At 35.7% G+C, this 115,343-nt stretch carries 113 protein-coding genes, 1 tRNA gene and 2 pseudogenes (1 of these 116 only partly in view); 41 read left to right on the top strand and 75 right to left on the bottom strand.

The window, feature by feature from the left end; all coding sequences use genetic code 11:
- Positions 1 to 156 precede the first annotated feature (156 nt).
- The 15 genes from V3I05_RS06945 to V3I05_RS06875 all read right to left on the bottom strand — a co-directional run bounded on the left by V3I05_RS06945 (position 157) and on the right by V3I05_RS06875 (position 15,913).
- Positions 157 to 528 (bottom strand): YopX family protein, encoded by a 372-nt coding sequence (locus V3I05_RS06945; protein ID WP_300448645.1) that lies wholly within the window; start codon positions 526 to 528, stop codon positions 157 to 159.
- Positions 529 to 1,444: 916 nt separating this feature from the next.
- Complete coding sequence (gene cas2, locus V3I05_RS06940) at positions 1,445 to 1,768, bottom strand: CRISPR-associated endonuclease Cas2 (protein ID WP_295699563.1); 324 nt, start codon at positions 1,766 to 1,768, stop codon at positions 1,445 to 1,447.
- Positions 1,731 to 2,525, bottom strand: coding sequence for a type II CRISPR-associated endonuclease Cas1 (gene cas1, locus V3I05_RS06935; RefSeq protein ID WP_343353093.1), 795 nt, complete (start codon positions 2,523 to 2,525; stop codon positions 1,731 to 1,733). Before cas1 ends, cas2 begins: the two co-directional genes overlap by 38 nt.
- Positions 2,482 to 2,697: a hypothetical protein gene (locus tag V3I05_RS06930; protein ID WP_343353092.1), complete on the bottom strand. Its 216-nt coding sequence runs from the start codon at positions 2,695 to 2,697 to the stop codon at positions 2,482 to 2,484. The genes cas1 and V3I05_RS06930 overlap by 44 nt, the downstream gene beginning before the upstream one ends.
- Position 2,698: 1 nt before the next feature.
- A complete protein-coding gene (cas9, locus tag V3I05_RS06925; RefSeq protein ID WP_343353091.1) occupies positions 2,699 to 5,776 on the bottom strand; it encodes a type II CRISPR RNA-guided endonuclease Cas9 in 3,078 nt (1,025 codons plus the stop codon).
- Between the two features lie 82 nt (positions 5,777 to 5,858).
- Positions 5,859 to 6,320 (bottom strand): DMT family transporter, encoded by a 462-nt coding sequence (locus V3I05_RS06920; protein ID WP_295699568.1) that lies wholly within the window; start codon positions 6,318 to 6,320, stop codon positions 5,859 to 5,861.
- A gap of 507 nt (positions 6,321 to 6,827) precedes the next feature.
- Positions 6,828 to 7,544 (bottom strand): 1-(5-phosphoribosyl)-5-[(5-phosphoribosylamino)methylideneamino]imidazole-4-carboxamide isomerase, encoded by a 717-nt coding sequence (gene hisA / locus V3I05_RS06915; RefSeq protein WP_295699570.1) that lies wholly within the window; start codon positions 7,542 to 7,544, stop codon positions 6,828 to 6,830.
- 3 nt (positions 7,545 to 7,547) lie between these two features.
- Complete coding sequence (locus tag V3I05_RS06910) at positions 7,548 to 8,405, bottom strand: hypothetical protein (protein WP_300451581.1); 858 nt, start codon at positions 8,403 to 8,405, stop codon at positions 7,548 to 7,550.
- 17 nt (positions 8,406 to 8,422) lie between these two features.
- Complete coding sequence (locus tag V3I05_RS06905; protein WP_343353090.1) at positions 8,423 to 9,637, bottom strand: N-acetylmuramoyl-L-alanine amidase; 1,215 nt, start codon at positions 9,635 to 9,637, stop codon at positions 8,423 to 8,425.
- An 8-nt stretch (positions 9,638 to 9,645) separates the two neighbouring features.
- Positions 9,646 to 10,731, bottom strand: coding sequence for a nitronate monooxygenase (locus tag V3I05_RS06900; RefSeq protein ID WP_300448624.1), 1,086 nt, complete (start codon positions 10,729 to 10,731; stop codon positions 9,646 to 9,648).
- Positions 10,731 to 11,948, bottom strand: coding sequence for a tyrosine--tRNA ligase (tyrS, locus tag V3I05_RS06895; RefSeq protein ID WP_300451575.1), 1,218 nt, complete (start codon positions 11,946 to 11,948; stop codon positions 10,731 to 10,733). The genes V3I05_RS06900 and tyrS overlap by 1 nt, the downstream gene beginning before the upstream one ends.
- An 11-nt stretch (positions 11,949 to 11,959) precedes the next feature.
- Positions 11,960 to 14,110 carry a RelA/SpoT family protein gene (locus V3I05_RS06890; protein WP_300448618.1) on the bottom strand — a complete coding sequence of 717 codons (2,151 nt, stop codon included), beginning with the start codon at positions 14,108 to 14,110 and terminating at the stop codon, positions 11,960 to 11,962.
- Between the two features lie 9 nt (positions 14,111 to 14,119).
- Positions 14,120 to 14,344, bottom strand: coding sequence for a DNA-directed RNA polymerase subunit omega (locus tag V3I05_RS06885; protein WP_295699581.1), 225 nt, complete (start codon positions 14,342 to 14,344; stop codon positions 14,120 to 14,122).
- Positions 14,345 to 14,421: 77 nt separating this feature from the next.
- Positions 14,422 to 15,132 (bottom strand): UMP kinase, encoded by a 711-nt coding sequence (gene pyrH / locus V3I05_RS06880; RefSeq protein WP_295699583.1) that lies wholly within the window; start codon positions 15,130 to 15,132, stop codon positions 14,422 to 14,424.
- Positions 15,133 to 15,292: 160 nt separating this feature from the next.
- Positions 15,293 to 15,913 (bottom strand): LysE family translocator, encoded by a 621-nt coding sequence (locus V3I05_RS06875; RefSeq protein ID WP_300448613.1) that lies wholly within the window; start codon positions 15,911 to 15,913, stop codon positions 15,293 to 15,295.
- A gap of 112 nt (positions 15,914 to 16,025) precedes the next feature.
- Between V3I05_RS06875 and gyrA the strand changes: the two genes are divergently transcribed.
- From gyrA to V3I05_RS06850, 5 genes are all read left to right on the top strand, one after another.
- Positions 16,026 to 18,503 (top strand): DNA topoisomerase (ATP-hydrolyzing) subunit A, encoded by a 2,478-nt coding sequence (gene gyrA / locus V3I05_RS06870; RefSeq protein WP_343353087.1) that lies wholly within the window; start codon positions 16,026 to 16,028, stop codon positions 18,501 to 18,503.
- Positions 18,466 to 18,981 carry a hypothetical protein gene (locus V3I05_RS06865; RefSeq protein ID WP_343353085.1) on the top strand — a complete coding sequence of 172 codons (516 nt, stop codon included), beginning with the start codon at positions 18,466 to 18,468 and terminating at the stop codon, positions 18,979 to 18,981. The genes gyrA and V3I05_RS06865 overlap by 38 nt, the downstream gene beginning before the upstream one ends.
- Positions 18,978 to 20,300 (top strand): sigma-54 dependent transcriptional regulator, encoded by a 1,323-nt coding sequence (locus V3I05_RS06860; protein WP_343353083.1) that lies wholly within the window; start codon positions 18,978 to 18,980, stop codon positions 20,298 to 20,300. Before V3I05_RS06865 ends, V3I05_RS06860 begins: the two co-directional genes overlap by 4 nt.
- Positions 20,301 to 20,567: 267 nt before the next feature.
- Positions 20,568 to 21,119, top strand: a complete 552-nt coding sequence (locus tag V3I05_RS06855) for a hypothetical protein (RefSeq protein WP_343353081.1) — start codon at positions 20,568 to 20,570, stop codon at positions 21,117 to 21,119.
- A gap of 9 nt (positions 21,120 to 21,128) precedes the next feature.
- Complete coding sequence (locus tag V3I05_RS06850) at positions 21,129 to 22,502, top strand: UDP-glucose/GDP-mannose dehydrogenase family protein (protein ID WP_343353079.1); 1,374 nt, start codon at positions 21,129 to 21,131, stop codon at positions 22,500 to 22,502.
- A gap of 13 nt (positions 22,503 to 22,515) precedes the next feature.
- Here V3I05_RS06850 and V3I05_RS06845 read toward each other — a convergent pair whose 3' ends face one another.
- The 3 genes from V3I05_RS06845 to V3I05_RS06835 form a co-directional block, all read right to left on the bottom strand.
- On the bottom strand, positions 22,516 to 23,151 hold the full coding sequence (locus V3I05_RS06845; protein WP_295699598.1) for an HAD family hydrolase: 636 nt from the start codon (positions 23,149 to 23,151) through the stop codon (positions 22,516 to 22,518).
- Positions 23,152 to 23,222: 71 nt separating this feature from the next.
- Entirely contained in the window at positions 23,223 to 24,284 is a 1,062-nt protein-coding gene (locus tag V3I05_RS06840; protein WP_295699600.1) for an AI-2E family transporter, read from the bottom strand.
- Between the two features lie 282 nt (positions 24,285 to 24,566).
- Positions 24,567 to 24,845 carry a DUF362 domain-containing protein gene (locus V3I05_RS06835; protein WP_300448590.1) on the bottom strand — a complete coding sequence of 93 codons (279 nt, stop codon included), beginning with the start codon at positions 24,843 to 24,845 and terminating at the stop codon, positions 24,567 to 24,569.
- Positions 24,846 to 25,165: 320 nt separating this feature from the next.
- Here V3I05_RS06835 and V3I05_RS06830 point away from each other — a divergent pair, with 320 nt between their 5' ends.
- From V3I05_RS06830 to V3I05_RS06785, 10 genes are all read left to right on the top strand, one after another.
- The gene (locus V3I05_RS06830; RefSeq protein ID WP_343353076.1) at positions 25,166 to 25,558 is read left to right on the top strand and encodes a DoxX family protein; all 393 of its coding nucleotides are present in this window, start codon (positions 25,166 to 25,168) and stop codon (positions 25,556 to 25,558) included.
- A 94-nt stretch (positions 25,559 to 25,652) separates the two neighbouring features.
- Complete coding sequence (locus tag V3I05_RS06825; RefSeq protein WP_343353074.1) at positions 25,653 to 26,753, top strand: P-loop NTPase; 1,101 nt, start codon at positions 25,653 to 25,655, stop codon at positions 26,751 to 26,753.
- Between the two features lie 1,091 nt (positions 26,754 to 27,844).
- Positions 27,845 to 28,093, top strand: coding sequence for a hypothetical protein (locus tag V3I05_RS06820; RefSeq protein WP_343353073.1), 249 nt, complete (start codon positions 27,845 to 27,847; stop codon positions 28,091 to 28,093).
- A 158-nt stretch (positions 28,094 to 28,251) separates the two neighbouring features.
- On the top strand, positions 28,252 to 28,509 hold the full coding sequence (locus tag V3I05_RS06815; protein ID WP_343353071.1) for a hypothetical protein: 258 nt from the start codon (positions 28,252 to 28,254) through the stop codon (positions 28,507 to 28,509).
- Between the two features lie 223 nt (positions 28,510 to 28,732).
- On the top strand, positions 28,733 to 29,398 hold the full coding sequence (locus V3I05_RS06810; RefSeq protein ID WP_343353069.1) for a recombinase family protein: 666 nt from the start codon (positions 28,733 to 28,735) through the stop codon (positions 29,396 to 29,398).
- Between the two features lie 846 nt (positions 29,399 to 30,244).
- Positions 30,245 to 30,700 (top strand): hypothetical protein, encoded by a 456-nt coding sequence (locus V3I05_RS06805; RefSeq protein WP_343353067.1) that lies wholly within the window; start codon positions 30,245 to 30,247, stop codon positions 30,698 to 30,700.
- A gap of 10 nt (positions 30,701 to 30,710) precedes the next feature.
- A complete protein-coding gene (locus V3I05_RS06800; RefSeq protein WP_343353066.1) occupies positions 30,711 to 31,271 on the top strand; it encodes a hypothetical protein in 561 nt (186 codons plus the stop codon).
- Positions 31,272 to 31,401: 130 nt separating this feature from the next.
- Positions 31,402 to 39,528 carry a hypothetical protein gene (locus V3I05_RS06795; protein ID WP_343353065.1) on the top strand — a complete coding sequence of 2,709 codons (8,127 nt, stop codon included), beginning with the start codon at positions 31,402 to 31,404 and terminating at the stop codon, positions 39,526 to 39,528.
- A complete protein-coding gene (locus V3I05_RS06790; RefSeq protein WP_343353064.1) occupies positions 39,519 to 39,779 on the top strand; it encodes a hypothetical protein in 261 nt (86 codons plus the stop codon). The genes V3I05_RS06795 and V3I05_RS06790 overlap by 10 nt, the downstream gene beginning before the upstream one ends.
- A gap of 1,329 nt (positions 39,780 to 41,108) precedes the next feature.
- Positions 41,109 to 41,184: transfer RNA gene (locus tag V3I05_RS06785), tRNA-Lys, on the top strand.
- A gap of 430 nt (positions 41,185 to 41,614) precedes the next feature.
- Here the strand turns inward: V3I05_RS06785 and V3I05_RS06780 are convergent.
- The 23 genes from V3I05_RS06780 to tssB all read right to left on the bottom strand — a co-directional run bounded on the left by V3I05_RS06780 (position 41,615) and on the right by tssB (position 62,906).
- The gene (locus V3I05_RS06780) at positions 41,615 to 41,782 is read right to left on the bottom strand and encodes a hypothetical protein (RefSeq protein WP_300742989.1); all 168 of its coding nucleotides are present in this window, start codon (positions 41,780 to 41,782) and stop codon (positions 41,615 to 41,617) included.
- 54 nt (positions 41,783 to 41,836) lie between these two features.
- Positions 41,837 to 42,013 (bottom strand): hypothetical protein, encoded by a 177-nt coding sequence (locus tag V3I05_RS06775; protein WP_300900570.1) that lies wholly within the window; start codon positions 42,011 to 42,013, stop codon positions 41,837 to 41,839.
- 452 nt (positions 42,014 to 42,465) lie between these two features.
- Entirely contained in the window at positions 42,466 to 43,017 is a 552-nt protein-coding gene (locus V3I05_RS06770) for a hypothetical protein (protein ID WP_343353063.1), read from the bottom strand.
- A complete protein-coding gene (locus V3I05_RS06765) occupies positions 42,959 to 43,279 on the bottom strand; it encodes a hypothetical protein (protein WP_343353062.1) in 321 nt (106 codons plus the stop codon). Before V3I05_RS06765 ends, V3I05_RS06770 begins: the two co-directional genes overlap by 59 nt.
- 86 nt (positions 43,280 to 43,365) lie before the next feature.
- Positions 43,366 to 46,161, bottom strand: coding sequence for a type VI secretion system Vgr family protein (locus V3I05_RS06760; RefSeq protein ID WP_343353061.1), 2,796 nt, complete (start codon positions 46,159 to 46,161; stop codon positions 43,366 to 43,368).
- A gap of 126 nt (positions 46,162 to 46,287) precedes the next feature.
- Entirely contained in the window at positions 46,288 to 46,797 is a 510-nt protein-coding gene (locus V3I05_RS06755; protein WP_011115087.1) for an Hcp family type VI secretion system effector, read from the bottom strand.
- 97 nt (positions 46,798 to 46,894) lie between these two features.
- Complete coding sequence (locus tag V3I05_RS06750; RefSeq protein ID WP_343353060.1) at positions 46,895 to 47,167, bottom strand: hypothetical protein; 273 nt, start codon at positions 47,165 to 47,167, stop codon at positions 46,895 to 46,897.
- 151 nt (positions 47,168 to 47,318) lie between these two features.
- Positions 47,319 to 47,795, bottom strand: coding sequence for a hypothetical protein (locus V3I05_RS06745; RefSeq protein WP_343353059.1), 477 nt, complete (start codon positions 47,793 to 47,795; stop codon positions 47,319 to 47,321).
- Between the two features lie 10 nt (positions 47,796 to 47,805).
- Positions 47,806 to 49,329: a ribonuclease domain-containing protein gene (locus V3I05_RS06740; RefSeq protein WP_343353058.1), complete on the bottom strand. Its 1,524-nt coding sequence runs from the start codon at positions 49,327 to 49,329 to the stop codon at positions 47,806 to 47,808.
- A gap of 34 nt (positions 49,330 to 49,363) precedes the next feature.
- Positions 49,364 to 50,089 (bottom strand): VgrG protein, encoded by a 726-nt coding sequence (locus tag V3I05_RS06735; RefSeq protein ID WP_343353056.1) that lies wholly within the window; start codon positions 50,087 to 50,089, stop codon positions 49,364 to 49,366.
- Positions 50,031 to 50,459, bottom strand: coding sequence for a hypothetical protein (locus V3I05_RS06730; protein WP_334089266.1), 429 nt, complete (start codon positions 50,457 to 50,459; stop codon positions 50,031 to 50,033). The genes V3I05_RS06735 and V3I05_RS06730 overlap by 59 nt, the downstream gene beginning before the upstream one ends.
- A gap of 10 nt (positions 50,460 to 50,469) precedes the next feature.
- Positions 50,470 to 50,973, bottom strand: coding sequence for a hypothetical protein (locus tag V3I05_RS06725; protein WP_343353053.1), 504 nt, complete (start codon positions 50,971 to 50,973; stop codon positions 50,470 to 50,472).
- A 42-nt stretch (positions 50,974 to 51,015) separates the two neighbouring features.
- Positions 51,016 to 51,369: a hypothetical protein gene (locus V3I05_RS06720; RefSeq protein WP_343353051.1), complete on the bottom strand. Its 354-nt coding sequence runs from the start codon at positions 51,367 to 51,369 to the stop codon at positions 51,016 to 51,018.
- Positions 51,362 to 52,282 (bottom strand): hypothetical protein, encoded by a 921-nt coding sequence (locus tag V3I05_RS06715; RefSeq protein WP_343353049.1) that lies wholly within the window; start codon positions 52,280 to 52,282, stop codon positions 51,362 to 51,364. The genes V3I05_RS06720 and V3I05_RS06715 overlap by 8 nt, the downstream gene beginning before the upstream one ends.
- Positions 52,283 to 52,297: 15 nt before the next feature.
- Complete coding sequence (locus V3I05_RS06710) at positions 52,298 to 54,118, bottom strand: hypothetical protein (RefSeq protein ID WP_343353047.1); 1,821 nt, start codon at positions 54,116 to 54,118, stop codon at positions 52,298 to 52,300.
- A 74-nt stretch (positions 54,119 to 54,192) separates the two neighbouring features.
- Positions 54,193 to 54,522, bottom strand: coding sequence for a hypothetical protein (locus V3I05_RS06705; protein WP_343353045.1), 330 nt, complete (start codon positions 54,520 to 54,522; stop codon positions 54,193 to 54,195).
- A gap of 34 nt (positions 54,523 to 54,556) precedes the next feature.
- Positions 54,557 to 56,986 carry a type VI secretion system Vgr family protein gene (locus V3I05_RS06700; protein ID WP_343353044.1) on the bottom strand — a complete coding sequence of 810 codons (2,430 nt, stop codon included), beginning with the start codon at positions 56,984 to 56,986 and terminating at the stop codon, positions 54,557 to 54,559.
- A 125-nt stretch (positions 56,987 to 57,111) separates the two neighbouring features.
- The gene (locus V3I05_RS06695) at positions 57,112 to 57,621 is read right to left on the bottom strand and encodes an Hcp family type VI secretion system effector (protein ID WP_011115087.1); all 510 of its coding nucleotides are present in this window, start codon (positions 57,619 to 57,621) and stop codon (positions 57,112 to 57,114) included.
- A 98-nt stretch (positions 57,622 to 57,719) separates the two neighbouring features.
- Positions 57,720 to 58,715 (bottom strand): type VI secretion system baseplate subunit TssG, encoded by a 996-nt coding sequence (gene tssG / locus V3I05_RS06690; RefSeq protein WP_300451691.1) that lies wholly within the window; start codon positions 58,713 to 58,715, stop codon positions 57,720 to 57,722.
- On the bottom strand, positions 58,712 to 60,427 hold the full coding sequence (gene tssF, locus V3I05_RS06685) for a type VI secretion system baseplate subunit TssF (RefSeq protein ID WP_034367919.1): 1,716 nt from the start codon (positions 60,425 to 60,427) through the stop codon (positions 58,712 to 58,714). The genes tssG and tssF overlap by 4 nt, the downstream gene beginning before the upstream one ends.
- A 69-nt stretch (positions 60,428 to 60,496) precedes the next feature.
- The gene (locus V3I05_RS06680) at positions 60,497 to 60,886 is read right to left on the bottom strand and encodes a hypothetical protein (RefSeq protein ID WP_300451696.1); all 390 of its coding nucleotides are present in this window, start codon (positions 60,884 to 60,886) and stop codon (positions 60,497 to 60,499) included.
- Between the two features lie 3 nt (positions 60,887 to 60,889).
- Positions 60,890 to 62,362 carry a type VI secretion system contractile sheath large subunit gene (gene tssC, locus V3I05_RS06675; protein ID WP_300451697.1) on the bottom strand — a complete coding sequence of 491 codons (1,473 nt, stop codon included), beginning with the start codon at positions 62,360 to 62,362 and terminating at the stop codon, positions 60,890 to 60,892.
- A 46-nt stretch (positions 62,363 to 62,408) separates the two neighbouring features.
- The gene (gene tssB / locus V3I05_RS06670) at positions 62,409 to 62,906 is read right to left on the bottom strand and encodes a type VI secretion system contractile sheath small subunit (protein ID WP_011115092.1); all 498 of its coding nucleotides are present in this window, start codon (positions 62,904 to 62,906) and stop codon (positions 62,409 to 62,411) included.
- A 188-nt stretch (positions 62,907 to 63,094) separates the two neighbouring features.
- On the opposite strand from tssB, the gene tssJ reads away from it, so the two are divergent.
- Genes tssJ through V3I05_RS06645 form a run of 5 tightly spaced genes read left to right on the top strand, consistent with a single transcriptional unit; the run spans position 63,095 to position 70,361 of the window.
- Positions 63,095 to 63,634: a type VI secretion system lipoprotein TssJ gene (gene tssJ / locus V3I05_RS06665; protein WP_300451700.1), complete on the top strand. Its 540-nt coding sequence runs from the start codon at positions 63,095 to 63,097 to the stop codon at positions 63,632 to 63,634.
- Positions 63,624 to 65,003: a type VI secretion system baseplate subunit TssK gene (tssK, locus tag V3I05_RS06660; protein WP_300742600.1), complete on the top strand. Its 1,380-nt coding sequence runs from the start codon at positions 63,624 to 63,626 to the stop codon at positions 65,001 to 65,003. Before tssJ ends, tssK begins: the two co-directional genes overlap by 11 nt.
- Positions 65,004 to 65,014: 11 nt before the next feature.
- Entirely contained in the window at positions 65,015 to 65,803 is a 789-nt protein-coding gene (gene icmH, locus V3I05_RS06655; protein ID WP_300742601.1) for a type IVB secretion system protein IcmH/DotU, read from the top strand.
- Positions 65,804 to 65,807: 4 nt separating this feature from the next.
- A complete protein-coding gene (gene tssM, locus V3I05_RS06650) occupies positions 65,808 to 69,362 on the top strand; it encodes a type VI secretion system membrane subunit TssM (RefSeq protein ID WP_343353042.1) in 3,555 nt (1,184 codons plus the stop codon).
- A 9-nt stretch (positions 69,363 to 69,371) separates the two neighbouring features.
- The gene (locus V3I05_RS06645; RefSeq protein WP_343353040.1) at positions 69,372 to 70,361 is read left to right on the top strand and encodes an FHA domain-containing protein; all 990 of its coding nucleotides are present in this window, start codon (positions 69,372 to 69,374) and stop codon (positions 70,359 to 70,361) included.
- Positions 70,362 to 70,446: 85 nt separating this feature from the next.
- Here V3I05_RS06645 and V3I05_RS06640 read toward each other — a convergent pair whose 3' ends face one another.
- From V3I05_RS06640 to V3I05_RS06540, 21 genes are all read right to left on the bottom strand, one after another.
- A complete protein-coding gene (locus V3I05_RS06640) occupies positions 70,447 to 71,814 on the bottom strand; it encodes a hypothetical protein (protein WP_343353038.1) in 1,368 nt (455 codons plus the stop codon).
- Between the two features lie 24 nt (positions 71,815 to 71,838).
- Positions 71,839 to 72,834: a hypothetical protein gene (locus V3I05_RS06635; protein WP_343353036.1), complete on the bottom strand. Its 996-nt coding sequence runs from the start codon at positions 72,832 to 72,834 to the stop codon at positions 71,839 to 71,841.
- Positions 72,835 to 73,010: 176 nt separating this feature from the next.
- Entirely contained in the window at positions 73,011 to 74,270 is a 1,260-nt protein-coding gene (locus V3I05_RS06630) for a hypothetical protein (RefSeq protein WP_343353034.1), read from the bottom strand.
- 27 nt (positions 74,271 to 74,297) lie between these two features.
- The gene (locus V3I05_RS06625; RefSeq protein ID WP_343353032.1) at positions 74,298 to 78,185 is read right to left on the bottom strand and encodes a hypothetical protein; all 3,888 of its coding nucleotides are present in this window, start codon (positions 78,183 to 78,185) and stop codon (positions 74,298 to 74,300) included.
- 98 nt (positions 78,186 to 78,283) lie between these two features.
- On the bottom strand, positions 78,284 to 78,697 hold the full coding sequence (locus V3I05_RS06620; protein ID WP_343353031.1) for a hypothetical protein: 414 nt from the start codon (positions 78,695 to 78,697) through the stop codon (positions 78,284 to 78,286).
- Positions 78,698 to 78,711: 14 nt separating this feature from the next.
- On the bottom strand, positions 78,712 to 78,876 hold the full coding sequence (locus tag V3I05_RS06615; RefSeq protein WP_300451733.1) for a hypothetical protein: 165 nt from the start codon (positions 78,874 to 78,876) through the stop codon (positions 78,712 to 78,714).
- On the bottom strand, positions 78,877 to 79,389 hold the full coding sequence (locus V3I05_RS06610) for a hypothetical protein (protein ID WP_343353029.1): 513 nt from the start codon (positions 79,387 to 79,389) through the stop codon (positions 78,877 to 78,879). It lies immediately after the preceding gene.
- A 12-nt stretch (positions 79,390 to 79,401) separates the two neighbouring features.
- Positions 79,402 to 80,181 (bottom strand): T6SS effector amidase Tae4 family protein, encoded by a 780-nt coding sequence (locus tag V3I05_RS06605; RefSeq protein WP_343353027.1) that lies wholly within the window; start codon positions 80,179 to 80,181, stop codon positions 79,402 to 79,404.
- An 11-nt stretch (positions 80,182 to 80,192) separates the two neighbouring features.
- Complete coding sequence (locus V3I05_RS06600; protein WP_343353025.1) at positions 80,193 to 82,199, bottom strand: hypothetical protein; 2,007 nt, start codon at positions 82,197 to 82,199, stop codon at positions 80,193 to 80,195.
- A 13-nt stretch (positions 82,200 to 82,212) separates the two neighbouring features.
- Positions 82,213 to 84,300 (bottom strand): lipase family protein, encoded by a 2,088-nt coding sequence (locus V3I05_RS06595; RefSeq protein WP_343353023.1) that lies wholly within the window; start codon positions 84,298 to 84,300, stop codon positions 82,213 to 82,215.
- Positions 84,297 to 84,827 (bottom strand): hypothetical protein, encoded by a 531-nt coding sequence (locus tag V3I05_RS06590; RefSeq protein WP_343353022.1) that lies wholly within the window; start codon positions 84,825 to 84,827, stop codon positions 84,297 to 84,299. Before V3I05_RS06590 ends, V3I05_RS06595 begins: the two co-directional genes overlap by 4 nt.
- On the bottom strand, positions 84,828 to 85,415 hold the full coding sequence (locus V3I05_RS06585; protein ID WP_343353020.1) for a hypothetical protein: 588 nt from the start codon (positions 85,413 to 85,415) through the stop codon (positions 84,828 to 84,830).
- A complete protein-coding gene (locus V3I05_RS06580) occupies positions 85,405 to 85,950 on the bottom strand; it encodes a hypothetical protein (RefSeq protein ID WP_343353019.1) in 546 nt (181 codons plus the stop codon). Before V3I05_RS06580 ends, V3I05_RS06585 begins: the two co-directional genes overlap by 11 nt.
- Positions 85,950 to 86,339, bottom strand: a complete 390-nt coding sequence (locus tag V3I05_RS06575) for a hypothetical protein (protein ID WP_343353018.1) — start codon at positions 86,337 to 86,339, stop codon at positions 85,950 to 85,952. The genes V3I05_RS06580 and V3I05_RS06575 overlap by 1 nt, the downstream gene beginning before the upstream one ends.
- A 2-nt stretch (positions 86,340 to 86,341) precedes the next feature.
- Entirely contained in the window at positions 86,342 to 86,812 is a 471-nt protein-coding gene (locus V3I05_RS06570) for a hypothetical protein (protein ID WP_343353016.1), read from the bottom strand.
- A complete protein-coding gene (locus V3I05_RS06565) occupies positions 86,812 to 87,159 on the bottom strand; it encodes a hypothetical protein (protein ID WP_343353015.1) in 348 nt (115 codons plus the stop codon). Before V3I05_RS06565 ends, V3I05_RS06570 begins: the two co-directional genes overlap by 1 nt.
- On the bottom strand, positions 87,152 to 87,538 hold the full coding sequence (locus V3I05_RS06560; RefSeq protein WP_343353014.1) for a hypothetical protein: 387 nt from the start codon (positions 87,536 to 87,538) through the stop codon (positions 87,152 to 87,154). The genes V3I05_RS06565 and V3I05_RS06560 overlap by 8 nt, the downstream gene beginning before the upstream one ends.
- A 63-nt stretch (positions 87,539 to 87,601) precedes the next feature.
- Positions 87,602 to 88,030 carry a hypothetical protein gene (locus V3I05_RS06555; protein ID WP_425531750.1) on the bottom strand — a complete coding sequence of 143 codons (429 nt, stop codon included), beginning with the start codon at positions 88,028 to 88,030 and terminating at the stop codon, positions 87,602 to 87,604.
- A 5-nt stretch (positions 88,031 to 88,035) separates the two neighbouring features.
- Entirely contained in the window at positions 88,036 to 88,545 is a 510-nt protein-coding gene (locus tag V3I05_RS06550; protein ID WP_343353011.1) for a hypothetical protein, read from the bottom strand.
- On the bottom strand, positions 88,545 to 89,429 hold the full coding sequence (locus V3I05_RS06545; RefSeq protein WP_343353009.1) for a hypothetical protein: 885 nt from the start codon (positions 89,427 to 89,429) through the stop codon (positions 88,545 to 88,547). The genes V3I05_RS06550 and V3I05_RS06545 overlap by 1 nt, the downstream gene beginning before the upstream one ends.
- A 66-nt stretch (positions 89,430 to 89,495) precedes the next feature.
- A complete protein-coding gene (locus V3I05_RS06540; RefSeq protein WP_343353008.1) occupies positions 89,496 to 89,699 on the bottom strand; it encodes a hypothetical protein in 204 nt (67 codons plus the stop codon).
- Between the two features lie 156 nt (positions 89,700 to 89,855).
- Here V3I05_RS06540 and V3I05_RS06535 point away from each other — a divergent pair, with 156 nt between their 5' ends.
- The 5 genes and pseudogenes from V3I05_RS06535 (at position 89,856) to V3I05_RS06515 (ending at position 91,407) form a co-directional block, all read left to right on the top strand.
- Positions 89,856 to 90,074 carry a type II toxin-antitoxin system HicB family antitoxin gene (locus V3I05_RS06535; protein ID WP_300447645.1) on the top strand — a complete coding sequence of 73 codons (219 nt, stop codon included), beginning with the start codon at positions 89,856 to 89,858 and terminating at the stop codon, positions 90,072 to 90,074.
- Positions 90,067 to 90,270, top strand: coding sequence for a type II toxin-antitoxin system HicA family toxin (locus V3I05_RS06530; protein WP_081947976.1), 204 nt, complete (start codon positions 90,067 to 90,069; stop codon positions 90,268 to 90,270). Before V3I05_RS06535 ends, V3I05_RS06530 begins: the two co-directional genes overlap by 8 nt.
- Positions 90,271 to 90,569: 299 nt before the next feature.
- Positions 90,570 to 90,844: pseudogene (locus V3I05_RS06525) on the top strand (type II toxin-antitoxin system YafQ family toxin).
- Positions 90,845 to 90,989: 145 nt separating this feature from the next.
- Positions 90,990 to 91,229, top strand: coding sequence for a hypothetical protein (locus V3I05_RS06520; protein ID WP_289688034.1), 240 nt, complete (start codon positions 90,990 to 90,992; stop codon positions 91,227 to 91,229).
- Positions 91,201 to 91,407: a type II toxin-antitoxin system RelE family toxin gene (locus V3I05_RS06515; protein WP_300447647.1), complete on the top strand. Its 207-nt coding sequence runs from the start codon at positions 91,201 to 91,203 to the stop codon at positions 91,405 to 91,407. Before V3I05_RS06520 ends, V3I05_RS06515 begins: the two co-directional genes overlap by 29 nt.
- A 134-nt stretch (positions 91,408 to 91,541) precedes the next feature.
- Here V3I05_RS06515 and V3I05_RS06510 read toward each other — a convergent pair whose 3' ends face one another.
- The 5 genes from V3I05_RS06510 to V3I05_RS06490 form a co-directional block, all read right to left on the bottom strand.
- Complete coding sequence (locus V3I05_RS06510) at positions 91,542 to 91,673, bottom strand: hypothetical protein (RefSeq protein ID WP_289688032.1); 132 nt, start codon at positions 91,671 to 91,673, stop codon at positions 91,542 to 91,544.
- A 53-nt stretch (positions 91,674 to 91,726) separates the two neighbouring features.
- A complete protein-coding gene (locus V3I05_RS06505) occupies positions 91,727 to 92,563 on the bottom strand; it encodes a hypothetical protein (protein ID WP_300447649.1) in 837 nt (278 codons plus the stop codon).
- Positions 92,560 to 92,889: an STAS-like domain-containing protein gene (locus V3I05_RS06500; RefSeq protein WP_300447651.1), complete on the bottom strand. Its 330-nt coding sequence runs from the start codon at positions 92,887 to 92,889 to the stop codon at positions 92,560 to 92,562. The genes V3I05_RS06505 and V3I05_RS06500 overlap by 4 nt, the downstream gene beginning before the upstream one ends.
- 136 nt (positions 92,890 to 93,025) lie before the next feature.
- Positions 93,026 to 93,601, bottom strand: coding sequence for a hypothetical protein (locus V3I05_RS06495; RefSeq protein ID WP_343353006.1), 576 nt, complete (start codon positions 93,599 to 93,601; stop codon positions 93,026 to 93,028).
- Positions 93,574 to 93,762, bottom strand: a complete 189-nt coding sequence (locus tag V3I05_RS06490) for a hypothetical protein (protein ID WP_295698639.1) — start codon at positions 93,760 to 93,762, stop codon at positions 93,574 to 93,576. Before V3I05_RS06490 ends, V3I05_RS06495 begins: the two co-directional genes overlap by 28 nt.
- A gap of 114 nt (positions 93,763 to 93,876) precedes the next feature.
- Between V3I05_RS06490 and V3I05_RS06485 the strand changes: the two genes are divergently transcribed.
- From V3I05_RS06485 to V3I05_RS10665, 12 genes and pseudogenes are all read left to right on the top strand, one after another.
- Positions 93,877 to 94,710, top strand: coding sequence for a hypothetical protein (locus tag V3I05_RS06485; RefSeq protein WP_300449730.1), 834 nt, complete (start codon positions 93,877 to 93,879; stop codon positions 94,708 to 94,710).
- A gap of 93 nt (positions 94,711 to 94,803) precedes the next feature.
- Positions 94,804 to 95,382, top strand: a complete 579-nt coding sequence (locus V3I05_RS06480) for a hypothetical protein (RefSeq protein WP_300447657.1) — start codon at positions 94,804 to 94,806, stop codon at positions 95,380 to 95,382.
- Entirely contained in the window at positions 95,382 to 95,681 is a 300-nt protein-coding gene (locus tag V3I05_RS06475; RefSeq protein ID WP_300447659.1) for a DUF6094 domain-containing protein, read from the top strand. Before V3I05_RS06480 ends, V3I05_RS06475 begins: the two co-directional genes overlap by 1 nt.
- 100 nt (positions 95,682 to 95,781) lie before the next feature.
- On the top strand, positions 95,782 to 96,396 hold the full coding sequence (locus tag V3I05_RS06470) for a hypothetical protein (RefSeq protein WP_300447661.1): 615 nt from the start codon (positions 95,782 to 95,784) through the stop codon (positions 96,394 to 96,396).
- Between the two features lie 8 nt (positions 96,397 to 96,404).
- Positions 96,405 to 96,770: a hypothetical protein gene (locus V3I05_RS06465; protein WP_295698653.1), complete on the top strand. Its 366-nt coding sequence runs from the start codon at positions 96,405 to 96,407 to the stop codon at positions 96,768 to 96,770.
- Between the two features lie 102 nt (positions 96,771 to 96,872).
- Positions 96,873 to 97,136 (top strand): hypothetical protein, encoded by a 264-nt coding sequence (locus tag V3I05_RS06460; protein ID WP_300447663.1) that lies wholly within the window; start codon positions 96,873 to 96,875, stop codon positions 97,134 to 97,136.
- Between the two features lie 27 nt (positions 97,137 to 97,163).
- Complete coding sequence (locus tag V3I05_RS06455) at positions 97,164 to 97,388, top strand: hypothetical protein (protein WP_300447665.1); 225 nt, start codon at positions 97,164 to 97,166, stop codon at positions 97,386 to 97,388.
- Between the two features lie 110 nt (positions 97,389 to 97,498).
- Positions 97,499 to 97,984, top strand: coding sequence for a hypothetical protein (locus V3I05_RS06450; RefSeq protein ID WP_343353003.1), 486 nt, complete (start codon positions 97,499 to 97,501; stop codon positions 97,982 to 97,984).
- A 141-nt stretch (positions 97,985 to 98,125) separates the two neighbouring features.
- The gene (locus V3I05_RS06445; RefSeq protein WP_300447669.1) at positions 98,126 to 98,437 is read left to right on the top strand and encodes a hypothetical protein; all 312 of its coding nucleotides are present in this window, start codon (positions 98,126 to 98,128) and stop codon (positions 98,435 to 98,437) included.
- Positions 98,438 to 98,537: 100 nt separating this feature from the next.
- On the top strand, positions 98,538 to 98,711 hold the full coding sequence (locus V3I05_RS06440) for a hypothetical protein (protein ID WP_300447671.1): 174 nt from the start codon (positions 98,538 to 98,540) through the stop codon (positions 98,709 to 98,711).
- Position 98,712: 1 nt separating this feature from the next.
- Positions 98,713 to 99,021, top strand: coding sequence for a hypothetical protein (locus V3I05_RS06435; RefSeq protein WP_300447673.1), 309 nt, complete (start codon positions 98,713 to 98,715; stop codon positions 99,019 to 99,021).
- A 1,114-nt stretch (positions 99,022 to 100,135) separates the two neighbouring features.
- Positions 100,136 to 100,804 (top strand): annotated as a pseudogene (locus V3I05_RS10665) (methyl-accepting chemotaxis protein); the annotation flags it as partial.
- Here V3I05_RS10665 and V3I05_RS06425 read toward each other — a convergent pair.
- From V3I05_RS06425 to V3I05_RS06405, 5 genes are all read right to left on the bottom strand, one after another.
- The gene (locus V3I05_RS06425; RefSeq protein WP_300449722.1) at positions 100,788 to 101,471 is read right to left on the bottom strand and encodes a hypothetical protein; all 684 of its coding nucleotides are present in this window, start codon (positions 101,469 to 101,471) and stop codon (positions 100,788 to 100,790) included. The pseudogene V3I05_RS10665 and the gene V3I05_RS06425 sit on opposite strands and share 17 nt — an antisense overlap.
- A gap of 12 nt (positions 101,472 to 101,483) precedes the next feature.
- Positions 101,484 to 102,812 (bottom strand): glycosyltransferase family 39 protein, encoded by a 1,329-nt coding sequence (locus tag V3I05_RS06420; protein ID WP_300447679.1) that lies wholly within the window; start codon positions 102,810 to 102,812, stop codon positions 101,484 to 101,486.
- Positions 102,813 to 102,820: 8 nt separating this feature from the next.
- Positions 102,821 to 104,041 carry a threonine ammonia-lyase gene (gene ilvA, locus V3I05_RS06415; RefSeq protein WP_300447681.1) on the bottom strand — a complete coding sequence of 407 codons (1,221 nt, stop codon included), beginning with the start codon at positions 104,039 to 104,041 and terminating at the stop codon, positions 102,821 to 102,823.
- Positions 104,025 to 105,005 (bottom strand): DMT family transporter, encoded by a 981-nt coding sequence (locus V3I05_RS06410; protein ID WP_295698676.1) that lies wholly within the window; start codon positions 105,003 to 105,005, stop codon positions 104,025 to 104,027. The genes ilvA and V3I05_RS06410 overlap by 17 nt, the downstream gene beginning before the upstream one ends.
- Positions 105,006 to 105,452: 447 nt before the next feature.
- A complete protein-coding gene (locus V3I05_RS06405) occupies positions 105,453 to 105,908 on the bottom strand; it encodes a transcriptional repressor (protein WP_300447685.1) in 456 nt (151 codons plus the stop codon).
- Positions 105,909 to 106,202: 294 nt separating this feature from the next.
- On the opposite strand from V3I05_RS06405, the gene V3I05_RS06400 reads away from it, so the two are divergent.
- The 4 genes from V3I05_RS06400 to carA are packed head-to-tail and all read left to right on the top strand — an operon-like array spanning position 106,203 to position 111,337.
- Complete coding sequence (locus V3I05_RS06400) at positions 106,203 to 107,570, top strand: methyl-accepting chemotaxis protein (protein WP_295698679.1); 1,368 nt, start codon at positions 106,203 to 106,205, stop codon at positions 107,568 to 107,570.
- A gap of 15 nt (positions 107,571 to 107,585) precedes the next feature.
- Positions 107,586 to 109,592 (top strand): transglycosylase domain-containing protein, encoded by a 2,007-nt coding sequence (locus tag V3I05_RS06395; RefSeq protein ID WP_295698681.1) that lies wholly within the window; start codon positions 107,586 to 107,588, stop codon positions 109,590 to 109,592.
- Between the two features lie 60 nt (positions 109,593 to 109,652).
- Positions 109,653 to 110,198 carry a DUF507 family protein gene (locus V3I05_RS06390; RefSeq protein ID WP_300447691.1) on the top strand — a complete coding sequence of 182 codons (546 nt, stop codon included), beginning with the start codon at positions 109,653 to 109,655 and terminating at the stop codon, positions 110,196 to 110,198.
- Positions 110,195 to 111,337, top strand: coding sequence for a glutamine-hydrolyzing carbamoyl-phosphate synthase small subunit (gene carA, locus V3I05_RS06385; protein ID WP_300449713.1), 1,143 nt, complete (start codon positions 110,195 to 110,197; stop codon positions 111,335 to 111,337). Before V3I05_RS06390 ends, carA begins: the two co-directional genes overlap by 4 nt.
- Positions 111,338 to 111,454: 117 nt before the next feature.
- Here the strand turns inward: carA and alaS are convergent, their stop codons facing one another.
- The 3 genes from alaS to V3I05_RS06370 all read right to left on the bottom strand — a co-directional run.
- Positions 111,455 to 114,100: an alanine--tRNA ligase gene (alaS, locus tag V3I05_RS06380; protein WP_343353001.1), complete on the bottom strand. Its 2,646-nt coding sequence runs from the start codon at positions 114,098 to 114,100 to the stop codon at positions 111,455 to 111,457.
- A gap of 13 nt (positions 114,101 to 114,113) precedes the next feature.
- Positions 114,114 to 114,707, bottom strand: a complete 594-nt coding sequence (locus V3I05_RS06375) for a phosphatase PAP2 family protein (protein ID WP_343353000.1) — start codon at positions 114,705 to 114,707, stop codon at positions 114,114 to 114,116.
- Between the two features lie 396 nt (positions 114,708 to 115,103).
- On the bottom strand, positions 115,104 to 115,343 hold the 3' end of the coding sequence (locus tag V3I05_RS06370; protein ID WP_295698692.1) for a rhodanese-like domain-containing protein. Its footprint extends 429 nt past the window's final position; only the last 240 of its 669 coding nucleotides appear in the window; its start codon lies beyond the right edge, outside the window; its stop codon occupies positions 115,104 to 115,106.

The raw sequence follows: 115,343 nt of genomic DNA, 5'->3' as shown, positions 1-115,343 counted from the left end.
CTTTTGCATAAAATTTCTTATGCTTATCTTGATTTCTATATTGAGATACTGTTGCTTGATATATTTAATAAAGGCAAACTTAACATTTGCCACTAGCTCTCTTTTTGGGGTTATTTGATTGTCTTTTATCATTGCCACGCTTTAAATCCATCGGTTTCATTTATCTTCTTGAGGTAGATGGATATTGCTTACAATTCTAGCATATATCAAGTTATCCCCTTTAAAAGATAGCTCAAAATGCTTCACTGGAATATTGGCAATCATTCTGTTTGTGTCTTTGCTTATGGCGACTTGCCATTTGATAGGCTCGGGTTTCACTGATACATCTTCTATGATATCGCCTTCATATATTTTGCGCCCCTCTTTATCTTTATAACCTGTCCATAGTTCAATTTCAAGAGTGCGCTCCGCCTTAGGTCGGTTTTTGGCGATATATTCGCCAAGCACTGAAAAGATATTGAAGTTATCTTTGATGTGTTTTTTTTCTTTAGTATCCCAGATTCTAAAGTCTAAGTTGCTTACTCTCATACTACTTCCTTTGTGTTGTCTGTGCTAACTTCTAAGGGCTTTTTGTAATTTTCAAGTGTCTTCACATATTATGATATTATTTATAATAAGTATCGGCTTGTTTAACGTAGATATTAATTTTATATTATATAGATTATTATTAAGGAAATACTAGCTTTAGATATATTTTTAAGATATTGTAGGATTTCAACTTGAAACAATAGAGAGGCTATTACAACATAACTTTGTTTGCAAATCTATTCTAACCAGCCATACTCATAGAGTAAGGCAAGAACTACCCTCCTCCTCCAACGAATCAAACATAATAGCACCGAGTTAATGTATTTTAATTTGCCTATTCTTGCGTTTGTTACCCTTTAGATTCTTTTATGCTAAAATATAGAATTGTTTTTTCATTTGTTCCAGAGGGTTTTAGCCGCTTCTTAAATTCTTTTATGCTAAAATTGAAACAACTACTCAAATTATGTCGAAGTTGTTTTAGCCGCTTCTTAAATTCTTTTATGCTAAAATGATGCTTTTGTTAGAGCTGCTCCGATGGTTGTTTTAGCCGCTTCTTAAATTCTTTTATGCTAAAATACACTTCGCTAAAACAACGTATGGTGCGGTGATTTAGCAATATAGTAAGCTTAAAATATCTCGATATAAAGATTTTAAGCAAATTAAGAGTATAATCTGCTCTAAAGAATTTAAGAAGCGGCTGGCTAGAATAAGGGGTTTAGGGTCCCCGCAGGTTTTCAATACCTAAAAACCCTTATTTTTACATAAAAATACCCACAAATTTTTCTCAATTTCATTATATTTTCTGCAAAATCTAAGATTTTAGAGCAAACAATATCTCCATCTTAACTTTATGCCAAAATGCTCAAAAATCCTTCATAAGCTAAGATTCCAAAAATACAAACTCTACAAAGACATATCAAAAAAGCGTGAGCTGTTTAGGTTCATTGGCTTTTTGGTTATCATTTGGTTTGCCAAGTAAAAGCCGCATATTATCAAATTGCTTTTCTGTGAGGATTAAACCCCGAATGTGCCCCTTGGGAGGTACGATAAGACTTATCTTATCTAAATGATGATTAGCGCTTATAACACCTTTACAGATTCTCATATATACGCTGTATTGAAGCATTATAAAACCATCTTGTATAAGATATTTGCGAAACTTAGCATAAAGCTTCCTCTCTTTCTTGGTGTATGTTGGCATATCAAACATCACTAGCACTCTCATAAATATATCTTCCATTGGATTTGTCCTTGCAAAATATTGGTAGCCTTAAGGTAAATGTGCTTTTTTGAATAGCAGATGCAAGGCTCTGCACACTCATCACACTCCCACGATTAAGCGGATAGCACTTGCCTTCTACCATCACTGCTGCACTTAAGACCCCTGCTAACCTTACACGATTTTCAAGACTCAAGGTTGTGTCAAGCTCCCCACCTTGATACATCTCTACTACAAGTGAATCTACAAAAACACGATAAGGCTCTATCAGATCATCAGCAAGATTAAATGCGTTAAATTGATTTTTATGATTAATCCCTAATGCAGGATTTAGCCCGCTCGCACAAAGACTTCGCACAATCATACCCCTCACAATCGCATAGCCATAATTAAGCGCAGCATTTATAAGCCCTATCTGCGTATCCTCAAAGATTTGCACCTTGCGGCTAAAGTCTTTCCCAAAAAGTGCCTTAAAGTATAGAGAGGCTGCTTTTGCTTCGTTATGAGTGCTATCTGCGAGTTTCACTCCCTTGGCTAGAGATTCTAATGCTTTAAACTCTTCTCTTTGTTGCATTTGTAGGAGCAAGGCTTGATTATGAATCTTTGATTTGATGATGTGCTGCCAAAGTATTGCCTTAGCTTGTTTGCTAAGCTGAATTTGGTGCTGTAAGATAGTGAGGCTTTTAAAATGCCCCAAAAATGGCATAAAGATACCGCTAGGCAAGTGAGAGCTATCAACAAGTGTAGCAAATGATTTTTGCCTGTGCAAGAGCGTCAAGGAGCGCATTTGTCAAGGTAATTTGATGAGATTCTAAAATAAGGCACAAAATATCATTAAGAGGGATTTTGACCTCATCTTTACCCTCCTGTGCGATACAAAGGTGTTTTTGATAGAGGCTAAGCCTTGCAGGAGTGCTTAAGAAAAGTGTCCTAAAGGCAGAATCAAACATTCTAGCCCCTTTTCTTATATTTTGGACTTAATTTAAGCGCGATATTTTGGCGCGGAGTAAAATCTGCCTTTTGCACTTCACCCAAAGAGGATACTTGATATTTTTCAAAAATTTTAAGGTTTTGAATCCCTATGCTTTTTCCCACGACTTTTTCCTTTGTCGCATTGGTATAAAGCAACTTTTCATTGTCGCTTAAGCCCTCAAGTTTATTATTATGCTTTTCAACTTGAATCTGTGCTAAAGCAGAATCAAAGCTTATAAAGTAGCATAATTCTGCCTTTTCCATATCCTTTTTCTGCACTAAGATTAAATCATCTTTAAAGAGGCTAAAGCAAAATTCGTAGGAATTATCCATCTCTAGCCAATCTTTAATGACTTCCTCCTTGTCTTTCCCGCTTACTACCGCTTTATTAGGCAAGATTCCTAATGCAAAGTCCATTGTATAGATAGGCACACCATAGAATTTGCCATTTTGCTTATGTTTGAAAATATCTACACGCACCATATTGCCATTTTTAACGATTTTTGTGCCAATGCGGCGGATTTTGCCCAGTGCTATTGCCTTTTCTATACCCTTTTGTCCGCCATATTGTTTCATTAAAGCCTTATCACCAAAAGAATAAAATTTCTCCTCGTGCAATGCCCCTCTAGCACGTTTTCGCGGAGGCTTAGAAACAAAGATAGGATCCACCTTTGCCAATACCCTTTCCCTAAAATACGCCATAGGCTCAAAAAATACTTTTTGCTTTTTGTAGTCAGCCTCTGCCATTTCTTTGGCGTAGAATCTCGCTCTATTCAGCTCTCGCTGCTTTTTAAAATCGCTAAAAGCTTTCATCATTTTTGCATTACTAAAGGCAATAATAATCGCATCAAATGCGTGGTGGAGGTGATTATCCCTATCTTTTTCCCCCAATCCCCAATAATGCCTTAGCATCGCCGTGAGATTCCCACTTACTACCTCTATATGCACTTTGCTGCCCTTTTCTCCGGAGATGGTTACTTCACTTTCACTTAAAGGCAAAAATTCTAAGCAATCCTTCGTCCAATTCGCACAAAGCCTTGCAATATAGCTTGTGTCATTGAGATTCCTAGGGATAAAGCCACTCTCTTTTTCTACAAAATGTTCATTGCAGATTCTGCGCTGCTTTGGCTTGGGGAGCTTCAGCGAGTAGCTTTTGATTTGCTCCCATTTCTTTGTATCTCCCCCAAAGGCTTCAAAAGGCGTCTTGTTGTGCTTATTTTGATTTTCCTTCGTAAAGCAAAGCACCTTATTCAAATAGCTATCATCAAAACTACGCGAATAAGGGTAAATATGGTCAATTTGCAGTATTTGAGAGTTAAGTAAATGCGCTCTAGTAATTTTCTCCCCACTATACACGCAAAACTCCCCCTGCTCTAGCCATAGCTTCACTTTAAGAATATTTATCGCACTAAGGGGCAGCCCTAGAATCTCACATTGCTTTTTTGCCTTCTCATTTTTAGCAAATTGTTCCCTTTGCTCCTTTATAATATTGTTTCGCTCTTTAAAACTCCTGCCTACCTCGCGTGTAAATTCAATATGAATCTTATGCATCTGCCCATATTTCTTAAGTAAGCTATTTAGCACCTTGCGATACTCACTCATCGCCCTTGCCACAACGGGATTTGCCAAATAAGGTTCATATTCATTGAGCGGTGATAATAGATTATCTTTTTGCGCCCTCTTTCTCCATTCTTTTAGTCCCGCTTGTCGCACAGCCTCATCGTATTTTAACCCCTCCCGCATAAAAGGCAGAATCTGCTCTAATGCCTTGAGGCTAAGGTTAATATGCCCTGCAAAGCTTAGTGTGCTTAAAGATTCTTTTTGTGTATCAGCGAGAGCATATCGCTCTAGGGCGCTTTTTAGCTTGATCTTATCCTTAATGAGCGTGATATATGTAGCTATCTCATCTAAATCCATACGTAAAAGCCCATCAAAGCTCCCACTCAAAGCCTTTTTGAATGCTTTAAAATTCTTAAACTCAATAAATGCCGCCTTTTCTGCCACGCTTAACTCTTTAGTATAATCAAGTTTAGAATCTTTAGGAAATCGCATAGATTCAGGCAATTGCAATATCTCACGCAATGCCTTATAGCTTATCTCTCCTTTTTCAAGCACGATGTGTAAAATTTGTGTAATCATATCTTTACCATAGACTTCACCACTTTGCTTACTGATAGATTGCAAGGTGTTAATAATGCGTGTAAGGGCGATAAACTCCATCGCACTTAGAGTATTTTTAGCTGCACGATTTTCCTCCTCATAAAACACACATTTACCTACCTTATCGCTAAAATCCTTTAACTCACGCTGATAAAAGGCAATATCTATAATTTTTTGGCAAAAATCCTCAGCTAGTCTCACACCCAATGTATTTTGTGTATGCAAAATCAGTTCTAGTTCTGCTTTGAGCTCACTTTGTGCTACACAACGTTGATAATAACCTTCGCCTCTATTACGCACATTTTGAAATTCTTTACTATTTGTGCTACCTTTTTTCTCACTATCACTTCGTTCTTGCTGATAAAATGTTTTATAGAGATATTCACCCACACTTTTGTAGCCTTTTTCGTCCAAAATACGTTTGTTTGCTTCAATGGCAGCCTTAATCTTGCCATTTTCACTTTGCTTAGCATTATCCATTTCCCTTGCGTGTTTGTTCCCATAGCCGCGGTGTTTAGCGATATGCAATATCACTCTAGCCAAATCTTTGTGTTCTAGTCTTTGTGTGAGGGCTAAAGTGCGCAATTCATAGGGGCTTTTGGTGTCTTTGGTATTGACATAAGCCTTTGGTAAATCTCCATCATCGCTTAAATAATCATCCACATTCAAGCCAAATTCCTTGCATATCAGCTGTTTTAAGGCATAAAGTCTGCCTTTTCTACGTGCTAATCTCCGTCTTGTGCTTCGTGCCTCCCGTCTTGGCAATGCTAAAGGTGCTCCTGTTTTTGGATTTTCTGCTTGGGTGAAGATTCTCACTCCGCAATCTTGCAACTCATTACCCTCTACATACGCCCAACCAATGCTTGTAATCCCTATATCAAATCCTAAGACCTTCATTAATGTTCCTTTTAGCCAAGATTCTAATATACAATCTCATTATTGTATATTATTTTATGAGATTATGAAACAGAAAAACAAGTTATGTATGAATTTTGAATATATCCTTGTAAAAAAATACAAAAAGTCCTGCGACGATGATAAGCAAGCCTATAATCTTATGCAATGAAAGGCTTTTGATAGGCAAGCCAAACGCACCTAAATGATCAAGCACCGAGCTTGTGAGAATCTGTCCCAAGATGATGAGTAAAAACATATTAGCAAGTCCAATTTTCGGGGATAAAAGTATTGTGCCAAATACAGCAAACGCCCCTAAAAATCCACCTAAATATTTCCACCATTCTTGATGTAAAGTTGCCTTTAGCGTATGGGTATTGAGCATACCATAAGCGTATGCTAAAAGACATAAACACAATGTCCCTATGCTAAAAGAAATAAGAGCAGCAACTAAAGAAGCATTTGAAAGTGATTTGCTCAAAGCCGCATTAATCGGTGCCTGTATTGCTAGGGCTACTCCTATGCAAAATGCAATAATATAAAACATTATTATGTCCTTGTATGATTTTCTTTGATTATAACATAAGAGTTGTTTTGCGGATTTTCTAGTCTCTCCTATGCCCTTGCTGTTGCGATGTAATCGCCACATTCGCACGAAGTGCTAATCCACACTTGCAAAGGGTCTTGCTTTGCAAATATAAAATCTGCTTCGCACCATTCAATCCCGAAGGAATTTAATCTCGCAAAGGGCGATAGCCCTTGAGGACAAAAGGATACACTTGATGACTAAGACGTTGTCTTATTCATCAAGTTAGTTTTTAAGGTAGAGAATCTCTAGTCTCCCCACAAGTGAGGTAATTCTCACTTGCATAAAAAATAAATCGCACAATAATAAAGGAATGGGTAGAGTTTATCTATTTTTATAAGGAACAAATTGATGCGATGAGTCTAAGTATAGACTAGCGCTAAGGCATAAGTGGGTATCTTGGCTTAAGTACTTACGCCCTACCCTACTTTTAGAGGCTGTGGGTATATAAAGGCATTTAGTGCTTTTCTATTTAGCATAGATACTTAAGGCTCTTTTAAGGTCAATTTTTCCCTCATAAAATGCTTTTCCTATGATAACACCGCTGATATGTGGATTCTTATTAAGAATCTCTAGTTCATCAACATTTGCAAATCCTCCACTTGCAATAGTATAAATGCCACTATGACAGGCAACGTCTTGGGTAAAAGATATATTAATCCCGCTTAATGCCCCATCGCGATTAATATCCGTGCAGATAATAGCCTGCACCGGACTACCTGCGAATTGTTGTGCTAAATCCTTTGAATCCATAGCACTCTCTTCTGCCCAGCCCTGTGCTGCTACTTTGCCATTACGTGCGTCAATACCCACAGCTATGGGATAACCCTGTGCCATTTCTTTGACAAATTCCCAATGTGTTAGTGCTATGGAGCCAAGTATGAGCCTTGACACCCCCATTTGTGTGTAAAGCCTAATCGTTTCCTCATTGCGAATCCCCCCTCCAAGCTGCACCTTAAGTGCTGTGTTTTGCACGATATTCTCTATCACTCTTAGATTTTGTGGCTTACCTGCAAATGCCCCATCTAAATCCACGATATGCAAATATTTCGCACCCATATCAGCAAACTTTTTAGCAAAATCCAATGCTTCACCATAAATCGTAGCACTCTGCATATTGCCCTTAAAAAGCCTCACTGCTTTTCCATCTTTTAAATCAATCGCAGGATAAATATCAAGTGCCATAACCTACTCCTTTATGGGCTTAACAATATCATTATACATCCATTCAGCGCACCACCCTACAAATGCTAAGACCAAAAATGTATAACGTGCATTAAAATAATTATCCGACATAGATAGCACAGAGGTGCAAATGAAGCAAATGAGTATGCCGAGAATAAGCAGGGCAGAATTCATATATTCATAGAATCCAAAGAGTTCTTTATGTTTTAGCATTACCCATATAAGTAGTCCTACACCTCCTAAAAAAGCGACAATATCGCAATACACATAAATATTATCTCTAAAATAATAGGGCTGCAGCGATAAGCCAAAAAGCATTACAATGATAACATTAATCGATGGGCGCATACCATAAAGTATTTTACCAAGCTGGCTATTGTGACTAGGGCGCATAGTGAAAATTTCAAACAATAACGGGATATATACAAAAAATATATATACACAAGCAATAAGCAAAATACGTGGCAAATAATCGCTCACAAGCTCAAAAAAATTACGATGATAGATGCTTCTCTCAATCGCAAACATATCCATAATATCTTCCGTTTTAGGCACATATACGCTTTGCAAAATGAAAAGATACATAAACACAACACTTAAAATCAGTATAAATATATGCTGCAAGATATTGCTTGTATGATACCAACTACTTAGAATCACAAATGCCCCACTTAGCACAAATCCACATAAAAATAAAAAGATACTCAAATGGTCATAAAGCTGATTATCGCGGATAAAGATTAAAAATAAATGCGAAAAAGAATGTGAAAATTGTGAAATAAATAATGTAAGATTGGTAAAAACAAAAAGCGAGAAAAAAGCAAGCGAGAAGATTACGCTAATACGTGTGGGTTGATTCATTCTTTATCCTTAAAGTATTAATGATTCCTTAAAAAATATCCATCTATACCATCAGCCATACCTATGGCGACAAGCTTTTGATATTCCTTTTTGGCAATCAGTTTTCCCTCAAGCTTATGTGATGCATAGCCAATTTCGATTAAAACAGAAGGCATAAGCGCACCAGCTAATACCCAAAATGGTCCCTCTCTCACGGCTCCATCGTGCGTATTATGCTGTCTCCTTACCTCATTAAGAATGCCAGATTGAATCTCAATAGCAAGTTTATGTGAAGCGACAATATGATAAGCACTAATGGTATTCAAAAATGATCGCGTTGCAAAGTGGCTCATCGTCTCTATATCACCTTGGTTTTCTGCTTTGGCTACTTGTTCAGCTCGCTCACTTCGCGCAGGAGAAAGGAAGTATGTTTCCACTCCGCTTGGTGTTTTAGCTGAATCTTTGGGGATAGAATTTGCGTGTATGGATATAAACAAGTCTGCATTTTTGGCATTGGCAAACTCTGTGCGCTTACGTAGGTCAATATAGACATCACTATCGCGTGTCATATATACTGTATAGCCACGATTTTTTAGCTCATCTTTGAGAATCTTTGCCACACTTAGCACGATAATTTTCTCGCACACATTTTCTACGCTTTTTGTGCCACAATCCTTACCACCATGCCCTGCATCAACAACTATCTTTTTACCATTGCCAACCTTTGATGGGGCAGGGGTATTCTGCTTGGATTGTGCAGTATCTTGAGCTATTTGCTCTTTTTTGGGCTTTTGAGGAGTTGGTTTTATGGATGAGTTCTTTTCATTGGGCTTTGCTATTGGCTGCTTTTGCGGAGTGTCTTTGGGCTGTTTTAGATTAGTTTGTTGTGCTTCTTTAGTGTCTGTTTTTGGTTTAATAAACACATAGAGATTCTCTTTTTCCTTTACAATCTCATAAGTTAATTTTGGTTGTGTAGTAATCACTATACGCACGATTTGTGGGGTATTTTGAGCTACTTGCAAAGTGGAATTATCTTTGAAAATAAAATTACGGCGCGGGATAGTGAGATTGGCTTCAAAGTCTATAAAACTCTTATTATCTTGTAGTTTTTTAACTTGCCAAGTTAAATCGCTAATGTCTTGAGTAAAAACAATCTTAAGACTCCCATCACCAAAGGGAACCATTCTCACAATGCGATGCTCACCCCATAAACATATCATTATAAGGCATAAACTTACCGCAATCCTCCACATACACGCCTCTAATCTTGGACCAATTCAGCAATAATTTCCCTCACAGGCTGAATCTTTTGGATTCTATATCCATTTGCCCCTGTAAAATACAAGCCATAATTTCTATCTCCCATATATCCACGCCCTAAGGAATCCGCTATACAATAACCCACTTTCTTTGCCTCTACACCCCGATGACAAGGCGACACGCAGTTGCTAATGCAGCGAATCTTTGGTGCATCACCCTGTGCCATTGCTTCAAAAATCCCTGTTTTCACAGCGCGAGCAGGATAGCCCACAGGTGATTTTACAAGCTCAATATCTTCTTTTTTGACAGAAGGCATTAAATCTCTATACGCTATGGCATCGCATTCTTGGGAACCAAGCCAACGAGTCCCCATCTGTACTCCGCTTGCACCCAAAGCCATCATTCTATTAATATCGTTTCTATCCCAAATACCTCCAGCGGCTATAACAGGGATACTTCCCCATTTTTGCGCTTCATCAACCACTTGCGGTAGGACATTTTCAAGCTGATATTCTTCTTTAAAGCAATCCTCATAGCTAAAGCCTTGATGTCCGCCACTCAAAGGTCCTTCTACTACTACCGCATCGGGGATTCTTGCATATCTATCCATCCAACGTTTACAAATAATCCTTAATGCCTTTGCTGAAGAGACGATAGGCACAAGGGCTACATCGGGGAAGTTTTTGGTAAATTCAGGCATATTGGTGGGCAATCCCGCACCTGTTACAATGATATTCGCCCCCGCTTCACACGCATCTCGCACAACTCGCCCATATTCATTAATCGCATAGAGTATATTTGCTCCTAAGGGCTTATCACCACAGATTTTACGTGCATTTTTAAAAATCTCATTTAAAGCTTGTTTTGAATAAAAATTAATCGCCTCAAAAGGCTTAGAATTGGTAATTTTTTCGACAAATTGCATTTTTTGATAATATCCTGTGCCAACTGCACTGATAATGCCTAATGCACCCTCTTTGGAGACATTTCCAGCAAGTCTATCCCAGCTGATACCTACACCCATACCCCCTTGAAAAATCGGGTATTTAATCGTGTGTTTTCCTATTTTGAGCGGTTTTAATCCCATTATATCCCCTTATGAATAATCACTTTTGCAAAACGTCTTTTGCCAATTTGGATAATGTATTCCCCCGCTAATAAAGTAAGATTCTCATCATTTACCTTTTGCTGATTGATTTTCAATGCTCCTGCACGTATATCTCTACGAGCTTGCGAGGTAGATTCACAAAGTTTAGCCATCACAAGCACTTTGGCTATCCACTCACCACTATTACATTTAAATGTCGCTATATCAGCGGGAATTTCATTTTTACTAAAGACATTGTCAAATTCTATTTTAGCTTGTTTTGCTAAATCAATGTTATGATAACGTGTAGTTATCTCTAAAGCGAGCTGTTCTTTTACTGCTTTAGGATGTGCTTCTCCTGCACTTACTCGCTCTTTAATCTCTGCAATTTGGGGCAGTGAGAGTGAGGAGAGGAGTTCATAATATCGCCACATCATCTCATCACTTATGCTTAGAATCTTCGCATACATTGTATTTGCAGATTCAGTAACGCCAATATAATTATTCAGTGATTTACTCATTTTCTGCACGCCATCAAGTCCCTCTAATAATGGCATAGTCATTACAGATTGCTCTTTGTCTAAACCATATGCCCTTTGCAAATGCCGCCCTACCAAGAGATTAAACTTTTGGTCATTGCCTCCTAGCTCAATATCACAATTTAACGCCACAGAATCATAGCCTTGTAAAAGCGGATACATAAATTCCACCATAGAAATGGGTTGTTGATTGTTGTAGCGCTTGGTAAAATCATCTCGCTCAAGCATACGTGCAACGGAAAATTTTGAAGTAAGGGTAATCATTCCTGCTGCACCTAGCTCATTAAGCCATTGAGAGTTAAAACAAATCTCTGTATGCGTAGGATTAAGCACCTTAAAAACCTGCTCCTTATATGTGAGGGCATTTGCTGCTACTTGCTCCTTGCTAAGAGGCTTTCTTGTCTCGCTCTTTCCAGTAGGATCGCCAATAGTCGCGGTAAAATCCCCGATAAGAAACTTCACATCGCCTCCATAACGTTGAAATATCGCAAGTTTTTGCAAAAGCACAGTGTGTCCTAAATGCAAATCCGGCGCAGTAGGGTCAAATCCAGCTTTGACACAAAAGCGCTGCCCTGTGGTATAGAATCGCTCCACCAAACTAGCGATATACTCCTCCCCTATAAATTCCACACAACCTCGTGAAATCTCTTGCAGAGCTTCTTGTATTTGTGTTTTCATTGCTTTCCTTTCTAGCTTGAATACGCGTCTTTGAGATTACTCAATGCGATAATCTTGTATCTTTTGTAAAGTAAATCTTTTAATTCCTTTACATCATTTGTCTTGCTCTCAAAACAGATCTCACAATAGGTAGAAAATTGACGATTAAGCACATCATAATCCACGCTTACGATATTGCAATCATATTTAGCCAAGATACCACATAGTTGAGCCAAAACACCTCGTTGATTTTCTAGTGCAACAATTACTTTATACGTTGTTTTTTGCTCATTTGCCCATTGCACAAAGAGCATTTCGCTTCCTTGTTCTATCTCATTTAATGCCCTTTCGCACATTTTATGATGGATATATGCTTTTTGGGCTGTTTTAATCGCTAAAATATTATCGCCATATTTGGGGTGGCAGCAGTAGTCAAAAATCACTTCATTGATATTGCGATTAGTCTGCACAATGATATTATCAAATACAAGAGGCTTTAGCTTTAGCATATTGATTTTAATTTTTCCTAAAAAATTTGCCTCACGTGCGAAGTTTTCCCTAATGCTATTTTTTACTTCTTTTAGAAATACCAAATCCGAGGCGGCTCTATGGATATGAGAATCTAATTTATTCTCTTTAAGATAGGTTTTGATAGTCTGCAATGAACTATCAAAAATGGTTTGTAAGATATGAAGTGCTACTTTTTTATCAATTTCTTTAAGCTTTGTCTGGCATTGAATCCGTATATGGTTTTTTGCTTTAGAAGTCTTCACCGCATCAATCCACGTGCAGCGTGGGCTAAGCTTTTCTCCATCTTGAGATACCACAATACGCACAATATCACCATTTTTAAGGGGCTGGAGTAAGGAGGCTTTTTGATGATTGATAAAGGCTTCTTTGGCATTATCGCCTATATCACTATGCACCGCATAAGCAAAATCAAGTGCCACTGCACGCACGGGGAGATTATAAATATCTCCCGCAGGAGAAAATACCACCATATCTTCTTTATATAAATCATTCTTTGCGAGTTCATAAAACTCCTCAATGGTGTCATTTTGGTATTGCAAATTATTGAGCCATTCTAAATTTGGCTCAATACCTCCGCTTTTGTATTTCCAATGCGCTGCTACACCATATTGTGCAGATTTATGCATATCAAAAGTGCGAATCTGCACTTCATAGATACTTGCTCCCTCAAAAATCGTCGTATGGATTGTTTGATAGCCATTTTCTTTAGGAATAGCGATATAATCCTTAAGACGTGAGATCACAGGCTTTAGCTGCAAATGTAAAAGCCCTAATACTTTATAACATTCTAAGTTTGTAGGCACGATGATTCTAACAGCGAGCAAATCAAGAATCTCATCGATACTCACACCCTTACGCTGCATTTTAAGAAAAATAGAGTAATAACGTTTCACGCGACTTTCAATGCTAAAATCCTTTTGTGTAAAGCCATTTTGCAATAAAATTGTTGTAATTTTTTGAGTAAATTCATTGAGTTTTAGCGTAATAGATTGATTATTTTCTCTAATATATGAATCGATTTTTTGGTAATCTTTAGGGAAGATATAAAAAAAACTTCTATCTTCTAGCTCATTTTTAAGCGAAGAGATTCCTAATCTATGAGCGATTGGGGCATATACCATAAGTGTTTCTTCTGCGATACGTTTTTGCTTATGTGGAGGGAGGGCATCAAGGGTGAGCATATTATGCATTCTATCGCTAATCTTAATCACAAGAGCGCGAATATCTTTTATGGAGGCAAGCAGCATTTTGCGGAAGCTTAGGGCAGAGGCAGTAAGCTTATCATTAGGATTATGGCTTAGCTCCTCATTGCGAATCTCTACGATTTTGGTTAGTGCATCGACCAAATGTCCCACGTCCCAATCAAATTCTGCCCTTATGTCTTCAAGCGAGCATAATGTATCCTCTACTACATCGTGTAATAATGCTGCACAAAGCATTGTTTCATCACCACCATAGAATGCCACAATACACGCCACGCACAATGGGTGTATCACATAGGGTATTCCACTTATACGAAGCTGTCCTTGATGTGCTTGTATTGCCATATCAATGGCTTTTTGCACTTTAGGCGTAATATTTGTAAGTGATTGAAGTCTAGCGATAGCAGATTCTATATCGTTAATTTGAGCTATTTGGGCAAAAAAATCCAAAAGTTCTCCCTAGTTTCTATCCTCAATAGAACTAAGCTCTATCTTGCCTTCAGCAATTTCGCGCATAGCAATATCAGGTAATTTATGGAGTTTAATATCCATATCTACCAAAGGTTTTGCACCATTTCCTAGTTCTTTCACACGCTCAAAAATAAGGCTTGCAAGTATGTATCTATCATCTTGCACCCTTTTAAGAGCTTTTGCAGCAATTTCTTCTGTCCGTAATGTATCCATAGCTATCCTTTACTTTTTTGAGAAATATATTAAATATTGTAGATTCTATCGTGTTTTTTATTTGATTTTGCTTTAGACTATTTGACAACGGAGCAAATGCCTTTATCAAACTTCACTAAATCAAGCAAATTACCTTTTTTAAACATATTGCATACCAAAATCGGCAATTTATTATCCTTAGCCAATGCAATAGCAGTATCGTCCATCACCTTAATATGATCGCGCAATGCCTCATCATAGCTAATACTTTCAAGCATTTTTGCATCGCTAAATTTATGTGGATCTTTATCATAAACACCATCAACCTTTGTCGCCTTGATAATCACATCTGCCCCGATTTCCACCGCACGTAAAGTCGCTGCACTATCGGTAGTAAAGAATGGATTCCCCGTGCCAGAGCCAAACACCACTACACGTCCCTTCTCTAAATGTCTTATAGCACGGCGATAAATATAGCTTTCACACACTTCTTTGATTTCTATGGCACTTTGCACCCGCACATCTACGCCTAAATATTCTAAAGCCTCCTGCATAGCCACTGCATTAATCACCGTGGCAAGCATACCCATATAATCTCCGCTTGTGCGGCGGATAATGCCTCCTTGTGCGGCGGATACACCACGTATGATATTACCTCCGCCGATGACAATACCTACTTCCACGCCATTATCTACAAGCGTTTTAATCTCACCTGCGATATATTCTAATATTTTCACATCAATGCCAAACCCGCTATTACCCGATAATGCCTCGCCTGAAAACTTTACTAACACGCGTTTATAGCCCATATCCTATCCTTTTATTTTAAGTTTGCTATCTTAACGCAAAAGCTTAAACTATGGATTTTATTTAGTTAGCAAACACAATTCTGTATTGAAATGCTTTCACAAAAGTAAATAGCAAATTGAGCTAAGTGATTTGCATTGCTTTTGTAGGAGTTAATAGTGATTAATGGACAAAAAGCCTCACACCCAGCTCCCCACATTCAAAGAATAAAAGCCACGCAAAGCATACAAAGCAAATCCCACAGATTCTATCTATTATCATAAACATACGTGCATTGATATATGCTCGAGCCACACTCCCGCAGATGATAACGCACACAAAAGCACTAAAAAGCGAGCACCATAGAGCGATTAAACCTATTTTTATGTCTTCATTGATAAATGGCGTAACTAAAAATATGAAAAATAAAATCGCCTTTGGGTTGGAGAGATTAAGGATTAAGCCCTGCCAAAAGCCATCTTTGCGGATAGAATCTGCAGATTCTAAAGCATAAGTTTGAGGGGTGGAGCTAAGTATTATAAAGCCTAGATAGAGCAAATAGCTTCCACCAATAAAGCTTAGGCAAAACTGCATTATGGAGGTATTGAGCCAATGGACTAATCCTAGGTAAATAATGCCTAGATACACAATCCAGCCACTTGCGATACCCAATAACACTTTGAATCCTTGCAAGATACCAAAACGAAGCGTTACTTTCAAAGTAAGCAAAATATCAGGACCGGGCGTAATAGCAGCAAAAAATCCCATCAAGCAAAGGAGAATGACTTTTTCTATATATTCCATAAAACAAATCCATTTCTTAAGGTCTGTGATTATACAATTCTTGCTTTAAAATAAGTCTTTTTTCAAACAATATAGGCTAAAATAAAGCCTTTAGAAAACTATGGGAGCGACGATGGAAAGCCTACTAGAAGATAAAAGTATAGACATAAAAATTGATGATTCTATTAAAGAGAGTTATCTTGATTATTCAATGAGTGTGATTGTAGGGAGGGCGTTACCTGATGCAAAAGATGGCTTAAAGCCTGTGCATAGGAGGATTCTGTATGCGATGAATGAGCTTAGTCTCTCGCCTCGCCGCCCTTATAAAAAAAGTGCAAGAATTGTGGGTGATGTAATTGGTAAATACCACCCGCACGGCGATACAGCAGTATATGACGCGCTTGTGCGTATGGCGCAAGATTTCTCTATGCGGCTTGAGCTTGTCGATGGACAGGGGAACTTTGGCTCTATTGATGGCGATAGTGCAGCGGCTATGCGTTATACAGAGGCTCGAATGACAGCTGCAAGCGAGGAAATGCTCCGTGATATTGATAAGGACACGGTGGAGTTTGTGCCAAATTATGATAATACGCTCAATGAACCCGATGTGCTGCCTACAAGATTCCCAAATCTGCTTGTAAATGGCTCAAGTGGTATTGCAGTGGGTATGGCGACCTCTATCCCACCACATCGCATTGATGAAATAATCGATGCACTTATTTTTGTGATTGATAATAATACGCAAGATGTCGAAGATGTGCTTGATATAGTGCAGGGACCAGATTTCCCAACAGGTGGCATTATATATGGCAAATCCGGTATCTTAGAGGCGTATCGTACGGGCAGGGGGCGCATACGAGTGCGGGCAAAAGTGCATATTGAAAAAACAAAGACAAAAGATGTGATTGTGATTGATGAAGTGCCCTATCAAGTGAATAAAGCAAAGCTTGTAGAGCAAATTTCTGAATTAGCAAAAGAAAAGGTCATTGATGGCATTGCAGAAGTGCGCGATGAGAGTGATAGAGAAGGCATTAGGGTAGTTATTGAACTCAAACGCGATGCGATGAGTGAGATTGTGCTCAATAATCTTTTTAAATCCACAACGATGGAAAGCACCTTTGGCATTATCCTCCTTGCGATCAATAATAAAGAGCCAAAGATTTTTAATCTCCTTGAGCTTTTGCAGATTTTTATTGCCCATCGCAAGACGATTATTATCCGCCGCAGCATCTTTGAGCTAGAAAAGGCAAAAGCAAGGGCGCATATTTTGGAGGGGCTTATCATCGCCCTTGATAATATCGATGAAGTGATTAAGACTATTCGCTCTTCAAAAGATACTGAAGATGCTAAAGTGGCGCTAGTGAGTAAATTTAATTTAAGTGAATTGCAGGCAAAAGCCATACTTGAAATGCGTCTTCAACGCCTTACAGGCTTAGAGCGAGATAAGATTAATGAGGAATACGCACAGCTCCAAGCACAAATTGCCTATTTAGAATCTATCCTCAAAAGTGAAGAAAAGTTAAAGAGTATCATTAAAGAGGAGCTTTTAGAAGTAAAGGAAAAATTTAGCTCCAAAAGACGTACACAAATTGAGGAAGATTATGATGCGATTGAAATAGAGGATTTAATCCCTAATGAAAAGGTTGTGGTTACAATGAGCCATCGCGGCTATGTCAAACGTGTGCTACTTAAAACCTACGAGAAGCAAAATCGCGGAGGTAAAGGCAAAATCAGTGGTAATACACACGATGATGATTTTATAGAATCTTTCTTTGTGGCAAATACGCACGATACGATTATGTTTGTTACCAACAAAGGACAGCTCTATTGGCTTAAAGTTTATAAGATTCCCGAAGCTGGGCGCACAGCCATCGGCAAGGCGGTGGTAAATCTTATCAATCTTCAAGCCGATGAGAAAATTATGGCAACTATCACTACTACGGACTTTAACGCCGATAAATCGCTTGTATTTTTTACCAAAAATGGGATTGTCAAACGCACAAACCTTAAGGAATATGGCAATATCCGCAGTGTAGGTGTGAGGGCGATTAATCTTGATGAGAATGATGAGCTAGTAACCGCACATATTATAGATTCAAATGTCAAAGAGCTATTTATTGCCACATATAAAGGTATGTGTATCCGCTTTAGTGTCAATGAGCTGCGTGAGATAGGACGTGTAAGCCGTGGGGTGAGCGGTATTAAATTTAAAGCAAGCGAGGATTATGTCATCGCGGCTACGACTATTACAAGCGATACAGATAAATTGCTTACCGTGAGTGAGCGAGGTATCGGTAAGCAGACACTTGCAGGGGAATATCGCTTACAATCTCGTGCAGGTAAGGGTGTCATCGTCCAAAAACTCACGCCAAAGACAGGGAATCTCGTGAGTGTCGTAAATATCAATGACGAAAATGCAGATTTGATGGTGCTTACAAGCTCGGGTAAGATGATACGTGTAGATACCGAAGCCATTAGAGAAGCCGGACGCAATACAAGTGGCGTGAAAATTGTCAATGTGGGCAATGATAAAGTAGCTTATGCAAATGTTTGCCCCAAGGAGCAGCAAGAAGATGAAGCAAATAATGAAGAGGGGCAAATCCTTTCATAAATGGGGTATGCGTAATTGGCTCATAACTATATTTCTCTGTGTAGGCTTATATGGAGCAAATATACTTGATGAAATACCCCATAATGAGAGCTTTGAAGATGTGGAGGTGGAGATTCTTATTAGCTACAAAATGACAAGTAGGAATAATCTAGCAGAACGTGAGAGCTACTCTGTATCGCACGTGATGAATTATCAAGGGGATAAAAATCATAAAGTAGCGGGGGAATGCGAGATTGACGCGAGTAAATATCCTATAATGGACGATATGCCCTATTTTATCACCACCATTCTTAAGCGAGAAAAAGAACAAATGCTAGAGTGCTTATTTGCACACGAGGTATATGTGCGTGAATCTACTGCGGGGAGAAATAATAGTCTAAATTCACGAGTGCGGCTAGAGATAGCCCCTACACGGGTGCGTGCAAAACTTGTGGATAAGAGCATTATTGTCTATATCCTCTCAAAGGAGAATGTATGAAAATAGCCATTGTTGAAGATGATATTAACTACCGAAAGTCCTTAGAAACAGCGTTTGAGGACTATAAAGAATATGAGGTTGTAAGCTTTAAGAATCCAAAAGAAGCGCTCAAAAAGCTTGATGATAGCTTTGAACTTGTTATTACCGACATTAATATGCCTCAAATGGACGGCTTGAGCTTTTTGCAGGAGCTTGATGGGCGATATGAGGCAATAGTCATTACCGGTAATGCGTCTGTGCAAAATGCGATTAAATCCATTCGTTTGGGCGTAAAAGACTTTTTGATTAAAGGTTTTGAAATAGAAACGCTCATTGAAGCCTTGCAAAGAAGCTCAAAAATCCGCCAAATCGCACATAAAACAAATAAGCCTAGTGCTTCTAAAACCAATCACAAAGATTTTATCGCCTCTTCTCCAAAGCTTGAAGAAGTCAAATCTCTTGCGCTAAAGGTAGCCACAACTGATGCAAGTGTGCTGCTTTTAGGGCAAAGTGGAGTAGGCAAAGATGTATTTGCAAACTTTATCCATCGGCATTCTCATCGCGCACAAGCCCCATTTATCGCTATCAATATGGCAGCAATCCCTGAACACCTCTTAGAATCTGAGCTTTTTGGCTACGAAAAGGGGGCTTTCACAGACGCTACAAGTGCTAAACCGGGGATTTTAGAGGACGCTAATGGAGGGAGTGTATTTTTAGATGAGATTGGTGAAATGCCCTTAACCCTTCAGGCAAAGCTTTTACGTGTCCTGCAAGAGAAAAGCCTTACACGGCTTGGTAGCTCAAAGCCTATCAAAATTGACGTGCGCTTTATCTCCGCTACGAATGCCGATATACACGCAAAAATCGCTAAAAATGAGTTTAGGGAGGATTTATTCTTTCGATTGCAAACCATACCTTTATCTATCCCTCCACTCAAAGAGCGCAAGGAAGAGATTTTGCCTATTAGCGAGTGGAAGCTAGAATCTGTATGCGAGCAATACAATCTCCCCAAAAAGCGGTTTTCCAGTGAGGCTAAAGAGGCGCTTTTAGCCTATGAATGGTATGGTAATGTGCGTGAGTTGCTTTCTGTTGTGGAGAGGGCGGGGATTTTAAGCGATGGGGAGGAGATAACTCCAAAAGATTTATTTTTAGAAAGTCGCGCAAAGGCACTTGGTGGCGTGAGTAACACAGCGGAAAAAAGCAGTATCGCTGAGCTTGAAAAGAAGCTCATTAAACAAACACTTTTAGAATCTCAAAATGACTTGCAAAGGACGAGTGATATATTGGGTATGAATCTAGAGCTTTTAAAGCATAAAATCGCCCGATATGGAATCTCATAGGGACTCTTTCCTAGCTATTTGCGCTTCAATCTACTTTTGCACTTAACAAAATATAAACAGCCAAAATAATAAAGTGATATTGAGCCCATCTTCTTTATAGCAAGGAGAGCGCTTTGCTTTTTATTAATATGAATGAAAAGCAAAGTAAAAACCTATGTTTTCAAATGCCAAGAGTTGCATTTCACAAAGTGTAATAGAATTCTGTGTCATCTTTATTTTTTATTTTGTTATACAATCACTCAAACATATTTATTTTTAGGAGTTGAAATGAAAACATCATATCTTGTTCTACCATATCTTACTCTGCTTGGAGCTGCGGTTATAATGAGTGGCTGCTTCTCAAGTTCGCCCAATATGGCTGAATCTAACATTCAAATCGCTCAAGTGTGTAATACACCTCAATATGATATCATCTTAGGTAAAATAGAATCAAGCAAAGGCAATGTATTGCCCGCAGAGGAATTTAAAAGCATTTTGGAAAAATCTCTAATCGATAACGGTTGTTTTAACATACAATCAAAATCAAGCGATACGACATATAGGCTTGATGTCAAATATAACCTAGGTATAGAACAGACAAAGGAAGATACAAGCATTGTAAGCTCTAAAGACAATGTAACGCTTAAAAGCGATGTGCAGTTTAATCTCTATAAAAAGACAAATACCATTCAGCAAAAGGCAACAAGCACATTAAAACTAAGTGAGAAAAAATATCTTGGCTTGGGCGAAGATGTGCAAATCACACAAGAACAAAAGGAAGATGTCCTCAAACGTTCCTTTAGGACGATTTTTGCTAATCTCTCAAATATGCCAAACTAAGGAGTAAGAGTGCTAGTTGCTATCGTTGGTAGCGGATATGTGGGGCTTGTGGCAGGGACGTGCTTTGCGCAAATGGGAAATAAGGTCATTTGCTTAGATGTAGATTCTCAAAAGATTGAGCGCTTACTTAGAGGGGAGATTCCCATCTATGAGCCGGGCTTAGAATCAATGATAAAAGAAAATGTCGCACTAGAGACATTGCATTTTACCACGGATAAAAAGTTTGCCCTGCAAAATGCGGAGGTGATTTTCATTGCGGTAGGCACACCTATGGGCGAAGATGGCAGCGCGGATTTATCCTATGTGGAGAGCGTGGCTGCAGATATAGGCACATATATAGAATCTAGCTATGTCGTAGTCGTAGATAAAAGCACCGTGCCTGTGGGCAGTGCGAGGAAAGTCCGCAAGATTATAGAATCTGCCCTACAAAATCGTGGCATTACGCCTATTAATGGAGATTCTCAAAGCTCAAGTGCCACATCTACACAAGCTTTTGATGTGGTAAGCAATCCTGAATTTTTAAAAGAGGGTGTAGCGATTAAAGATTTTATGAGTCCCGATAGAGTGGTGATAGGAACAGATTCTAATCGTGCGCTAGAAGTGATGAAAACCCTGTATGCGCCATTTTTGCTCAAAAGCGATAGATTAATCGCGATGGGAATAGAATCCGCAGAGATGACAAAATACGCCGCAAACGCGATGCTTGCGACAAAGATTAGCTTCATCAATGAAATGAGTCAAATCTGTGAGCGTGTGGGGGCAAATATCAATGATGTGCGCTTGGGGATTGGCTCGGATTCTCGCATTGGATATAGCTTTATTTATCCGGGCTGCGGCTATGGCGGGAGCTGCTTCCCCAAAGATGTAAGAGCATTAGAGAAAAGTGCAGCAAATTATGGCTATGAAGCGCAGATTCTAAAAGCAGTGCAAAATGTCAATGAATCCCAAAAAATGCTTTTGGTAGAAAAGATTATGCGGCATTTTGGGGAAAAGCTAGAGGGCAAAAGCTTTGCTGTATGGGGGCTTAGCTTTAAGCCTGAAACTGATGATATGCGCGAGGCAAGCTCTCTTGTCCTAGTGCGTGAGCTGCTAAAGAGAGGGGCAAAAGTCAAAGCATATGACCCAAAGGCACAAGCTCAAGCTCAATTTTATTTTAAAGATAAGCTTAATTCTATCACTTTAGAATCAAGCAAATATGACGCCTTGAAGGGCTGCGAGGCATTAGTGCTTTTGACAGAATGGAGGGAGTTTAGAAGTCCAGACTTTGAGGAGATAAAAAAGCTTTTAAACAATCCTATCATTTTTGATGGGCGCAATATCTATCAGCATTGCCAACTTGCAAATAAGGGCTTTAGCTATTATCAAATAGGAGTAAGCAATTAGCTTAAACCTCTGCTCAAATAGCCTCTGCCACTTTTTCAAGCATTGCTAAAAGCTTTTGTGCGCTGTCAAACTCGTCCTTTTGCAATGTGCTAGGGTTAGCCCCCCATTTTGCGTGTAGGTATGGAATCCCCGCATTCTTAGCCGCGCCTCTATCTTTCGCACCATTACCCACAAATGCACTTTTTTCAAATGGCGCATTTTGCAGAATCTTATGTATCATCATTGGGCTTGGCTTCGATTCTATACCTATTTGTGCACCTAAGATACTATCAAAAAATGCAAAAATCTTATGCTGCTCTAAAATCCCTCCCAATGTATGCTGCGGCGCATTTGAAGCAATGGCTAAAGAATAGCCCCTTTTCTTGCATTCTCTTAAAAGCCACTCCACACCCTCAAAAAGCCTTGCTCCATCATTATAGGCTTTATCAAAATATGATTCAAAGCCTACCTTATAGCTAGGGAAAGCAAAATCATCTATCTCATAAAATACTTTCGCACACGACACATTGGGCGTATGTGCAGTTTGTTTGATAAACTCATATTCTAAAGGTGCTAGATTCCTATCCTTTCTAATAGCATTTACCGCTGCACATATACAATCCTCGCTATCAATGAGTGTGCCGTCCATATCAAAAATCACATTGAGCATATTATTCCTTTTTGCAAAACTTTAAAGATTGTAGCAAAAGAAAGCTTATTGTCATACTCTCTTCTTCAATCTCAAAGCTTATGATTGCTTTCAATAGGCTCTTTGGAAGTTTGCTTGCGATAGATTCTTAAAAGTGAGATAAAAAACGCAGTGATGGCAGGACCGATGATAATCCCCCAGAATCCTAAGCTTGTAAGCCCTGCTAAAATAGCAAAGAATATAAGCAATTCATTGATTTTGACTGAGGTTTTGAGAATCTTTTTATTAATGATACCAATCAAAATAGGCTTAATCACATTATCAATCACCACCGCACACACGATAAGGGCATATAGGGCGATGATAATAGCATTTTGCGTATGTCCTAAATAAAATTCATATCCTGCAAGCGGTAGCCACACCAAAGCCCCGCCCACAATAGGCACAATCGAGGCAAGTCCATAGAGCATACCGCAAAACACGCCATCATAGCCAAAAAATACAATCATCGCGCCAAAGGCAAAGCCCTGCAAAACGATATTAAGAATAGAAGTATAGAACACAACCTTAATGGTATTTGTTACCTCACTTAGCACTGATGCAATTTGCGTATTTTCAAAAGGTATAAGCTCGATAATATAAGCATAGGCTTCCTTGCCATAAAGAAAATAAAAAAATAAAAATACGATAATAAATCCCGTATCTATCATAAATCCCAAGCTTGATTTGCCAAGGGCAGAGCTAAAATTCAGCACATAGCTTAGAATCGATGAGGCAGAAATGCTGCTTAGGACATCGCTTAACTTTGCTTTCACATCAGGGAAAGAATCAAAAAGTGCAAGAATCTGCGCCTTGCTCCCATCGATGAAGGCACTAAAAGCGGCGGGATTAAGCGCGAGTTCAGTAGCGGAGGCAATGAGACTTTTAAGCAAGAAAAACAAAGGCACTACAAGAAAGAGCACCAATATACACACACTAATAAAGGAGCAAATCACAGGATATTTGATAAATCTTGCAAGATAATTATATAAGCCAAATGTGGCGATAGAGATTAAAAGCGCAATGAGAATATCCATTAGATACGCTTCATATATGTAATACATAGCATACGCGCTTACGCCAAACACAAGCCAAAAAAATGTAATCGCCTTCACTTAAAGCCCTTTGTGGTGTAAATTCAAAAATGATTCTACTTAGAGAATCTTAATAGGTATCTCTTATGCGCATAAAACCAATAGACTTTATGGCTATTATGGGGAGAAGCAAGTTAATTTTTATCTTTATGAGATGTTGTAGCTATGGAGTGAGAGGGAATTCAACAGAAACTATGGAGGCGGGGGGGGGTATGCCTTTTTTATAAAAGGCTACATAGTGCAAGTGTAAGCCTTACCCTTCACTTGCAAGATCAAGATTATGTAGCACTTTAGTTAATGAGACTAGGCTACAACAGGGTGTGAGCCATCTCTCATATCTGCACCGATATTTGAGCGATTTTGATTGCCTAAATCACTCCACACGATACAACCATCAGTAGGACAAGCATTAGCACAAGCAGGTGCTTCATTATGTCCTACACACTCCACACACTTGTCTGCATACACATAATAAATGCTTTCACCTGTGGGATTATCATCATCATCGACAATCGCACTTACAGGGCATTCATCAATGCACGAACCACAAGCAATGCAAATATCTGTAATCTTTACAGCCATAATTTCTCCCTTATTTGTTGTTTTAATATGGGTAAAACCCAGCACGAAGTATAATGATTTTAATCTTAAAAAATACATAAAAATAAGAATCTATATTTTGCCTAAGCCTTAATGCCCCCATATTAAAGCTATATAGGGAGAAGGGCATTGTAGGGTTTATTTATTTTTTATTGACAGCTATCAAAAAGGTAAAGAAAACTACAAACAATACAATATAGATTTAAGATTATTATCAAATAAAAACTATTATTTTGGTTAATCAAAAATCGCCTAAAGTTTTATATACTTGCGCGGTTTAACATCAAACAAAAAGGACAGATATGCCTTATAATCAAGATTTAGGAAAGTTCATATTACGTTTATGCGTAGGTGGGCTTATGCTCTTTCACGGGATTCACAAGATTCTTAATGGTGTAGGAGGGGTAGAAAGCTTGATAGCAGATCAAGGATTACCCGGATTCCTTGCCTATGGTGTGTATATCACTGAAGTGCTTGCGCCTATTATGATACTCATAGGCTATCAAGTGCGTATAGCGGCTATCGTAGAGGCTTTGGGTATGGTTGTGGCGATTTATTCAGTGCAGGGATTTGATATTTTCGCACTTAATAATCAAGGGGCGTGGGTGATAGAATCTCAACTGCTCTTTATGCTCCCCTGCATTGCCCTTGCGCTCATTGGTGGGGGCAAATATGGCGTGAGCTTTAGAAGTTAAGCTTTACTTATCATAATCCCCACTTTATTGATAAGGTGGGACTAAACACTCACTTACACAATGTTTTCAAACATCTTAATAAAAGGATAAAAGTATGCCGACACAAGAAGAGATTAGCAAGGTTTTAAGCAAGGTCATTTACCCAAATTTTTCAAAGGATATTGTGAGCTTTGGCTTTGTCAAAGACATTAAAATTGAAGCAGATTCAATCTTTATCCGTGTGGATATACCCTCAAGTGTGCCTGAAGTCAAGGAAAAATTAAAGCAAGACATAAGCGAGAATCTTAAGGGTATCGCGGAAAATAAAACCCTAGAAATAGAGATTAATCCCCCTAAAGCCCCACCGACTAAAGAACCGCAAGCAAAAAATATCGCCCCTCATATCAAGCATTTTGTGATGGTAAGCTCGGGTAAGGGTGGCGTGGGGAAATCCACTACTTCTGTGAATCTTGCCATTGCTCTAGCACAGCAGGGCAAAAGGGTAGGACTGCTTGATGCAGATATTTATGGTCCTAATATCCCTAGAATGCTTGGACTAAATGCAAATAAAGCCCAAGTCGATGAAGCACAAAAAAAGCTTATCCCGCTCAAAGCCTTTGGTGTAGAGATGATGAGTATGGGTGTGCTATATGATGAGGGGCAGAGCCTTATATGGCGTGGTCCTATGATTATGCGAGCGATTGAACAAATGCTCACAGATGTGCTATGGAGCAATCTTGATATGCTTGTGATTGATATGCCTCCGGGCACGGGAGACGCGCAGCTTACCTTAGCGCAAAGTGTGCCCGTGAGTGCGGGGGTTATCGTTACCACACCACAAAAGGTAAGCCTTGATGATAGTGCGCGAAGTTTAGATATGTTTGATAAGCTTAAAATCCCAATCGCAGGGATTATCGAAAATATGAGTGGGTTTATTTGCCCAAATTGCGGCGAGGAATATGATATTTTTGGCAAAGGCACGAGTGAAGCACTCGCTCAAAACTATGGGACAATAATGTTAGCCCAAGTGCCGCTTGAGCCAAAAGTGCGTGAGGGTGGCGATAATGGAAAACCTATAACATTTTTTGAGCCAGATTCTAAAGGAGCGCAAAGCTATATGCAAGCTGCTGCACGATTAGCGACATTTTTAGACAAGGTGCAAAATCAAAATCTTGCCGATAATAAGGACATTCAGCCTACACAAATGAAACATTAGTCTATAGGGCTTCAAGAGGTAAAGCCACCAAAACCCGTATAAAACTTGCTTGATAAATTCTATTCTTATTTGTAGGAGATGGGCTTAAATGTCGAGTGAGAAGGTAATCCAGCGAACACTTTGTGCGTATGATAAACGCGATAGCGGTTACAACTCTACCCTTTAGGGCGTAAGTGTGCATTTTATATCGCGTGAAGCAAGACTATGTATATGTAGCAGCTTTAGCTACTACAACGTAGCTAAAATAGGCTAGAAAATCTCTACCTTAAAAACTAACTTGCAAGTGTGGATCAGCACAAGTGCGTATGATGAAAAGAGAACGTCTTAGTCATAAGTTAATAACTTTAGGCGCGAAGCAGATTTTATATCTGCAAAGCAAGACCCTTGCGGCAGCTTTAGCTGCAATAGCAAAGGCATAATAGACTAGAGATTCTAACCTTAGAATCTCACTTGATAACCAAATGAAATGCGGTTATAAGTGTATCCTTTTGTCCTCAAGGGCTATCGCCCTTTGCGAGATTAAATCCCTTCGGGATTGAATGGTGAAGTGGAGATTTGACTGCACACAAAACAAGACTATGTAGTAGCCAGAATAGGCTAGAGAATCTCTAGTCTATTTTCTTTGTTTCTATAAGGGGTGGGCAGTATGTCCATAAATAGCTTAAAGAATTAGTTTGCGGTGTAGTAATACAAGAGCTTGATAAGAGGTAGGATAAGATACGCTCACCCTCAAGCTAAAAGTGAGCGTTTGGACTATCTTAGTAACACTTGACTATTAATAAACTTAACAGTAAGATTATTACTAAGATTCTTTGAACAATCTTATCCATAGTAACCTCCTTTTTTGAAGGAGGTTACTATAAGCTACGCTTAAGAGGTGTTCGCAGATATACTGCTCACCCTCTTAGGGCAACCTCTACTCCAATTATATCACATTATAAAATCTACATTTTCCTTAAACAACCTTCACAAACGCTGGAACACTCACATCGACCAACGTTGGGCAAGCTGTTAATGTAAGGGGGAATACTTTATCTTCGATAACAAACTTTACCAATAATGGAACGATTACTGGCTCGAGTGGTGTATGGATGCAGAATGCTACTATTACTACTCTTACGAATAATGCTAATGCCACCATTAATTCAAATGCTACAAGTGGGAGATTTGGAGCTATTGATCTTAATAGTAATGCAAGGATTGATAATCTTATTAATAGTGGCAGGATAGATAATACTACCCATAACGTCAAAAATCTCAAAAATAGCATTTTGGCACTTCTTTTTACACTTTGTGAAAAATGCAAAACAAGCTTAAGAATCTCACACATACAAGACTAATGGAGCTAAGGTTACCCATCTTTCCTTATCCTTTCAGGCTTGCCCTACCACACCCATTTAAGAAAAGTGCAAAACCATAATTACGAGTATTAGCGTATTCACAGCTTATTGGAGCCACTCTCAATGGGAATACCTATACCAATATTGCCAGAGCCCGAGTGTATGTTACAGGCAATGAGTCTAATCGTGATATTAATGTAGTTAATCCTCTAGGAGGCACTCTTGTTCACGCCGTTACAGGAGCGAGTATAGGGCTTAATTGGGCACAGCTAGGAGGTTTAAATATTAGCAATGCTATTAATAAAACTAATAGAAATGTCGTATGGCTTGATAACTCTACCTTAACAACCTTCACAAACGCTGGCACACTCACTTCCACTACTCTAGGGCAAGCTGTTAATGTTCGAGGGGCTTGAATGGCTTAATCATTCAATCTCTTTTCTAAAGAAACTTCATTTTACAGGAAACTTCTATATTTAAAAGAAATCTTTAGATTAATAAGATATATCGATTTTTAGATAAACTAAAATATTTTATTTGAATCTATTCTGTATAAAAAGTTCATTAATTATATTTAAACATTATTTAATAAAAAAAATATAAAATTACATTTTTATATTGAGTATGGATAAAAGAATAATGATAATTGCATATCTTAGAGTGGGTGTTGAAAAGCAAGAGAATGATAAACAAAAACAGCTTATCTTAGAATACGCTCAAACCCATCAGCTTATTATTGATGAGCTTCTTGAAGCCACCCTTTCAAGTAAAAAAAGCCAAGAACAACGTAAAATCGCAGCCCTCAAATCAAGATTAAATAAAGGTGATGTGCTCATTACCACTGACCTTAGTAAGCTAGGGAGAGGTATGCTAGAGGTGATGAATCTCCTCTTAGAGCTATCACAAATAGGGATTAAATTTATCTTTGTTAAACAAAGAGAGTTAAGCACATTTCAAAGCAATGCAGAACAGCTTATACTCACAATATACGCCCACATTGCAGAAACTGAAAAAGAATTTTTATCTATGCGCACCAAGGAGGGTTTAGCCGCAGCAAAAGCTCAAGGTAAAATCTTAGGGCGACCCAAAGGGAGAACAAGCATAAGTAAATGGGATAAATATGAGCAAGAAGTTATCGAGTATATTCAAAAAGATTTAGATTTAGGAAGCATTTGGAAGCTCATAGGTAAGGAGGGAACTTACCACGGATTTTATATGTATTGCCGTAGGAATAAAAAAATTGTAGAAGCCTTGCGTATAGAGAAAGATAAAAGCACCTCACTTATTGCGAGAATGAAAAAGTAAGTATATGACAAATGCCACCAATACTACATCAACAATAAATCAACAATCAACCTAACTAACCAAAGCACGATAGATACACTTACAAATAACTTAAATATTAGCACCATTAATCATTAATCATTAATCATTAATCATTAATCATTAATCAATAAATATATTTTATCTTTAAATGATTTTTCATACTCCTAACATTTAATAATAAAGGACAAGCTATTAATATAAATCAAAGAGAAAGAGAGAAATACTGAAAAAGTAAGGAGTGGAGAGCAATAGAGAAGAAGTAAGGAGTGGAAAGGGAAATGGAGCAGTAGAGAAATAATGTCAAATAGAGTAAGGAGCAGAAAGAAATATATCAAAGCAAAGAGGGATTCATAAATAAGAGAAATCACGCTTGTGATTTCATTACTGCGCTGTGTGAGAGAATTTACTAAATCAGAGGCAACCTAAAGCACTTCTATTTCTTCTAAGGCTTTTGCACTCATACCTCTTTTCATAATCTATCAATATAAATGCAGCCTATCGTTTAATATTTCTTATGTTATGGTAAATATTCATAAATTATCTCTATCTCTATTAAATTATCTATTTACATTAATAGCTTGTCCTTGAGTAGTGGAAGTTAATGTTCCAGCGTTTGTGAGGGTTGTTAGGGTAGATGTCCCCAAAATAGCAGCATATAGCTTAAACAATTAAACAATATGTAAGCTCTTATTGTGTATTCTACTCTATTTATTTTCTTTGATTCTCTTAAGAAAAATTTTCTTAAGAGAAAGTGCATTAATTTTTCATATCTTTAGTCTTTAGCTGCAAATAATACAGCTCATATTTCATATACAAGGGGTTGAAATGAATAGAGGACGCTCTCTAAACCTACAATCACAAAATGCTTTCTCCTATCATCGCTTACACAAGCGAGGTAAGCATATTTGCAATACTCATAATGCTTTAGTGAGTAACTTTAAACATATCTCTCTCGCCGCGTTCAATACTTACAATAAGCTTAAAGCAAGGGTGAGAAGGGCTAAAGAAGTGAGTAATTATCTCTTATTTACTCTATTACCCCCCCCCCCCCGAATCTCAAAGCTATGCTCCCTAATTTGGAGTATCACAAGTCTTATCAATGCCCAAGGTGGAACAATGAGGATAATTGCTAATAATACGAATGATAGAAGTCTGCAGCACATTGGCAAAGCCTATAGAATAACAGCATATTGCCACAATAGCAGTATTACCCACCTGCCCTATATTTGGAATAATATTTGCATTTCTCTCTATGCACACCAAGAGGTTAGCAAAAGCTGAAAGGTTATACGTGAATACTATTTTTAGGAATCTTTGCTTCTTATATCAAAGTGCTATCTGGCAATGCCACTTTATGACTACTACCCTTACCAATACCAATAATGGAACGATTACTGGCTCGAGTGGTGTATGGATGCAGAATGCTACTATTACTACTCTTACGAATAATGCTAATGCCACCATTAATTCAAATGCTACAAGTGGGAGATTTGGAGCTATTGATCTTAATAGTAATGCAAGGATTGATAATCTTATTAATAGTGGTAATATTATTAATACGGCTAATGCAAATACTGCGGCTATACTCCTTGAAGCACGTAGCACAAATGCACAAATAGGAACTTTGACTAATAATACTGGAGGGACTATTCAGGGTATTAATGTGAATGCTGGTAATGGTAATAGGATAGATACGATTAATAATAGTGGCACAATAAGTCGAGGTATTACTAATGCTGCAAATATAGGCACTCTTACAAATCAAAATGGCGGCAACATAGATCGCATCACACAAGCTAATGCTAATGCTCGTATAGACACGATTAATAATAGGTGCAAAGGAAAGAGGTGATGGAAAGGGGGAATAAGCTCGCTCTTGTATCCTTAGCCCTAGCTCCCTTACTTCTTAGTGTAGAAGCACAGGAGCAATTAATGGGGCAAATTGTAATGGGAATATCTGCACAAACATCACTAATCGACAAGTGCAGGTTACTGGTAATGAAGCTGCTAAAACCATCAATATCACTAATCCTCCGGGTGGACTTGACATTCATTCGGTGTTAGGAGCAAGTATAGGGTTAAATGGGGCGAGTCTAGGCACAATTAATGTCAATAGAAATATTAATAAAACCAATAGAAATATATTGTGGCTACAATCCTCTACCTTAACAACCTTTACTAATGCTGGAACACTCACATCGACCAACGTTGGGCAAGCTGTTAATGTAAGGGGGAATACTTTATCTTCGATAACAAACTTTACCAATAATGGAACGATTACTGGCTCGAGTGGTGTATGGATGCAGAATGCTACTATTACTACCCTTACGAATAATGCTAATGCCACCATTAATTCAAATGCTACAAGTGGGACATTTGGAGCTATTGATCTTAATAGTAATGCAAGGATTGATAATCTTATTAATAGTGGTAATATTATTAATACGGCTAATGCAAATACTGCGGCTATACTCCTTGAAGCACGTAGCACAAATGCACAAATAGGAACTTTGACTAATAATACTGGAGGGACTATTCAGGGTATTAATGTGAATGCTGGTAATGGTAATAGGATAGATACGATTAATAATAGTGGCACAATAAATGGAAATATTTTTAATGGGGGGAGTATAAATAATCTTAATAATAATGCAGGGAGTATCACAAGTATTATCAATGCCCAAGGTGGAACGATGGGGAGTATTGCTAATAATGCTAATGGGAGTATTGATAGCTTGAATAATCAAGCAGGTGGGACAATCACTCAACTTAATAATAATGTCAATGGCACACTCACTACGTTTACTAATGCCGGGGCTATTACAAATGGCACAAATGCAGGAACCATTACAACTTTTACCAATAATAGGGGAGGGAATGTTAATAACTTTACCAATAATGCTGGTGGGAATATAGCCACCCTTAATAATACCGGTGGGACATTTACTGCCCTTACAAATAATGCCACTATACAAACTGCCACAAATACCGGCGTAATGCAGACGATTACAAATAATGCTCAAATCAATAGCTTTAATAATCAAACCGGAGGTAGAGTAACTACATTGCAAAATACCAACACAGGGACAATGACTAATGTAAGTAACACAGGGACGATCACCACCCTTACGAATGAAAATACCATCACTACATTAAGTAATAATGCAAATGGCACAATCACAACTTTAAATAATAACAGCACCATAAGCACTCTTACTAATGCCAATAATGCTACAATCAATACGTTTAATAATAGTGGAGCAGTCTCAAATAATACTTTCACTAATCAAGGCACCATCACAACGTTAAATAATCAAGCAAATGGAAGCTTTACAAACTTTACAAATGCGGGGAATATAACTTCTATAAACAATGAAGGCACTCTCACAGGTGGGATTACCAATCAAAATAATGGGACAATAGGCACTATTACAAACAGAACAGCTCTCACAGGTGGGATTACCAATCGAGGCAATATCACCACAGGTATCATTAATGAAAATAATGGAACCATAGATTTTATTACTAATAATAATATGATGGGGAATATTACTAATCGTAATGGCAGCACCATCACTACGATTCATAATAATGGTAGTGCTGGCAATGTGCAGGATATGGGCACACTTACCAATGAAAGTGGTGGCAGGATAGACTCGCTTGATAATGTTGGTAATATGGCAGGAGTGGCAAACTTTGGCACATTCGATAATGCTACCAATAATGGCACGATAACTGACTTTAGTAATAATGCCGGTGGGAGTGTAACTACATTACAAAATAATCAAGGGGGGACAATAAATACGCTCACCAATCAAAGCACATTATCCACCATAGAGAATGCAGGGACTATTGTTAATGGCACAAATAATGGCACAATCACTACTTTTAATAATAATCAAAACACAGGGATAGTAGAAAACTTTACCAATAGTAATCAAATCAATAGCTTTACTAATAATGGTGGAGAAGTGCAGAATCTTACCAATGCTCAAGGGGGAACGATAGCTGATTTTACCAATGCCACACAAGGGAGGGTAGATACGCTTACTAATGCTGGCACTCTAAGCAATCTCAATAATCAAACCAATGGCACGATGAATACGCTTACTAATACAGGAAGCATTACTGATGGGCAAAATAGCGGAACAATCACTACTTTTAATAATAATGCTACTGGGAATGTGCAAAGCTTTACTAATAGCACGGGTGGGAGTATAACAACCCTTACAAATGACACAGGGGCAACTATAAATGATTTTACCAATGAAAGCGCTATTACTACCTTTACCAATAGTGGCACAACGACAACTCTCACCAATAATAACAATGCGAGAATCGATACCCTTGAAAATAATCAAGGGGCTATGATAGAAAATCTTAATAATGATGGAACAGTTACCAATGCCTTTACCAATAATGGAGAGATAACTGCTTTTGCTAATATGAGCAATGGAGTGATGAATGGCTTTACCAACTCTAATACCGGGCAAATAGACACACTCACAAATGAGGGAAATTTCAATAATGGTATTACCAATGATGGGAATATAGATACCATTAGCAATAGCGCACAACTTCCTTCTCTTACAAACTCGAGCACGATAGGCGATATTACAAATGACACCAATGGAAGCATAACTACCCTTACTAATCAAGCTAATGCACAAATTACTAGCATTTCTAATGAAAATACCATCACCACAATAAGCAATTCAGGGAGTATTGATAGCATTTCTAATGAAAATACCGGCACGCTAACAACTCTTACCAATGAAATGAGTGGGTCTATTGCTACCATAGAGAATAGAGGGAATATCACTCAACCTCTTACCAATAATGGGACAATCACTACTATTACTAATGAAAATACCGGCACGCTAACAACTCTTACCAATTCCTCCACAGGCACTATAACAACCATTCAAAACGATGGCACAATGACAACTATCACAAATGAGGCAAATAATAATGGTAGAGGGAATATAGATACTATCACTACAACCACCAATTTAAATTCTATATCCAATACAGGAGATATAGGCACAATCAATAATCAAAACAACTCTACGCTTACCACTTTAACTAATCAAAGTGATGGAATTATTTCTACGATAAATAACACAGCAGGAAGCACAATTACTACCCTTGATAATAATGCTAATGCTACGATAGAAAGGCTAGACAATAATGGCACGATTACCCAACCTCTTACAAATAATGGAACAATCACTACTTTGAATAATCAAACCACAGGAACTCTAAGTGATCTCACAAACTCTAGCACGGGAAATATAGACACACTCACAAATGAGGGAAATCTCACAGGCACACTCACAAACCAACAAAATGGCACAATTACAACTGTTTTTAACAGAAGAGATGTATCTAGGGTAGAAAATAGCGGAACAATCACTACTTTTAATAATGAATCTGGGGCTACTATTACAGAGCTTGCTAATAATGCTAATGGGCAAATTGCCCAGCTTACCAATACCCAAAATAGCACGATAACCACCCTTACCAATCAAGCCAATGCTACCATAGGGCAATTTGATAATGCAGGGAGTGTAACTAATGCCTTTACGAATAATGGGACAATCACTACCCTTAATAACAATAACACGGGCGCATTTACACAAGGGATTACCAATGCTGGCACAGGGACTATTACAACACTTACGAATAATGGGACAATTAATGTAGGTATCACAAATCAAGCCCAAGGGAATATAGGGACATTAACAAATACTTCTCAACTTGATAAAGTAGATAATACGGGCACAATCACTACTTTAAATAATGAAAATGGCGCTACATTAGATGAGATTCATAACCAACAAGGCGGAGAGATAACTAATCTTAACAATGCTGTTCAATCTACTATTACAACTCTTACAAACGAAGGTAAAATCGATGATGGCAGTAACGCTGGCACGATAACAACTTTTACTAATAGCAATGTTAATCCAAATAACCCTGATAGTGGCCATCTTCTCAATTTCACCAACCAAAATGGTGGGACTATCACTACCTTTACTAACCAAGCCGGACAAGTAGATGCTTTTACAAATGCCCAAGGGGGGACAATTAATAGCTTCACTAATCAAGCCCAAGGCAATGTAGGCAATCTCACTAATGCTGGGAGTCTTACCAATCTTAATAATAATGTGAATGGCACGATGAATGCTATTACTAATACGGGCACCATACAAACGGGCACAAATACAGGAAGTATTACTACCCTCACCAACAATGCAAATGGAAGAATAAATTCTTTTACCAATGATCAGCAAGGCTCTATACAAAACCTTAATAACACAGGTGGGCACTTTGAATCTCTCACCAATAATAACACTATTACTGCTATCACAAACACAAGCACATTCAAAGATGTAATCAATAATGACACAATCACTACCTTTACTAATCAAGCCAATGGAAGTGTGGAAAATCTTAGTAATACTAATACAGCCACTCTTACTACTTTAAGCAATGAGGCGAATGCTACTATCACTACGCTTACTAACCAAGGTAATATTACTAATGCCTTTAGCAATGCAGGTAGGGTAACAACACTTCAAAATGATAATGGGACATTTAATGCTGGTATTACTAACACCAACACAGGGAGCATTACTACCCTTACCAATAATGGGACAATTACCAATGGTATCACCAATGAAGCCCAAGGGAATAATAGAGGGAATATAGGCACAATCAATAATCAACAAAACTTAAGCTCTATAACCAATGCCGGAGACATCAATACAATCAATAATCAAAGTAATGCTACGCTCACTACTCTTACTAACCAAACAGGCGGAAGTATTCAAACACTTACCAATACCCAAAATAGCACGATAACCACCCTTACCAATCAAGCCAATGCTACCATAGGGCAATTTGATAATGCAGGGAGTGTAACTAATGCCTTTACGAATAATGGGACAATCACTACCCTTAATAACAATAACACGGGCGCATTTACACAAGGGATTACCAATGCTGGCACAGGGACTATTACAACACTTACGAATAATGGGACAATTAATGTAGGTATCACAAATCAAGCCCAAGGGAATATAGGGACATTAACAAATACTTCTCAACTTGATAAAGTAGATAATAGCGGGAGTATAACTCAATTAGATAATCAAGCAAATGGCACAATCACTGAGCTTGAGAATAAAAACACAGGGACTATTACTACGCTCAATAATGCTGGAACTATTACCAATGCCTTTAGTAATGAAGGCAATGTAACGACCCTTAGCAATACGGGCACATTTACAAATGGAATCACCAATAAAAGCAATGCTACCATTGATACGCTTACCAATGAAGGCAGTATTAATGTAGGTATCACCAATGAACAAAATGCCACCATTACCACAATCAATAATCGCAGAACTCTCACCAAAGTAGAGAATACGGGCGCAATCACTACTTTAAATAATGAAAATGGCGCTACATTAGAGACTATTACAAATAATAACAACGGAACCATAGGAAGCCTTACTAACCAAAGCACCATCACCACTCTAGAAAACAAAGAAAGTGGCACCATTACTACCCTCACCAATACTAACACTCTACAAACTCTAACCAATGAGGGTAAAATAGATAATGGGAGCAACTCTGGCACTATTACTACCTTCACTAATCAAAACACGAATGCGGCTAACCCTGATAGTGGACATATCCTCAACTTCACAAATGCCCAAGGGGGCACAATCACTACCTTTGATAATCAAGCCGGACAAGTAGATGCTTTTACTAATCAAAATGGCGGGACAATCACGACTTGGACGAATAATACTAATGGTAATGTAACTGCGCTTACTAATGCTGGAAATATCACTACCTTGAGTAATGCTAATAACGCACAGCTAGCTACCCTTGCTAACCAAGGCACTATCAACGCAGGGAACAATGAAGGCACAATTACTACCTTTACAAACACTGGCACATTTACTACGCTTACTAATAATACCAATGCGACAATCACTACGCTTACTAATGATGGCACATTTACTACTCTTACTAATGAGGGCACCCTCACTACTTTAACTCATAATGCCAATGCTACATTAAATACTTTGAGTAACCAAGGCACACTCTCTACACTCAATCTTGCCTCATCTATCACAAACTATACCAATAATGCCGCTAACACTACCACTACGCTCAATACCAATGCTGCCAAAGATGTATCTTTCTTTGTGAATTTCACTAATACTGCAGGGACTATTAATACAAATAACACAGATTTATTTATCCACGGCTTAGGCGATGCGAATGGAGCATTTAATAATGCTGGGACTATTGAAGCTAACGGAAAGACTATTGATATATGGGGAACTTTTAGCAACACAGGCACAATTACTGCAGATACGATAATACTTGGACGTAATCTTGCTAATCCTACAGCGTTGATAGCAAATACAAATGGTGTGCATATAGGTGGGACTATCAATGCCGGTAATAATAATGCCACACAGCTTGAATTAAAAAACTGGGTATTAGAGCTTACGCAAAAGGGTGGAGGCACACAAAGAGGAGGAGATTATAATACCAATTTAAATAATGCTACAAATGATAATACCAAAGGGCATATCTTAGTAAATGAGAATGTCAATTTGAGTGAGATTAGGATTGATGCGCATTTTAATGATGATGGCAGCATAAGAGATCAAAACGCAGGCATATTAATACTCGCCACTCAGGATAAATGGGGAGAGAAATATAACTATCAGGCTCTCTTCCTCCAAAGAAATGCTCAAGGACAAAATTCTACTATCATTAGTGCAGTGCAAGATGAAAATGGCAATACAGTAGGTAAAACTGATGATTATGGGCAGCCAGCAGTAGGTCAAGCCACAGGCTATGGGGGCAATACTACGGTTAAAATAGAAGCCTTAAAGCATCTCTATACCCCACAATCTACTACAAGGATTATAGATTTGCTTGATGGATTTGCATTGGGGATTGAGCCTCAAGGCTCTCCTGTAGAATCGCTTTCTGCTGCACTCTTAAATGGAACAATCTCTAAGAATATCCTTATAGGTAATCTTATAGATGCTATGAGCAGAAGAATGTTTCATGATTCACTCTCCCATAGACAAGGTAAAACCTATGTGGTTACTTCTAGAAGTGTAGATGAAGAGGGCAAAAGAATAAAAGATGATGAGAATGTAGAAGTGCCTTTAGTTTATAGTAATATAGACTTACTCCACGAAACAGATCTCATTTATGCCCCTCACGCTAAAGATTCAAATCATCAAAGCTTTATCATTCCTTTTAGTCGCTATACACGCACAGATTTAGGACAAGGATATATAGGGAGTGAATTCTCTGGTGGAGCATTGCTAGGCACATTTAAGAATCTAGATACTTGGGGGAATGCTGGAATCTATCTAGGCTATGAGCAAGGTAAGGCTACTCTCCCTCGCTCTACTGGAGAAGCAAGAGTGAATAATAGCAGTATTCTTGTGGGTGGGACATACTATAAGACATTTTACACAAGTGGTATGAGGGAATACTATATGAAACTCTCTTTACACGCCCAAATACAAAGCCCTGAGTTTGAGCTTTATCTCAATGCCCTTGATATATCAGCTATTAATAAGCTAAGTGCGTATGGGGCAGAAGGAGAGTTTAAAATAGGAGCAAACTTCTTTCGGCTTTTTAATAATAGCTATATCTCACCAGAGATAGGTATAGGCTATGGTATATTTGCACTTAATGCCTTTACTTTAAACTATCCTAGTGAATTTGCATTAGATGAATCTTATCCTGCACATTTATTTCATTTGCCTTATGTATCTCTCCAAGTAAGATATACAAAGGCTTTTACACATAATGCAAGATATAGTTTTTCCCTAGGGGGGAGATATACTCTTAAAGATACGCATACAACTACCCTACAAATAGGACCTCATAATGCCTCTTCATTGCTACATTTACCTCCTGTAATGGGCACAGGAAGCGCAGGGCTATACTACTCCTTAGGTAAAAGGAGTGAATTAAGCCTACAAGTAGATGGCACATTCGCACAAGAGCGACTAAGTGCTGGTGGGTCATTACGATATGCGATATGGTTTTAGAAGATAACATCAACAAAACAAAGAAAACAAATAAAGAAATAAAGAATAATAAAAGGAGTTTTAAAGTAGAGAAAAATAAGGGGCAAGAACAAGAGAGAAAAGAGAAACAAGAGAATAAAAATAGAAGGGAAAAGAGCAATAAGGGAGAAAGAGTAGAAAAAGTAGAAAATAAAAGAAGAAGAGAGGGTGCTATAAATGAGATAGAGATGAGAATATCTCTAGTTTATTATGGCTTTTACTATCAGGGCTAAAGCCCCGGTATTTATACGAAGTGCCAATTTATATTTACAAAGTAGCGATTCTTTAAAAAGTCTTGTGAGCAGAGACATACGCACAATGCTTTCACATTTGTAAAAGTCTGGCTTGTGTGAAACGAATCCGCGCTTACACCTAAAGGTTATAACTACTATCGCATTTATCATTAAGAGGTATTTACACACAATGCTTATCCACACTTACAAAGCAAAGATTCTAAGGTAAATTCTTTAGTCTATATTTTCTCTAAAGAGAATTGAATCTCCTGTATTCTTCATTTAAAATATTTAATTCTTATGCCCCACCCCCTAACCCCCTCCGCTTTGGGAGGGGGAATAAAGAGAGGAATTCTGCGAGGGAGGATAAAACAAAATTCCTTCTTTGGGCTAGGGGAAGTTAGAGTGAGGATAGAAAAGCCTTTACCAAAAAAAAGGGGGGGGGGATAAATCCCTTTTGCCTTTGCAGGATTACATCTTTTTGCGATAAATAAAGAATCTAAAAATATTTAAGATAAAAATATTTTTTTGAAATACTCAATATCAAGCAAAACTCATTGTTTTTTATAAAACAAAAACAAGACTCTTAAGTTTGTCTCCCCACAAGTGAGATATGTCTTCGCTGACATAAAAATTAAATCGCATAAAGTGCCAACCTCTTAAAGCGTCGTAAGGGGGTGAGCGGATAATCTAGCGAATAACAATAAAAAAGTGGGGGAAAGCGAGGCATATATTGCCGAGCTGACTTTGCGCTTATGCTTTAGCACTAGCCTACACTTGCATATTTAAGTCCCTCCTCCTTATAGAAAAATAAAAAAGATATTAGACTAGAGATTCTAACCTTAGAATCTCACTTGATAACCAAACGAAGTGCGGTTATCAAGTGTATCCTTTTGTCCTCAAGGGCTATTGCCCTTTGCGAGATTAAATCCCTTCGGGATTGAATGGTGCAAAGCAGATTTTATATCTGCAAAGCAAGACCCTTTGCAAGTGTGGATTAGCACTTCGTGCGATTTTATTTTATGCAAGTGAGGATATACCTCACTTGCAGATAAACTAGAAAATCGTTAGTCTAATAGTGCAACCTTATTCTCGCCCGCTTCGTGGCGCGAAGCGTCGGGAAAAAGGTTTAGACTCGCTAGTCTCATATACCTTTACTATTGATTCGCACTTATGCCTATCTACACTTGCAAAGTTGGCTTTATGGGTTTAGATTCTCTCATACGCATTGCAAAATTAAAGCTTTAGCCTCTGTGCTAAAGCAAAAACTAAAATTCCATAAAGTATAATACCGCTTCTTTTTGAGCAAAGCTTAAAGAGAATGCAAAAGGACGTGTAGCTCAGCTGGTAGAGCAACTGACTCTTAATCAGTGGGTCCAGAGTTCGATCCTCTGCGCGTCCACCACTATTGAAAGTTCTTAAGGGGAATTAAGAGGAATTAGAAGGAATTAGAAGGCATTAGAAACCCTTGGTATGCGCACTTTCAAAATATTTTTCCACATATTTTTTACATAGCATTTTTATAGAGCAGCAAAGAAAAAATGGTTACAAAATCGGTAACAAGCAAGGAGGTTTTACAAAATAAGCCAAATTTGTTACCACTTTTTTGATGTAAGTGCCCGTATTGTGTTGATAGAGAGAGCTGGTTAAAAATCTACACAGGGGAAATTATAGAAAGTAAATCGTATTGGTTAGAATCTACACTATCCCTCTTTACTTCTCCCCATTGTAATATCATTAATTCTTTACCATTAAATTGAAGTGATAAAGGAGGTTTATAATCTAGTTTGATATGGGTGATTAATGCTTTGCTTTATTATTAAACAAGGCTATATTCACTCTTCTATTTCTATTTGAGATTTACACAATGTGTATTGTTTAGTGTCATTCGTATAAAACCTTATTCCAAATTCATCTTTAACAGAGATCGTATTGTCATTAAGTATTTCAATATCAAACACACTAGATTCTTGTGAGTAAAAAGCAGCGTTATATAGGCTCATTTAAACATTTACTAACACCTATATCATTACAATTATGTAGCACAGAAACAGCTTTTATATATGATTATTTTTTGTTTGTATATCTATAATTTTCAAGGTTTCAGCCTCCATAGCAAAATTACGAATCATTTTTTGCAATTTTTTATTTAATCTCAAGCTAAATCCACTTATATCAGCTACTAAGCAATCTTTATCATTCTTTTTATTTATTTCATAAAATTTGTGTCCCATAAGTCTAATGCTTGCGCATTGAGAAAGATTGTTAGGGATACATACACAATTAGTTTTTCATTTCCTATTCCTTAAGTTAGATTACATTAACTCGCACTTGAGTTACAATGTAGTTTTTCTTATTTCCCATTCGTGTTTGTCCGCTTAATATAAAATTAGATTGTATGTACAACAGCTTGTTATTGTCGCTTGTTCCCCATTGTTATCTTCTTTCGTTAACACTATGTGTGTCAACCTCATAAAATAAATAATATAACTTTCCTTTTTCATCATATTTCCTACCAACGATCACTTAAAACGATCAGTTGTTTCATCGGTATTAGGTATTATATGTATTGCCATAAGTATGATCTACCCTGTTGCTCATCTATATACTTTATAGCTTGTTTTGCCTTCAAAACATCAATAGACAGATAATCATTCTGGGTGCTTGCTTTTTTTAATTTCTTTTGCTATCTGCAATGTTTTTCCTTTGGACCACTAATATCTTTTATACCTGCTTGTTGGACAGTGTATCTTGATGCTCTAAAACAAGCTTTATGCCCATAATTTGAAACAGGGATTCTTATAGTATTAGAACATTCTTTATTGGTATAGATAGGGATATTATATTTACCCCATTGACTTTGCCTCTCTTTATCTTTAAACTTTGAAATAATGTTTTGATGAAGTGTTTTTATACTACTACTCTTATCATTTTTACTTTTATTGATGTCTATATAGTATATTCCCTCTGGAATTGCTCCTTTATCTTTTTGTTTTTGCCACTCTTTATCTAAACAAAAATAAGAAATCTTATTTTGCTTGTCTTTATAACTCACAAAGTTTTCATACTTGTATTGTTCTTTTAATTCTTCTTTTTCCTCTATACTTAAAGCATTTCCACTATAAGCATTAAAATAATCTATTGCCTTATTGCCATTGGTTATATAGATCTCTTTTCCATTAGAAATATAATCTAAGTTTAGATAAAAGATTAAGAGAGATTGTATTATTTGCATCATTGTAATTGTTTGTAGCTCTAACTACATTATTTTTCGCTTTTTTATAAAATCTTTCGTCAGAAACTTCAAATTCAAATTGATTGGTATTATTAGGAAAAGTAAAGATTATTTCTCCATTTTTAGAAATTTGTTCTTGCAGTTCATCTTTAGGTGTTGTGGAATCTTTAATATCAAGCGGAATAAGTTTTATCTTTGCGTCATTTACAGGAGTGAAAGCATCTTCAAGATATACTTTGACTTTTAGTTGTTGTGTTTTAGGCATCTATTACCTTAGTTTCATTTTCTTGTTTTTCATCCATATAAAGAGTAAGCCAGAAGAGGTTTTATTTATTCCTTTTTCTTTACTTCTCACTCCGCCTTTACCTCCCCACCTTTAACGACTAATCCTTTAGAATCTATGACTACTTCTACTCCACCAGCTTTAATAATAACACTATCTCCCTTAGCAGTAATAGAAGTATCGCCTACTTGGTGAAGGATTTGGTTACCAGCTTGTATAGCACAATCACTTTGGGCATCTATACCCACAGAATCTGATTCCATATTGGTAACATCTTTTGCTTGAAAAGATAAAGTTTGAGATTCTACATATAAACCTTTTTGGGTATAAATATTACCTTGAGATTGTGAAGTTATATTAAGATTGCCTTCTATATGTTCCTGTTTATCTCCCTCCACCACCTCACTCTTATTCCCCCCTACATTCCTACTCTCATCTTGTTTGATACTTGTATTGAGATTCCCCCCTATCTCCACCTCCTTATCCTCTCCTACATACTCACTACTATCCTTTGCTACTCTAAGCTTATTATCTACTCCTACATTTAAAGTATGGCTTAATCCTACAATAGTATCTTTAGATAAAGCTACATTGGTATTATATTCTCCTCCAATACTTACAATCTTTGCTAAGTCTATGGTTTGAGTATGAATCTTTTTAATCCTTTCATTATAAGTTCCCTCTACTTGAGATTCTTTATTGTTATGTATGGTTTGAGTGAAGTTATGCTTAATGAGTTCTTCATAATCTCTTTGTGCTTGAAGATAGATGTGTTCTTGTTCTTTAAGATTTGAAAGCGTGATTTCATTGAATCCAGATTCTATGAGATTGTGATGAGAGTTTGTATTCTCTGCTTGCAATGCACTGCTATTATTAAGAGTTCTTGCACTTAAACTTGTTTGATGAGAGGCTAAGGGTAAAGAGGGTAAGGCAGGATTACTTGGATTGTAGAGACTGCCTATAATGATGGGCATATCTATATCATTATTTAAGTAACTTATTAATACTTCATCTCCAACTCTTGGAGTATGATAGAATCCAGAATGATTACTTGCAATAGGGGAGGCTACTCTAAGAAAAGCTGTGTGTGTATTAAGAGTATATAAATCATCTTCTAAATGAGTATTGTTTGAATGTTTGGTATTGTTTGTATTGGGTGTTGTGTGTATATCATTATCCGTGAGTAAAGCTTGTGCCATAAAGGCATGTAGCCTTACTTTCACCCTGCCAAAGTTATCTGTATAAAGCGTGTTGCTCTGTTTGATGATACTTGCATTAGCCTCTTTAATATTCTTGGCTTTTATATACTCTTCTCCTACAACTATACCTTGCATAAGAGATGGAGGGTTTGGTTTGGGCTTGGGTGTAGGCATATAAGATAGGTTTGAAGGCAAGAGAGTAATGAGATTACTATAAGCATCTTTGAACCGAGAGATGTTGCTATCATTGGCTTGTTGATGAGAGGGTAAAGTATCTGCAAGAATAGATTCGTTTATAAGGGTTTGTTCTAATGCTATGATAGTATATTCATTTATAGACTCTTGTGTTTTATTATCTTGAATATTATTTCCTAAAAGAGATTTATTTTTAGATTCTATATATAATCTTTGAGCTAAACAGAGTGTATAGATATTGCTTTGAGCGTTCATAAGAGCTTGAGTATTGGCAGTATGTTGGGCTTGATTAGAGCAAAGAGACTTTATATTCGCTTGATAGGTAAAACTCACATTGGGTATAAATACACTTTGCATAGAGGCAGTATAGTTATAAGGATTATTCATATCTTCTTGTGCTAGAGAAGTATCATTTGATGCAGAATGAGTGGCAATGTCTGGGGATTGTTTGTCAATATATTTTGAATACATATAAGTATTTATTTGAGGATTGTTTGCATCATTGCTGAAGAAGTTAAATTGTTTTGTGTGTATATGATGAGAATGTGTGAGAGCAAAAATACAGGGTTCATTAAGATTATTATGTGTTTTTACATTAGGATTAAAAGGGACTTTAGTGAGAGGAATAGGAGTATAGGGTGTGTGATGACATACATATAAAGTATCATTGTCTTCATAAAAGTATATACCATTATTATGAGCTAATCGTGTGATAAAATCTAAATCAGATTCTTCATATTGGGTGATAATCTCTAAAGGATTATCAATTTGGCTAAGAGAAGAAAAATCTATTTGTTTGCATAATTGTGGAGTATAAGCAGTGAGTATATCTTTGAGTATGTCTAAAGGTGTTTTATCTGTATAAATTCTATTTGCTTTATTGAGTGAAAGTCTTATGAGAGGAGAAGTGAGTGTAAAGGTAAAGAAATGTCTATGGTTTATAGATTTAGGTGTAGGTATATCTAAGGAAGAGAGTGTCTTTTGTTGAGAAGTATTTGTTATGTCAGCAATAGTGTTGATTGTGTTATTTGTATCTAAGGAAACATTAGATTTAGAACCTAAATACTCTATATGTGTAATGATACCCTTATATGATTTAATAGGGGTAGAAGTATTACCTAAAGAGATAGAAAGAGCACTATGATAGTTTGTGTTGCCATAGGGATTAGAAATATATAATAGAGCAAAATTATCTTGCAATAGCTGGAGATTGAAAGGTTGGTCTAATGCAAAAGAATAAGGGGGAGCAGATGATGCAAAATCGGTATCTTGGGTATGAGATTGGATTGTGTGTGAGGGAGAGTTTGTTTTACCCAAAGAAGCAAAAGTAGCAGAAAATATATCTGCATAAAAGGATTCTATAAAACCATTACAAGTAATATGAAAAGGAGACTGCAAACTTTCTCTAATATGGGCTTTGGTGATGGTAAAGGTGATAGAGTTAATATCCAAAGAAAGAAAAGCACTCATAAAACTATCCTTTAGGGGTATTTTTGTGAAAAAAGAGGCTCATCTCACTATCTCACAAAACATCCCGTTTTTCTACTACAACTTTAAGGGTGTGTAAAAAGTTTTTTTAAGGCAGATATGAAGAAATTAAGCATTTCTCCAGTCATCACTTCCGCTCGTTCCTGCAACAACATGTTCCCAAATAATTTTTCGATAATTAAGAGAAACCCTAAAGAGCTCAGTTTTGTTATTATTGCTTGTATCTTGTGCATTTGGCATAATAAGGTCTATGTCTGTAATAATAGCATCTTCTAATTTTGTAGTGAAGTAATGTTCTGCTCCACCACCTATTGATGTCCTAAACCAATGCACTTCTACATTGTTTAATCTTTCACCCTTTGTGAGGGCATTGTAAAGTAAAGGAACAGCTTTATTGAGAGAACAGGTAAAAATAAAGGGTCTATGCACCCTTTGACCTGATGGTTGTCCGCTTTGTGTATCTGTGGGAACAGTTACAATATGAGAAATCTCTTGAGCCATAATTTCATCTTCGTGTCCTGCTTGGTAACGATTACCTATGCTCTCTTGCGTAGAAGCCCCACTAGAAATAAGTCCTTGTGTAACACCTTCAATTTTAATATATGCTGGCTGCGCCATAGTATGCTCCTTAATAATTTATTCTTTAATTCTCCAAATTAAAGGAAATTTTAGCATAATTTTAAAAATATCGCTAAAATTAAAAATATTTATAAAATTAAATAGATGTTGAAAATATCAAGTCCATAATTTTCAACTCGTAAAAAGCCATAGGATTACCCACACAATCTTTTGTGTGAAATAAAAAAGCATTTTGCATAATATCCATATAATCAATATAATAATCTTTTATATCTTTACCATTTATTTTGACATAAAAAGTATATTTATCTTCTTTTAGATTCTGTGGTATCTCACTTTCATTTTGTATAGTGTAGATTCTGTATTGCATATTGTATTTAAAATTTTTTGATTCTTTATCTAAATACATTGTCTCCTCCTTTATCTTGGTATCAAATGTATGAAATCATTAATGATTGGGTGTATAGTAGATATAGTCATACAACACATTACCATCTTTATTGTGTCCTGTTACAATCCTCTCTGTACCTCTTGTGCCTCCGAGTTTGCAATAGGCTTTATTATGGTATGAGATAGATGTTAAAAACTTTAAGGTTATCACTATCTTCTAAATATTCTTTTGTACGTTCATAATGTGATTCTAAAATCCCTTCATCTTCTATAAAATCCTCCAATATCTTTTCTCTTACCTTTTTTCCACTACTTAAGAAACTCTTACCTACATCATTCCAATGCTCAAAGACTAGGATAATATTTTTGTAGGCTATGCCATTCCCATCATCATAAGTAAGCCAACCTAAATCTTGCATCCAATCTCTAAAAGCATCGGGATTACCCACACAATCTTTTGTGTGAAATAAAAAAGCATTTTGCATAATATCCATATAATCAATATAATAATCTTTTATATCTTTACCATTTATTTTGACATAAAAAGTATATTTATCTTCTTTTAGATTCTGTGGTATCTCACTTTCATTTTGTATGGTGTAGATTCCGTACTCCATAACCTCATCTTTAATATTTTGTTTTAACACTTTTTGTCCTTTATTTTGGTATCAAATGTATGAAATCATAATAATGATTGGGTGTATAGTAGATATAGTCATACAACACATTACCATCTTTATTGTGTCCTGTTACAATCCTCTCTGTACCTCTACCATTTTTACTGCTTGCTATACTTATATCGTGTTCCCTATAAAAGATAGGATTACCTTTAGAATCTTTGGTAGGGAGTTGTGCTATTTCATTTTTCCACTTACCACCCGCTTCAAGCTTTTTACCTGTTTTACCTTTGCTACGTTTCCAATTGTTCCTTACTCTCTCCTCATATCTAACCCTTACATTATGCGACATTGCACCAATGCTTTGTTTTGGATATTTAGGTTTAGCTACTCTATTAATAGAGCGAGCAATATATCGAATGATTTTATGCTCATACTGTTGAATAGTTGTTTTGTTTTGTATGCTTCTCATTCTTAGGGCTCTTTTTGTGATAAAACCACTTATGTTATATATAATCCTTGCACCTTTTACTGCAGGAATTAATGCAATAATGCCAATAACCACATCTTGCCAAGTAAATGATGAGGAATCTGAAGTATTTATTGTAGAAGCATCGCTTTCACTTTTAATAATGTGGGTTATTATAGCATAACGATATACTTTTTTCTCCACATCCACACTAACATCACTTTTGGCACCCTCTATATAAGCAAAAAATCTTATCTGCTTATCTTGCCACTCTTCTTTGAAGGCTATTTGTATTTCTTCTCCTAAGAGATAATCTTGTGATTGTGCATTATTAATATTAGAATCTTGATTTGCATTGTTTAGTATTTGTGTAATTTTTGTATCTATTTTATTAATATTTTCAGATTTTGTTATAGAATCTTCTTTATAAACTCTTTTAAATTCTTTAAGGTGTGTTATAGGTATAGTAGAGTTTTGAGTAAGTTCTGTAAGCTTAAAATCAATATCTTCATCTTTATCAAATACTATATATCCCCACCTCGTCTCTTTCTTTTGCTCTTGATAAATGCGTTTTTGTTCATTGCTTTGTTTTTCTTTGTTTGGAATAGTATCTTGGTTATAGTAAGCTTTGAGGTGGATTTGTAGATTATTCATTGCCTGTAATGCTTCTTGTTCTATCAATGTATGATTGTCTATATCATAGATTCTCTTTGGCAGACATATTGTATTTGCATTATTATCCTCACAAGTATTTTGTATTTGTTCTCTTATTTCTGCATATACATTGCTCACTAAAAGTTTATCTTGATAATGATATTCTAGGGTATGATATTTTCCTCTGTGTGCTTCTCTAACGCAAGAGGAATTAGTTTTAGGAGCAGGTTTATAATGAGGATGTTGTATCTCCACTCTAAAAGCGTGGCAACTTTTAAGATTTTCTATGTCATCTAGGATAACTTCTCCATTGAGGCTTTCTTCATTGTAGAGAATTTTGTTGGTTTTTCTTTCAATAACTTTTATCGTAGCATTCTGAATAGGATTATAATTAACATCTCTTACTTGTATTTTAATAGGTTCAGAATTTAGCTTTGACATTACAATATCCTATCTATTCCTTTTTCTTTACCCCTCATTCCGCCTTTACCTCCCCACCTTTAACGACTAATCCTTTAGAATCTATGACTACTTCTACTCCACCAGCTTTAATAATAACACTATCTCCCTTAGCAGTAATAGAAGTGTCTCCTACTTGGTGAATTATAGTGTTACCAGCATTAACGCTATAATTAGATTCTATGTTAGCATAACTAGAATCTGCTACTTGTGTGAGCTGTTTTTTTGTTTGTAGGCTAAAATCTTCAGTGCTTGATAAATCAATGTAATTTTTAGCACTAAGATTAAATTGTTGTTCTGCATTAAGACTAATACCATTTGCAGCATAAAGCTCATAACCTTTATTGATTTGATTTTTGCTATCTCCCCCTACATTCCTACTCTCATCTTGTTCTATACTTATATTGAGTTTCCCCCCTATCTCCACCTCCTTATCCTCTCCTACATATTCGCTACTCTTCTTTGCAATCCTTACTTTGTTATCTACTCCTACATTTAAAGTATGGCTTAATCCTACAATGGTATCTTTAGATAAAGCTACATTGGTATTATATTCTCCTCCAATACTTACAATCTTTGCTAAATCTATGGTTTGAGTATGAATCTTTTTAATCCTTTCATTATAAGTTCCTTCTACTTGAGATTCTTTATTGTTATGTATGGTTTGAGTGAAGTTATGCTTTTTACTCCTCTTGCTTTGGATACTTTGGATTCTTGATGTTAAAATAAGTGTTGATTTCATTTTCAGATATATCTGGAAAATATTTTGCAATTTTTCCTTTTTTATAAATCCAATATCCAAAATAAGATTCTATATATATTTTTTGATTTCCAAATATGAGAGTGTCAAAAATATCAGAATCTTTAATATAAATAAATTCAATATTGTTTGCTTCGACATAATTTGAAACGCTATACCTATCATGGTTTATATCATCTGCCATTATATAGAAATCTTCTTTTCCCATTTCTCGCTTGAGTTTTTCAATCGTCTTATCTCCTAGAGAAAATACTATAATGCAACTCTCACAATTTACTCTAAAGTCTTTTGCTTGTGCAAAACTACAAAGAAACAATACAAGGACAAATAGGGTTGTTATAAAATTATGCAAAATTTCTCCTTTAAGGTTGAGTGATTTCAATGTGATAACATTGTCTTTTAGTTTCGTCTATAAATTTGAGCTTTTTTAGTGTCTCAAACTTTCGTATCTCTCTTTTAAAATCTTGCGGATTTTTAAGTCTCCACACAGAAATATCAATGGTATTAGTTTTTGATACATCTTCTATGCAATGATGAGAGACATTATATGCCCCTAATGCCACAATCTTTTCATACATTGCTTGGATTACTTCTTGTTTAGTTTTAGTTTTATGCAAATCTTCATAAACTTTTATCACTTTATCTCCTGCTGCTGCATAAAGTTTATATTGCTCCTGAATTCCTTCCGATACGCACCCCTTATACATTTCCTCTGCTTGTTCCATAGGTGTTCTTGTCGTGCTTGTGATAGTAACGATTAGATTGTTAGAGTGCTTAGCCATTTTTTTAATGATATTTAGTGAATAGTTTGAAATTCTATACATTTTTACATCATTATTTTTTCCTACAACTTGAATCTCACTCAATTCCTCCACCTCTACCCACACTTGCATACTTTGATAATTTTGTTATCTTCCAAGTTCAAGTAGAGTTTGTAGTTCTTCAAAGTCTTTATTCTCTTTAAGATAGAGAGAATCTGTATTAGTTTGTTGTTGTGTATTAGATGTTTGAGTATTGTTTGGATTTTGATTATTTTGTGTTGGATTACTTTCTTGTGTATTTCCTAGTGAGCTTTGTGCTATATTGTTTGAAGTATCTTTATAAATTTTATAAAGCTTATTATTTGATTTGAGGACTAGATAATCATTGGTTTTATTCAAACCTAGTTCATATTCTTTATCCTCTGTAAAATCTTCTCTAAGATGAGACATTATGGTATTGTCTATTTGAAAAGATTGCTGTCTATAAGTAATTCTACTCACCAAAAGCCTCCTTATAATTTTGCCATTCCCTTTGTAAAAGTTTTGATATAGTTATCTCATCTTTATATTTTTTCTGTAAATTTGAACGCATTTTAGGAATATCATTGCACCCTTGTGCCATTTCCCTAAGTTCATTTGCACGCTGCTCATCATAAGGTTCTTCTCCTCCTATATGGATACATTCACAGCTTTTATTGATAAAATCATCAACTTCCTTTATTTGTGTATAGGGAATTAGTTTGTTGCCATAACTTGCTTTTACTCCATCTTTTTCTTGCTTAAATCTTGTAAAATCTGCAGTGTGAGAGCATATATTTTGATTAAAATATTTATCATAAAGAATAAAATCAATATGTGTTTTATCTTCATTCCAAACAATATCTATTTTTTCATAATTTGCATAATTAGCACTCGGTGATAAATCTAGGCTAAAATTTTCTTTTTTTGTTAAAATATTTGGATAAGCTTTAAGAATCTCCTTGAAAAAAGGATAACTTGTAAAAGTGTTACGATCCATAAGTGAATTATTGATAGCTTCAGTAATATCTACACCTTTATAAAATACAAAACCATTACCTTCGCTTGTAGCACTGCAATCATTTAGCAAACAACCGAATCGCGATAAAACATCTAAAATCAAATCATTTCCTTCATATTTCTTGCGCAAAGCAACAAATTCTTTATCAATTTCTTTTCGTTTTAAGTTTTTCATTTGACTATATTTTATTCTTTCTTGCTCATTCATTGTCTGTATAGAATCCACATTTTCAGATTCTATAAATTTTTCCCTAGATTCTATAAAATTTTTTATATCATTTGGTAGGTTAGCATTTTTATCATCTTGCATATTTTCGCTACTATAGGCCATAAGAAACAAAGCTAAAAACAAATACACTACTTTTTTACAAATCATAAACTTCTCCTTAATTTAGTTTCCTTCTAAAGACCAATGTGGAGGGTCTTTTTCTAAAGTTCTTTTAACTCCATAAGTTTTACCCACTTTCCTTAATTCTGGATTTGTTGCCCCATTTCTAGGAATATCAATGATGTATTCTTTTCCTGTTTTATCTTTAATTGTAAAAGATGATTGCCAAGTAATTGTAATATCAATAGCATTTCCCCTGACGTGATGAGAAGTCAAAGAAGCTGGATATGCTATACCATAAGCCTTAACCATCTCCAATGCTTTTTCTCTTGAAATTTTCTCCGAATAATTGCCAGTAGAGTCTGTATGTATCCAATTAATTGGGATATTTTCTTTTTGTGTTGCTTGTTGGGCTTGTTGAGGAGTAATATTATTGTATGCAACTTTATGGCAATAATGCATCAAGACAGCTCTTTCATACGGTCTACGTGTTGAGCTAATATAATATGTTATTTTTGCTTGAGGAGTTTTCTTTTTTGCTTCATCAAGAGCTTTTAGAAAATCTTTAACATTTTCTTTAAATGGAGAAGATAAATCTTCTATGGAAGCCCTATCTTTATACTCTTTTACCCATTCTTTACCGCTTAAACGAAGATCCTCCACCTCCACCCACACCTTTACACCTTGATATTCCTCTTTCTCTGTAAGTTCAAGTATTGTTTTTATCTCATCAAAGTCTTTATTCTCTTTAAGATAGAGAGAATCTGTATTAGTTTGTTGTTGTGTATTAGATGTTTGAGTATTGTTTGGATTTTGATTATTTTGTGTTGGATTACTTTCTTGTGTATTTCCTAGTGAGCTTTGTGCTATATTGTTTGAAGTATCTTTATAAATTTTATAAAGCTTATTATTTGATTTGAGGACTAGATAATCATTGGTTTTATTCAAACCTAGTTCATATTCTTTATCCTCTGTAAAATCTTCTCTAAGATGAGACATTATGGTATTGTCTATTTGAAAAGATTTTTGAGTATTTTTATACAAAAGAGTAAGAGTATTATAGCTTATCTCCACTATTGGTAATGTGCTAATATTAAGTATCGTATGTGTTTGTCCATTGCTTGTTTGATAAGCTGGATTATTCTTATAAGCAAAAATGATTAGCTGTTGTTTTTCTTTAAGATAATCTTCTACTTCCTTTTGTATCTCATCTTCTTTTATAGTGTATTTAAACTTTGCATTTATATCAAAGCTTACTTGTGTATTATGTTTAGCTTTTTGTGTGAAAGTAAGAGATTCTAGATTTTCTTTCTTTATTTTGCTTTTTTCCCATAGAGCTTCATTTCTGTATTTAACATAATAAGCCCAATGAATATCTTTTTTTAACGCTTTCCCGCTTGTGAGATAAGCTTCTAAGTGAATAAGGTTTTGATTTTCTTGTAATGGAGTTTGGGAAGTATGTATATCATCTGTGCTAGTTTGTTGTGTAGCTGTATCCTCTCTTTTTTCTACTTGTGCGGTGTAGATGTCTATTTGTTCTTGCTTCTCTGAATCTACTTTATCTTGTTCTTTGTAGATTCTAATATCTCTAATATTTGCCTCATCATCTTTATTGAGTGCAAGGCAAAAGGGATTAGTGCTCTTTTGATGAGCTATGGCATTACATTGTCCTGTTCCTACAATAATATATTCTTCATCTTCAATAGTGATAGGAAAAGATTTGTGTTTATCTCTCTCTTGTAATTCACAATCAAAGATAACTTCTCCATTTGCATCTATGGTTTTAGAATTTCCCATAAAGGAAAGCGTTTTACCTGCTACTTCATCCAATAATTTCTCATTAGATATTTGTATATGGCATTGAAATTTGATTGTATTGCTCATTACTTATTCTTTATATATTAAATCATTAAAGAGTAAGCCAGAAGAGGTTTTATTTATTCCTTTTTCTTTACTTCTCACTCCGCCTTTACCTCCCCACCTTTAACGACTAATCCTTTAGAATCTATGACTACTTCTACTCCACCAGCTTTAATAATAACACTATCTCCCTTAGCAGTAATAGAAGTATCGCCTACTTGGTGAAGGATTTGGTTACCAGCTTGTATAGCACAATCACTTTGGGCATCTATACCCACAGAATCTGATTCCATATTGGTAACATCTTTTGCTTGAAAAGATAAAGTTTGAGATTCTACATATAAACCTTTTTGGGTATAAATATTACCTTGAGATTGTGAAGTTATATTAAGATTGCCTTCTATATGTTCCTGTTTATCTCCCTCCACCACCTCACTCTTATTCCCCCCTACATTCCTACTCTCATCTTGTTTGATACTTGTATTGAGATTCCCCTATCTCCACCTCCTTATCCTCTCCTACATACTCACTACTATCCTTTGCTACTCTAAGCTTATTATCTACTCCTACATTTAAAGTATGGCTTAATCCTACAATAGTATCTTTAGATAAAGCTACATTGGTATTATATTCTCCTCCAATACTTACAATCTTTGCTAAGTCTATGGTTTGAGTATGAATCTTTTTAATCCTTTCATTATAAGTTCCCTCTACTTGAGATTCTTTATTGTTATGTATGGTTTGAGTGAAGTTATGCTTAATGAGTTCTTCATAATCTCTTTGTGCTTGAAGATAGATGTGTTCTTGTTCTTTAAGATTTGAAAGCGTGATTTCATTGAATCCAGATTCTATGAGATTGTGATGAGAGTTTGTATTCTCTGCTTGCAATGCACTGCTATTATTAAGAGTTCTTGCACTTAAACTTGTTTGATGAGAGGCTAAGGGTAAAGAGGGTAAGGCAGGATTACTTGGATTGTAGAGACTGCCTATAATGATGGGCATATCTATATCATTATTTAAGTAACTTATTAATACTTCATCTCCAACTCTTGGAGTATGATAGAATCCAGAATGATTACTTGCAATAGGGGAGGCTACTCTAAGAAAAGCTGTGTGTGTATTAAGAGTATATAAATCATCTTCTAAATGAGTATTGTTTGAATGTTTGGTATTGTTTGTATTGGGTGTTGTGTGTATATCATTATCCGTGAGTAAAGCTTGTGCCATAAAGGCATGTAGCCTTACTTTCACCCTGCCAAAGTTATCTGTATAAAGCGTGTTGCTCTGTTTGATGATACTTGCATTAGCCTCTTTAATATTCTTGGCTTTTATATACTCTTCTCCTACAACTATACCTTGCATAAGAGATGGAGGGTTTGGTTTGGGCTTGGGTGTAGGCATATAAGATAGGTTTGAAGGCAAGAGAGTAATGAGATTACTATAAGCATCTTTGAACCGAGAGATGTTGCTATCATTGGCTTGTTGATGAGAGGGTAAAGTATCTGCAAGAATAGATTCGTTTATAAGGGTTTGTTCTAATGCTATGATAGTATATTCATTTATAGACTCTTGTGTTTTATTATCTTGAATATTATTTCCTAAAAGAGATTTATTTTTAGATTCTATATATAATCTTTGAGCTAAACAGAGTGTATAGATATTGCTTTGAGCGTTCATAAGAGCTTGAGTATTGGCAGTATGTTGGGCTTGATTAGAGCAAAGAGACTTTATATTCGCTTGATAGGTAAAACTCACATTGGGTATAAATACACTTTGCATAGAGGCAGTATAGTTATAAGGATTATTCATATCTTCTTGTGCTAGAGAAGTATCATTTGATGCAGAATGAGTGGCAATGTCTGGGGATTGTTTGTCAATATATTTTGAATACATATAAGTATTTATTTGAGGATTGTTTGCATCATTGCTGAAGAAGTTAAATTGTTTTGTGTGTATATGATGAGAATGTGTGAGAGCAAAAATACAGGGTTCATTAAGATTATTATGTGTTTTTACATTAGGATTAAAAGGGACTTTAGTGAGAGGAATAGGAGTATAGGGTGTGTGATGACATACATATAAAGTATCATTGTCTTCATAAAAGTATATACCATTATTATGAGCTAATCGTGTGATAAAATCTAAATCAGATTCTTCATATTGGGTGATAATCTCTAAAGGATTATCAATTTGGCTAAGAGAAGAAAAATCTATTTGTTTGCATAATTGTGGAGTATAAGCAGTGAGTATATCTTTGAGTATGTCTAAAGGTGTTTTATCTGTATAAATTCTATTTGCTTTATTGAGTGAAAGTCTTATGAGAGGAGAAGTGAGTGTAAAGGTAAAGAAATGTCTATGGTTTATAGATTTAGGTGTAGGTATATCTAAGGAAGAGAGTGTCTTTTGTTGAGAAGTATTTGTTATGTCAGCAATAGTGTTGATTGTGTTATTTGTATCTAAGGAAACATTAGATTTAGAACCTAAATACTCTATATGTGTAATGATACCCTTATATGATTTAATAGGGGTAGAAGTATTACCTAAAGAGATAGAAAGAGCACTATGATAGTTTGTGTTGCCATAGGGATTAGAAATATATAATAGAGCAAAATTATCTTGCAATAGCTGGAGATTGAAAGGTTGGTCTAATGCAAAAGAATAAGGGGGAGCAGATGATGCAAAATCGGTATCTTGGGTATGAGATTGGATTGTGTGTGAGGGAGAGTTTGTTTTACCCAAAGAAGCAAAAGTAGCAGAAAATATATCTGCATAAAAGGATTCTATAAAACCATTACAAGTAATATGAAAAGGAGACTGCAAACTTTCTCTAATATGGGCTTTGGTGATGGTAAAGGTGATAGAGTTAATATCCAAAGAAAGAAAAGCACTCATAAAACTATCCTTTAGGGGTATTTTTGTGAAAAAGAGGCTCATCTCACTATCTCACAAAACATCCCGTTTTTCTACTACAACTTTAAGGGTGTGTAAAAAGTTTTTTTAAGGCAGATATGAAGAAATTAAGCATTTCTCCAGTCATCACTTCCGCTCGTTCCTGCAACAACATGTTCCCAAATAATTTTTCGATAATTAAGAGAAACCCTAAAGAGCTCAGTTTTGTTATTATTGCTTGTATCTTGTGCATTTGGCATAATAAGGTCTATGTCTGTAATAATAGCATCTTCTAATTTTGTAGTGAAGTAATGTTCTGCTCCACCACCTATTGATGTCCTAAACCAATGCACTTCTACATTGTTTAATCTTTCACCCTTTGTGAGGGCATTGTAAAGTAAAGGAACAGCTTTATTGAGAGAACAGGTAAAAATAAAGGGTCTATGCACCCTTTGACCTGATGGTTGTCCGCTTTGTGTATCTGTGGGAACAGTTACAATATGAGAAATCTCTTGAGCCATAATTTCATCTTCGTGTCCTGCTTGGTAACGATTACCTATGCTCTCTTGCGTAGAAGCCCCACTAGAAATAAGTCCTTGTGTAACACCTTCAATTTTAATATATGCTGGCTGCGCCATAGTATGCTCCTTTCTGTTAGTTTTATCCATATAAAAGCGAAGTATTCTACACAAAAAAATAAAATCAATAATTAAGTTTTATAAAAATATAAATATTTTTACTCACATAGTGTCATTAACATACTACATTGTGCAAAATTCGCCTTTTTTTTATTTAATAATAACCCAAAACCAAGAGTAGCCCTCGCAATATCGCCGAGCCTAAAATCCATTTTGGGGTTATATTGCATATCTAAACGAACATCAATGGCAAATTCATTGTTGGTGAGAAAAATTACACTCTCTCTAAGTTTATTGTGTTGCTTATGATGTGGAAAATAATCTAGGGCTTCCTGATAATGCAAATCCTTGATGCGGAGTAATATTTTATTTTGATAGGAATATATTGTGCTACCTAGTAGAAAACTTTTACCAAGAGTAACATTTTTAAATCCTAAACTATTCTGTTGATTCTTATTGATACGAATGGCTTGTGGAATATTCTCGACAATAGAAATTCTATCGTGCAAATGAAAATTATGTGCCAAAATTTTCTCAATATAAGCTTTTGGTCTCCTTAAGCTTAAAATAAGAGGTGCAAATGGAAGATATGCCTTTGCACTTGTTGTATCACTAAAACCTAAAAGTTTCAACAATACAAAAGAAATTCTATCGCTAAAATCTGTCTCAAAAGAGTGGTGATAATTCTTAAGACACACACTATCATAAAACAACCATAAAAGATAATTGTTAAAAAAATCAAAAAAAAGGCTGAAACCATTGCCATCATCTTCATTTTTTGCAAAATTATCAAGCATATAATAAGGCAGAGGTGAAGATTGCCCTAGCAATCCAAAAAAATGACTAAAAACTTCCACGAAAGATTCAGTATGCATTTTGGAAGATATATTTTGAGGTAATTTTTCCATAACTTTTACAGATGAAGCCTCAAGTGGAAGCATATCTTTCGACTCTAAATCCGCCATATCATGATATTGGAATATATCAACTTCTTTATACGCATGTCCCAAACTCCTAGCACTACGTAAAAAGATTTGCTCCCTATTCAAAGAAACCAAGAGCATTTTTATTAGCCGATAAAAAGTAAAATTCATAATAATACCTTATTGCCATAGACGATAGAATAGCTAAAAGATGTATTACTTGTTGTGCAGCACAAGGATACCTCGCAAAAAGAATTGATACTGACAAAAGAAGAAAAAAAGTGTGCAAGCACTAAGCCTATCTTATATGCCTCACCTAAACAATAAAACTTTGAATCATCAATATATAGAGTAATTTGCATACCTCTTAATGTAATAAATCCATTGACATTATAAGCAGGCTTGGATTCTATCTTTTGTAAGGATTCACTTATTATTTCGTAAAGATTTTTTGGTTTATCAATATTAAAGCTGTATGTATGCAGCAATGCTAAGAAGCTCTCTTTATGCGTTATACTTTGATAATTAAAAGAAAGGGTGGCGATAAAATCCCACAATGTAGCATTATCAATACTTCTATGTTGCGATTTTGTAGGTAACATAAGATTACGCGTAAGGACATCTTGATATCCTACAATCTCATTGATTGAGCCTATCTGCAAACCATTTGGAAGATTGTTGTTGCTACATAAAACATCAATGGAAAGTGTTTCTCTGCGAGATTGATTACTATAAATAGTAATTTCTTTATAATGCTCTCCATTTGCATCTTGCTTATTTGAAATAGCATAAAAATCATTTCCCTTATCTACAAATTCAAATCGCTCAAAACTATTGTAATTTTTTAATATCCGTCTTCCTGAGTCGCTATTATGAGCCTTAACTTTCAATACCTGTATCACAGAATATGCGTTAAGATGCGCCCTATCGATAAATATTCTATACCCATTTCGTGTATGGTCAGTAAGAATCGGCTCTGCCTGCGTAGAAAAAAGATTAACAATGGGCGTGCTAAATAGCGAAAACTGATTGGCTTTTGGAAGGGTATCTTTAGGCAATTCTTTTTTGAAAATAAATTTAACAGTCATCTTTTCACTTTGACATTCTTTTAATATTTCTAAATTTTTTATTCTCACAAATGCAAATTTTTCTGGCAAAAAAAGTAATTCCTGTAAAAGTGTAAAAGCACTAAAGCCTATATCGCCATTACTAAACATACTCTCATTTTTGTCAAAACCAGTAGTCTCTAAGGAATCACAAGGAATCTTAAAAGATGTGAGAGTATCAGCACAGACAATAACAATTTCTTGCAAATAACATAAAAGCCATAAAAGCAATGTATTGGCACTATAAACCTCACTGCCAAGATAAATCTGTAAAAAATGAATATCCATATCTGCTATTTTAAAAAATTTGTTTGTGCTTACAATATCAAGGCAAAATACACTCTGCTTCCCTTCGTTAGTAAGCGACATATCGCTTATTTTAAGAGGATGCAGACAAACATCATAGATAGTTTTAAATTCACATTGCACTTGGTTTATTGGAGTAGATTTAAGACTTGTGTGTCTAGGAATAAAAACCTTGCATTCTTTGCTTTCTGGCTTAAGTGCAAAGTCCTGTATGCACATTGATGGCAACGAGTTTGTGTAATTGGGTGCAAGAATGTTAATCAAAGATTCTGCAATCAGGGGAATATTGCCATCAAGCTCTTCGTGAATCTTAGATGTTAATAACGCTAAAGATTCTATAATACGTTCCACATCTGGATCATTACTATTGTGGGATAAAAATGGGGCAAGTTTGGGATATTTATTAACAAAAATTTCCCTCATTTTATGCAAATAATCAAGCTCTTTACGGAAATAATGAATATTTTTCACTTATCTGCCCTTTTCTACTTTAATCAAATACTTTTTTGGGGTTTCCTAAAACTATCTCAAGCAAACCGCCTACATTACATCACAATAGCGATTATTTTTAAAGACAATTTGTATATTAAAATCATCCAACAAGTCACCCCCAACATGACGCATTCGCATAAAAAAACTTATTTGCCAAGGAGCAAAGCTTTCATCATATTCTATGTTTAGAATCTTTGCCCTTGTTTCATAAGTATTTACAAGGTGGTAGATTTTTTCCGACATAAGCAGGGCGAGATTTTTTGTATTTATATCCAAATCTTCCAACGATAAGTCTGCAAAATTCATAAGACTTATGCCCTCATTTTTAGTATTCATGAGGATTGAGATATGATCTTTTATCGTTTTGGTTCTATCTTCAAAATAAGCAGAATCTACATGAGGATGCAGTTGAGAAATAATTTTATTTACAAAAGACATAATTTATTCTCTGTCAAGTTTCCCCACCAAAGAAAGTTCAAAGTTTGCTCCCATAAATTTAAAGTGGGGTCGTACATTTAAGTTTATTCTATACCAACCTGCTTCCCCTTCTATCTCGCTTACAAAAACCTTAGCACCTCTAAATGGTCGCCTACTTCGAACCTCTGCGGGAGGATTTTCTTGGTCTGAAACATATTGCCTCATCCATTCGTTTAAGCCATTCTCTATATCTGCCCTTTCTTTCCAGCTCCCAATTTCTTCTCTTTGTAATACCTTAAGATAATGAGCAAGGCGAGAAACTAAAAATATATAAGGCAACTGTGTGCCAAGCCTATAATTTGTCTCTGCCTCTTTTCCTTCAGGCGTATTTGGAAAAATTTTTGGCTTTAATGCCGCATTTGCGGAGAAAAATACTGCATTATTGCTATCACGTCGCAACGTAAAGGCTATAAAGCCAGATTCTGCAAGCTCATACTCACATCTATCTGTGATAAGCACCTCCGTTGGTATCTTGGATTGCGTAGTGCCAAAGCTTTCATAAATATAAGTAGGCAAATCTTTTACAGCACCGCCAGCCTTAGGTCCTATAATATTTCCACACCAGCGATAATTTGCGAAACTATCAGTCAATCGCGTAGCAAAAGCATAAATAGTATTTCCCCATAGCAAGTGATTATGCGAGTTATGCACATTTTCCTTGTAATTAAATTTCTTTATAGGATTTTCTTGTGGCTCATAAGGAGATCGAGTAAGAAAACGTGTAACCAATAAACCAGCATACTTAGAATCTTCATTTTCCCTAAAAGTGCGCCATTTTACATATTGCGGACCCTCTAAAAGTGCTTTTAAATCTTGTATCTTGGGAAGCTCCGCATAACTATCAAGTCCAAAAAAACTAGCACTCATAGAAGTTAAAAATGGAGCATGGCTCATAGCCGCAATAGAAGACATCTTAGAGAGAAAATTCATATCAGGCGTAGAAGCATTCAAGGCATAATCACCCAAAATTGCACCTACCGGCTCGCCACCAAATTGTCCATATTCAGAAGAATAAATACGTTTATATAATGTAGTTGTTGTAATATCTGGATTTGCCTCAAAATCCTCTAAAGCCTCTTGTTTAGTTACATCAAACAAATTAATTTTTATATTTTCTTGAAAATTAGTGCGTTCTACTAAAAAATATAAACCTCTCCATGTAGATTCTAATTGCTGAATCTGTTCATTATGTAATATCTCGTCCATTTGACGTGAAATAATATCATCAATATGTGCTATCATTTCATCAAGCGTGTATTTGTTGATTTTATTTTCTGCACTATCAGTTTTGACTATTTCTGTGATAAATTCCGCCACACCCATTTTGGCAATATTATAACTTTCATCTTCCTTTGAATATCTACTTGTCTGCATTATGCTATCAATGATAGATAGCTCTTTTATTGAAGTTTGCGTATTTGCTGATGTACCACTCATAAGTAATCTCCTTAATGGATTATCATAAACTTTCCTTCAATGATAATCACTTTTTATTTTCATCTGTAGATTGATTCTCTTTAATCTCTAGTAAAAGCTTCTCTTTTGTATCTTTATCCTTGAGGGCCTCCAAGAGTGCTTTTCTAAAATCCGGAATATTGCCCATTGGTCCCTTCAATGCTACAAGGGCTTCACGTAGTTGAAGCAATTTGTTTAGCTCTGGTACTTGAGTAGCAATGCTATCTGGTGAAAAATCACCCAACCCTTCAAACTTAAGATTTACAGACAATTCATCTGCATCTTGCTTGAGGACATTTTTTACACTTACATGTGTGCCTATATTCATTTTTTGCATTACTTGATTAAAATTGTGTTTATTAATAGACACAACCTCTCGTTCATCAAACGGCACATCATTGCCTCCTGTAAAGTTACCCATAACCATTAGCTTCAAAGGAAGCTCTACATCAGGATTCTGCCCATTTGTCTTTGAACGATATGTGATATTTATCCGCTCTTTTGGCGGAGTAGAATTTTCTGCCATAGTATATCCTTAAGACTGCCGTTGTTTTAGCTACCCAACAAGCATAACAATAACCTTTAGTATTTGATAGATAGCCAAAAGGTAAATCTCATTATAGCAAAATTAAACAAATTTAAATATTAATCTAAGTATAATCGTGCAAACTTTAAAATCCATACAAGAAAGAAGTTCAGATTTAGAGGTCTTTAATGCGATATATCCAGCTTCATATTTCCTTTTGCATTCTCGTTTGCTTTATGGGGCTAGCTATTAGTGGGTGCAGCTCACCTATTAAGATACAGGCTTTCAATCAGGCAGATTCTAACCTTAATAATCGTGGCGATAATGTGCCTGTTACGCTCATTATTTATCAGCTCAAGGATATTAGTAAATTCAAGCAGTCTTCCATACAAGATGTAAGCACACGTGGAAATGTTGTCCTTGGAAGGGACATTGTAGATTTTATCAAGGTGCAAGTGCCGCCAAATGAAATTGATGTGCCTGTTGCAGAATTTGCAAAAAAAGAAGGTAAATATATCGGCGTGTTAGCTCTTTTTGCCAATCCGCAGGATAAAAAACAAAAATTCTATAAAAAGCTGAATCGTGTCTTTTCAAACAAAATCAAGCTTAATATTGCCACTGAAGGCATTATGCAACACAAAAAAAGTAAGCAAAGTCAAGATAAAGATACAAAGGCTGATGACACTGCTGGAGAAAATAATATAAAGGATTTGTTCAATGAACAGTAAGCTTAAGGTCGCTTGGTATAATGGTATGCACATTGATAAAATCCATTTTGAGCAACAAGAACGATTTTTAGAACATATTATCCATACAAAAACCTCTCGACTTGTATCTAATCTTTATGGTGTATTTGATGTAAGTTTTTCTACCGATATGCTCAATTTGGGCAAAATAGCCCTTACACAAATTAGTGGAATTACACAAGATGGTAGCGTGTTTAATGCACCAGATGATGATTTATTACCTGAAGTCTTGGAGTTGCCGCCCAATATGTCTTCACCAATTATTACGCTAAAAATCCCTACATATTCAGACGCTACTGCTGATATGTCTTTAAAAAATATTTTTCCAAACTCCAAGTATATTGTAAGCAATGTACCTACAACTTCCAAGATTCACGATGATGTGCAAGATTACATACATACTAGCACAGAAGAAATCTCTTATCAGCAAGAAAAAGTTTCTCTTGCATTGGGGAGTTTGCGGCTAAAGCTTGGTATCCTTGGAGATAAATCACCAAATGAACTAGAAATACCCATAGCAAAAGTGAAAAACATCTATTCTCATAGCAAAAAAATAGAGCTTGATGAAAAATTTATCCCCACCTCTATTGATATTTGCAGTAATGCCTTTATAAAAAGTTTTCTAGAAGAAATGCTCTTTTCCATCAAGCAACACAAAGAAAGCTTCACGCAAATTTTTAGAGGCATAGACCAAACCAAAAATACGCTTGATTTTAGCACCTATTTATCGCTCAATCTCCTCAAAAAATACACGCTTATCTTTTCTTATCTTGTCAATAAAGAAAAACTACACCCAGAGACATTATATGAAAAACTTGTAGAATTTCAAGCTGACTTACTTACCATAAGTCATAATGATGCACAAGATGAATTTATACCCTACGAGCACAATGATTTAAGTGCGGTTTTCATTCCGCTTAGTAATAATATCCGCCTCCTCTTTGCTAATGTTACCTCACCCAAATATGCAATGGCACAAGTCATAGACAATGGCAATGGATTCTACGATTGCATATTTGATAATGCTTCTATGCTGCAAGATGGGGAATTATTCTTAGCAGTAAGCTCCTCTCTACCTATGCAAACATTACTTGAAACCTTTAGCACACAGAGTAAAATACATACCCAAGCCACTATTAAAAGCATTGTTGCCTCACAGCTTAAAGGACTGCATATAGAGGCAATCCCCAGCATTCCATCAGCTCTACCGCATTTAAGTGGCTATGTATATTTTAAGCTTGATAAGCAAGATTTTATCTTTACGCATTTTGCTAAGCAAAATGTTATCAGCCTTTATATGACAAATAATATCACAAAGCCCGACATTAAGCTTTGGGCATTATTTAACTAAAGAGAAATGCTATGAACACAGAGCAAGAACTTTCCCTGCTACTTCAAACAAATTTTGCAAACCATTGCAACAATATGCAAAACAATAAGATTTTACACTTGACCTTGCCATTACTTTTGTTTGCTACACGACTTTCCAAAACAGGCACACTTGATGATAGCTATATCACAAATACAGAAGAAACTTTTGCTAATGAAATCCTCTCTATCGGAAGCAATCTCAATGCTTTGCGTTGTTATGAAGATAAGGATTTAATCAAACTCCGTTACTGCTTGTGTGTATTTATTGATGAAATGCTCTTACATAATGAAAGCTTTATCAATAGCCACTTTGCAAAACATACACTTACTATACGTCTTTTTGATGAAATGCTAGGTGGAGATAAGTTTTATGGTATTGCCAATCAATGGCTTCTTACCCCAAGCAAACACAAAGATATGCTAGAATTTATCTATACATGCCTTATTTTGGGCTATCAAGGCAAATATGCCTCCGACACTCAAGGCAAACAAAAAATTAATCATCTATGCTGCAATATAGCAAATTCTCTTGCTCCTGCTATGGGAAGTAGCGAAGAAAAAGCTTTTGAATTAGCCCTCAATCATCAAGAGCAAACGCGTATTCTAAAACTTTTGCATAAAAAATACTTGCGACCATTTTGGCTTATGGCTATCATTTGCTCCATCGTTGCATTATTCTTTCTTTTCTCATTTTTAAAGCTAGAATCTCAAAAAGCCATTACACAAGATACCCTTAAACAAAATTTGCAACACTTCAAGGTATCTCCACATGAGGATTAAGGAAATGTTTGGCAAGATATTTAATTATCTCAAATCAAAAACTTTTCTCTATATTTTACTTATATGTTTTGCGTTGCTTTTAAGTGTACTTTTTTACATATACTCGCCCTTATTTGCATTTAATGATATTTATATTTTTAGTAGCGCATTAACAAGAATCCAAGTGCTTATTGTCGTATGGCTTTTAATCTTTTTTATCTTTCTTTATAGACCACTTATTCATCTTATTCAATCGCTCAAAAATGAGAAACACATACAGTACAAGGAAATCAAACAAGAAGTTACAAAGGCATTCCGCAGGGCTAAAAGAAATTATTTCATTGCTCTAAATGACGCAAAGAGTATGTGGAAAAGAAAACTCTATCTTAAAAATATCCCTTTAGTGATTATTATTGGTAATGAGGGAGCAGGCAAAAGCTCGTTTATCAATTATGCGAATATACAATATCCATTGAGTGAAAGCTTGACATCTTATAAGAAATTTCACAAATCTACCAACAACTTCAATCTTTACATTTCTCAAAAGGGTGCATTGCTTGATACAGAAGGTAATTATTTTGCACAAGAGAACTTTCGGCAAACAAGTAATACCGATGAAATTGCTGAAGATAATTTAGAAAAGAATAAAGATTTTTTAATCAAAAAGGGCGTATGGAATCAATTCTTACACTTCCTTAATACTAATACCTTTCATAGCAAACTTAATGGCATTGTGCTTATTATTGATGTGCATGCTTTTTTACAGAATCCAAAGCAATATGAACAAAATGTCTTACAATATCTAAGCAAAAGAGTGAGTGATTGCGAAGAAAATCTAGGCTTGCAACTCCCCATTTATATTGTTTTTAATAAAATTGACTTGTTAGAGGGTATGCGGACATATTGGGACATCTTTGATGAAAGCATTGCAAATAAAATGCTAGGACTTACTTTAGATAAAAATAGTAGCAAATTAGAACTACAAAATACTTTTACAGAATTAAGCAATTCATTGCTCTATACTTTTATGCGTAGAAATCAATCCTTACATTCACTTGAAGACAAAAATTTAGCCCTTTTATTTTTAAAGCAACTTGATGTGCTTTTTGCCCTTGCAATAGACTTTATCCTCCAAGCAAAGGAACAAAATGCCTTTAAAAACAAATCCTATATCCGCGGCGTATATTTTACCTCCGCATACCAAGAAAATGTCCCCAGAAATTACTTGCTTGATGCTGTGTGTGAAAAATACGAAATCAAAAAACCTCCGGCAAAATCCGCAACCAAGCAAAATAAGCGAAGCTACTTTGTGCAGGGTTTGTTAGAACATATTTTTCTTAAAGATGCACATCTAAGCAGTATGATTAAAACCTCTTGGCAAACTTTCAGGCTCGCCTTTGGAACTATAAGTATATGTATATTTGGATATGTTTTTTGCACTTATTTAATCCATAAAACCTATAAAGAAGTAGATAAAAGCCATATCACATTTAATAGCATTACTTCATTGCTTGCCAATACAAGCTCTTATGAACATCTTACCCTGCAAGAAAAAACCGAACTTATGCTTCATCTTAAAGCCATACTCAAAAACTATCCATCTCTATTTGAAAAGCCCTCCATTATACAGTATTTTTCACTGAATTTCTCCTATCAAGGATTTTTGCCTGCAAGAGACTTTTATTATGCTATCAATGAAGAAGTGATTGGCAAAACATTGCTTAGAGAAATGGAGCAGATTCTCTTACACAATACCGATCAAACCACACTTATTGAAACCATCTATATGTATCAATCACTCTATGATGAAGCATATATAAATAAACCTCTTTTGGCAAATTGGGTTATAAAGAATTGGCAACCTTTTGCTAAATATAAAATTCCAAAAGATGATTTTATTACCGCTATTGAAGATTTAGCTATAGGCAATCTCTCACATACACAACCAAAAGATACACAAGCGCTACACATAGCAAAAACTCAAATTATGCGATTAGAGCAACAACAGAGAATCTATACCATTATGGCTTTTAGAAATAGCCTAAAAAAACAAAGCTTTTTTAACCTTAAAGATAAGGTAGGCACAGCATTTTATATGATATTTGAGCATACTGATAAATTAAGTCAAATTGATAAAACCTATACAAAAGATGGTCTAATGGAGTTTTTAAATAATTTAGATACCAATATACAAACTGCTATCAAAATAGAATCTTGGGCGTATAATGAAAAAATGCAATACCAAGCCCTCACAGAACAAGCACAAAGAGATTTATACACACATATTATTAGTATTTACCTTAATGATTATAAACAAAGATGGGAAGAATTACTTCAGGCTATATCTCCTAAGCAATATACCGACAAAAACAATATACTCACACAATTACAAATCTTATCAGAATCTACCAATCCACTCAATAGCCTCATTAAAATCGTAAATGATAATACCCACCTAAACGACACTCTTTTGCTTAATTACGCATACAGCTTAGGATTGCCAAGCTCAGATATTAAAGCACAATTTACATATATTAGTAACTCCTTTAAAGATTATTATGACTTCATAGGAGAAAAATCCTTACTTCTCTCTCAAATAGATTCCTTTAATGACATAAAAAAGCAAAGTAGCACGGAAGAAATAAAAGAGATACTCGCTAAAGATATACAAAATATGAGTGGTAAAATTACAGAATTTACAAAAGATGATACAAAAAACATAAAAGATAAGCTTATATATATCCTTGAAGGAAGTAATGATGAAACTGACGCATTTGTAGAGCTAAAGCGAAACACAGCAATGTTGCCTCATGCATTAAAACAATACTACAATGAGATTTCTACACTCTCTTGGAACGTTATAGAAAAAAGCACCTATGCACTTCTAAATAATGCATGGAAAAAAGAGGTGTATGATACTTTTATAAATGATATCTCCCCTTTTTATCCTTTCAATGCTTACTCGGATAAATCCTTGCCACTCAACACTTTTAAAGATTTTTTTGGCAATACAGGCACATTACAATCTTTTTATACGCAATATCTAAGTAAGATTTTGCAAAAAAAAGGCAATACCTATGTGCCAAATCCTGCCTATAGCGAGACGATAAAGCTTTCTGCTCAATTTATAAGTTTTTTTAACCAAATAAGCAATCTCAATAGCATATTTGATAATAACAATAACCTTACACTTAACTTTTTTATACAATGCCTTGATTTATCATCAGATTTTAGCTCTCTTGATATAAGCTATAACAACCAGACCTTACACTATGATCACACGTTTAATCCTAAAATCCAGATTATTATTGAACAATTCAATAGTAGCACGGAGTTACGTTTGAGCGTGAATGACTATTACCAAATGCCTCAATACAATAAAATTTATAATGGTGAATGGGCGTGGCTTAGATTCATAAAAGACATTACACCTGCTCAAAATACAGGCAACACTCTTTACTTTGAAAATAATAAACAATGGTATTTTGATTTTAGCATTACTCCAAATAGGCTAGAACTTTTACATTTAAGCCGTATTCTAACGCATTTTAATATGCCTCAACTTATCACTCAACAATAAGGAACGCAAATGGAGCAAATAGCAATTCTTGTAGAAGACATTGACAACCAAGCAAAACCGATTTATTGTGTTTTTGACGATAATGGAGGAACCATAGGCAATACTTCCATCAATCAATTGTGCTTACCAGATGAATCTATTCAAGAAAGACATGTTAATATCAACTATGAAGATGGTTGCTTTACTATCTCTTGTATTGGGGATTCTGAAGTATTTTACAATGAATCTTTCTCTAAACTTGAGCAAGGCTATGAAACAATTATAGAAGTTGGGGATAGTTTTAGAATTGGAAAATATAAATGCAGCTTTATAGACACAAAAGATATAAAAGATGACTTCCTGGACTATAAAAAAGTGCTTGATAAAATTGCTGATGAAAGTGATTTTGCCATAGATGTTAAGCCTAGAGTGGAACTAGATACAAAAATATTAGATGAAGAAAATATGGCCGACAGTTTAGATAAACATAAGATATTAGAAAAACTCTCTCCAGCACAAGTTATAAATACCATACCCTCCGATATAGCAAGCACTCACGATACTATACAAAACATTATCACTTCATCGCAATCAATGAGAACAGATAGCATTTCTAAAAAAGAAATATCACCACAAACAAAGGAAAGTGATATTATCCTTCATACCAAGAATATACAAACATTCCTACAAGGAATGCTACAATCTTTCTCTATGCCTAATAACCCCCTATCACACATCAATATGACAACTTATGAGCACATACTTGACACACAAGAGCTAGATTCTATTCTGCATAATACCTTGCTTATAGATTCTATCCCGCTTCTTAACACTCTCATATTAGCCCTTATTAGCAAAGAACTTCATAGCCCATATTTTGAGATGTTAGAACACGATATATTTGCAAACTCATTAACTCAAGCCATTATTCAATCTCATCAAAATAGTAAGGAATCCTTACAATGTATGCTTTTAAAGGCACTTAGCGAATACTTAAAGAATCCCTCTTTAGATTCTTAATACTTCCTCTTCTTTGCAAATTGAAAGTTTGAGGCTTTATGTATTCTTTGCATCTTTGTATAGCATTTATCAATGCTTATCTTTTTTATTTAATATGATGCTTTTTAGCATACCACTCTATTTTATCACGTAATTCTTGTGGGAAAGTTTCTCTATATATAGCTGGGATAGTGGGATTGAGTAATTTATCAAGCTTACCTGATTCATAGAGTTCATCTAAATACTCTGGGATATAATAAGTAGGTGCATTAGGATAACCTTGTGGGGGAGTAACTGCACGAATTTTTGCATAAAGTGTTATCGTATCATATTCTAATTCTGATTGAGTTTTACTAAAAGTTGGTGAATCGGGATAATATAGTGCTGAAGCCTCAGCTCTTCTTTGACTTAAAAAAATAGCTTTTTGCCTAAACTCGTCTCTACTCTCTTTGGTAGAATCTGTATCTCTTGGATCTTTTATTAGCCCTTTAGCAACTAACCCTTTATTTATTGGAAGTCCATCTTGATAGAGTTCCATGATTACATCGCCATAGACATCATATTGTGAAAAATCCATTACCCAATCCACTCCCATTATCTCATCTATGTATGGGAGCATACCAAATCTATCTGGCTTTATGCTCTTAGCTAGGGCTATGAGCTGTTGTTGGCGTAAGGGGTTTTTACGTAATCCTAATCGTTGGTTGCCTATGATATTTTTTATGTAGCTTTCATACTCTTTCCACCCTCTAAAGTCAGTAGTAGTCGCATCAAGCTGCATTTGTAAGATAAGAGCTTGTATATGTCGTGCTTGAAAGCCCATTTTATCTCTTGAGAGATACCTAGGATTCCCTAGTATCCCTGCGGCTATGCCCCATTCTTGTCTGTGTAAATAAGACTTTAATGTTTCTTTATTCCTATCTACTTGATAAAAGATATCTTCATATTCTTTATTTATTACTCTACCCTTTTCATCTACTCCACCAATAGCATCAAAGGGTATATCTATGACTGCACTTCTTAAGCCACTTCTTATTACTAAGTATTGGTATCTCTCTCTTTTAGTTTGTAAAGATTCATAATAGGCTTTTTCTTTTTTAGTCCAAGGGGCTATAGCTTTTTTTATAGGGTCTTTAAGATAGAGATTGCGAAAGCTTTGAAATTCTTTAAAATGATTTGGATTTGTTTTAAGGCTTGGGTCTAGGTAGAGGGGGGTGTAGGAATTATAGGGAGAGGAATCTAAAATGGCATTTGTCTCATTTAATAGTCTTGTAGCTCTTAGTGAATCTTGTTTTAAAAAATCTTTATCATCTATGGAAATTTTCTTCACTTCATCATCAAAAATTGTCTGAATATCAAATCTATAATCTTTCAATATCACATTACCATTTGAATCTAGCTCTATATCATTACCAAAGACATCTTTTACTATCCTAACTGCTTTTTGCTTCTCTTTATCATTAAATAAAAACATTTTTTCTCCCTTTCTATAATTAATCTATCCTAACCATAAGCCATCTTCTATAATGATAGTCGTGGCTAATCGTCCTATGAATTTAGGACGTTTCATTTTTTTGCTGTTTTCACTTGTTCCCACATACAACGCCCTCATATTATTCTGCCCTATAACATTAAGACATTCTAATAGTCTCCTTGCTTTGTTTCTATCTTCTTTTCCACTTCTTGTATGAGCTAGATAATAGTCTTTATATTCTGCTAAGATTTCTAGGGCTTCATTATAGGCATCAATGGCTGATTTTTTATCATCTTCTTCTAAATCTCTAAATTCCTTATACAAACTACTTCCCTCTGGCACTTGGTATTTGCGTATATCATTGAGGGATATATGGCTTGTTGTGTTTGTGATGATGAGATTTTGTATCATCTCTTGTATGAGGTTTTCTAAAAGGTTATTAGAATCTTGGCTCAATGCTCTATAATCTCTTGCTATAAAATGATGAGATTGCAAGTCTTTGAGTAAAGAGCCTAAAGTGTCATAGTGATATTGTAAGAATTGGCTTGTCTCATTATAGATTATGCTATGTGTATTATTTTCTGCATTATAGTGATGATAGAGACTAGGCATTGTATGCTTAAAGTCTTTACTTGTAAGTAATGGCACGATATAGAGTAGATTTTCTCTTTGATTTCTTGGAAGTTTAGATTCTAAAAGCATAGTGTATGTTTGTGGCACATTAAAGTATTTGAGAGGGAGTGAGAGGATTTCACTAGAGATATTAGAATGAGAGAGAGAATGCAAAGAATCTAGGGCATTAGATTCTAAGAGAGAAGTAGAATCTAATGTATTTGTGTAAGAATCTAAGAAATGAGATTCTATGCTATGGCTTTTAGAATCTTTATATATTTGCAATCCTAGTATGCTACCTGCACCAAGTAAGCTTAAGTCTCTTAAATCTTTAATAGCTTTGCGTCTTTTAGAATCTATGTGAGCATTTGACAATATGTTTGTGTTTTTAGAGTTATTTTTTTGCATAAGTGTCCTTTGTTATGATTTATCTATGGTATGTATGCTTTGTATTATATTTTATAGTATTTGTATTTCTACTTATATCATTACTCTTTGTATAAACTATCTTTATTTTCTATTTCGTTTTATTGCTCTATCTAATAATATTATTTTTTATGATATACCTGTTGTATATTACACCCCTATTTAATATGATGCTTTTTAGCATACCACTCTATTTTATCACGTAATTCTTGTGGGAAAGTTTCTCTATATATAGCTGGGATAGTGGGATTGAGTAATTTATCAAGCTTACCTGATTCATAGAGTTCATCTAAATACTCTGGGATATAATAAGTAGGTGCATTAGGATAACCTTGTGGGGGAGTAACTACCATAATCTTAGCTTCTAAAAGCATAGAATCTATATATAAATCTACCTTTTTTTGTTCCCAATCATTTGGTAAGTCAGCATCATATCGTCTAAAGCGTATTGTGTTCATTCTCTCTTTAAATTCTAATCGTGTTTGCTTGGTAGATTTAGGATCTCTTGGGTCTAGGAGTTTGCCTTCATCTATTTCTTTAATGCGTTTTTCTATTGTCCATCCATCTCCATCTATGGCATACCCATATAACATATTCAAATCCATTACCCAATCCACTCCCATTATCTCATCTATGTATGGGAGCATACCAAATCTATCTGGCTTTATGCTCTTAGCTAGGGCTATGAGCTGTTGTTGGCGTAAGGGGTTTTTACGTAATCCTAATCGTTGGTTGCCTATGATATTTTTTATGTAGCTTTCATACTCTTTCCACCCTCTAAAGTCAGTAGTAGTCGCATCAAGCTGCATTTGTAAGATAAGAGCTTGTATATGTCGTGCTTGAAAGCCCATTTTATCTCTTGAGAGATACCTAGGATTCCCTAGTATCCCTGCGGCTATGCCCCATTCTTGTCTGTGTAAATAAGACTTTAATGTTTCTTTATTCCTATCTACTTGATAAAAGATATCTTCATATTCTTTATTTATTACTCTACCCTTTTCATCTACTCCACCAATAGCATCAAAGGGTATATCTATGACTGCACTTCTTAAGCCACTTCTTATTACTAAGTATTGGTATCTCTCTCTTTTAGTTTGTAAAGATTCATAATAGGCTTTTTCTTTTTTAGTCCAAGGGGCTATAGCTTTTTTTATAGGGTCTTTAAGATAGAGATTGCGAAAGCTTTGAAATTCTTTAAAATGATTTGGATTTGTTTTAAGGCTTGGGTCTAGGTAGAGGGGTTTATATTGTTTCTTTGCTTCTTCCATTATCTGCCAAGCTTCTAGTAAGGCTTTAGAATATTCCTCTGTGTATTTGCCTGTTTCTACCTTGTTTTTTACAAAATGAATCTTATTTGTGCCTTTATCAACTTGCAAAATAAGTCCATTAGGTGTAGTAATCTGATATGTCTCACTCATTATTTCTCCTTAATCTTATTTAAAAATCTATCCTAACCATAAGCCATCTTCTATAATGATAGTCGTGGCTAATCGTCCTATGAATTTAGGACGTTTCTTGTCTTCTTGTGATTGCTCTTTTTCTTCTTCGTCATTGTTTGCTCCCATAATAGTAGGTGTTGGTGGCTCATCAGCTTTACTATCATCATTCACCCCCACATACAACGCCCTCATATTATTCTGCCCTATAACATTAAGACATTCTAATAGTCTCCTTGCTTTGTTTCTATCTTCTTTTCCACTTCTTGTATGAGCTAGATAATAGTCTTTATATTCTGCTAAGATTTCTAGGGCTTCATTATAGGCATCAATGGCTGATTTTTTATCATCTTCTTCTAAATCTCTAAATTCCTTATACAAACTACTTCCCTCTGGCACTTGGTATTTGCGTATATCATTGAGGGATATATGGCTTGTTGTGTTTGTGATATTGCCTTTGCTATCTACGATCTTATGATGAAAGAATGTATAATCTGGCACTTGTTTATTATAATGTATCTCATAATCTTGCTTATCTTTTGCTGTTCGCTTCTCATCGATGATGAGATAGGATAGAAGCTTTGTAAGCAAGAATTCTTGTAAGACATCGCTTTTATCTTGTTGTAGCAAATAGGCTAGTCCGATATGATGTGTCAGCCCACCTGTGCAAAGCTCTGTGCCATATATCATTGATTGTAAATCAAAAGACATAAATTTGGAATGCACTAACATAGGATAGTAGGTGAGCTCTCTGTCTTTTTTGATTGTTTGGTTGTGGGTATTACGCTCTAGGAGGCTCTCTTGTCTTTTTAACGCATAGGGTAAATCATAATAAAAGCTATAACGTTTGTGCATAATGCTCTCAAACTCTTTTTGGTATGCCTCATAATTGGTGCTAAAATAATAATTAAGTATAATATCTAGTGCTATACTTACTGCGGTTGCAGCAGCATTAGCGTTGAGTTGATAAGCAATCTTATTATAACGAAATTGCTTGATTTGAGAGAAAATCTCTCGTGCTTGAAGTGTGCCTATAAAGTGTGATTGTGCCTTACCACTGCTATATGTAAAGCAAATTTTATCAATAAGTGCTTTGTCTTTGGGTGAGCTCATAGTTTGCTTTAGCTTTTCTTTGATAGCTTGGAGATTTAGTGTTTTGACATTTTCATCAATGTGTTCAAGGATAAAAGCAGTTTTTGCCTCAAAATGTGCTATTTGTGCTTTTGTGCGTCTTAGCTCCACTTGGGCAAAACCTTTGAGGAAATTTTGTATTTGCTCTTTGTTTTTTTGTCCTAATAACTCTGTGAGTTTTGATTCCATCTTATTTATAATATCTACTTTGTTATTCAATTTTTTTGATGTGTCTTGAACGCCTCCATTAATCTCAATATGCACACGTATAGTTGTGGGATATGATAAGAATAGCACTCCTCCTATTTCTGTAAGCAATGTCTGATATAAATGCAAAGCAAAATTTGAGCTTTGATTTTTACTTAGAGATTTAAAGGTATTGATAAAAATCGCAATGCAATGCTTTGTCGCATTAATCATATCTTCGTGAGCAAAATTCATAAAGGGACATATTATGCCTAATATCTTATAGAGTGAGCTATAAAATACTTCTTGTGTGCGTTCTTGCTGCACAATCTTTTTGTATTTTTTTCCATATTGTTCGATTTGTGCTAGCTCTTGCTCTAGCTCCTTATCCAAATCAATCTCTACAATTTTTTGAATCTCATCATTTAATGCTTTTACATCATTATTATCATCAGTATTTATAAACTTGCTAAGATACTCTAAGAAGTCTTTACTTAGCTCTGTCTCTTGTGGGCTGCTATGTTGCAAGAGTTTTTCTTGTAAAACTTTGGCGATTTGGACATTTTGAGATGGTTGGACTTTATAGTCTGGATATGCTTTGGTGAGATAAAACTCCCAAGTTTCATTTAAACAAGAGACTTTAAGATAATCGCGCTCGTTTGTGAAAAGATAGCCACTACTTGTTGTCTTTTTTGCAATGCTACTTTTCAACGCAAAGCTTGGAAAATGTATCTTAAACACATAGAGTCCATAAAAAAGCGTAAAAATCGCTAATAAAGAATTATCCAAGTTTGTATTGCTATTATGGAAATATTGTAATTGGGTAAGAAAATCTTTGGCTGTTTGCTCTTCTTTTGTAATAATATCCTCGATTTCTTTAGGAGTTTTAAAAAAGGATTGTATATATTTTATGCCATAGGATCGCACGAAAGAATCTATGCTCTCTTGTGTTGCTTGCTGAAATAATGTGTCTTGAGAGAGATAATACGAGCTATTAGATTGCTGAGCATACTTATCCATTATGGGTGCTTCCCTTAAAGAATCATTTAGCTCCTTATATTTTGGATTATTCTCATAAGCTTGTTTGATTGCATCAATCTCTACTCTCACAAATGGCGAAAGCTGCACCATATAAGGCTCATTATCTTTTTTATTGATTTCTATCCTATATGTGCTGTAATCTCTTGTGGTGTTATAGCTTTTCTTTTCGCCCTCTCTTGAGAGAGTAAGCTCTTGTTTGGTGCGATTGTTTATATCGTCTTTAATTGTATTACCAATGATGTGTTGGGTAATCGTTTCTGTAAGCTTTGCATTATATTTGCTTGGGGCATTGGTGATAATAAGATAATTTTTTGCCATATTTGTAGTGTGATTATTGGGGTATTGAGTGTTTTTGTTATTCAAAATTTCAGCTAATAGAGCGGAATTAAAATGTGGAGATTCTATATAGGCAAGATGATTGAAGTATTGCACTGCTTGGAGCATATGTGTAAGAAGAGATACGTCTTTGATATTTTGTTGTTTAGTTTCATTTTGGTGTATGTGGAGCATTTGAGCTTTTATACTATTGTGTTGTGTTTTGGGTAGGGTAATTGCTTTTTGAGCTAATAGGTTTGGAATATCTATCATAGAGCTAAACTCACCCTTAAAAGCGATAGATTGAGAACACGATAATAACGTATTTTCCAAATAAAGATTAAAGCCTGATAAGTCAAGAAATTCTATTTTTTTCTTGTCTGTCTCTTGTGTGCTTTCCACAATCAGCATACAAGAGAGTAGTTGTGTGTTTGCAAGCTGTATATACATTGCTAACTCGGTGGCAAGAAACTCTATGATTGGATTTTTGATATAGCTATATTTGTTATTTTTAGCATCTTGATAGTCCATAAGTGATGAAAGCAATACTGCAGATATACCTAGCAATATGATTGCTGCACCTCCACCTGTGGCAATAGTAAGAATCACGCCAAAGATTGTTTTTATGATATTTTTATAATCATCGTTATTTTTATCCTTTAGGGCTTGTTTGATATACTGCTCTAGCTTATTAAAAAGTTGCTCAATATTTGCCTTAGCATCTGCTTTTATCATATCTGCAAACAAGTTAGATTCTATGAATTCCTTAATCTGTTTTATTGCTTCATTTTTAGGTTTTATTAGAGAAATCTTATTTATATTTTCAGACTTGATGTCATTAAGCATAGCCTCTAAGTTTCCATATTGCTGAGCTGTATTAATCTTTGCAGATTCTTTAATAGAATCTAATAGGGTTTTGATGATGTTATCATTATGATATGTCTCTATGGTAATATGTTTGGGTAGGTTGTAGGATTGTTTTGTTCCCAAGACTTGTTCTTGACTTAATGTCTCAAAGCTGTGTATAGTTGCATCAACGTGCGTTTGCTGTAATTTATTTAGGATTTCTTGCCCTAGATTCTGTGGTGATTGGTTATTATGCGTAATGAGGTTTGCATTCATATTTGGACAAAGAAATATAATCTGATGTATTGTTTTATGTGTCTTTAAGCCTAACATATTATCAATTTCTTGCAATAATTCTTCTTTACTTGAAATTATCATTTGAACCACCTCTTTTACATCTAGGTTCGTATTCTATCATAAAGCTACTCATAAAAGATATACCAAAGTCTTTATAGTATTTTAAAGGGTTTAGATATTTATTCACAATCCTTGCAGTATTTTTTGACAATGCGTTCTACTTCGGCTTGGTATTCTTTTGAATCGTAGAGTTGCATACAATCTTGAACCAATACTCTGAATCCTTGCTTTGTAGTAGCTTTCCTTTGAGGACTTGACATAAATTGAGAAACATAAGATTGTATGATTTTAGCAACTTGTTCTTCATTTTTAAGTCCAGCCATTACAGAAAATTTCATACTTCCTTGTTGGAATACATGCAAATGATACGGTAATGTTGGCATTTGACCTGTTTCATCTACATAACCATAACTTTTTTGCAAACAAAAACCAAAGCCATAATGTTTAAGATTCTTTCTAACATCAAACCTATCATCAGCATTAGTGTTTATGCAAAATATACACAACAAAACCAATAAGACAAAACACTTCATACAATCTCCTTTATTCAAAGCTCAAAAAAGCATAATTCTCTAACAAATACTTCAAATGTTTTATCATTTAAATAATTTGTATCATCTAAAAATTTGCTTCCATTCCATAAAGTAGTATGTCGTAATCCATCTGTGCCAATCATTGCGATAATGCTTTTTCTTTGAATGAGAGCAATCATTTATTTGCAATCCTTGCAGTATTTTTTGACAATGCGTTCAACTTCGGCTTGGTATTCTTTGGAATCGTAAAGAGATAAGCATTTTTGCAAAAGTGGAGGGGATTCTAATATTTCTTTAAGCCTTTCTTCAGTGAGAACCGATTTGATTGCTTCTATTGATTTTTTTTTATAATCTACGATATAGTTTTCAACTTCTTCTTTCATCTTTTCTCCATTGTTTGTTATAATACATCGCTTATCGTGCAACCAATCCCTCTTTTCTATCAGTCTTAAGTTATCTCGTAAGGAATCCATTTCCCTCTCTTTTCTTTTAGAATCTAAATCATAATATTCTAAGCACACACCAAAGCCATAGTTTTTCATTGTTTTTACCATAGTAGTCTTAGCATAAATCATAGCTTCAGAAAACCGCTTGCTTCTAAGATATGATGCGCTGCTCTTATCATCATAATCTAAGCATTCCTCTGCATTAAGAAAAATTCCAAACAAAACCAATAAGACAAAACACTTCATATCAACCTCCTTTTATTTAAGCTCCCAAAAACATAATTCTCTAACAAACACATAGTTCCTCTCATCATTTAAATAATTGGTATCGTCTAAAAATTTGCTTCCATTCCATAGGGTAGTATGCCCTCCAGCATTACTCCAAGCGTCAATATCCATTGTTATAATACCTTTAATACCCAAAGATTGCAAAGTATAGAAAAAATTTAAATTGTCTTTGCGTATCTGTTTTACTCTTTCTTTATTAAGAACATTTCCATATTTATCTATCAATAATTCGGATGGTTCTTTTTTATAGTCATAAAATACTTTATAAAAGTCTTTATTGTTTGTTTGAGAATAAGGTTTCAATCCTTTCTCTTTCCAATTTTCAAGCAATAAGTTTTTAATCCCAGAAACTCCTGTATAATAATAGTATCCATCTTTCCCTTTCCACTTTGTGCCACTTGTCAGCTTTAAATCTTTATCGTCTATCTTTATTTCACTATTATTGAAAGCAAAACTTACTTTTGTAGCACAAGTATTTCTATACGTATTGACATTTTCTCCTAGCAAAGCCTTACTCTCTGCTTCTATACGAGCTTCGTTGAGCTTACCCCCAATATGTTCAAATACATATTTAGCTATAAGTTTTGAAGTCTCTACATCATCTAGCCCGTCTTCTTTAGCTTGTTCTTCTGCTTTCTTAGCAATTTGATGTATTATGTTGTAACCTTGCTCCATACAACACCACGATGGTCTTTGAATCTTAATTGTTGCCTCTTTGTCTCCACATTTTACCTTGCATATGTTTGACATCATTGCTCCTTTTATGATTCATTAAAGATATTTAGAATCGTAGCTTGATTATTTCTTATGGTTGCTGAAATTTGAAAAGTTTTTTCTTGAAATTCTAATGTCAAATCCAATCTCTCCCCCTCCTCATATCCTTGTGTTTTGATATGTAAGTTTATATCTTGAGAATGTCTTGAGATGTCATTGAGTCTTATTTTATCCTCTCCATAGGAAAAATAGATTTCTGTGATTTGTTTTTCTTTTTCTTGTGTTTCTTTAGACTCTCTATTTTCTTTATCTATATCTGCTTGTAAGAGATTCTCTTGTATCTCTTCCCCAAATCCCCAATACTTCTGCCTATATCCACCATTGACAACTTGAAGTGTGAGTAGAGAATCTATGATTTGTTGTGTTTGCTCTCTATCAGATTCTATCACACTATCTAATCCACTTGCTAATTGCAACTCTAGTCTTTGTGTTTTATAAGGTGTGTGTAATGTAAGGATAGTAGCATTGCTAGGATAAGAATCTAATCCTACCTGCATAGAGTCTTCTATCTTAAATGCTGTAAAAGTGCAGTAGTTATAGAGATAGTGATACTTTCCTATGCCATAGTCTTTATGTTTATAGTTTTTATAGGGTTCTTTAAAGAGTTTAGGAAGAGATTGGGGGATAAGGAGTATGAGAATAAGGGCATTAGAATCTAATTGTAAGGATAGATATTGATAAAGATAGTCTTTGGCATAAGTTTGTTTTAAACTAGAGTAGATTTTAGAGAGTATATCTTGCAGATTAGAATCTAAACTATTATCATTTAATGTTTCCACATCTAATGCTTGAGTATCCTTAGCTATATCAATATGAAGAACATCTAGTGGTATATCATTGTTGGATTCTATAATACTATCATTAAGCTTTATTCTATATATAGGAAGATTATCTTTTTGAGAAGGACAGATTTTATAGTGTAGTCTTAGTATGGGTTTATGAAATTCTATTTGTGCCTTTAAAGCTTCTTTCTCTATATTCTTAGTATGAGTAGGATTAGGGGCATTGATTTTATAACTATTAGCTTTAGGAGTGCAAATAAGTGGAACTCCCTTATCAGAGAATACTCCAGAACTTACTAAATCTTGCATTATAGGATAATCTCCATTATGCTTTTTTAATCCACGAGAACTAGGAAGTATGAGTGCTACTTGTGTGCAAGGAATAGGAACACCTGCAATGTTATTAGTGCAACCTATGATAGGAGAGTGTAATAAATCAGTTTCTAATATAAAAGGAATATTCTTATCTGTAATGCTTTTGCCTAGATTGGATTTTAATTGCACTACTCCTCCGTGAGGACATTTTATTTCATCATCTTCTAGTATTGGATGAAGCATTGCAGTGCTTGTTAGAGAATCTATGGAGTTAGAATCTCTTTGTATCTGCTCTCTTTGTATTTGTTCTCTCTCTAGTATTTCTTTAGATTCTTTAGAGTTACATTCTAATTTGATGTTAAGACTAGAATCTAGGAGGGAGTAGTTTAAGAGTGTTAGGGTATTGCCATTTAAAAATATTTGGAGGGTGCTTAAGGAATTGTTAGAATCTTTATTATTGCTTGTAGATTCCATAGAGTTAGAATCTATTTCACCGATTAAGTGATAGATGGGTTTAGATTCATCTAAGCCTAGATTACTATCTTTAGAATCTAATGTGCCAAAGTAGCATTCATAACCTAAACTCTTAGATTCATTACCACCTGTGAGGAGGGTAGATTCTAAAAAAATCGAGATATTGTAATTTTGTAAATCCTGTTTGTTCTGGTTGGTAAGATTATTTATATCTTGTAATAAATCCTTGCAATCAAACACATCCCCATTATAAGTAAAAATATAGATTACATCTTTTTCTTTATCAAAAAATATTTTGCATTCTAAAGAACTATAGAGACTTTTGGTGGTCTTGTAAGGATTCTTTGGTGTGATAACCAAAGGACTTGATGAAAAAAGTAGCTCTCTGCTCAATGCGATATAGGCTTTTTGATATTCATTCATTATTGTAGATTCCTTAGGCAGTTTTATAAGATTGCAAAATTTGCGAGACTAGATTATTAAAGGTTTTATAGTAAAAGATTTCTGCTCTATTGCTTTCATTAAGTATTTCTTTGTTGTTTTCATCAACTACCATAAAGGGCTGACATTTTAGTACACTTCGTAATTCTGCTACACTGCATTGCTTGTTTTCTAATTCATCAAAGAATTTTTTATCTAGAATTTTTATATAAATTTTTGCTTCTTGTAGTTGCGTGATTAAATCTATCATCTTATATATGTTAAATTCCTCTATATCCTTGCTATCTTTAAACCTTGCTATATAACTCACTTCATTTAAAAGATATACAAGAGGAAATATCTTTTCTGGCGGATTTGATGTATTTTTATCGTTCTTTTTTTGCTCTTTATATTTGTTTTTAACTTCACTCAAGACTGCTTTATTGACTTCTTTTAGGGAATTGTAATTCCATTGCATAAAGTCATTAAGTAAAGCAGTAATGAGTTGATATTTACCTTTGTTTTTAGCAGCCTTGTATCCTATGTAATTTAAGGTAGCAGGATCTTTGGGATTAGTTTCTAACTCCTTAATACGATTTGAGAGTTTTTCTCTATTTGCCTCCAAGTCTAAAAGATAATCGTAAAAATACAATATAACCACAGAGTTTTTGATAGAATGACTATCCATATCATCTATATCTATGCCAATATTAAGATAATAGTGTTTGCCTTCTATATCCTCCCCTAGATTCTGAACAGGACTCTTTTCCTTGTTGTTTGGATTATTATCGCTATCAGTTTCTATATGATGAGTTGGCAATCCTATATCTACACCTTGCCTTTTTTCTCTATGAAAGTAGTAATTATCTATAAGATTGTTATATGCATTGACATATAAAGAATCTATTTCTATAAAATATGGCTTATAAGTCTTTAGCAATGATCCATTTTCTTGTATAGTCCTAAGTTCTACTTTTAATCCTGCCCTATATTCTTGGTTATATTTAAACCCAAGAAATCTTTTCAGCTGTTCTGTGATAACTAATAATCCATCTGAATAACTAGCTTTTATCCCAAAGCGTTGTAACTTTTTGATAAATCTCTGTGTTATAGTCTGCAAATCTAAACTATGAATATATTGTTCTATTTTCTTTTCCCTAATTTCTTTATTATCACTTGAAAGATTAGCTAAATCTATATCAATTACACCAAAAGCATCTATGCTCAAGTCTCTAGCACCAGGAGCATTATAGGTATAGATTTCTTGGATGATTCCACAATCTCTCTTAGCATAGTTTGCAAAAGAGAGTGCAAAGAGTTGTGTTAAGCAACCACCAAGAGAGTGTCCTGTGATAGTGAGTTTAGTATTAGAATCTATAGGAGGTATGAAGTTCTCTAAAGTAGCCTCTTTGGTAGTATCTTTGAAAAGAGATTTTGTTATATAGGCTTTATGTTTAGATGTTGTGCTTCTTTGATAGAGTTTTTTCCATAGTTTGTATTCTATAGAATTTTTATTGTTAGGCATAGAATCTCCTTCTACATAAAAAGGAATATTTCCTATACATTGATTATAAAACAAAAGCATATCAAGATGTTGTTTTTTAGGGATATTTCCTAATGCAAGTTTTGTATCAGCTCCTATATCACCCCTATTAAGTAGCTCTGTCCCACGAATGGCTAGGGTATAATTGATATAGCCATATTCACTTGTATAGCTAATCTCTTTAGATTCTGTATTCTTTTGTTTTCTTTTTTCTCCAAATAAAGTAGCAGAAAAGCCTGATTCAGTATTTGGTTGGTGGATGAGTAAATCATAGCGAGAAAAGAATCTTTTTGCTTGGAGAGGGGAGAAGTCGCCATCGAGTTTGCCTACCTTTATTTCATCATCTGGTTTATGTGGATTTGATTCCACTGCGATGTATTTATTGTAAGTTAAGTCTAATATGTCGGTATGAGTAATAGTGAGATTATCTATTCTAGGGGAATTTTTAATTCTTTCATCTTTTATATCGAACTTTTTTCCCACTAAATCAAAATACCCATAACTAGCCCATGCAAGCTCAGCATTGTCTCTAAGCTTTTTGATTTGTTGTTTATTTGTCATTGCTTATCTCCTTGATATTGAAAAAATTTCCTTTTTATAATGTATGTGCAACCTATACTATCCTCGAACCACGTAAGATTATAACTAGCCATAGATTCTTGCTCTAAATGATAGCGTCTTGTATACCAAGCACCATGGACATTAATTTTAGTTAAATTTTGAGGTGCAAACCCATTTTTATTGGCAAATAAATTAACATAACCATAAATTCTTCTTGTTTTCTTTTCTGCTGGGGAAACTCGATATTCTACAATATCTTTTATATAATCATCGCTTCTTTCATCTAATTTTGCAGCCTCCCTATTCAACTCCTCCCAATCAAGTGTATCTAAACTTGTATCAAAATACCTTAGAATCTTATTATACTTCTCTTCATTATTGGGTAATTCATTTAACTTACACATTTTTTTAAACTTATGATAACTTGGTTGCAAGTTATATGGCACAAGCCACCCCCAACCACTAATACAACCACTAAACAACAAAGCAACGCTAGAGAATAAAAGAATGTGTAAAAACTTTTTCATTTATGCTACCTTTCTAGATTCTATATATTCTTTAGAATCTCTTTCTACATAAAAAGGAATATTTCCTATACATTGATTATAAAACAAAAGCATATCAAGATGTTGTTTTTTAGGGATATTTCCTAATGCAAGTTTTGTATCAGCTCCTATATCACCCCTATTAAGTAGCTCTGTCCCACGAATGGCTAGGGTATAATTGATATAGCCATATTCACTTGTATATTGTATTGCTTTAGATTCTGTATTCTTTTGCTTTCTTTTTTCACCAAATAAAGTAGCAGAAAAGCCACTTTCAGTATTTGGTTGATGAATGAGTAAATCATAGCGTTCAAAGAAACTTTTAGATTGGAGAGGGGAGAAATCGCCATCGAGCTCCTCTGGATTAATAAGTGTGGTATGGTCAGAAGTTACATAACCTTTGTAGGTAGAATCTAAGATGTCGTGGAGTGTTATGGGTTTATCTCTTTTATCATCGGGATATTGTTCCTCATCTTTAAATTTCTTACCTACCAAATGAAAATAACCATAAGCGGCTTGAGCTAATTCTGCATTATCTCTTATTTTTTGAATCTGTTGTTTATTTGTCATTTTTGAATCCTTTTGGCGTCATATTCTCTTTTACTATATCGCTACAACCCAATGTTTCCTCACTCCAATAAATTCCTGTCCCTTCGTTACCACTTAAATAGTAGCGTCTGGTACGCCAAGTAGCACCTATTGACATTTGATTGACATTATAACGATTTATTTCCGCCTCATTACTTAAAAAACGTGCTACCATTCTTAAACGAGAATTTATTTCCTTTTTTTTTGTTAAAGTCGCATATTCATAGATTCCTTGTCTGTAATACCCGTGTTCTTTGGTAACTTTCCACTTCCTTTTATTATCGTTATTATGATTCAACTCCTCCCAATCCAATGTATCTAAACTTGTATCAAAATACCTTAGAATCTTATTATACTTCTCTTCATTATTGGGTAATTCATTTAACTTACACATTTTTTTAAACTTATGATAACTTGGTTGCAAGTTATATGGCACAAGCCACCCCCAACCACTAATACAACCATTAAACAACAAAGCAACACTAGATAATATTATAAAGTTTAGCAATTTTTTCATTATATAACTCCTTTAGATTCTGTATTCCTTTGCTTTCTTTTTTCTCCAAATAAAGTAGCAGAAAAGCCACTTTCAGTACTTGGTTGATGGATGAGTAAATCATAGCGAGAAAAGAATCTTTGTGTTTGGGTGGGAGTCATGTCGCCACCTAAGAAAGAGTTATATTCTATGTTGAGAATGTCGATGTAGGTGGGTCTAATAGATTCTAATTCAACTTCTGTTGTTTTAGGATTATTGTATTGTTTTGCAAATTGTTCCAATCTCTCCCTATCTTTATTCCACCAACCTTCAGGTTTATAATCTTTATCTGCCAAATGAAAGTACCCATAACTAGCCCAAGCTAGCTCTGCATAGTCTCGTAATTTCTGTATTTGTTCTTTATTGCTCATTGTTAATCCTTAATAGATGTGCAACTTCCATAAGCTGTTTTAAATACAAGCTCGTAAGAAGCTATGCTTTTTGTTGTGAGATATTTTCTTTTAGTGTCCCATCTTGCAAAAAAATATGGGCTAATCCTAACAATATTTTGTTTCGTCTTATCTAAATATACAAAAAAACCTGAATCAAATTCTATTCTGTTGTGTATTTTGGTTTCTCCTAACATATATTTTATTTGATATTCATCGCTCGTTTGCATTGGTTTCATTGTTTCAAGCATAGTATTCCAATCTAAATCATAATATGATAGTATCTTATTGTACTTCTCTTCATTATTGGGTAATTCATTTAACTTACACATTTTTTTAAACTTATGATAACTTGGTTGCAAGTTATATGGCACAAGCCACCCCCAACCACTAATACAACCATTAAACAACAAAGCAACACTAGATAATATTATAAAGTTTAGCAATTTTTTCATTATATAACTCCTTTAGATTCTGTATTCTTTTGCTTTCTTTTTTCACCAAATAAAGTAGCAGAAAAGCCACTTTCAGTATTTGGTTGATGAATGAGTAAATCATAGCGTTCAAAGAAACTTTTAGATTGGAGAGGGGAGAAATCGCCATCGAGTTTGCCTACTTTAAATCCTCTTTCATCAATAATTTTAGAGTTTTTATAGGTAATATCTAAAACATCTTCAAAGGTAACAATTTTATCTTCATCTTTTATATCAAATTTATTATCAACGCAATGAAAATATCCATAACTTGCCTGTGCAATTTCCGCCATATTCCTTAGTTTATTGATTTGTTGTTTATTATCCATCTAACTCTCCTACTAAGCTTCTGCAATCTATTTCACCATCAAACTTTAATCTAAAATCCATATTACCCTCATTACCATAAATATTTGGTGCATAGTTTTTCCATATTGGTCTAAAATACATTTTATCAATATTTTTAAAAGTTAATGTTTTGTTGTTTGGATTCTTATAATAAATATATACTCCTAAATCTAATCTATTGCTATAACCTATTTTTGCATAACCATTTTTTCCTATACTACCATCTAAACTCTTATCAAAATAAGCTAAGATTCTATTATATTTTTCCTCACTTTTTGGGTAATTATTTAACTTACACATTTTTTTTAAACTTATGATAACTTGGTTGCAAGTTATATGGCACAAGCCATCCCCAACCACTAATACAACCACTAAACAACAAAGCAACACTAGATAATATTATAAAGTTTAGCAATTTTTTCATTATATAACTCCTTTAGATTCTGTATTCCTTTGCTTTCTTTTTTCTCCAAATAAAGTAGCAGAAAAGCCACTTTCAGTACTTGGTTGATGGATGAGTAAATCATAGCGTTCAAAGAAACTTTTAGATTGGAGAGGGGAGAAATCGCCACCTAAAAATGTTTTTGTTCCAATTTTTCCACTTTTTTTGTCAAAATGTTTTTGATATGTTTTATCAAGAGTATTTTCATAGGTAATATTTTCTAGTTTAAAGTGCTCAATACTATCTTTTATGCTTTCCAAATCCAAAAATAATTTTTTATTTTGGGCTGTCAATTCTTTTATTTCTTTAATCTGACGATTTACCACCAAAACCTTATCAAAATACCCATAGGCTGCCCAAGCCAACTCGGCATAGTCTCTTAATTTTTGCACTTGTGCTTTATTTGTCATCATAATCATTCCTTGCATTTATCATTTGAGATAAGCTCATCTTTTTCATAACGCTCTAAAGATAAAGAGGCTATGCTCTCTTGTTGAATACCATACTTTTTTGTAAGCCAATATACAGACCAACTTATCGTGTCAATATTATCCCTAGAAACTTCTTCGTTTGGAATAAAATTTATATTAAAAAATATCCATATTCTGTCATTATACCATTTGCTTAAGCCATACTTCTTGTGATGTGGATTATCTTTGTAGTGTTCTGGTTTTTCTTTAAATAATTCATCTAAGTTTTTATACCCAAAGTATGCAAGCATTGTATTATAGTCTTTTTCTCTTTCTTGAGAATATCTTTCATATCCCTTACAATCTTTCAAATTAGCTAATTTTCTAGCTTCCCAATAACTCGGTTGTAATTCATAAGGCACAAGCCAACCCCAACCAAAGAAATAGATAAAGACGATAAGAGGTGGAATTATGATAAAACTTAAAATTTTAAAAGTTTTTAGAATCTTTTTCATTAAGCTATCTTTTTATAACTATTAGCTTTAGGAGTGCAAATAAGTGGAACTCCCTTATCAGAGAACACTCCAGAACTTACTAAATCTTGCATTATAGGATAATCCTCATTATGCTTTTTTAATCCACGAGAACTAGGAAGTATGAGTGCTACTTGTGTGCAATGTCCTCCACTTATAGGAGGATTAGGACAACCTACAATAGAGCTATAGAGTAAATCAGTTTCTAATATAAAAGGAATATTCTTATCTGTAATGCTTTTACCTAGATTAGATTTTAATTGCACTACTCCTCCGTGAGGACATTTTATTTCATCATCTTCTAGTATTGGATGAAGCATTGCAGTGCTTAAAGGTTTGCTTTGTTCTTTGTGTTGTTTTTGTTCTCTTTGTATGATAGCTTTATCTTGTTTTTCTTTAGATTCTTTGTTTGTGAGTTCTAGTTTAATATTTAAACTAGAATCTAAGAGAGAATAATTTAAAAGAGTAAGAGTAGAAGCATTTAAAAAAATAAGAAGTGTGCCTAGATTATTTTCTTTATCTTTGGGGGAGAAGTGATAGATAGGAAGAGATTCATCTAATCCTATGTGAGACTTAGAATCTAATTTACCAAAGAAGTATGCAGAGAGAGGATTAGAAGATTCTGTGCCTCCTGTGAGTTCTATGCCCATAAAATATAATTTAGAGTTTAGAGTGTCTATGTTTTTGGATTCTAACTCTTGTATATCAATGATTTGATTATCATAAGTAAAGATTGTTTGATTTGTTTTGGTTGTTTCTATTTCAATTTCATTAAGATATTTGTTGTTTGCTACCCGATTATTTTTATCAGAAAGCACACACTCTCTACCATTGTTAGCAAGAAACTCTTGGTAATTTTGTTGCATGAGGACAAGCTCTTTATTAAAGGACTTTTCTTGTCTTGAAGATAGGCAATCTCTTCTGTAATGGCTTTATCCATATTGTCTGTTTTTATAGCCTTCTTGTAATGTTTTTGGCATAATGTGTTGAATGAAAATAATTTTCGAGGCTTGTTCTTTTTCACTATCTCTGCCTGTTGCTGCCAACGCAAATGCTAATGCAACAAACACACCAATCAAAACAAAAAAATATTCCCACAAACCAATTAATCTTTTTTCTTGCAGTTTTCTTATCACTGCTTAAAACATCTGCCAACCATAGGGTCTCTAACCAACTCATTTGTATGCTCCTTTTTTGAAAATATAAGCAATTATATCTATAAAACAAATATACATTTCAAATGAGGACAATGCATGCTAGAATCTGCCTTAGTTTTACTATGAGGAGTTTTTATGATTCTGAATGCTATTATCCAAAAAGATGAAGATGGTTACTTTGCCTCTGTGCCAGATCTTAGTGGTTGTGTAACTCAAGCAGAAAGCTATGAAGAAGCCATTAGTAACATTAAAGAAGCAGCAGCATTGTATATGGAAAGTTTGCAACTAGATGAGATTAGGCATATACAAGCTAAAGATACAGCGATTGTCCCCATAGAACTAGCCAATACCTGAATTACCAAAACTTACAGCAAAAGAGGCTGAAAAACTTTTGCTTCAGGAAGGCTTTGTTGTTGCAAGACAAAAGGGTGGTCACAGAATCTATATGAAAAACTCTTACAGAATGGTTTTGCCACATCATACAGGCAAGACTTTACATCCCAAAATTATTAAAGAACTTTTTACTATTATAGAATCTGCTAGAGGATAGATGTTTTCTTAACTAAATTGCAAGTATTTTTCAAATGGATAAAGTTGTGCCAGAATACACGGCATATTTTTATGTAGGGAGTAGCACGATGACAATTACAATAAAAATGCAAACAAAGATGTTTTAAAAGCCATCAAAGAAGTAGCAAAACTTGCCAATCTTAAAGTCCAAGCTACACAAACAGATGAGGATATAGCAAAGCAATGGCAACAAGAAAACGATGAAGCGGTGCAACTCTACAAAGAAGGTAAGCTTAAAGCCTACAATTCAGCTAGAGAAATGCACAAGGCGATTCTTAAGTGAAATACAAAATCTTATATACCAAAGCTTACAAAAAGGCAATTAAACATTTTGCTCCCACAGTTTTCCAGATTCTAGAATCTGTAAATGACACATTAGCCAAGGGCGAAAAACTAGCAGCAAAATATAGAGACCATTTATTGAAGGGGGCTTTTAAGGATTTCAGAGAATGCCATTTAAGCCTGACTTGCTTTTAATCTATCAAAAACAAGATGAGTTTCTTATTCTTACTTATATTAATGCGGGTAGCCATAGCACATTATTTAAAAAATAATTTTACTTTTGCGATAAAGAACACAAAGATAATTTTCTCCTTTGACAGCCACATACCACTAAAATGTATGTCAAATGAGAAATATGAAGATTCGTGCAGTTCAAATAGGTATGCTATAATAAAACAACAAGGAAAGGATATTGTGATGACACTTATCATTGAAAACGCTAGTAGCGAATTTGCAGAAGCTATAAAAAATTTAGCAAAAATCGCTAATGCTGCGGTTTGTATCCAAACAGACAAAAGCAAAGAAAAAGAATCTTGTTTGATTGAGGAAACCGATATTTACAACGATTTTCAGGCAAGAAAAGCAACAAATCCCAAGCAATACGCTCAATTAACACAAGAAGTAAAAGATGAAATATTCGGTATCAATCATCAATAAGGCACTCAAAAGTTTAGAAAAAATCCAAAAATCATCCCCTCATGATGCCGATAGGATTCTAACTCTTATTGAAATTCTTAAAGAAAATGACGGACCACATTTGCTTCCAAATGCAAAAAAACTTAAAGGACACAAACACAAAATTGCTATCGATGGAGAATTGGAGATTATCGAGTGATTGGATATATCAAGCATAACGAATTAATTATTGAAATCATCAAAATAACTTCACGACAAGAAGCATACAAGTAGCTGATGAGAATTGTGAGAATTGGGTAGTCTACTTAGAGATGCAGCGATGTGTTTATTGTGTTATAATTCTCTTAATCCAAAGACTTTACTATCGGCGATAGTTTGCTCATTATGAGTGGGTGCTTTGGATTCTAATGTGGGTTGATTGAACTTATTGCTTATGATTTCTGTCCCTACATATTCCCTTGACAATCTCTACTCTACAATTTCCTTTTGACAGCTCTTACTCTTGCTATAAGCAATTCTTAAAAAACATCGTCAATAGAATTTGTATTTGGTAAAACAATCTTCTGTATCATTGTGTCTATATCATAGTCTAATTTTCTCATTGAATTTTCGTCAATTTCAAAACAAACCAAAGTGCATTCAAAATTGTGTTTCAATCGCCTTACACTAATACCATCTTTGTTTCTAACACTCACAAGAGTATCTTGAGATAAAATTACTAATTCACTTTCTTTAATGTCCTGTATGAGTTGTGATATAACAAATAGCCCATATCCAATATTCCTTTCTGAAGCGTAAAGCACATTATATGATGATGTTGTAATGCCTTTTTCAAGAGCTTTTTTGATAGCTTCTTCTTGTGTATTGATGTTAGAAAATTTTCTCTTGATGTTTGCAAGAAAACCAATTCCATTGTCAAGAGCTGAAAACTGAACTTTCTTTTTGGTTTTGTAATATTGAGCAATGGCTATACCATTACCATTGGAATGGTCTGCAATGTTGTTAAGTATTTCGGAGATAACATACCTAAAGCAATCTTTTATATCTTTTTGTATTTCGTTTAGGATTTTTGCATCATTAAGTGTTTTTGATAAAACTCGCACAAGTTCGTAGGTGCTTTTTTCAACATCATTTCTGGAGCATATATTCATTAGCGAAGAACCGCTTTTGGAATGAATACCCTTTTGTGTAAAAGTAAAAAAATCATTTTTTACTTCATTTCCATTAAGAATCCCTCTTCCCATTAGGTTTTCAATAAGCAAAATATCAGCAGTTTCCATCCACGAATTAAATTGCAAAAAGTCTTTGTTCTGAATACAAAGTAGTGTTTGCTCAATGCGTTCTAGGAGATTCAAACTCTGCCCTCAAGTTTTTTTGCTCGTTCCCTTATGGCATAGTTAAACATACTTTTGATAGTGTCATTTGCGTTAATAAGTACAATATGCTCTTTAAGAAAGCTGATACCAAAACGAGTAACCATCAATCCAAAAACTTCATCAGCAAATGCATGAGCAACGCCCTCAATGCCATTAAAATCTACTGCAATAGCGGATTGCTTCTTCTCCAAAATTTCATCGACAATTCTAGCGTGAAGATTCTCTCCGCTACCTCTACTACCAAGGAAATCAAAATCCCCACAAATTAATTTAACATTAAGGGAATGATTTAATTGTCCATTCATAACTTATCCTTTCTGTATGTTTTGCGGAATTATATTAAGATGTAAGTCAATAAATCAAACAAGCACACATCATTCCACAGACAATGTAACCTTTGGTAAAAGTAAGAAATTCTTATGGGAGGGGAACAAATCACGACTAATTCTTGTCTATATCTTTGCTTGTAGTAAATTTGTTCAAAAACTCCTTACCCATATGTGTTTGAGCCAATCCCTCAAGCATTGCTCCTACACTTGTTCCGCCCTTTGATGATAAAATATCTCCTATCTTACTCATACCATCTTGCACATCCCCGCCATTTGCGATAATTTTCATATCTGCACTTACAAGAGCTTTAGCTTGTTCGATACCTATCTTTTCGCCCGCTTCCACTTGTCTTATAGTAACAAGATAATGCTGGTATCCCTCATTCTCGCCAACCTCTTTTGCCAATGTGATTTGTGCAGTTACTGGAGCTAGTTCTTTTAATTTCAAAGCCTCCGCTTCAGCTGCACCTATTTTAGCAATACCTTGCGATTCTTTATCTTTTACTTCTAAAAGTGCGGCTGCTTCCAAAAATTGTTTTTCCTTATCAGCTTCGGCATTTTTAATTGTGGCATTTTTTCTAGCTTCCGCATCAATTTCAATCTTTCTTTTTTCCTCTTCTGCCTTGACAAGTTCCGCTTCTTTGTTAATTTCTGCTTGTTTTACCTTTTCGACACGAACGACCTCCATATTTTTTCTTGCGTGATTTTCTCCTGCTCCTTGATAGCTTGTTTTGCCCTTTCACTGCTGATAGCCACTTCTCTTTCGTTTTCCACAGTTTTTAAACCCACTACCTTATTGGCTTCTTGTTGCTTAACTTCTGTTAATTGCTGGGCTTCAATTTCTGCCATTTGAGTCTCTTTTTATTGTTAGCCACTTCAATATGACTTTCTTTCTCTATTTCCGAAATCTTTTTGCTCTAGAATCTCGAATTTGCTAAAGAACATCAGCAAGGGCGAAAATCTTTGGTGTATGTTTCTTACTCCAATCTAGGAACGACAGAGCGATTAGTTGCTGCTTTGGAAACCTTACTTAAATCCTTTGTTTGTATTAAGGTTCTTAATGGAAACATTGAGGCTAAAAAGAGAGATGCGTGGATAAAAAAGAATCCTTGTGATGTTTTAATAACAAATCCTGAACTTGTAAAAACAGGGCTAGATTTGTTTGAGTATCCAAGCATATTTTTCTACCAAACAGGGTATAACACTTTCACGCTTAAACAAGCCTCTCGCCGTTCTTGGAGAATTGGGCAAAAAGTTTCGTGCAAGGTGTTTTTCTTGGTATATGAGCGAACCCCACAATCTGTTGCTTTAGCTCTTATGAGTAGAAAAATTAAGGCAGCAAATTTGCTTGAGGGACGACTTGTAACCACAGAAAACGAGCTAGGTGCTTTTTGCAATGAAGTCTCAATACAAGACCAAATTGCAAAAGCTATATTATCAGGCGACAAGTCAGATGATAGTGAAAGTCCTACTAACGAGTGGGTATTTGTTCCTAGAGAATGGAATGCTTTTGAAGCGTTATATAACGCAAAAAAAGAAAAGCAACCTAAAATTAAGGTAGCTCATGTCTCTAGCGGTAAAGATGATAAATACAAAACTCATTCACAAGTAAAAAAATCTCCTGTAAAAGAAGTGGTAACGCCTGTTCCTAGTGTCTCATTGTTTGACCCTAGTGCAAGAGTAAATGTTACTATCTACAAAGGAAAAAAAGCACAAGTGGTTGAAATGAGTGGCGAAGACATCATCAAAAAGCTAGAAAGTGAAAACAATAGCGGGATTCAATTATCACTGTTTTAGTTTTCAGGTGCAGTGGCGGTTGGGTTTATCCCTTTTTGAAAAATAAGGGGAATTTCCCTTCCGTGTTTATATATTTGCTTTAGGAGGCAAAAAATGGTTAAAGAAATTTTTGAAATGATAATAGATAGGAGAAACGTTGATTGTGTAGATTTTGTAGAAAACAATAGAGAAATTGTTTTACTTAAAATTGTAGGGCAATCTCAAATCTGCCGCAGCGTTAGTGCCTATTTTATGAGTGGAAATCGCTCTGTTGCTGCATTAATAGGGGATAAAAACTATTTTATAGGAGAGACCTCTTATGCACGGGTAGAAGATGTGATTAAGGAAGGTTACAGCCACATAACGATTTATCAGCGGGATATTTTTCAAGATTGCAATATGTTCTTTTTTCCTTCACGGGATAAAGAAGATTTAATGAATGGGTTCAAGACTTGGCTCAACAAAATAGCCTTACCTGTGCCTAGAGAAGAAGGGTTTATACAATTCTTTCTTCAAACTTTGCTTGACACAAGAAATATTGAGCTAAAAATGTCGCTTAATGGGCTGTATAACTATGGTGTTGTCAATTTTGCAAGATTGTCTGCAAATGACTATGAAGAACTCGCATATATTATAGAAGCATGTTATGCGGAGTATAAAAAATCAAATTTTAAAATTCAAGGAGTTGCGTAATGGCAAGATTGGAATCGGACAAAAAGTTAGGATTTTTTCCTACAAATAGTGCAACCGTAAATGAGTTCCTAGACAAAATTTCAATTACAGGCAAACAAGAAAATTTCTTGGTGTGTGATCCTTGCTGTGGCGAAGGTGTTGCCCTTTCTTTGTTTAAACGCTTTAGTGGTGTAAAAACCTATGGAGTAGAACTAGACACTGAGAGAGCAAAAAAGCATCTTTGGTTATTGATGAGCTTATCAACGATGATGGCTTACGCGTCATTAAGAGCCATAATGCTTTTGGGTTTTTGTTTTTGAATCCTCCTTATGGGGATACTAAAAATATACATCATGAAAATGTTCGCTTGGAAACTGAATTTGTCAAAAAATGGGCTCAAGTGTTGCTAATGGTGGGTATATGTTGCTTATCATCAATCCTAGTAGTGCTAATGCAAAAATGGCAGAAGTTCTATCAAACTCACGCTTCAAAGTGGAGAGTGTATTTTTTGATGATAACAGCGATTACCAAAATTTTAACCAATTCTTTATTCTCTTAAAAAAGGATAAGGACGGATTGGTTTCGGCGGATGAGGTGCTATCGCAAATTCAAATTGAAAAGGCGGTAAACCTTAAGGATATTCTTTCTTTTGACATTAACATACCTCAAAACAATCTTGCTAATCTTATCTTTAGGGCCAAAGGATTGCAGGAATGGCAAAAAATTGAGTTGCTTAATAATGCTTCTAAAACAATTAATTTTAGAGCAAGGCTATGTCGCACGAGCTCAATCGGAGCATCAAGCATCCAAACACCAAACGAAGGGCAATCTGCTTTATTGCTTGGTGCTGGAATCTGCGATGATGCCATTAATGGTTTTCTTATTAAGGGGAGCATTAAAAAGGTTGAAACCGTAGGCGATGATGCGGTGAGGACTGATGACAAGGGGAATACAAAAACGCGTGTGCAAGAGCAATTCTGCACTGAGGTTTATGCTTTCGATACAAACGAAGGCATTTATATGAAATTAGTCTAGGAGAACCAATGAGCATTGAAATCTATAAAATCACAAGAACTGCTTATGTTGATGAGGCTAAGATTTATCTTATCCCTGAAACAAGAGTTTTTGCGGATAGAGCACAGGCTTTGGACTACTACTATTCTCAAATAGAAAATAATCTTGGAGTTTGCTTAACAGGAATGTGTTTCGAAGAAATAGAACAACTCTTGAAGCAAAACTATGTGAGTGGCAAGATTAAATTTGCTTATCACTTTAACAAGGAAAGATTGCATCTAAATCAACCAAAATGCCCTCATTGTCTTAGCAATGTCGAAGCATCGGCGGTAGATGGATACAAATACTTTTGCCCTGATTGTGAAGAGGATTTTCTATCTTTTGAGGTTGTCTAACCGTTGCCCATTGCAAATGGTTATCCGTTATGGAGTTGCCTTATGGCTTATTGTTGAAAAATGTGCTCCAATAAAAGGAGATAGCAATAGAAAGGAACCGCAATGAATATAGCATATAATTTTAGTAAAAATTTTGAAATTTTACTTGATATATTTGCTGAACACATTTGCAACAAAGATGGCGAAGGTTCTGCTATTACTAAAGACGAAGTCTTTAAAATGGCTGGAGCGATTATCGCAGAATCAAGGGAAGTAGCTAAAAATACGGTAGAGGAAATCTCTGTAACTCAATCTGATTTAAAGATGTTAGAAACTAACACTAAGGCTGAGTTTAAATCCGTAAGGGCTGAAATACAAGAGTTTTAGGCTGAGTTTGCCAAGGTTCGCAATGAAATGTCTGAGTTTCGTGAAGAAGTTCGTCAGGAGATGGCTGAAATGAAGCAAGAACTTAAACAAGAAATTGATGAAGTTCGTGGCGATATTAAAGCCTTAGAGTCCAAGATTGATATTAAGCTTTCTAAATCGCATTCAAGTGTGCTTAAATGGGTGGTTGGAACTCAGGCTGCTTTGTTTGCTGTTTTTATAGCCATTCTTGGAGTTGTTATTAGCAAACTATAACTCAACTATATTCTTCTTTTTGCCCAATAGGTCGGGAATGCACTTTTTAACATTCCCGCAAGGGTTGTGTGCTTTCCTCATTTGTCTTTTAATATTTAAAAGGATACACAATGTCTCTAGCACACACGTTAGTGATGAATGCTAGTGGAAAATTAATTAACCCATTTGCACTTAAAGATAGCGATTTTGATGTAAATGTCATCGCACAAACCTTAAGCCGCACTTGTAGATTCTGGGGACAAACTAAAAGATTTTACAGCGTAGCACAGCATTGGCTTGTGATGGCTGAAATCTTTGAGGGAAACTTAGAATTGCAAAAATGGGCTTTACTCCACGAAGCATTCGAAGGTCTTACAGGAATGGATATACCATCTCCGATTAAAAATTCTCCACACATGCAAGCATACAGAGAAGCAGAGGAAAGGGCGTTAAATCAAACAGCTAACCTGTTTGGTCTCACTCCTCCTATGCCTGAAGAAATCAAAATAGCAGATAAGCGGTTAATGGTTTCAGAGGCTCTTGTGCTTATGAATACGGAGAACTACGAATGGGGTCAGATGCCACACCTTATAATGAGGATATTCTCGAAATTATAAGAGAGGAATCCGAGGCTGAAAATATACAAAATCTCCACGAAAACATCAAGCAACGCTTTTTGTCAAAATGGAAATAGCTTTTTGGTCATCTTGTGGCTTAGTGGCATTTTGCCTGTTGTAAATAAAAATAAAGGATTAAAAATGGAAAAAGAAATTAGCGCAAAGTTAAGTTTATTCGGATTCGTCAATAAGAATTTTTACGCTTTCTGCCAAAAAGGATTTGATAGCGTGAAAGATGCTGAAGTATTTTTATTGTCTGAAATGGGAAAAATTTTCAATAAGCATCTCGCTTCAAATATTGAAGATGACGAAGATGCTAGTGACGAAAACTACAATGATAAAAAAACTCGTATAGCCTATTGGCTGAATGAGAATATCAAAAGCTGTAAAGTCACAGTTGAAAATCCTTTTTCTTGCACCGAATACGATTTCACTCGATTCTTGCATCAGTAATTAGTCGTGCATAGCACTGTTGCCACCGATAGGGCAGATTTTTTTGCCCTATATGGCAATAAGTCTGTTCTTCGGTCTATTTATATCGAAAGGACACACGATGAAAATTTTTATAGCCTTAATGTTTGTATTTGTAGGTTTTGGAGCAGCTACAACTGCACTAACTCCATCTAAAGTTTGTTTTACTTCTTATAGCGATTCAAATGTCAAGCAACGATATGCAAGTGCTTTTAAGCACTCATTCAATCAATGCGACATCAGCACAAGGAGGTAATATGAGCAAGGCAACTGCAAACAGCACAGACGCTCTTTTCGCTCCAAATCGTATATTTGCCTTTATTCTTCTAAAATATGGAATCAGCCCTAAAGCAATGTGGAAACGCAATGGCATTTATGGCTGCGGCAATAGCGGATTTCGTTTTTATCCTAATGACTTTACTGTTAGCATTGACAAATGGGAAAGCGAATATATAGGAGGAAGGTATGAGAGAAATTTTGTAACAACTTTCTACAAAGTATCTATCAATAAGGAAAGAAAAACCATTTCTTGGGAAGAGGTATCATTAAATAAAATGATAGCTTAAGAGAAATGACTTGCTATATTATTAAAAACCAAATAGGAATCAATGTTCGTTTTTTCTGTTTGGTTTCCCTTTTTGGGTTTTTCAAAAGATTTACAAAAAGAATCCTTTGAAAAGCTCTAAAACTAAAATAGGTAGGTTGAATATTGCCATTTTTTTGGTTATAAATTCGGTAACAAGTTGCAAAATATAAAAACTTATTTAAACACATTGTGAGTCCATAGAGTTTTTATTGAATCCCTGCGCGTCCACCACTTCAAAAACTTTAGAATCCCCTTTCCCATCTCTTTATATCAATCCGTAAATATAGGCAATCGTCTCTTGAATTGTAGTTTGCTATTAAGCCTAAAAAGATAAAATCGTTCAAATGAAAGCATTTTTCCAAAGGTCGAATATAATGAAAACAATGATAGCATTTGTAGCTATTCTTAGTCTTATGGGTATAATATTAGATATATCTTATAATATAAGCATACATAGTTTATGTTATGGTTTGATTGCTGTCTTTGCGTTGTTGAGTTATTATAAGCTTACTCAAAGAGCACAATTTATACAGCGAATTGTTGAATCTTCAAAATACTACCGCAATGGTGAGTTTGAAAAACGTATCCTGCGAATTAATGTTGATAAAGATTTGTATGAGCTTGCTCACAATATCAATATTCTTATCGATAATCTTGAAGTTTTTATGCGCGAAATCAGCACTTCTGTTCGCTCCACGCAAGAGGGAAGATATTATCGTAAAGCATTTGCACAGGGGCTTAAAGGGGCTTTTGCCATCAATATACACAATATTAATCAAACCCTAGAAAGCATAGAGCAAAATGCAAAAGATAATATTAAAAATGCCCTTGCAAAGTCCCTTATGGATATGAGCTTAGATAATCAAAATACAGACCTAACCCGTATCAGTTTGCATTTAGAAAATGATGTTGAATATATGAAACACGTTGATGATAATGTCAATAATATGCAAGCACTTTCCTTTGATTCTAAAAAAGATGTTACCTCTATTACGGATTCTATTAATGAATTGGCGGAGTTGATTGCAGAAAATAGCATTATTATTGATAATTTTGCTCAAAAGTCAAATGATATTGCTCAAGTGCTTGGTATGATTAGCGATATTGCCGATCAAACTAACCTCCTAGCACTTAATGCTGCCATTGAAGCAGCAAGAGCAGGGGAACACGGGCGAGGCTTTGCTGTGGTGGCTAATGAGGTGCGAAAGCTAGCCGAGCGCACACATAAGGCGACAAATGATATAGCTATCGTGGTGCAAACAATGCAGCAAGAAATCGAGCAAATCACCACTAGTTCTTCAAAAATAGCAGATATTGCTACTCAAAGTCATCAAAAAACAGAGCATTTTAGCGGTGTGTTTGATACGATGGAGAAAAGTGCCTCTAATCTTTTTGTAGTGTTTTCAACCCTTACCAAGCGGCTTTTACTCAGTATTGGCAAATTAGAGCATATTGTATATAAATCAAGCGTATATTTAAGCTTTAATCTTGGTAGAGAAGTGCTTGATTTTAATCGCGCGCTCTCAACAGGTAATTTACTCTCCATAGAAAGCAATCTTACAAGTTTGGGGCTTGATACGCACTCCTTTTATGCCTTGCAAAAACAAATGAGTGATTGCGTTGGGCATACTACCATTAAATTAGGCGAGGAAGTGAATGCACAAAATGCACAGAGCATTATTGAGGGTTTAAAACAGCTTGAGCAATACAGCAAAACATTTATGCAGTTTTTAGAAGAAAAGAAAGTTAGCATTGAGATGTGATAAGACCACTTTGGGGCAGGATACAGAGATGCTTACTATATGCGCCCTTAAGCAAGGTGATTTTAAAGGCAGAGAGTAGGGGCGTGGGGATTCTACCGCAATAGGGTGCGCCATATCGATCAAAATAAACTCGTGCGCCCTCACGCTCCTTGCAGAATCCATCAGCTTCTATCAATATCCCATCTATGCCAAAAAATTCTCCTAGCCTCACTAAAGCAAGGGCATTATTCTTGCACTCCTGTGCGGTATTGGTGTTATTATAGGCGCTTAAGCATTTTCTCTCCATATTTTTGAGGATAATATCCCCCGCCATAGGACGAGAATCAAAATCGGTAGTAGTAGCCCTGCGTGGCGTATCGATATAAAAGCTATAACTATATGTTGTGTAGATTTTGCCTAAGTGGAACTGCACCTGCCACATTGCGTTATGATGATGGATAAGAAGTGAATTTGCATTAAGCGAAGGGTAGGCTTTTAGCATATCTTGAGTGGCTGCGGCTTGTAGATATGTGCTATCATCGCTTAAGGCGGTGAACTGGAGTGTCTTTAAATGTGTGATAAGGCTGCTATGGGCTACCTCTAGGGAGTGGTTATTACTGCCCTTAGGGAGGAAAATAAAAAGTATGGCTACCAAAGAAAGGGCTATGATAAGCTCAAAGAGTTTCATCAAGTTAAGGCATTATGGAGATGGCGCATTGCTTTTATGCGTAGTATGGGGGGTGTGTATATGCTTAGAATCTTTATCTTTTTGCTTTGTATGTGCCTGTGTAGTTGCAATAGGGGTGCTTTGCTTAGAGGGGAGAATGATAAAGGCAGCTATCTTTTTACCCAAATACACAATAGGGATTTCATTCTCATACGTTTGGCTTAAGTCATTTGTAGGGAGCAAATAAGGACTTTGAGCTTGCTCGATACCATAGAATCTAAGGCTAAGGGCTAGCCTATGATTCCCTACATCAATAGATTCTATCCCCTTTTGCCGCAATGCCTTTGCTAAATCTTTGCTAATGTAGTATGAGCTTGCAAAATGACTTTTTACATCAAAGAGATAGAGAATCTTATTCGCATACAAAACAAAGCTTTGTGCGAAAAGCAGTATTAAAATGATAGTAAATCGCCTTACATAAGCCATTCTATAAGGCTTAAGCCGCATTCTCATATCTGCAAAGAATTGCCTCACAGCCACAGGGAGTGCTACCACACTCATAGGAAACAAACTCTCCAAATCGACATTTTGACGAATAGAGAGCAGCACGACAAAAAACATAGAAACCGCACCAATATGCACAAGAATATTATTTTGCTTTTTAAGTGCATTGATAAGCGTATAGCAATAATATATCAAAAACAAAGGGGAGAAAAATATCATCATTTGCCCCAAATTAGACAAAAAGTGATTGCGTGGAATCCCTGATATATCTAAGCCAAAAAGATACATATTAAGCGCAAAAAGCAAAAGTGAGATAAACATCCCCCACATATTTTTATTCTTAAGCGTAAAAAAGAAAAATGCAAAAAACAAAATCGCAAAGCTCCCATCGACAAATGCTGCTATAAGCATAGTGAAATAAGGCATTTTATTAAATCGTATTTGATAATAGCAGCATAAAAACGTAATGCAGATAATCAAGCCACTTTTTAAAACAAAAAGCGCACTAAAGATTACTCCGGGCAAGAGCGCGTAGATGAGCACGACAATAAGTGAATCTCTAGGCTTTTGAAGGTATAGCCTAGAGATTCTATACAAAAGAAACATATTGCATATATGGATAAGGATAAAGGGCAGCCGCAGGGCATAGTCATTTTGCCCAAAGAGTGAGAGGGAATATCGCGCAATCATAAAGGCTAAATCATTAGAGTAAAACACCCCAGCAGCTTCCCTATGATGGATACTCATATCCCCACAAGCAAAGAGTAAAAGCGCTACATTGACGCTCAAAATAAGGCAAAATAGCACATTTGTGCGAAAATTAGAAACCCTATATTTCTCCCATAGCTGCTTAAACATACCCACACCTAGCTAATTTCACTAAAGGTATAGCCACTTGCCTTTAGCTTCTCGCGGATAAGAGCTTTATGCTCCTCTCCTTTGGTTTCAAGCCCTAGAGTGATAAGCGCATCGCCATATTTTAGCATTACTGATGTCCTATCATACTCCACTTGCACGATATTTGCACCCACAGAGCTTAAAATATCTGTAAGCCCTTGCAAACTCCCGGGCTTATCTACAAGCACGACTTTAAGCCGCATTTTACGATTGGATTTGAGCAAACCCTTTTCAATAATCACACTTAGCATAGTAATATCGATATTCCCGCCGCTTAAGATAAGCCCTATTTTGTCATTTGGCTTTATGGCAAATTTATTATGCAGCACACTCGCCACACTCGCGGCTCCTGCACCCTCTACGACAAGCTTTTGCTTCTCGAGTAAGAATAAAATCGCATTAGCAATTTCCTCATCATCTACACTCACTATTTCATCGACACATTCTTGCAAAAGGGCGAAGTTCTCCGCATTGACATCACGCACGGCAATCCCATCGGCAATACTCCGCACAGAATCTACCTTAATGATATGTTTGCTATCAAAGGAACGTTTCATCGCATCAGCCCCCGCTGCGACTACACCAACTACCCGCACTTTAGGGCAGAGCTTTTTATACACGCTCCCTATCCCGCCAATGAGCCCTCCTCCACCCACAGGCACAACAATAGTGGTAATATCCCTACACGCTTCAATCATCTCTAGGGCTATGCTTCCCTGCCCGGCTATCACTTCTTCATCGGCAAAGGGGTGGATAAATACTAAGTCCCGCTCTTTAGCAATCTCTAAGGCTCTTCCATAAGCCTCATCATAGTTGTCTCCGCTTAGCACGACCTCTGCGCCTAGATTTTTAGTCGCACTCACTTTGAGTAAGGGTGTGGCTTCAGGCATTACAATCACCGCCTTTAGCCCAAAATGCTGTGCAGCATAGGCTACGCCTTGCGCGTGATTCCCCGCACTTGCGGCAATAACGCCATTAATATGGTAAGAATCCCCCTCTACCAAAGAAGCGATTTTATTAAACGCCCCGCGAATCTTAAACGCCCCTGTAAGCTGGAGATTCTCTTTTTTGAGGTAAATCTCTGCGTTCGCTAAACGCGAAAGCACAGGCGCATAGCTAAACGCCGTGGGAATCACTACATCTTGCAAACGCTGCTTTGCCTTAAGGGCTTTGTCATATATGTTTTTCATTGCGTTCCTTTGAGCGATTTTTGTCGTGGATTCTACCCTGCCTTGCGTTAAGGTAACTTGAATATTTCATATATCGCTTTATATCATTAAGCAAAATAGGCGCTCCCACGCCAATGCCAGAAAAGATAATAAGGCATATCCCTATGCTTGTAGGAAGATTAGGCAGACTATCCCCAAGTGCTATCCCAAGCCCTATGCTAAATACTAAACGCGTATAATCAATAGGCGCGACAATCCCCGCAGGAGCAAGCATATAAGCCCGCGTAAGATAATGCTGCCCTAAAGTGCCAAAAAGCCCAAGCAACACGATATGCAGCCATTCCCAATCTTGTGGCATAATCCACATATCGCTAAGATAAGGCAAGGGAGTGAAGCTCACACATAGGGCGATAATGCTCATCGCCACCCCTGTGGCAAATACCGCCGCCCAAGAGTTGAAATAGTCTTTAAGCGCACGCAAGTTTAAAAAGGCTATTGCCATAAACAAGCCATTTATCACCCCAAAGAGAATATTTATCATGTCTAACCCCTCAAGATGAGGATCGCAAATCAATAAAATACCCACAAAGCCTACAATTGTGGAAAGAATGACCCCTAGATTATAGCGTTCCTTTAAAAAAATGAGGGAGAGTAGCACGATGTAGAGGGGCATACTTTGCGCAAAGGCAGTGGCTGTGCCAAGCGGTATGGTAGCGATATTATAAAAAAGTGCGACAAAGCTTAGCCCCCCAGTCATTGAACGAGAGATTAAAAACCACCAACCACCTTTTTTGTGTGTAGGATTCTTTAAAGGTTTGCTAAAGACTATGGGAAGGAGCATAACCACCATTACAAACGAGCGAAAAAACGCTACTTCCATAGCAGGAAGGGATTGTGTGAGAATCTTTGCCTCCGCACTCATCAGCGCGAATAAAAACGAGGAAAGAAGCATAGCAAAAATGCCACGTGCAATATTTTGCTTCATAAATTGCCCCCTTGTGCTAAAAATAAATAATCCAAAACTTCTTTCACAAGCGAAGTATATCTTTACTTACTAATTAAATGGAATCTCATTGTGAAGAGAAATGATAGCATTTGTGAATGAGATGATGGGTTTTGCTTCTTAACAAACACTACTTTGCTGAAATTTGAGATTCTTTAATATTTTATATGTGGGTTGAGCGTATCTTACCCTAGAGAATCTATACTTTTTAAAACTCACTTTGTAGGTGTGGAGTGAGAGGGTAACCCAGCGAACACTTCGTGCGTATGATAGAATAAAGCGTAGCTTGAGTTATAAGTGCGTGCTTTTGTCCTCAAGGGCTATCACCCTTTGCAAGATTAAATCCCTTCGGGATTGAATGGTGCGAAGCAGGAATCTACTTCCTGCAAAGCAAGACCCTTGCTTGCAAATAGTATAGGCATTAAAGGCTTAAAGCCCTTGACATTTGGAACATTTCACAAAAAGTCGCATATCGTGGCTAATAAGGTTTGCGCCAAATTGCTTTGCTACTTCAAGCTGTAATCGCTCAATCTCTGTATCAACAAACTCAATAATATCCCCACAGCTAAGGCAAATAATATGATCGTGATGCTCTTTTGCTGCTATTTCATAACGTCTTCCACTTTTATCCGCTTCAAGTGCGGTGATAAAATGCTCTTTCTCAAGAAAGTTGAGGATTCTATATACTGATGAGATACTCGCATTTTTATCCGTTGTTTTGATGATGTTAGTAATCTCTTCAGGGCTTAAGTGTGTGCCACTTTTATACAAAACAGCGACTATTTCTTCTCGTTGTTTAGAGTTTTTAAGCCCATTTTTTTTAATAGAACTCCGTAGTCTGTCTAAAATTGAATCAAGTGTTTCTAAACGATGATTGGCATTCATAATACCCTCCTTATCTTTCGTGTCATATTTGTAGGAATGTTAGGATTCTTACTTTGCTAAGAATTATAGCAATAAAATATATACAGAAATGTAAATAAGAAGGCTTATCATAATAAAATATTACGCTGTTAGCCAAAAATGTGCATTTTTTTAACAAAATACGCTGTTTTTATGATATTTACAAAGAGATATGATGAATGAGAAATTTGTAAATAAAAATCATGGCACAATACTCACCATAGTTTTAATATGATTTCACCTTCAAGCAATCACAAAATACAAGGAGCACAATCAATGTTTAACTCTAAGATACTTCAACGACAGATAATAGAAAAAGATGCGCAAATTGCACGTCTTATGCAAGAACTTAAAATGTATAAATCTCTTGTAGAGTTTTCTCAAGCTGAGGCAATTGTAGGAATAAAAGGGAATGAAGTAGTATATAAAAACAATGTTGCTCAGGGACTTGTAAACCTTCATCACCTTGTCCCTCAACTTAATGAAAAAGCCACACACGCAAATTGTATGCATAATGAATATAGCGTTACACATATGCGAATTGATGACACTATGTATTATTCAATTCTTCCTCTTAATACCCTTACAGATTCAAGCTCTGGCACAAATCTTTTTGAAGTCTATACCAAGAGCCTTAAAACAGGTGTTACCGAAACTCAAGCTTCCCTACAAGATGTCCTTACAGAATCAAATGCTGTAGCTGAATATTCTGTGAAAGCTGCTGAATCTGCCGAAGACGGCTTAGGTATGAGTGCAAAAGCCTTAGAAGAAATAGAAGTGCTTTATGAAAAAATGCAGGTTGCCTCTGATTTAGTAAATTCTCTCACACAACGCAGTAATGAAATCACAAGCGTGATTTCTCTTATTGATGATATTGCCGATCAAACTAACCTCCTAGCACTTAATGCTGCCATTGAAGCAGCAAGAGCAGGAGAACACGGGCGAGGCTTTGCTGTGGTCGCCGATGAGGTGCGAAAATTGGCTGAAAAGACACAAAAAGCGACAAGAGAAATTGCCGTGGTGGTTAAATCTATGCAGCAAGAGGCTAATGACATTCAAACAAGCACTGAAGAAACAAACGAAGCCACAGGGAATGTGCGTGAAGGTGTGGCAAAACTCCATAGCCTTGTCAATAATCTTAAAGTGGGAAGCCTTATTACCAAATACAATACCTTTAACTTAAGCAATAGAATCTTCTGTGTATTGGCAAAGCTTGACCACGTAGTGTATAAAAATAATCTTTACTCTTATATCTTTGGCTTGGCAGATAGCTTTAATTGCGTTGATCATCATAACTGCCGCTTGGGCAAATGGTATTTTGAAGGTGATGGCAAGGCAACATTTGCAAATACACAAGGATACAAGGCGCTTGATACATTCCACGCAGGGGTGCATACTGAAGCTATTACACTTGCACAAACCTTCGCTGATGAAACTCAAAGCTGCCCAAAAAGCTTTATAGACGCTAGAATCTTAGCAATGGAGCAAAATTCTGATGGCGTTATGAAATCTATTGTAGAGATGTATAACGAAAAACGCGAAGAAGTGCTCAATGAAATCAAACAATTAGAATCCGAAATAGTGCAAACTGAACACACCTCAACAGCCCTTCCAAACGCACAACATGAGACAAAAGAATCATAAGGAATGCGATAATTTATGTGGCGGGGTATAAAGTATAGTTTTTTTGTGCTTTCTGTTGCTCTGGGTATAGGCGTATGCGCCTATCTTATCAAGCTTTTTTATGATGTAGAAACCGAAGTGAATAAGATTAAAAACTATCGTTTTTCATTTGCCTCACAAATCGTAGATAGAAAAGATAGGCTGATTGCTAATGTTTTTACTGATGAAAATTTTAGATTCTATGCTACTTTTGATGAAATTCCCCCACGTGTGATAGAATCTCTGCTTGCCGTAGAAGATACATTATTTTTTGAACATATTGGTATCAATCCCGATGCTATATCGCGCGCTATGCTCAAAAACATTAAGAGTATGCGCTATGTTGAAGGTGGAAGCACTCTCACACAGCAGCTTATTAAAAATATCATTCTAAGTCCTGAAAAAACATTGAAGCGCAAACTCACAGAAGTAATGCTTGCCATCCATATTGAGCGGCATTTGAGCAAGGAAAAAATCTTAGAGCTTTATCTTAATCGCATTTCATTTGGACACGGCTATCACGGTATCAAAACGGCTGCATTAGGGTATTTTCACAAAACCCTAAATGAATTAACGCTCAAAGAAATCTGTATGCTTGTAGGTCTGCCCAAAGCCCCAAGCTTCTATGACCCAACTAAAAATAAAGAATATTCAATAGCAAGGGCAAATGATATTATTGATAGGCTCTATGATATTGGTTGGATTAGCAAAGAAGAGCAGCAAAGTGCGCTCAATGAGGTGCCAGAGGTATATAATCAAACACTTACGCAAAATGTAGCTCCTTATGTTGTAGATGAAGTTTTGCGTGAATTAGCACATATTGAGGATTTAAAGACAGGCGGATATTATATTAAGCTCAATATTGACCTTGACTATCAGTTTGCCGCACAAGAAGCTCTTATTTATGGCTATGAGCAAATCAATAAACGTCTTATAGAACGCTATCCTAAAACATTTACAGATTTTGATTTTAGCAATGACACACTTAATGGGGCAATGGTGGTTACAGATACGCATACAGGCGATATACTCGCACTTGTAGGTGGGGTAGATTATGTGAAAAATAAATTTAATCGTGCCACACAAGCTAAAAGACAGCTTGGTAGCTCTATCAAGCCCTTTATCTATCAAAGTGCATTTGATAAGGGTGAGTCTCCGGCTACTTTTGTGCCAGATGTGCCACGTAAATTTGTTACCAAAGGCGCAGCAGAAGTAGCAAGTGATGACACACAAGAAAGTGAAGCCGAAGAATGGCGCCCATCAAACTATACAACAAGATTCAATGGCTTTATGACACTTAAAGACGCGCTCCGCACATCAAGCAATCTTGCTACGATTAATCTTGTGGATCAAAATATCGGCTTCAGTAAGGTGTATCAAGCCCTTAAAAATGATGGTTTTGAGAATCTCCCTGAAAATATGTCTATCGTACTTGGAAGCTTTGAGCTCTCACCCCTTCAAGCAGCACGGCAATACTCTTTGTTTTCAAATTATGGTACTATCCTTAAACCCGCTCTTATAGAATCTGTGATAAACAAAAGTGGGGAGAATATATATAGCTCCCCTAGAGAATCTCGCCATATCACCACTGCAGCCCAAGCGTTTCTAACAATTGATATTTTACGCGATGTGGTTAATCGCGGCACAGGCGCAAGAGCTAGAATGAATGGCTTAGAAGTCGCAGGTAAAACAGGCACATCAAATCGCAATATAGATGCGTGGTTTTGTGGCTTTACCCCTGATGTACAGGCTATCGTGTGGTATGGACGTGATGATAATACACCCATAGGACCACACGAATCTGGCGGTATTGTGGCTCCTCCAGCATTTGCATATTTTTTCTCTAAAGTGCTTACCTTTGACCCGGGCATCACACGTAAATTCCAAATTCCTGAGGGCGTGAAATTCAAAACCCTTGATTATGGGGATTTTTACTATACAGATAATTCACCCTTACCGGTTAAAAAGCCTATTGCCAATATTGAAGAAGAACTTTTATTCTAGCTTAAATCCTTTTTTACTTAAAACTCGTTACAATAGCAAAAATAAAAACAAGGATAAGTGATGAGACTAAAAATGCAGCACGCTCCATATATTGCAAACAAAATCAGTATTGATGTAGGTAATGCTCCCCAAATTGAGCTTTTAGCCCCTATCGCTAATATCGCTCAAAATGCACTTGAAGTTTTGCAAAATAATATTCAAAAGGAACTTGCCATTGATGAAAAAGTGCGTGAGATTCTCGAAGAACGAAGCGATGAAATTGAAGATTTTGGAATGGATGAGCGTGAACTTTTTAGAATGTGTAAGCGACAAATTGCCAAAGAGCAGAATTTTTATCTCGCGTGGGAAGAGCGATGTAGCGATATTTCTCATCAAATTCTTGCTGCTATAATTCCTCTTATCCGTTTTAATGTATCTGAAACCATTGTGAAAAATATTATTTTTAAAGCCATTAATGAATATTCAAAAATTTATGAAAAAGCAGAAGATGCCGTGGTCGAAAAGCTCAAAAAATACAAAAGAAAGCTCGTTTATGGGACAGAGGAATATGATATTGTCTTTGGGAAACTTTATGAAGAAGAATTGCGTAAAAGAGGACTTTTATGAGCCAGAATCTTGCAGATGTCAATCTCTATTTTGCCAATGGCTTGCATATTAAGGCAAAAAGCTTTGGTGCGCAGGGGACTTTCATAGGTGAAGTAGTATTTAACACCTCTATGACGGGCTACCAAGAAATCATTACTGATCCTAGCTATTCAGGGCAACTTGTCGTATTGAGTATGCCAGAGATTGGCATAGTAGGCACAAATGCTAAAGATTCAGAATCTGCAAAATGCTCTTGTGTGGGGATTATTGTAGCTTCTTATAATGATTTTACTTCAAATTTCCGCTCAGAACAGAGTTTGGCAGATTATCTTAAAAATCATAATATTATGGGAATCTGCAATGTCGATACACGCAAACTCATTAAAATGCTCACCCATCAAGGTGCAATGATGATGATTGCCTCCACACAGCTCTCACACCTAAACGAACTAAAAAACATCTTAGAACAAACCCCAAGTATTGAGCAGGTTAATTTGATTAAAGAAGTTTCCACGCAAATGCCCTACACACATAAAGATTCTATATTCGATTTCACACAGCTTGATTTTGCCACACCTCCCACGCCTCGCGCAAAGGTTATTGCCATTGACTTTGGCACAAAGACAAATATCCTTAATGAACTTTGTGCAGTGGGCTTAGAAGTAGAAGTTATGCCGCATAACTTTGAAGCTGATAAAATTCTTAGCCGCTTCCACAAAGGCGAGATACAAGGCGTATTTTTGTCTAATGGTCCAGGCGATCCCCTTATGCTCCATAATGAAATCGCGCAAATCAAAAAGCTTATAGAATCTTCCATACCCATTTTTGGTATCTGTCTTGGACATCAGCTTCTATCTATCGCACACGGTTATCCCACCTATAAGCTTAAGTTTGGACATCACGGCAGCAATCACCCGATTAAAAACCTTCAAACCGGAGTCGTAGAAATCACGGCACAAAATCATAATTATTGTGTGCCTGAAACTATTGCAAAGATTGCTACTATCACGCATCGTAATCTTTTTGATTGCACGATTGAAGGTGTAGCTTATAAAGATAAGCCTATTTTTTCTGTCCAGCACCACCCCGAAGCAAGCCCGGGACCAAAAGAAGCAAGGATACTTTTTGAATCTTTTGCTAAATTATGCATAAAAGCATAATCTTGTAACTCAAAGTATTTTTACACTTTATATCTTTTTACAATCAAGAGTAAATTTTGCTTCCCCTAATATTCCACGATAATAAAAATGGCTAAGCAGCCTTGGTTTTACCTGATTTTATCTTAAAGATTCTTTTGCCATATTTTTAGCGAGTTCCATTGCCTCATTGATTTTAGCTAAGTCCTTGCCTCCAGCGGTGGCAAAGTCATCTCTCCCCCCGCCATTGCCTCCTAGCTTTAATGCGACTGCCTTTACCCACTCTCCTGCCTTCAAAGACACATTTTTCACCCCTGCGGTAATGGCAATCTTATTATCAACAACACTTAGTAATAAAATCGCTACTTTTTCATTCTCATTTTTTGCCCTATCGACCGCTTCTTTTGCTGCCTTTGCGTCTATCTCAAGCTTTGAGACGATTAATTTTATGCCATTTATTTCTTCAAAATCAAGGCTTCTAATGCTCTGCTTTGCGGCGGCTACCTTTTCTTTTAGCTCATTTAGCTGCGCTTTTAGCTTCATAATGCCTTGTGATAAATCCTGTGCTTTGAGCATCTCCTTTGCTTCGCTGATAGCTTTTAGCGCATCTTTACCATAAAGATACGCCGCATTCCCGCATACTGCTTCAATACGTCTTACCCCACTAGAGACACTACTTTCTTTGACAATATAAAAGCTGCCAATCTGCGCGGTATTTGATACGTGGATTCCCCCGCATAGCTCAATAGAATCTCCAAAGCTAATTACCCTCACATTCTCGCCATATTTCTCTCCAAAGAGCGCCATTGCGCCCTTCGCCTTTGCCTCATTTATGCCCATAGTCTCGCACTCTTGGGGGCTTCCTGCACAGATGAGGGCATTGACTAAAGATTCTATCCTTTCTAGCTCTGCTTTTGTAATCGCCTTAGGGTGGGAGAAATCAAACCTCAAACGTGTATCTTCCACAAGGCTACCTGCTTGAGCGATATGCTCTCCTAGAATCTTGCGCAAAGCAAAGTGTAGCAAATGCGTAGCGGAATGGTGCTTGATGATTTCTAAACGCGAATTATCTACTTGTGCGATGATATTATCTCCCGCACTAATGGGCTTTAAAGCCTTGATATGTGAGAGATTAAGCCCAAAGTATTTTTGTGTATCAAGCACTTGTGCGATGATGTGTTGATTATGAGAATCCTTACTCCCCTCATAGGATTTATTTACCTCAAGCAATATGCCTTTATCACCTATTGGTCCGCCAGATTCAGGATAAAAAGGTGTAGATGCTAGCATTACCCAGCCCTCGCTATTTGCCGCTAAAGTATCAATCATCTTAAAATCGCTATCAAGTAATGCTAAAATTGTGCTTTCCTCACACATTTTTTCATAGCCCACAAAGACATTTTCACCAAATTTTTCTAAAAACACATTGAAGTCGCCCTCTTTATTTTTATCCCCACTACCTTTCCAACTCGCCTTAGAGCGGCTTTTCTGTGTGTTCATACAAGATTCAAAAGCTTTCAAATCCACCTCTATGCCCTTATCGCGCAGCATATCCTGTGTCAAATCAAGCGGAAAGCCATAGGTATCATAGAGTTTGAAAGCCACATTACCATCAAAAAGCCCTTTTATGCGGGATAGTTCCTTGCTAAAAAGCTCCATACCTGATTCAATAGTTTCAAAGAATCTTGTCTCCTCATTTTTGCATTGCTCCATTATCGCATTTTTGCGCTCCAATAAAAAGCCATAATGCTCTCCCATACTCTCACACACGGATTTAACAACCTCAAATAAAAAGGGCTTTCTCAAGCCTAGCAAATAGCCGTGTCGCACCGCACGGCGTAAGATTCTCCGCAGGACATAGCCGCGCCCCTCTCTGTCAAAATTCACCCCTTGGGCTAAGAGAAATGCTACACTTCTAGCGTGGTCGGCTATCACGCGAAAGGAAGCGCTTGTGTGCCTTAGCTCCCCTACATTAGAATCTGTCATTTTTAATAGCTCATCTTCGTGGTAATAACGCTTATTTGTGAGGCTTTCAATACTCTTCATCAAGGGCGCAAAAAGACTTGTATCAAAATTATTAAGCTTTTTTTCTAGCAGGGCTACTACCCGCTCTAAGCCCATACCTGTGTCAATGCTAGGTTTAGGCAGGGGTGTGCGTATGCCATCTTTTTGCTCATATTGCATAAAGACAAGATTCCATATCTCTAGGAATCTATCTCCCTCGCCGCCGAAATAATCCTCGCTTGAGTGGAAAAACTCAGCCCCTTGATCAACATAAATCTCGCTACAAGGTCCGCAAGGTCCTGTATCTCCCATCTGCCAAAAGTTATCTTTATCGCCCATTCTTTTGATACGCTCTGGCGAAATATGCTCACACCATAGGCTAAAAGACTCATCATCGCTCTCGTGAATGGTTACATACAAAAGCGACTTATCAAAACCCAAGACTTGCGTTACAAACTCCCACGCATAGGCTATCGCGTCCTTTTTGAAATAATTGCCAAAGCTAAAATTTCCTAACATTTCAAAAAGCGTATGATGACGTGCGGTGTAGCCGACATTTTCTAAATCGTTATGTTTGCCTCCTGCACGGATACACAGCTGCGAACTCGTGGCTTTTGGTGGAGTAGGTATAGGAATCTTGCCTGTGAAAATGTCCTTAAACTGCACCATTCCCGCATTGGTAAAAAGCAAACTCGCATCATCTGGCACAAGCGGCATAGAATCATAAATTTTATGCCCCCTTTGCGCGAAAAAGTCTAAATACAACTGACGAATATCCCTCATTTACGCTCCTTGCTTAAAACCTATATAAAACATTGAGACTCACGGATGTGTTTCCTTGGACGTCATTTTCAATATTGGGGAGGATAATTGTGTTTTTAGGCTGATACTGCTTTGTGAAGACCCATGAAAATCCCCACGCGATTAACGCCCCCGCACTCACTTGCAATATAGAATGCTTCTTTGCCTCTACTCTTGAAGCAGCTGTAAGCACAGCCAAAACCCCCACAGGAATGGCAGGTTTCCACCCATAGCGATAATACACATATCCTGCCGCGCTAAAAGCCCCCGCTGCGTGTCCGCTGGGCATACCTTTCCAATCATCACAACACGGTCTTTTTGCCCAATTAAGCGCATAACCCTCATTGTGCAAACTACTAAGCCCATATTTGATACCTTCAACTACAAGCTGTGTGCTTAATGTCCCGAGTGCTAACTCCCCCACACCCTCATAATCCTCCATTGCTACGGATACTACCATCACATATAAAGGGAGTAATCTAAAGACATCACCAAATTGCTCGAATTGATTTTCTCGTGCAGCATTTGCTGATGTAGAAAAACACAGCATAAAAACACAAAACAATCCTCGCACACACAATCTTCTCATCTCTATCCTTATTTATGCAAAATAAATGCGCCATTATAGAATTTAAACCTTAAAAAACTCACTTAAGCAAATGTATCTTATTACCCTTAAATGGGATTTGCAATGGAGGATAGGCACAAAGTGTAGAGGCTTGAGTGCATATCCTCGTGGCTTGGCTGCTGTGAGATTTTACAAGTTAAGAGATTCTGCAATTAAAATTTTAAAAGGGTGATCCAGCGATTACGCCATTTTTGCACAAAGCAGAACAAGTAAAGGCGTATATTGGAAGCCGCAATGGGAAAACAACATAGTCTAGTAAAAAGCACAATGAATCTCTTAAGGAGCAAAAATGTGCCTATAGATAGCTAAAGCTAAACTTGATTTATACTTATGCAAAAGGTTTGGATTCTTAAATTCCTACATCTCGCAGCAGTGTGGCACTTCTGTGGTAATGGGAAGCTTTAGCTCTTTCCACATATCAAATCCACCAATAAGCCGATAAAGCTGCGTATAGCCTAAATGTTTTGCCCACATAATGCCTAAATGTGCGCTTCCCACAGGCGCAAATATATGCTCCCCGCTATCATAAAAAACAATCTTAGCATCTTTATTATCCCCTAATAGCTCGATAAACTCCTTTTGCGCACGTGAAAGTCC

Origin of the sequence: Helicobacter mastomyrinus (assembly GCF_039555295.1) — a bacterium.
In the GTDB taxonomy this organism is placed as follows: domain Bacteria; phylum Campylobacterota; class Campylobacteria; order Campylobacterales; family Helicobacteraceae; genus Helicobacter_C; species Helicobacter_C mastomyrinus.
Note: the sequence above shows the minus strand (reverse complement) of the source record. Positions and strands in the feature narration are given on the sequence as shown.

What these genes read in the sequence shown, in the direction of transcription:
- V3I05_RS06470 (WP_300447661.1), top strand. Translation starts at nt 95,782, where the DNA reads ATGTTGCTTATCATCAATCCTAGTAGTGCTAATGCAAAAATGGCAGAA.
- V3I05_RS06520 (WP_289688034.1), top strand. Translation starts at nt 90,990, where the DNA reads ATGACACTTATCATTGAAAACGCTAGTAGCGAATTTGCAGAAGCTATA.
- V3I05_RS06735 (WP_343353056.1), bottom strand. Translation starts at nt 50,089, where the DNA reads ATGAAATCAACACTTATTTTAACATCAAGAATCCAAAGTATCCAAAGC.
- V3I05_RS06445 (WP_300447669.1), top strand. Translation starts at nt 98,126, where the DNA reads ATGGAAAAAGAAATTAGCGCAAAGTTAAGTTTATTCGGATTCGTCAAT.
- cas9 (WP_343353091.1), bottom strand. Translation starts at nt 5,776, where the DNA reads ATGAAGGTCTTAGGATTTGATATAGGGATTACAAGCATTGGTTGGGCG.
- V3I05_RS06580 (WP_343353019.1), bottom strand. Translation starts at nt 85,950, where the DNA reads ATGAAAAAATTGCTAAACTTTATAATATTATCTAGTGTTGCTTTGTTG.
- V3I05_RS06885 (WP_295699581.1), bottom strand. Translation starts at nt 14,344, where the DNA reads ATGGATACATTACGGACAGAAGAAATTGCTGCAAAAGCTCTTAAAAGG.
- V3I05_RS06410 (WP_295698676.1), bottom strand. Translation starts at nt 105,005, where the DNA reads ATGAAGCAAAATATTGCACGTGGCATTTTTGCTATGCTTCTTTCCTCG.
- gyrA (WP_343353087.1), top strand. Translation starts at nt 16,026, where the DNA reads ATGGAAAGCCTACTAGAAGATAAAAGTATAGACATAAAAATTGATGAT.
- tssG (WP_300451691.1), bottom strand. Translation starts at nt 58,715, where the DNA reads ATGAATTTTACTTTTTATCGGCTAATAAAAATGCTCTTGGTTTCTTTG.
- V3I05_RS06830 (WP_343353076.1), top strand. Translation starts at nt 25,166, where the DNA reads ATGCCTTATAATCAAGATTTAGGAAAGTTCATATTACGTTTATGCGTA.
- carA (WP_300449713.1), top strand. Translation starts at nt 110,195, where the DNA reads ATGAGCCAGAATCTTGCAGATGTCAATCTCTATTTTGCCAATGGCTTG.
- V3I05_RS06515 (WP_300447647.1), top strand. Translation starts at nt 91,201, where the DNA reads ATGAAATATTCGGTATCAATCATCAATAAGGCACTCAAAAGTTTAGAA.
- alaS (WP_343353001.1), bottom strand. Translation starts at nt 114,100, where the DNA reads ATGAGGGATATTCGTCAGTTGTATTTAGACTTTTTCGCGCAAAGGGGG.
- V3I05_RS06565 (WP_343353015.1), bottom strand. Translation starts at nt 87,159, where the DNA reads ATGGATAATAAACAACAAATCAATAAACTAAGGAATATGGCGGAAATT.
- V3I05_RS06490 (WP_295698639.1), bottom strand. Translation starts at nt 93,762, where the DNA reads ATGGCAGAAATTGAAGCCCAGCAATTAACAGAAGTTAAGCAACAAGAA.
- V3I05_RS06425 (WP_300449722.1), bottom strand. Translation starts at nt 101,471, where the DNA reads ATGAAACTCTTTGAGCTTATCATAGCCCTTTCTTTGGTAGCCATACTT.
- V3I05_RS06635 (WP_343353036.1), bottom strand. Translation starts at nt 72,834, where the DNA reads ATGCAAAAAAATAACTCTAAAAACACAAACATATTGTCAAATGCTCAC.
- V3I05_RS06805 (WP_343353067.1), top strand. Translation starts at nt 30,245, where the DNA reads ATGAATAGAGGACGCTCTCTAAACCTACAATCACAAAATGCTTTCTCC.
- icmH (WP_300742601.1), top strand. Translation starts at nt 65,015, where the DNA reads ATGAACACAGAGCAAGAACTTTCCCTGCTACTTCAAACAAATTTTGCA.
- V3I05_RS06755 (WP_011115087.1), bottom strand. Translation starts at nt 46,797, where the DNA reads ATGGCGCAGCCAGCATATATTAAAATTGAAGGTGTTACACAAGGACTT.
- V3I05_RS06590 (WP_343353022.1), bottom strand. Translation starts at nt 84,827, where the DNA reads ATGAAAAAGTTTTTACACATTCTTTTATTCTCTAGCGTTGCTTTGTTG.
- V3I05_RS06460 (WP_300447663.1), top strand. Translation starts at nt 96,873, where the DNA reads ATGAATATAGCATATAATTTTAGTAAAAATTTTGAAATTTTACTTGAT.
- V3I05_RS06750 (WP_343353060.1), bottom strand. Translation starts at nt 47,167, where the DNA reads ATGTATTTAGATAAAGAATCAAAAAATTTTAAATACAATATGCAATAC.
- V3I05_RS06440 (WP_300447671.1), top strand. Translation starts at nt 98,538, where the DNA reads ATGAAAATTTTTATAGCCTTAATGTTTGTATTTGTAGGTTTTGGAGCA.
- V3I05_RS06610 (WP_343353029.1), bottom strand. Translation starts at nt 79,389, where the DNA reads ATGAAGTGTTTTGTCTTATTGGTTTTGTTTGGAATTTTTCTTAATGCA.
- V3I05_RS06375 (WP_343353000.1), bottom strand. Translation starts at nt 114,707, where the DNA reads ATGAGAAGATTGTGTGTGCGAGGATTGTTTTGTGTTTTTATGCTGTGT.
- V3I05_RS06420 (WP_300447679.1), bottom strand. Translation starts at nt 102,812, where the DNA reads ATGTTTAAGCAGCTATGGGAGAAATATAGGGTTTCTAATTTTCGCACA.
- V3I05_RS06630 (WP_343353034.1), bottom strand. Translation starts at nt 74,270, where the DNA reads ATGAGTGAGACATATCAGATTACTACACCTAATGGACTTATTTTGCAA.
- V3I05_RS06620 (WP_343353031.1), bottom strand. Translation starts at nt 78,697, where the DNA reads ATGAAGTGTTTTGTCTTATTGGTTTTGTTGTGTATATTTTGCATAAAC.
- V3I05_RS06575 (WP_343353018.1), bottom strand. Translation starts at nt 86,339, where the DNA reads ATGAGCAATAAAGAACAAATACAGAAATTACGAGACTATGCAGAGCTA.
- V3I05_RS06875 (WP_300448613.1), bottom strand. Translation starts at nt 15,913, where the DNA reads ATGGAATATATAGAAAAAGTCATTCTCCTTTGCTTGATGGGATTTTTT.
- tssJ (WP_300451700.1), top strand. Translation starts at nt 63,095, where the DNA reads ATGCGATATATCCAGCTTCATATTTCCTTTTGCATTCTCGTTTGCTTT.
- V3I05_RS06715 (WP_343353049.1), bottom strand. Translation starts at nt 52,282, where the DNA reads ATGATTTGTAAAAAAGTAGTGTATTTGTTTTTAGCTTTGTTTCTTATG.
- V3I05_RS06930 (WP_343353092.1), bottom strand. Translation starts at nt 2,697, where the DNA reads ATGTTTGATTCTGCCTTTAGGACACTTTTCTTAAGCACTCCTGCAAGG.
- V3I05_RS06780 (WP_300742989.1), bottom strand. Translation starts at nt 41,782, where the DNA reads ATGAGCCTATATAACGCTGCTTTTTACTCACAAGAATCTAGTGTGTTT.
- V3I05_RS06765 (WP_343353062.1), bottom strand. Translation starts at nt 43,279, where the DNA reads ATGCCTAAAACACAACAACTAAAAGTCAAAGTATATCTTGAAGATGCT.
- V3I05_RS06910 (WP_300451581.1), bottom strand. Translation starts at nt 8,405, where the DNA reads ATGAATCAACCCACACGTATTAGCGTAATCTTCTCGCTTGCTTTTTTC.
- V3I05_RS06945 (WP_300448645.1), bottom strand. Translation starts at nt 528, where the DNA reads ATGAGAGTAAGCAACTTAGACTTTAGAATCTGGGATACTAAAGAAAAA.
- V3I05_RS06555 (WP_425531750.1), bottom strand. Translation starts at nt 88,030, where the DNA reads ATGACAAATAAAGCACAAGTGCAAAAATTAAGAGACTATGCCGAGTTG.
- V3I05_RS06475 (WP_300447659.1), top strand. Translation starts at nt 95,382, where the DNA reads ATGGCAAGATTGGAATCGGACAAAAAGTTAGGATTTTTTCCTACAAAT.
- V3I05_RS06820 (WP_343353073.1), top strand. Translation starts at nt 27,845, where the DNA reads ATGCAGAATGCTACTATTACTACTCTTACGAATAATGCTAATGCCACC.
- V3I05_RS06695 (WP_011115087.1), bottom strand. Translation starts at nt 57,621, where the DNA reads ATGGCGCAGCCAGCATATATTAAAATTGAAGGTGTTACACAAGGACTT.
- tssB (WP_011115092.1), bottom strand. Translation starts at nt 62,906, where the DNA reads ATGGCAGAAAATTCTACTCCGCCAAAAGAGCGGATAAATATCACATAT.
- V3I05_RS06585 (WP_343353020.1), bottom strand. Translation starts at nt 85,415, where the DNA reads ATGACAAATAAACAACAGATTCAAAAAATAAGAGATAATGCAGAATTA.
- V3I05_RS06615 (WP_300451733.1), bottom strand. Translation starts at nt 78,876, where the DNA reads ATGATTGCTCTCATTCAAAGAAAAAGCATTATCGCAATGATTGGCACA.
- V3I05_RS06500 (WP_300447651.1), bottom strand. Translation starts at nt 92,889, where the DNA reads ATGAATGGACAATTAAATCATTCCCTTAATGTTAAATTAATTTGTGGG.
- V3I05_RS06645 (WP_343353040.1), top strand. Translation starts at nt 69,372, where the DNA reads ATGGAGCAAATAGCAATTCTTGTAGAAGACATTGACAACCAAGCAAAA.
- V3I05_RS06810 (WP_343353069.1), top strand. Translation starts at nt 28,733, where the DNA reads ATGATAATTGCATATCTTAGAGTGGGTGTTGAAAAGCAAGAGAATGAT.
- V3I05_RS06790 (WP_343353064.1), top strand. Translation starts at nt 39,519, where the DNA reads ATGGTTTTAGAAGATAACATCAACAAAACAAAGAAAACAAATAAAGAA.
- V3I05_RS06595 (WP_343353023.1), bottom strand. Translation starts at nt 84,300, where the DNA reads ATGACAAATAAACAACAAATCAAAAAGCTTAGAGACAATGCTGAGCTT.
- V3I05_RS06400 (WP_295698679.1), top strand. Translation starts at nt 106,203, where the DNA reads ATGTTTAACTCTAAGATACTTCAACGACAGATAATAGAAAAAGATGCG.
- V3I05_RS06455 (WP_300447665.1), top strand. Translation starts at nt 97,164, where the DNA reads ATGTCTGAGTTTCGTGAAGAAGTTCGTCAGGAGATGGCTGAAATGAAG.
- V3I05_RS06570 (WP_343353016.1), bottom strand. Translation starts at nt 86,812, where the DNA reads ATGAAAAAATTGCTAAACTTTATAATATTATCTAGTGTTGCTTTGTTG.
- V3I05_RS06700 (WP_343353044.1), bottom strand. Translation starts at nt 56,986, where the DNA reads ATGAGTGCTTTTCTTTCTTTGGATATTAACTCTATCACCTTTACCATC.
- V3I05_RS06390 (WP_300447691.1), top strand. Translation starts at nt 109,653, where the DNA reads ATGAGACTAAAAATGCAGCACGCTCCATATATTGCAAACAAAATCAGT.
- ilvA (WP_300447681.1), bottom strand. Translation starts at nt 104,041, where the DNA reads ATGAAAAACATATATGACAAAGCCCTTAAGGCAAAGCAGCGTTTGCAA.
- V3I05_RS06605 (WP_343353027.1), bottom strand. Translation starts at nt 80,181, where the DNA reads ATGTCAAACATATGCAAGGTAAAATGTGGAGACAAAGAGGCAACAATT.
- V3I05_RS06450 (WP_343353003.1), top strand. Translation starts at nt 97,499, where the DNA reads ATGTCTCTAGCACACACGTTAGTGATGAATGCTAGTGGAAAATTAATT.
- tssM (WP_343353042.1), top strand. Translation starts at nt 65,808, where the DNA reads ATGTTTGGCAAGATATTTAATTATCTCAAATCAAAAACTTTTCTCTAT.
- V3I05_RS06740 (WP_343353058.1), bottom strand. Translation starts at nt 49,329, where the DNA reads ATGTCAAAGCTAAATTCTGAACCTATTAAAATACAAGTAAGAGATGTT.
- V3I05_RS06905 (WP_343353090.1), bottom strand. Translation starts at nt 9,637, where the DNA reads ATGTGGAGGATTGCGGTAAGTTTATGCCTTATAATGATATGTTTATGG.
- tssC (WP_300451697.1), bottom strand. Translation starts at nt 62,362, where the DNA reads ATGAGTGGTACATCAGCAAATACGCAAACTTCAATAAAAGAGCTATCT.
- V3I05_RS06900 (WP_300448624.1), bottom strand. Translation starts at nt 10,731, where the DNA reads ATGGGATTAAAACCGCTCAAAATAGGAAAACACACGATTAAATACCCG.
- V3I05_RS06625 (WP_343353032.1), bottom strand. Translation starts at nt 78,185, where the DNA reads ATGATAATTTCAAGTAAAGAAGAATTATTGCAAGAAATTGATAATATG.
- V3I05_RS06855 (WP_343353081.1), top strand. Translation starts at nt 20,568, where the DNA reads ATGAAAACATCATATCTTGTTCTACCATATCTTACTCTGCTTGGAGCT.
- pyrH (WP_295699583.1), bottom strand. Translation starts at nt 15,132, where the DNA reads ATGGGCTATAAACGCGTGTTAGTAAAGTTTTCAGGCGAGGCATTATCG.
- tssK (WP_300742600.1), top strand. Translation starts at nt 63,624, where the DNA reads ATGAACAGTAAGCTTAAGGTCGCTTGGTATAATGGTATGCACATTGAT.
- cas2 (WP_295699563.1), bottom strand. Translation starts at nt 1,768, where the DNA reads ATGGAAGATATATTTATGAGAGTGCTAGTGATGTTTGATATGCCAACA.
- V3I05_RS06495 (WP_343353006.1), bottom strand. Translation starts at nt 93,601, where the DNA reads ATGGAGGTCGTTCGTGTCGAAAAGGTAAAACAAGCAGAAATTAACAAA.
- V3I05_RS06770 (WP_343353063.1), bottom strand. Translation starts at nt 43,017, where the DNA reads ATGATGCAAATAATACAATCTCTCTTAATCTTTTATCTAAACTTAGAT.
- V3I05_RS06405 (WP_300447685.1), bottom strand. Translation starts at nt 105,908, where the DNA reads ATGAATGCCAATCATCGTTTAGAAACACTTGATTCAATTTTAGACAGA.
- V3I05_RS06835 (WP_300448590.1), bottom strand. Translation starts at nt 24,845, where the DNA reads ATGGCTGTAAAGATTACAGATATTTGCATTGCTTGTGGTTCGTGCATT.
- V3I05_RS06435 (WP_300447673.1), top strand. Translation starts at nt 98,713, where the DNA reads ATGAGCAAGGCAACTGCAAACAGCACAGACGCTCTTTTCGCTCCAAAT.
- tyrS (WP_300451575.1), bottom strand. Translation starts at nt 11,948, where the DNA reads ATGAAAACACAAATACAAGAAGCTCTGCAAGAGATTTCACGAGGTTGT.
- V3I05_RS06480 (WP_300447657.1), top strand. Translation starts at nt 94,804, where the DNA reads ATGGTTAAAGAAATTTTTGAAATGATAATAGATAGGAGAAACGTTGAT.
- V3I05_RS06710 (WP_343353047.1), bottom strand. Translation starts at nt 54,118, where the DNA reads ATGAGCAATACAATCAAATTTCAATGCCATATACAAATATCTAATGAG.
- V3I05_RS06395 (WP_295698681.1), top strand. Translation starts at nt 107,586, where the DNA reads ATGTGGCGGGGTATAAAGTATAGTTTTTTTGTGCTTTCTGTTGCTCTG.
- V3I05_RS06860 (WP_343353083.1), top strand. Translation starts at nt 18,978, where the DNA reads ATGAAAATAGCCATTGTTGAAGATGATATTAACTACCGAAAGTCCTTA.
- V3I05_RS06760 (WP_343353061.1), bottom strand. Translation starts at nt 46,161, where the DNA reads ATGAGTGCTTTTCTTTCTTTGGATATTAACTCTATCACCTTTACCATC.
- V3I05_RS06600 (WP_343353025.1), bottom strand. Translation starts at nt 82,199, where the DNA reads ATGAATGAATATCAAAAAGCCTATATCGCATTGAGCAGAGAGCTACTT.
- V3I05_RS06535 (WP_300447645.1), top strand. Translation starts at nt 89,856, where the DNA reads ATGATTCTGAATGCTATTATCCAAAAAGATGAAGATGGTTACTTTGCC.
- V3I05_RS06550 (WP_343353011.1), bottom strand. Translation starts at nt 88,545, where the DNA reads ATGAAAAAGATTCTAAAAACTTTTAAAATTTTAAGTTTTATCATAATT.
- V3I05_RS06680 (WP_300451696.1), bottom strand. Translation starts at nt 60,886, where the DNA reads ATGTCTTTTGTAAATAAAATTATTTCTCAACTGCATCCTCATGTAGAT.
- V3I05_RS06920 (WP_295699568.1), bottom strand. Translation starts at nt 6,320, where the DNA reads ATGTTTTATATTATTGCATTTTGCATAGGAGTAGCCCTAGCAATACAG.
- V3I05_RS06775 (WP_300900570.1), bottom strand. Translation starts at nt 42,013, where the DNA reads ATGGGACACAAATTTTATGAAATAAATAAAAAGAATGATAAAGATTGC.
- V3I05_RS06865 (WP_343353085.1), top strand. Translation starts at nt 18,466, where the DNA reads ATGAAGCAAATAATGAAGAGGGGCAAATCCTTTCATAAATGGGGTATG.
- V3I05_RS06545 (WP_343353009.1), bottom strand. Translation starts at nt 89,429, where the DNA reads ATGCAACAAAATTACCAAGAGTTTCTTGCTAACAATGGTAGAGAGTGT.
- hisA (WP_295699570.1), bottom strand. Translation starts at nt 7,544, where the DNA reads ATGGCACTTGATATTTATCCTGCGATTGATTTAAAAGATGGAAAAGCA.
- V3I05_RS06845 (WP_295699598.1), bottom strand. Translation starts at nt 23,151, where the DNA reads ATGCTCAATGTGATTTTTGATATGGACGGCACACTCATTGATAGCGAG.
- V3I05_RS06465 (WP_295698653.1), top strand. Translation starts at nt 96,405, where the DNA reads ATGAGCATTGAAATCTATAAAATCACAAGAACTGCTTATGTTGATGAG.
- V3I05_RS06640 (WP_343353038.1), bottom strand. Translation starts at nt 71,814, where the DNA reads ATGTTTTTATTTAATGATAAAGAGAAGCAAAAAGCAGTTAGGATAGTA.
- V3I05_RS06825 (WP_343353074.1), top strand. Translation starts at nt 25,653, where the DNA reads ATGCCGACACAAGAAGAGATTAGCAAGGTTTTAAGCAAGGTCATTTAC.